Source organism: Ruegeria sp. C5 (assembly GCF_056537605.1).
In genome coordinates, this window is the sequence record NZ_JBQFRX010000003.1 from 283030 (window position 1) to 398372 (window position 115343).

A 115343-nucleotide genomic window follows, 5' to 3' on the forward strand; every position below is an offset into this window, starting at 1 on the left:
TGAGGTAGGGCAACAGTTGACGGGTGCATATCGAGATTGTCGCCTGCGCAGCGGTTGTCGCAAATCAGCATGGCAGACGACTGCCGTGCCCGGCGATACAGGGCAAGCGCAAAAACAGTGGGATCAGGCGACGTTCTGCAATTCGGTCTGGGGGGTAATGCCCAGGGCAAAGCAAACATCCCGAGTAAGCTCAGGTCGGTTGAGCGTATAGAAATGCAGTTTGTCCACGCCGCCTTCTATCAGGTCCGAGCAGAGTTCGGTGCATAGCGCCGTCGCAAGAAGATCTTCGCGATCGTCCCGGATTGCTTTGTCAAATGCGTTCTCGATCCAGTCGGGAATGTGGGCGCCACAGCGTTTTGCAAAGTTACGCGCACCCTTCCAGTTCTCGATGGGAAGAATGCCCGGTACGATAGGCTTGTCGATCCCCGCTTTTTCGCAGGCATCGCGAAACCGGAAGAAGGTTTCAGCCTCGAAGAAGAATTGGGTCAACGCCTCGTCCGCGCCCGCATCCAGCTTGGCCTTTAGCCAATCCACATCAGCGCGGGCATTGCTTGCTTCTGGATGTTTATCCGGATAAGCGCCGACACGGATGCTGAACATCTCGGTCTCGGCTAGTGCAGAAATCAGTTCTACCGAGTTGGCGAAGCCATCCGGGTGGGGGGCGAACCGGTCTTGACCTTTGGGGGGGTCGCCACGCAGGGCAACGATATCCTGAACGCCTGCGCGCGCGAATGTGTCTGCAATCTCAAGCGTCTCCTGACGCGAGGCATCGACACAGGTCAGATGCGCAGCAACAGGCAGCCCCGAGGATTTGTGTAAGGTTGCAACTGCATCACGCGTCAACTCACGTGTTGTACCACCAGCACCATAAGTCACCGATACAAACCGCGGGTTCAGCGGCGCCAAGGTCTGGACCGTATCCCAAAGGCGAAACGAGGCCTCCAGAGTCTGCGGCGGAAAGAACTCGAATGAAATTTCAGGCTTGGTCATAGTGGCCTCGTAGCTGTCATTTATACCCTTGTGCCATTATGTGTAGTGTGAGACAAACTCATATTGTTCAACAACAACATGAGTCACGTGAGTAATGCATATCGAATTTCGCCACTTACGGACGATCAAAGCCATCCACGAATGCGGTGGGCTTGCGCGTGCAGCTGATCAGCTAAACATCACGCAATCCGCACTAAGTCACCAGATCAAGGGGTTGGAAGATCAGGCCGGGGTCGAGCTGTTTTTACGTCGATCCAAGCCGATGAAGTTGTCGGCAGCTGGTTTGCGGCTGCTGCGGCTCGCTGAACAAATTCTGCCTCAGGTCGAGGCGATGCAGGATGAGTTTTCATCGCTGCGCGACGGTCGAACCGGTCGGATGCACATTGCGATCGAATGTCACGCTTGTTTCGAGTGGCTGTTTCCGGTGCTTGAAGCTTTCCGCAAATCCTGGTCAGACGTTGATGTGGATATCCGCCCGGGCCTTGCATTCGACGCGTTGCCCGCCTTGCAGAAAGAAGAGGTTGATCTGGTGGTGTCCTCTGACCCCGAAGATCTGCCGGGTGTCGAATTTGTCGAACTCTTTGACTACCAGGCCGTATTTGTCGCGGCGTCTTCGCATCCATTGGCTGAAAAGCCCTATATCGAAGCTGAAGATTTCCGAGGTCAGACACTGATTACCTACCCGGTCGAACGAACCCGGTTGGATGTTTTCAGTCAGTTGCTGATCCCGGCCCGGGTCGAGCCTGCCACCATCCGACAGGTTGAACTGACCGCTGTGATCTTGTTGTTGGTGGCTTCGAATAGGGGCATATCCGTTCTTCCGGACTGGGTGGTGCGCGAGGTAAAGTATAGCTCGGACTACGTCACGCGCCCGCTTACCAAAGACGGGATTACCCGCAGGTTATATGCTGCGGTCCGCAGCGAAGACCTTGAAAAACCCTTTGTGCAAGAGTTGGTGAAACTGGCGCGGACCGAGGCGCGTAAGCTTCAGACTCAATAACACCGGACGCAGATCAGCCATGCGCATCATTCCTCTTGGCAAGGGCGCGTTGCCCCAGTATACGCGCGGCTTGACCGGACAGGAGCCTATGGAAAATGGTTGGCAGTGCAAATCTCAACATCATGATCAAGGCCGCGCGTAAGGCGGGGCGTTCTCTGGTCAAGGATTTTCGTGAAGTCGAGAACCTGCAGGTGTCGATGAAAGGTGCGGGCGACTTTGTGTCGAAGGCCGATATCGCGGCCGAAGCCATCCTGAAAGAGGAATTGCTGGGTGCCCGTCCGACCTATGGTTGGCTGGCCGAAGAGGGCGGCGCGATTGACGGCGAAGACCCGACTCGTCGCTGGATCGTCGACCCGCTGGATGGGACAACCAACTTCCTGCACGGGCTGCCGCACTGGGCCGTTTCAATCGCGTTGGAACATAAGGGCAAGATCGTTTCGGGTGTGATCTATGACCCTGCCAAGGATGAGATGTTCTTTGCCGAAAAAGGCGAAGGTGCGTGGATGAACGACATGCGCATCCGCGTGTCGGGCCGCCATCGCATGATCGAGTCGATCTTCGCGACGGGTCTGCCATTCGGTGGCCGTTCGGACCTGCCTGCGACCTTGCAGGACCTGGCCCGTCTGATGCCTACCTGTGCAGGTGTTCGTCGCTGGGGTGCTGCCGCGCTGGACATGGCCTATGTGGCCGCCGGTCGTTACGAAGGCTTTTGGGAGCGTCGCCTGAACGCCTGGGATCTGGCCGCAGGCATCATCATCGTGAAAGAGGCGGGCGGCTTTGTTCAGGCGCTGAACCCCGAAGGCAGCGTGCTTGAGGATGGCGAAGTGATCTGCGCCAATGAACCGATCTTTGACAATTTCGCAAAGGTAATCCGGGGCTGATATTCAACCCCGGTCATTTGATCATGGTACGCGCGTCCGTTCCGGGCGCGCGTTTTGGTTTAGAAGTCGACCTCGATCGCAATCCCTTGCTGGACTGCCAAATCGACCACTGCGCTTGCCACAGCTAGATCTTGCAGCCCCACGCCAGTACCGTCGAACACGGTCACCTCAGCCTCGGACACACGCCCGGAATGGGTACCGTTAATGACCTCTCCGATCTGCCGGATATCGCCTTCGGCTTTCATTCCGGCAGCCACGGCATGCTGGCTTTCACCCAATCTCACGGCCTGCGCGACCTCGTCGGTAAAGACGCTTGCGCGCGCGATCAGGTCTGTGGCGATCTCTTGCTTACCGACGGTATCGGTGCCCATACATGCGATGTGAGAGCCGTCCGAGACATGTTCAGACATCAGGCTAGGTGCGAAGGAGGAGGTGATGGTGATAATCACATCCGCCTGCACCATGCCGGGCAGATCCACAGCCTCAAAAGGCAGCCCCGCTTCAGCCGCGACCTTTTTGAGATTTGGCAGCATTTCTGGATGCAAGTTCCAGCCTATGACTTTCTCAAAATCCCGCTGTTCCAATGCCGCGCGCAATTGGAATGTCGCCTGATGCCCGGCGCCGACCATTCCGATCACCTTGGCATCCTTGCGTGCCAAATGGTTGATCGAAACCGACGAGGCTGCAGCCGTGCGCAGTGCGGTCAGCAGGTTGCCCCCAACGATGGCCCGAACGCGACCCGTATCTGGATCAAACAAAAACACGGTGGATTGGTGATTGATCAGCCCGTGCGTTTCCAGATTGTTTGGCCAATACCCGCCGGCTTTCAGGCCAAGGTTCATGCCCGCGCGATCAAACCCGCCTTTGAACCCATAGAGCGCATCCGCATGACCTATGGCCTCGCGCACGACCGGGAAGTTGTAGGCATCCCCAGCCGCCATCGCGGCAAACACTTGCTCAACCGCAGTATAGCTTTCCTGTCGGCCTAACAGAGCGCCGATTTCCTTTTCAGGAACGATGATCATCGCGTTTGTCTTTCTTTTTGATGGCATTAGAAAGGGCGGTGCTAAACGTCCGCCTCTGCATTCATCTGTTGATCAATAGGCCTTGCCACGGGCAGAGACCGGCCAAAGGGCTTCAACCTTGCCGCCGCGCACACCGACGTACCAGTCATGAACGTTGCAGGTCGGGTCACAGTGGCCGGGCACCAGCCGCAGCTTGTCGTTGACCTTCAGCACCCCATCCGGATCGCCAATCACCCCGTGTTCGTCCGAGCACTTCAGGTATTCCACATCGTCCCGCCCAAAGATGAAGGGCAGGCCGCTATCGACGGATTGCGCCTTCAGACCCGCATCGCAGATTGCCTTGTCCGCTTTGGCGTGGCTCATCACGCTGGTCAGAATGAACAAGGCGTTTTCCCATTCACCCTGATCGATCCGTTGACCGTCCTTGTCCAGAATCCGACCGTAATCAGCATCCATGAAGGCATAAGAGCCACACTGCAGCTCGTTATAAACGCCCGAGTTGCTTTCGAAGTAATAAGACCCCGTACCGCCGCCCGAAACCAGCTCGCAATCGATCCCTTCAGCCTTCAATCCGTCGACGGCATCCTTGACCATGGCGATTGCGGTATCCAGTTTTTCTTTGCGTGCCTCATACGTATCCAGATGCTGCATCGCGCCTTGATAGGCCTGAATGCCGGTAAATTTCAGGTTAGGGGCGGCCTCAACCGCCTTGGCGATTTCGATCACGGCGGGGGTCGTGGTGACACCACAGCGGCCCGCGCCGCAGTCGATCTCGACAAAAACTTCCAATTCGGTGCCATGCTTAGCGGCAGCAGCTGAAAGGTCAGCGACGTTGTCCACATCGTCGACGCAAACGATTGTGCGTGCACCAAGCTTCGGCAGGCGCGCCAGACGGTCAATCTTGGCCGGGTCCCGCACTTGATTCGAGACCAGAATGTCTTTGATGCCTCCGCGCGCAAACACCTCGGCCTCGGAAACCTTTTGGCAGCAGACGCCGACTGCGCCGCCCAATTGTTCCTGCAGCTTCGCGACGTCTACGGATTTGTGCATCTTGCCATGCACCCGGTGCCGCATCCCATGTGCCTCGGCATAGTCGCCCATCTTCTTGATGTTACGCTCGAGCGCGTCCAGATCAAGGATCAGGCAAGGCGTCTGGATTTCGGATTCATCCATGCCGATCGCGGCAGGAATGTCATAGCCAACTTCGAATTGATCACTGTTCATCGGTTTGTTCATCCTGTTTCTCCTTACCCTTTCAGCCAGGGCAGCTTGTCCAGATCCACGTTGCCGCCGGTGATGATGACGCCGACTCGTTTGCCCCGGAATGTGTCGGGATTCTTGAGAATGGTGGCCAGAGGAACCGCCGAAGACGGCTCCATCACCACGCGCAAGTATTTCCAGGTGAGTTTCATTGCGTCGATGATCTCTTGCTCGGACGCGGTGAAGATGTCGGTCACATTGTTCGACACAAAGTGCCATGTGTTTTCCTTGAGCGGGACCAACAGCCCGTCCGCCACCGTTTTAGGGGCATCGTCCGCAATGATATGACCCGCTTTGAAGGAACGGTACGCATCGTCCGCCTGCTCAGGCTCAGCCGCATAGATCGCGGTTCCTGGTGACAGGTTCGAAACCGTCAGACAGGTGCCTGAGACCATCCCGCCACCGCCGATTGGCGCGATCACTGCATCCAGGCCATCGGTCTGCTCAAGCAATTCAGCCGAACATGTGGCCTGACCCGTGATAACACGAAGGTCGTTGTACGGGTGCACGAACTCTCCGTCTGTTCGGGCCTGCACCTCCGCAAACGTTGCCTCGCGGGAAGAGGTGGATGGCTCACATTCAGTGATCGTACCACCAAAGCGTCGTACCGCGTCTTTCTTGGCCTGCGGCGCGGTGCGCGGCATCACCACATTGCATGGAATGCCCCGGCGACCCGCCGCATATGACAACGACAGGGCGTGGTTCCCGCTTGAGTGGGTGCAAACACCCTTGGTCGCCATTTCATCGCTTAGGCCGAAGACCGCATTACTGGCACCGCGCACTTTGAATGCACCTGCTTCCTGAAAGTTCTCGCTTTTGAAGAACAGCTGTGCGCCGGTCAATTCGTTCAGATAGTCCGAGGTCATTACCGGTGTGCGCCGGATGTGCGGCTTGATCCTTTCATGCGCAGCCTGTACGTCGTCATACGTCAGGTCGGCGACGGGGATTTGATCCAACATGACTGTCCTCCCTAAGCTGCGGCTTTTGCGTGGCTAGTTGAGCTGGCGCGATAGAATTCCTGCGCCGCAGCAACCCCGCTGCCAAGCTTCACTGGGTAGTTCAGATCGGCCATGGCCATCTCGACCGTGGCCAGCCCCGACAGGACCATAACATCGGTCAGGCTGCCCAAGTGGCCAATACGGAACGCTTTGCCATTCAACTCACCCAGACCAATGCCGAAGGATACCCCATAGGTGTTGAAGGTATGGTCAGTCAGTTCGTTGCTGTCGAAACCTTCGGGCACAAAAATGGCGCTGACGGTATCCGAGTAGAGGTCAGGAGATTGTGCGACCAACTTCAGGCCCCAGGCCGCAGTCGCGCGGCGCACACCTTCGGCCAGACGGGTGTGGCGGGCATAGACATTGTCCAACCCCTCCTCGAACAACATCTTAAGGCTTTCGCGCATACCGTAGATCAGCTGCAAAGGCGGAGTATAGGGAAAGCCGCCAGACGCATTTGCCGACATCATATCACGGAAATCAAAGAAGGTGCGGGGCAGTTGGGCGGTATCCATTGCTGCCAGAGCCTTGGGGCTGACGCACAGGATCGCCATGCCGGTGGCCAGCATGAACCCCTTTTGCGACCCCGAGACCGCAATATCCACGCCCCACCGGTCAAACTCGAACGGCATTGAGGCCAAAGAGCTCACGCAATCCACATACATCATGGCCGGGTGATGCGCCGCATCGATCGCACCGCGTACAGCGCTGATATCGGAACGCACACCTGTCGCGGTTTCGTTATGCGTCACCAATACGGCCTTGATTTCATGCGCTTTATCCGCGGACAGGATCGCCTCGAACCTGTCTGCAGGCGCGCCTGTTCCCCATGGACATTCAACAATCTGAACGTCCAACCCGTGTCTTTCGCACAGATCGATCCAGCGATGGCTGAAGACGCCGTAGCGGGCGACAAGAACCTTGTCACCGGGGCTGAGCGTATTTGTAATAGCTGCCTCCCAACCGCCCGTTCCGCTGGCTGGAAAAGTGACGATCTGGCCTTCGGTGGTGCCAAAGACCTGTTTTGTATCCTCCAGTACCGGGGCGAAGGTTTCAACGAAGTCCGGGGCGCGGTGGTCTTGCGTCTGAACCTGCATGGCAAGGCGCAAACGATCAGGAATGTTGGTTGGGCCTGGGATAAAGACCGGGTTTTGATGCGACATAACTCAATCCTCTGCTTTGGACCCAAGTGTCGCTTGAACGGTTGTGTGTTGCAATTTTCTTGAAAAATATTTTCATTTTACCCGTTAAATTGATAAGGTGCTGAAACGGATAGGAATTCAGTTTATCAAAATGATCTCGGAGAATTCCGGGCCAGAAAAATTGGTTCGGGTTTTCGGGGGAAAGTCCGAAAGCCAGGTGAGAAATGGAAACGCAAAAGCGACCGCGCGGCAGACCCAAATCGCTGTTCAAAGAAAGTTCGGCCGGGACCATGCAATCATTGGATCGGGCGCTGAGCGTACTTACCACCGTTGCCCGGCTAGAGCGCGTCGCGCTAAGCGATCTTGCCCGCGAGGTCGATGTACCGACGGCCACCACGCATCGCATTCTTGTGACACTGCAAAAACACGGATTCGTATCCTTTGATGAGGAACGGCAGGAATGGCTGGTCGGAATCGAAGCCTATCGGACCGGTGCGTCTTTTCTGCGGCGCAACAGCGTTCTGGAAATCGGCAGGCCGATCCTGCGGCGTCTGATGCAAGACAGCGGTGAGACCGCAAATCTGGCCGTACCCGATGGAGCAGAGGTGGTCTTTGTCGGGCAGGTCGAAACTCAGAACCCCATCCGGGCCTTCTTTCCACCCGGTGCGCGGACGCCCATGTATGCGTCCGGTACAGGAAAGGCTATTCTCGCTGCGTTGAGCGAAGAGAGTTTAGGCAAAGTTCTGGGCCGGATTGATCCGGTTGCTTTCACTGAAAATACGCAGTTGCCCGCTTCGGGCCTGTATGCAGATCTGGCTGAAACTCGTACCCGAGGTTGGTCTTACGATCACGAAGAACGGTATGAAGGTATGTCTTGCATTGGTGCGGCCATCTTCAATGACAGGGCTGAGCCTTGCGCCGGTATCTCGGTATCCGGACCCACCGTAAGGTTCAGCCGCGAACGCGCGCCCGAGTTGGGCGATCTGGTCATGCGCGCGGCGCAAGAGATCACCCACCTGAGCGGCGGTAGGCTACCCAAGAGCTGACGCTTGATTATTTGCGCGGCACTCTGGGGATGCGCGATTGCGAGAGTTTGTACTTGTGTTCCGGATGCGGCGGATGGCCGTGGGTGCGGTTCCAGAACCCAGTCCCTCCGCGCCTGAGCCATAGGGGGATGCACAGGATCAGACCAACAAAGAACCCTCCGGTATGCGCCCAATAGGCAACGCCACCTTCATCGGGATTGCTGGCCAGGCTGCCAAGGAACTGAAGCCCCAGCCAGACCCCCAGCATGATAAAGGCCGGGATAGTGAAGATCCGGATATAGACGATCAGAATCAGCAGGATATCTACGCGCGCTTTTGGGAAAAGCAGAAGATAGCCGCCCATGACACCAGCGATCGCTCCAGACGCGCCAATTGTTGGCACCACCGAATCCGGTGCCGAAATGACGTGAATCAGCCCCGCTCCGATTCCCGCCAGCAGATAGAACACGAGAAACAGCACATGCCCCATTTCGTCTTCGAGGTTATCGCCGAATATCCACAGAAACAGCATGTTTCCCGCCAGATGCATCCAGCCCCCATGCAGGAACATTGACGTCACGAGTGTCTCGAACCCATAGCCGTCAGTTATCCGGGCAGGAATGACCGCGTAGTCAATATAAAGCTGATTGATCAGCCGCGCATTCTCCATGACACCCACATAGCTGAGGAAGATCAGTATGTTCGCAGCCATAAGGGCATAAACAACAAACGGAGTACGCCCCGAAGGGTTATGGTCTCGGATCGGAAACATGGCGCGACGCTGGGCTTTTCACCGCCCAGCGTCAAGGTCCGGTTATGCCGCACCTCCCAGAAGGGCGGCGTTGCCTCCGGCGGCGGTGGTGTCGACACAGACATGGCGTTCGCCCAGAACCCGCGCGCGGTCGGGCTGGCCGGGGATCAGCGGGATGATCGGTCCATCGCGCCGGGCCAGGTGCTGTTCGATCTGGCGGGCAGTGTCATCGTCGCCCCACCACAGAACGCCCGAGAAACCGGTCAGGTTTTCAAGGCGGTGCAGGTCCAACGTGCCGGTCATCTGGATCGCAGTACCACCCAACGATTTGACCGCATCCGCCTGAGCCTTGGCGGCCTCGGCCCCCGGACCCATGCACAAAAGCTGCGCACGGGCATATTCGGTCAGGCGGTTTGATTCGCCGGTGGGACCGGGCAGAGATTGGGTGCTGGGCGTTGCAGGTTGCCCTTCGGGCGCACCTGGTTCAGCCGAACTGTCCCAGCGTCCCGAAGCATTCTGCCGATCAGGTGCGCAGAACCGTGCCATATAGTTCGGACCGCCCGCCTTGGGGCCGGTGCCGGACAGACCTTCGCCACCGAAGGGTTGCGAGCCGACGATTGCGCCGATCTGGTTGCGGTTGACGTAGATATTACCGGCATGGATCGCCTCGGTCACATGCTGCACCCGGTCGTCGATCCGAGTGTGCAGGCCGAAAGTCAGGCCGTACCCCGTGGCATTGATATCCGCAATGACCTTGTCGATATCTTGCGCCTTGAACCGGGCGACATGCAGAACCGGACCGAACACCTCGCGCTCTAGCGCCGAGATGCCGGGTATCTCGATCAGAGTCGGTGCGATAAATGTACCCTCAGGAGGCGTTGTCATCTCCTTCAGTACCCGTCCTTCTGAGCGGGCCTGGGCCACGTGGTCCGCGATGATTTGCCGGGCTTGCGCGTCAATGACCGGGCCGCAATCAGTTGATATCAGCCAAGGATCGCCCACATGCAAAGCGTCCATCGCCCCTTGCAACATGGTCAGAACGTCCTCGGCAATATCCTCTTGCAGATAAAGACAACGCAGGGCCGAGCACCGCTGGCCTGCCGATTGGAACGCGCTTTCGATAATCGATTGGACCGCTTGTTCCGGCAAAGCGGTGCTGTCTACGATCATGGCGTTCAGACCGCCGGTCTCGGCGATCAATGACGTACCCGGCCGCATGTGCTGCGCCATTGCTGATCGGATTTTCAGCGCGGTCGCGGTGGAACCGGTAAAGGCCACACCAGAGACGCGTTCGTCCGAAGTTAGCGCCGCACCCACCTTCGGCCCGCCCGGAAGAAGTTGCAGCGCATCGCGTGGAACGCCTGCTTCATGCATCAGTTGAATGGCACGATGGGCGATCAATGGCGTTTGCGGGGCAGGGGCTGCCAGCACAGCGTTGCCGGTGGCCAACGCAGCCGATATCTGCCCGGTGAAGATCGCCAGAGGGAAGTTCCATGGGCTGATGCAGGTGAATATTCCGGCGGGTTTGGCGGCAGGAATATTGGCGGCGTAGTAGCGCAGGAAATCAACCGCTTCGCGCAGCTCGGCTACCGCATCGGGCACGGATTTTCCGGCTTCGCGGGCGAGCAGGGCAAACAGCTCTCCAAAATGCGCTTCGTAGAGATCGGCTGCTCTATTTAGAATTTCAGCGCGCTTCTCTGCTGAAGCCTGCCATGGGCAAGCGCTGGCCAACGCCAGTTCCACGTCTTCGGGGCTGGCCGCAGCAACCGAACCGGGACGATCCAGTGGTTGCGCGGGATTGATCACGGGAGTGTCTGCCAAAGGCTGTGCATCATCCGAAAGCAAAGGTCGGGCGTACCAATGATGGGCGCGGAAGGCGTCGCGTGCGATGTCAATCTTGTCTAGCGTTGGCGTATGGTGCAGATCAAAGCCTTTCGAGTTTGGGCGTTCCGGTGCGAACAACTCAGGCCCGGTTGGCAGCGGTTTGCCAGGTGTTTGAACGGCCACGAACGGATCTGCGGCAACGGTTTCTGGGGCGACTTCCTCATCAACGATCTGATTGACGAACGAGGAATTTGCCCCGTTTTCCAGAAGGCGACGCACCAGATAGGCCAACAGATCCCGATGCGCACCGACCGGAGCATAGATACGGCAGCGCGAGGTCCGCTTGTCGCGCACGATCTGATGCAGGGTCTCACCCATCCCGTGCAGGCGCTGGAATTCGAATGGCTGGCCGTCCGCCATTTGTAGGATGGCGCTGACCGTATGGGCGTTATGCGTGGCAAATTGCGGATAGATACGGTCGGTCATTCCCAGCAGCTTGCGGGCGTTGGCGATATAGGACACATCCGTCGCCGCCTTATCGGTGAAGACCGGAAAACCATCGACGCCCTCGACTTGCGCGCGCTTGATCTCGGTATCCCAATAAGCGCCCTTGACCAGCCGCACCATCAGCTTGCGGTCGTGCCGCTGGGCCATGTCATAGAGCGTATCCAGCACCAACCCGGCGCGTGGGCCGTAGGCTTGCACAACGATGCCGAACCCGTCCCAACCGGCCAGTGCAGGCTCTGCCATAACTTCTTCGATCACCTGCAGCGAGAGCGACAGGCGATCTGCCTCTTCCGCGTCAACGTTCAGTCCCATGCCCGCCGCCTTGGCCAGCAAAGCCAGCGCGCGCAGCCGGGGCACCAGTTCGTCCATCACCCGTTGTTCTTGTGCCAGCTCATAACGGGGGTGCAGGGCCGACAGCTTGACCGAGATGCCCGGATTTTCGCGAATGTCTTTATGGGTGCAGGCCTCGGCAATAGCGGCGATCGCGCGCGAGTAAGACAGGTGATAGCGGGCAGCATCGGCCTCGGTCCGTGCCGCCTCGCCCAGCATGTCGTACGAGTAGGTATAGCCCTTATCTTCCATTCCTTTGGCGCGCTTCATGGCGGATTGAATGGTTTCGCCCAAAACGAACTGACGCCCCATTTCTTTCATCGCACGACCAACTGCGGTGCGGATCACTGGTTCACCCAGCCGCTTGATGGCCCCGCGCAGCGCGCCGACGGGCGAGGATTTGTCTTCGTCCAGGACCCGGCCTGTTAGCATCAACGCCCATGTCGACGCGTTCACCAGTGACGAGGATGATTGTCCCAGATGTTTTCCCCAGTCTGACGGGGCGATCTTGTCTTCGATCAGTGCGTCAATGGTATCCGCATCTGGCACACGCAACAGCGCTTCGGCCAAACACATAAGCGCAACGCCTTCATCAGTGGATAGGCCGTATTCAGCCAGAAACACTTCCATCATGCCAGGCGACGTGCTTGAGCGGATGTCGCGCACCAGCTGTGCTGCAGCCTCACAAATGGCCGTTCGGTCGGCCTCTGACAGCTTGGCCTGAGAGATCAGCGCGTCCAGTACAGTGGACTGGTCGGCATAAGTTTGAGTGTCGATTTTGGTGCGTAGGCTGTGTGACATGTGTACTCCGGGGCTTTTGCCTAATATAACCGCCTATAGTCAGGAGAATGGACCGAATTTTCTCGAATTCTGGTCGAATTGGCTGAAATATAGGAGCTTAATCATGCAAAACGACTTGTCCAGCCTTGATCGCTTTGACCGCGCGATCCTTACGGCATTAGCTGAAGATGGCCGCATCTCAGTGACGGACCTTGCGCGCAGGATCGGCTTGTCAAAATCGCCGACACAGGCGCGGCTCAAGCGGCTTGAGGCTGACGGGATCATCACAGGCTATCGCGCCATGTTGGACCCGATCCGTCTGGGCCTTGACCATGTGGCCTTTGTCGAGGTGCGTCTCACAGATACTCGTGAAAAGGCACTGGCCGAGTTCAATGCAGCGGTGCGCAGAGTTGCTGAGATTGAACAGGCTCATATGATCGCGTCCAACTTTGACTATCTGCTTAAAATCCGCACCCGATCGATGACGGAATACCGCACGGTGCTAGCCGAGAAAATCTCATCCCTGCCGCATGTTGCCAACACCTCCACCTTCGTTGCGATGGAGGCGGTGAAAGAAACCGGGTTGCTGGCTCCGCTATAAAGCAGTTGACCTAAACGACTGATGGATCAGGTTAGAGAGGATGAAAAACGTACTTATCGTTGCCATACTCGCTGGTTCTGCCGCTCAGGCTTCTGCAGATTGCCCGGTTGCGCCGGATCATATCTCTGGCGTCGACGCCCTGATTACGCAAGCCCAAACCGCGTCGTCTGAGCGCGAGGCGCGGGGCATTTCGGGACGGATGTGGCAACTCTGGACCGATGCGCCGGACGCCCGATCTCAAACCCTGTTGGATCGCGGGATGTCTCTGCGCGAGTCTTGGGATTTGACCGGTGCGCTGGCCGAGTTTGACGCTCTGGTCGCTTATTGCCCGGATTATGCCGAGGGGTACAATCAACGGGCGTTCGTCAACTATTTGCAGCAGGATTACGGTGCGGCCCTGATCGATCTGGATCGGGCCATTGAGCTGTCCCCGAACCATGTAGCGGCGCTTAGCGGGCGGGCATTATCGCTGTTGGGTCTCAAGCGGCTGGACGAAGCGCGAACGGCGCTGAACCATGCACTCGAACTGAACCCGTGGCTTTCAGAGCGTGCCTTGCTTGCGCCGGGCGGGCTGCTTGATCCACCGGGTGAGGATATTTGAATTGAGACGAAAAAGCGCCCCGGAACCGAAGTTCAGGAGCGCTTTTGATGCAAGGGCTTGATTAGCCGACCAGCCCGTTGTCGGTGCGTTTGATCGCAATCACCGACGAACGCGGCGTACCGCCATCGGGCCAATTGCTGCCCGGATGCTGGATGCCAACAAACATGGTGCGCAGGTCGGTCGACCAGGCCAGACCGGTGACTTCACAGCCATTCGGGCCGGTCATGAAGCGCACAATCTCCCCGGTCACGGGATCGCCAACTAGCATCTGGTTATTGCCGTTTCCTGCGAATTCTTCCTCGTTGTCATCATTCCCGTCTGTCTGAATCCAGACCAGACCAGTCGAATCGATGGCCATGCCGTCGGGTGAGTTGAACAGGTTGCCTTCGTTCACATTTGCCGATCCGCCACGGTTATCCGAATGAACAGTTGGGTTTCCGGCCATGACATAGAGATCCCAATCAAAGCCAGTGGCCGCGTGATCTTCATCCGCTGGACGCCAGCGCACGATCTGGCCGTATTTGTTGGCCTCGCGCGGGTTAGGGCCGTTGACTGCAGTGTCATCACCCCCAGCATTTGGCTTAACTCCACGGTTCTTGTTGTTGGTCAGGCAGCAATATGCCTCGACCGCAACAGGGCTTGAGGCCACCCATTCCGGGCGGTCCATTGTGGTGCCGCCCGCAGCCGATGCGGCCATACGGGTAAAGATCAGAATTTCGGCCGCGTCCATGCCGGTTGTTTCCGGCGTCAGCGGCAGCCATTCGCCGCTCATGTCGTCATTGAACTTGGCGACATATAGCGTGCCGTCATTCAACAAGCCCTGAGTGTCGACACCGGGCGCATAGGCCGCGTTCGAGACGAACCTGTAAAGATACTCGCCACGTTCATCGTCGCCCATATAGACCACGACACGACCGTCCGCAGCCAGCGCGACCTCAGCATTTTCATGCTTGAAGCGACCAAGGCCGGTGTGCTTGACCGGAGTGCTGTCGGGTTTGGTCGGGTCGATTTCAACGATCCAGCCTGCGCGGTGCGGCTCATTGGGGTTTTTCGAGGTGTCGAAGCGGGGATCAAACAGCTCGTAACCGTTCCAGCTTTCAGCCTTGATGCCATAGCGTTTCATACCGTCCGCGACCTTCTGATCGTAGCTGGCGTTTTTGTCGGACGAACCAAAGTAGCCGTTGAAATTTTCTTCGCAGGTCAGGTAGGTGCCCCACGGTGTCTTGCCGGAACCACAGTTGTTCATGGTGCCCAGCGACGCGGTGCCTGTCGGATCGGCCTCGGTCTTCAGTAGGTCATGACCGGCGGCGGGGCCGACGATCTTCATTGGAGTGTTGTGGTGGATTCGGCGGTTGAAGGGGCTGTCCTTCACCACAGACCAGCCCTCCGGGCTTTCTTTGATCTCCATCACGGTCACACCCTGAATGTTCTGCAATTTCAGAACGTCATCGGCACGGGTTGGAACACCTTCCTGCGCGGCAGGCAGGTTGATCTTGCGGTTCGGGTACTCGTGGTTGATCGCAATCAGCTCGTGACCCCGGAACGAGAATGTCTCCATCCCATCCGTATTCTCGCCAAAAACCTTGTCCGAGTTTTCAACCTTACCGCCATCGGTCAAATCGTATCCATCGGCCTCGGAAAACAGCGGATCGCCCCAGCGCATTAGCATCTTCCACTCATAACCTTCCGGAACGTGGACTGTCCCATCGGTCTGGGCGGGAATCGGCGTGAAGGCAAAGCGTTGCGCATCGACCGCCTGTGCTGAAGTTGAGCCCAACAAACCAGCGCCCATCGCCGCAGCGCCCGACCCAAAAGCCACAACTCCTGACAGGAAACCCCGTCGCGAGATAGCGCTTTCAACCACGCGGTCGAAGTCGTGTTCATCCGGGCGGGGGAAGTGCAACTCATCCCAATCGTCGGCGGAAAGGGTGGTAAGATCGACGTCTGTCATGGATAGCTCCTGGCTGTCTGAACTAAGAATCGCACCGTGGGTTTAGAGCGATCACATGACAGGAAATTGACAGTCTGAGCAAAGCTTCTTTTGATCTGCGCCGCATGCAGATTGACGCCGATCTACCTGCGGCGCTGATCAATGTTTAGGCGAATCTATCGCCAAACGACCAGAAGCCTAAGCCGCCTTTGCCTTGCTGCGGCAATAACATGAGGCATGGATAGGCACCGTGGCCCGTGCAGCAGCTTTGTCCAGTTGCAGCTTGATATGACGGGCCTCGGTCGTTTCACCGCGACGGATCAGGCATTCATGCAGGCCATGAAGGCTCCAGATATTGCCGGGATGCTGGCAGGCGCGGGCGAGCGTGTCGTCCAGACCCAGATCGGCCCGATAGACGGCCTCGGCATCATCGAACTGACCGGCTTCCATCAACAAGGCACCCAGGGCGTGCCTTGTCGGCTGCATCCATCCCCATGGCTCGTCATAAACCAGATTGTCGTCCAACTCGACCGAGCGGCGCAGATGACCAAGCCCGCCTTCACGGTCGCCGGATTTGAACGCGATCTCTCCATCCATCATCGCCTCGCCGATCATCAAAACATCCTCGGCGGTGTTGTTGAATACCAGTCGACTATCTGGGACGTCTTTCCTGGCCTGAACGGCCACTTCGCGTGCGTGCGTTGCGTCGTCCATGCGACCCAAGTTGGCCAGAGCCACAGCCCGCGCCTGATGAATCGCGGCGGTGGTATAGCTGTATAGCTCCGCGTCGCCCGGCATGGGTTCATCCAGAATTTCCTGCCACATGCCGAAGCGGACCATGACATGGACTTTCTTGCCATAGAAGGATTCGAACAAATCCGGGAAGAAACGGATTACGTTGTCGGGCAGCAGGTGCATCAATTCCTCGGACGCAGCCAGCGCCAATTCGGGTTGCCCAAGGAACATCGCCCCATAGGCCTCAAAGTGGACGTTGTGCACGCGATAGACGGTATAGAAGTTCTCACCCCCGGCCATTGCTTCATATTTCTTGTCGACCGCTGCGGCTCGGTGATTGCGCCAGACCACATTCTGATAGTCGCCGCACAACACGTCGATATGCGTTGCCATGTGAACCAGATGCCCGCTGTCGGGCACCAGATCGACCAGCCGGTCCCCGTGTCGCAACGCCTTTTCCGGAGTGGGCGACATCTCCATCAAGTGGATATACATATGCAGCAGGCCGGGATGACCCCATGCACCGGGCAGCGTTTCAAAGGCCCTTTCCAGCACGGCTTGAGCCTCGGAGGTGGATGCACCTTCGGCGGGCACGCCCTTCTTGAGATCCCAAAGTTGCCAGGGCGTTCGGTTCATCAGGGATTCGGCAAACACAGATGAGACATCCAGGTCGTCCGGATGATCGGAATAAACCGCGCGCATCGAATCGGCGAACGCGTCGTTCCACGGGGCGTAATCCTCGATCTCTGGGTCCGACGGGAAGTGTTGTGAGATCGCTTCGATCAGCGCCGCCTCGACCGGGGTAGAGGATGTGCGCAACGCCAACGCCGCTTCGATTGCCTGACGCGCCCGATCAAGGGTCGCAACTTTTTCATCGGGTTCGAAGAACTCCCACGGCTTGTTGTAGTTTGGACCAATCGCATAGGCGATGCCCCAATGGGCCATACCGCAATTCGGGTCATGAGTTATGGCCTGTTCGAAACAGGCGGCAGCGGCCTCATGGTTATACCCGAACAACCAGATGAGCCCCTGATCGAACAGTTTCTGAGCTTCGCTTGAAGAAGTGGTAACAGCACGGCGATACGTGCCGAGGTCAAATTCGGTCATCATTCAATCCCCCGCTTAAATTCCGCCGAGGACGGGCAAACAGCGCCGGACGGCGGATTTTCGAACTATAGCACATTTTCGTGAATGGCGTCGGTCAGGCGCTAAACGGCGCCTGTTCAGACCCGTCTCAGCGGACTGGCCGGTTTGGGCTGAGATATATTTTTTGGATGGTCAGTTTTCTGTTTCAAGTCATTTCGAAATGGATTTCAGAGATCCGATACGGTGATGCCGTAGTTTCCAATGGCAGCGTTGGGTTTTGCATCCAGCAAACACCTGTCGGCAAACTGGCACATGCCGAGACCTTGGAGAGGTTCAGTGCTGAGCCAGCATCCGTAACTTGTCTCCAACTCGGATTGCGAAATGCGTTTTCCCGAAACATCCTCTTGACGTCAAATTTCGTATGAAATAGGTGGTGACCTCGCTGAGCGGGCGTTGTGTAGTGGTAAGACCTTAGCCTTCCAAGCTAATGACGCGGGTTCGATTCCCGCCGCCCGCTCCAGCTGATCCCCCACACAAGTTGCGTCATTTAGCCCTTATCGGGCTGCAAAACTTTGTCTTCAGCTTGACCCCAAACGCCTCTGACGCCAAGAAGCTGGGAATGACGCCTGATCAGGGCGATCGACCAAAATACAAGGGCCAGACATGGCAAGAACCAGCGCCGCCAGTCCAGCGAACAATTCGGCTCCGCGTGCACAGGAAGAGCGTGCGCGGTCAAAGAAAATAGGTGTTCTGCGGTCTTTGTGGCCGTTCATGAAACCCTATCGCCTGTTGATGATCGGCGCGACATTGGCTTTGATCCTCACGGCCAGCATGACACTGACACTGCCGTTGGCTGTGCGGCGAGTGGTTGACAATTTCCGCATCGAAGATGGCGATTTGTTGGAATGGTACTTTCTGGCCGCCCTTGGTATTGCCGGGATCCTCGCCGTGGGAACGGGCATTCGCTATGCGTTGGTGACCCGGTTGGGTGAACGTGTGGTGGCCGATATCCGAAAGGCGGTTTTTGACCGTGTGATCGGGATGAGCCCCGAGTTTTACGAACGCATCATGACCGGCGAGGTTCTGAGCCGCATTACCACCGATACAACGCTGATCCAGTCGGTGTTGGGTTCGTCTGTGTCCATCGCGCTCCGCAATCTTCTGATGTTCGTCGGCGGACTGGTGCTGATGCTGCTGACATCGGCCAAGCTGACCGGGATGGTGTTGCTGCTGATCCCGCTGGTGGTTGTACCAATATTGGTGCTGGGTCGCAGGCTAAGGGTGATCAGCCGGGAAAATCAGGACTGGATCGCGGCGTCTTCTGGAAATGCTGGTGAGGCATTGGGCGCTGTGCAAACCGTGCAGGCCTTTACCCATGAGGACGCCAGCAGGACGCAGTTCGGAGAGATGACAGAAACTTCGTACGAAGTTTCTCTTCGCCGGATCCAGACACGTGCGGTTCTAACCGTCATAGTGATCTTTCTCGTCTTCTCGGGCATCGTTGGCGTGCTGTGGATGGGTGCGAATGACGTGCGCAACGGGATCATGACCGAGGGTGTGCTGATCCAGTTTGTAATCTATTCGATCATCATGGCGGGTTCGGTCGCGGCACTGTCGGAAATCTGGAGTGAGTTGCAGCGCGCTGCAGGTGCGACGGAGCGTTTGGTCGAGCTTCTGAACGCTGAAGATACAGTCAACGATCCGCCGCAGGCCAAGGCATTGCCTGTGCCCGTACGCGGAGAGATACGTTTTGACGATGTGACATTCCACTATCCCGCGCGCCCGGACGTCGTTGCGCTGGATCACTTGTCACTTCAAATCAAACCCGGGGAGACAGTGGCTTTTGTTGGCCCGTCTGGTGCGGGCAAGACAACAGTCATCCAGATGATTCAGCGGTTCTATGATCCCGATGCGGGACAGGTCAGCCTTGATGGGCTCGACCTGCGCGAGTTGAACCGTGACGACTTCCGCCAGCACATCGCGCTGGTCCCGCAAGACCCCGTGATCTTTGCCGCTTCGGCGCGCGAGAATATCCGCTTTGGCCGTCTGGACGCCTCAGATGCCGAAGTCGAGTCCGCCGCCCGAGCCGCTGCCGCGCATGAGTTCATCTCGGCTTTGCCCGAAGGGTATGACAGCTTTGTAGGCGAACGGGGCGTAATGCTGTCGGGTGGTCAGAAGCAACGTATCGCCATCGCACGTGCCATCCTGCGCGACGCACCGGTGCTGCTGCTGGACGAGGCGACCTCGGCTTTGGACGCAGAAAGCGAACGTGCGGTGCAGGGTGCGGTCGATAACATGAGGGCAGGGCGCACCACTCTGATCGTGGCGCACCGCCTGGCGACCGTTAAGAAGGCAGACCGGATTGTCGTGCTGGAAGCCGGGCGCATTGTGGCGCAGGGTACCCATAACGATCTGGTGGCGCAGGACGGTTTGTATGCCCGCCTCGCACGCTTGCAGTTCACCGACGGGGTGGCTGCAGAATAAAGTGACGCTCCGGCACATCTCGTTTCGCCGTAGCGTCATTCTACATATTCCCGGACCTGATCGCTAAGCCCTTGCTTGCGCATGGTGTGTTTTGCTTCCATCTTGGAGGTGACAAACAAGCCTGTGCGCGACACGGGAGACAGATCAGGGGAGGAGCCACATGGCCTTTGTGGGATTGGAAGACAAGGCGCGCATCGAGCAGGAGATGACGTGGGAGGATCGGGATGTACCCGTCACCTTCCACCAGCTGTTGTCGCGGACGGCGGGCAAGTTCCCGAACCACAAAGCGATCAGCTTTCAGTTGTTGTCTGGACCGAGTGACAAAGCTGAGACGCTGACATGGTCCGAACTGCTGGGAAAAGTCAACCAAGCGGCCAATCTGTTCCGTTCCCTTGGCATCGGAGAAAACGATGTGGTGGCTTATGTGCTGCCCAACTGTAACGAGACGCTGGTCACCATGATGGGCGGTGCGGTGGCCGGGATCGTGAACCCGATCAACCCATTGCTGGAGCCGGAGCAGATCGCGGCGATCCTGCGTGAGACCAAGGCGAAGGTCGTGGTCACGCTGAAATCCTTCCCCAAAACCGATGTAGCCCAAAAGGTTGAAGAAGCAGTACGCCACGCTCCGGGCGTCAACACGATCCTTGAGATCGACCTGAATCGCTATCTGACGCCGCCCAAATCCTGGCTTGTACCGTTCTTGCGCCCAAAGATGGGTGATAAAGAAAAGCTGGCCCATGCGGATTACAAGAACTTCCTTGATGAGCTGAACAAGCAGCCTAAAACGCTGAACTTTGAGGATAGCCAGGAAGATCGGGTGGCGTGCTACTTCCACACGGGCGGCACTACGGGCATGCCGAAAGTAGCGCAGCACAAATACTCGGGCCTTATCTACAATGGCTGGTTGGGCAACACGCTGCTCTTTGACGAAAACGACGTCATCATGTGCCCTCTGCCGATGTTCCATGTCTTTGCGGTGCATGTCATCGTGATGGCGGCGGTGTCGTCTGGTGCACATGTGGTATTCCCGACGCCTGCCGGGTATCGCGGTGATGGCGTATTCGACAATTTCTGGAAACTGATCGAACGCTGGAAGGTTTCGTTCATCATCACAGTGCCGACAGCGATTTCAGCCAAAATGCAGCGACCTGTGGATGCGGATATATCCAGCGTGAAAACGGCGTTTTCGGGATCAGCTCCGTTGCCGGTCGAACTGTTCCGTCGGTTTGAAGAAGCGACCGGCGTTACTATCGTCGAGGGCTACGGCCTGACCGAGGCCACTTGTCTGGTGTCATGCAACCCCGTGGATGGGGAAAAGAAGATCGGCTCGATCGGTATCCCGTTCCCTTATACGGATGTCAAAATCCTGCAGGACGGGCCGGATGGACCAACCGAGTGCGGCGTAGATCAGATCGGTGAAATTTGCATCTCGAACCCCGGCGTATACGCGGGCAATACTTATACCGAGACCGACAAGAATACGAACCTCTATCATTTCGATAAATACCTGCGCACGGGCGATCTGGGACGGTTTGATGAGGACGGCTATCTGTGGATCACCGGTCGCGCGAAGGACCTGATCATTCGCGGCGGACACAATATCGATCCTGCAGAAATCGAAGAGGCCTTGCTGGGCCATGATGCCGTCGCCTTTGCAGGGGCCATCGGTCAGCCCGATGCGCATTCGGGTGAGGTGCCTTGCGCCTTTGTTGAACTGGTCGAGGGGGCCTCGGTCACTGAACAGGAGCTGATGGACTATTGCAAGGTCCACGTCCACGAACGCGCGGCACAGCCCAAGCACATGACCATTCTGGATGAATTGCCGAAAACCGCCGTTGGCAAGGTTTTCAAACCCGAACTGCGCAAGCAAGCCATCACTCGCATCTACAACGGTGCATTGGACGCCGCAGGCATTGAAGCGCGGGTCGTTTCGGTAATCGACGACAAGAAGAGGGGTCTTGTCGCGCAGCTTGACGCGAATGGGTCTTCCGAAGACGATGTCTCAAAAGTACTGGGTTCGTTTACCCGGCCATGGGAGTGGTCTGAATAATTCGGAGGAACAATGGACTATGAACGTCTGATCGACGAGGAGACCTGGGGTTTCATCCGGCGCACAGCCGAGAGCTATCCGGATGATACGGTAGAGATGTCCATTGCTGACCAACGCCGGGTCTATGACGCGATGTGTCAGGACTTCCGCCCGCCGCGCCCACCTGGCATCGAGGTGCGCGACAGGTCCGCCGATGGCGTAGCTGTTCGCATTTATAGCGCCGGTGACCCCACCCGGACCGTCGTCTACATACATGGTGGTGGGTTCGTCGTCGGGGGCTTGGATAGCCACGATGATGTTTGTGCGGAACTCTGCGCCCAGACGGGCTATCGGATCGTTTCGGTCGACTATCGGTTATGCCCTGAGCATGTGCACCCGGCGCAGTTTCAGGATAGCTGGACCGCCACGAACTGGGTGGTTCAGGAATACGGCGAACCGATCGTGCTGGCCGGTGACAGCGCGGGTGGCAATCTGGCAGCAGCCGTTTCGCACCATGGTCGGAGTCGGTTGGAAAATGTGCTGGGGCAGGTCCTTATATATCCCGGCTTAGGCGGAGATATGTCGCAGGGGTCGTATATCGAACATGCCAATGCCCCGCTGCTGACATTGGACGATATCCGGTTTTATGAGACTGTTCGGTATCAAGGTACCACGCCCCAGAACGATCCTACCTATGCACCGTTGCATGACGTCGATTTCTCGGGGCTACCGCCGACGGTGGTGGTGACCGCCGATTGCGATCCGCTGCGCGATGACGGGCAAGCTTATTGCGACCGGATCACAGCCGCAGGTGGGCAGGCCCATTGCATCAACGAGGCCGGTTTGGTCCACGGATATCTGCGCGCCCGAACATCGGTCAGGCGCGCCGCGGACAGCTTTGAGCGGATTTCCGTGGCGATTGAGGCTTTGGGGCAGGGGATTTGGTCCTACGACTGAACCGCGTCAGGTCAGGAACGGCTTGGCTTTCATCGTATCCGCCACCGGTGCGCCCATGCGCTGAAGTATGGTTGGTGCAAGCTGTAGCTGGTCTATCACGGTATCGGGATCAGGGCCTTTGGCCTCTCCAAAGTAGTAAAGCGCTGTTTCCTGCTGCAACGGGCTGCGCCCTCCGTGATGGCCACGTTCGTCTTGTCCATGATCAGCCGTCACGATGACGTCATAGCCCAACTGCTGCCAGCGCGGAATGAACGGGGCCAGCATTTCGTCCATGACAAAACAGGCATGGTCCATCTCGGCGCAATCGTGGAAGAAACGATGCCCCATACTGTCCAGTGTGCAGGTGTGCAGGATGCCATAATCCAGCCCAAAGCGCAGACACAGATTGGTCAGCGAGGCAAACAGATCGACATCACTGGGCGTCATCTGGTTCGCTTTGCCGTATCCCGTCATCGAATGAAATCGACCATGGTTGATGGTCAGGCTGTCGGGCTCGTCATATTCAACGTCGCGGACGTAGTCGAATGGGTGGCGATTGAAGAATTGAGACCAATAGCTGTGGGTGACCGCGCCGGTTATGCCGCCTGCCTCACGCACCTGGCTGAACACATCCTTGTGGCTTAGCCGGAAGACGTTGCCGTTGCCGGTGCAGCCATGCTCTTGCGGTGTGACGCCGGTATGGATCGACGCATAGCAACTGGCAGAGGTCGAAGGCAGTACAGAGCAGAGTTTCCAAACCCGGGCAGCACCGCTGTCGACCCATCCTTCAAGATTGCCAAACAGTCGACGAAAGTTGCGCCAGGGGACGCCGTCAAGGATGATCAAAAGCAGTTTGCGGTCCATGTTCCGGCCCTTGTTTCTGAGTATTCGTTCCGGCGAACCTATGAGATTCGTCCGGCTATGGCTGCGCATTTGCGCCCCAAATAGCAAAATCCCGACGTCTGCTTGTGTTCACAGCGCCGGGAATTTGAATGGTCTTCGGTGTTTCTATGAGAAGGGCGCGGATCAGTTCCCCGCGCTCTCCATTTTGCGGTGAGCGACAACCTCTTCCAGCCAGCCAAGATGCATCTCAGGCACCGAGCTAAGCAGCAAGTCTGTATAGTCGTCGAATGGAGGGCTTAGCACCTGGCTCTTGGGACCGTAGCGAACCACCCGACCCTGGTACATCACCGCGATACTATCGCTGATCGCACGGACTGTCGCCAGATCGTGGGTGATGAACAGGTATGCCACATCCTCGATCTTTTGCAGATCCAGCAGCAGCTTGAGGATACCGTCCGCGACCAGCGGGTCGAGCGCCGAGGTGACCTCATCACAGATGATCATCTTTGGCTTGGCCGCCAGCGATCGCGCGATACAGACACGCTGTTTTTGACCACCCGACAGTTCCGCCGGATAACGATCGATGAACTTCTCGCCCAGTTCGATCTCATCCAGCAACTCGACGATCCGCTTGCGTTTCTCGGCGCCGCGCATGTTGAAGTAGAACTCGAGTGGGCGGCCGATAATCGTACCGACGGTCTGACGCGGGTTCATTGCCACGTCGGCCATCTGGTAGATCATTTGCAGCTCACGCAGGTCTTCACGCGTGCGGCCTTTCAGATCAGAGCTGAGCTTGCGGCCCGCAAAGGTAATCTCACCATCGCGGGGCGGAAGAAGCCCGGTGATGACCCGTGCCAGCGTAGACTTGCCCGATCCGGATTCACCCACAACCGCCAGTGTCTGCCCCGGATGAAGCTCGACGTTGACATTATGCAGCACGTCGAAGTTCAAGCCTTTGTAGCGCGCGGTGATACCATCGACGCTCAGCACGGGTTCAGGAGTTGGTTTTTTCTCTTCGTGCTCGATTGAGCGGACCGAAACCAGCGCCTGTGTGTACTCTTCTTGCGGGCGGTTGATGATCTGGTCGGTATTTCCGTATTCGACCGTATCGCCCATCCGCAGCACCATGATGTCATCACTGACCTGAGCCACAACCGCCAGATCATGGGTGATATACAAGGCGGCAACGCCCGAGTCGCGAATGGCGTCTTTGATGGCCATCAGCACATCGATTTGGGTAGTCACGTCCAGTGCCGTGGTAGGTTCGTCAAAAACCACCAGATCAGGCTCGGGGCAAAGCGCCAGCGCCGTCATGCAGCGCTGCAGCTGTCCGCCCGAAACCTGGTGCGGGTAACGATCACCGATATTGTCAGGGTCGGGCAGACCCAGCTTGGCAAAAAGCTCACGCGCGCGGGCTTCAGCCTCTTTGCGCGAAAACTTCTTCTGCTCGACTGCGGCCTCGACCACTTGATCCATGATCTTCTTTGCGGGGTTGAACGATGCGGCGGCGGATTGGGAAACATATGTTACCTCACCACCGCGCAGTTTGCGGATATCCCCATGAGATGTCTTGAGGATATCACGCCCGTTTACCCAAACCTCGCCCCCGGTGATTTTCACACCGCCACGGCCATAGGCCATTGAGGCCAGACCGATGGTAGATTTGCCAGCCCCGGATTCGCCGATCAGACCCAGCACCTTGCCTGGCGCGAGGTCAAAGCTGACCCCGTGCACGATCTCGATGTCATGGGGCTTTTCACCCGGCGGATAGACGGTCGCGCCGATTTTGAGGTCACGGACCTTGAGAAGGACATCACTCATCCCCGGCCTCCTTTCAACGATGTGGTACGATTCAGGACCCAGTCAGCCACCAGGTTGACCGAGATGGCCAGCGTCGCAATGGCCACAGCGGGATAAAGCGCTGCGCCGATGCCATAGACGATGCCATCCTTGTTTTCCTTCACGATACCGCCCCAGTCAGCCAGCGGTGGCTGGACGCCCAATCCCAGGAACGACAGGGTCGAGATGAACAGAACCATGAAGATGAACCGTAGCCCGAATTCGGCCACAAGTGGCGACAGCGCATTGGGCAGGATTTCCCGGAAGATGATCCAGGCGCGCCCTTCGCCGCGCAGCTTGGCGGCTTCAACATAGTCCATCACGTTGATGTCCACCGCTACAGATCGCGATAGGCGATACGGGCGGGTGGCATCCAGTAAGCCCATAACAAGGATCAGGATCGGGACGGTCACCGGAACGATGGCCAGAATGACCAGTGCCAGGATCAGAGTCGGGATTGACATGATCAGATCCACCGTACGGCTGAGCGCCTGATCAGCCCATCCGCCCAGTACAGCAGCCAGCAAGCCCAGCGAAGTACCAGTCAGAAAGCTGAGCAGCGTCGCCGCTGCCGCGATGAAGATTGTCGTGCGCCCGCCATAGATCATGCGGGTCAGCAGATCGCGACCGATATTGTCAGTGCCTAGCAGATGTTCGGGGCTGCTCGGCTCCCAGACGTCGCCGACGACTTCGGCCATTCCATAGGGTGCAATCAACGGGGCGGCGATCGCCACAAAGAAATAGGCGAAGGTGAAGATAAGGCCAATCAGAGCCGAAAGAGGAATGTTCTTTATCATTTCGGATGCCTCAGTCTTGGGTTGGCAAGGATCGACACGATATCTGCAACCATGTTCAGACCGATATAAACGGCCGCAAACACCACGCCGCAGGCCAGAACAACCGGCACATCACGTTTGGTCACGGCATCCACAAGGTATTGCCCCATACCTGGATAGACGAACACAACCTCGACCACGACAACACCCACGACCAGATAGGCCAGGTTCAGCATGACGACGTTCACGATCGGTGAAATCGCGTTGGGAAAGGCATGGCGGGCAATAACCTGAAATGTGCTGAGGCCTTTCAATTCAGCGGTTTCGATATAGGCCGATTGCATGAGGTTCAGAATGGCCGCGCGCGTCATGCGCATCATCTGTGCCAGCACGACCAGCGTCAGAACAAAGGCAGGTAGCGCGATTGCATTCAACTTTTGTCCAAACGACATAGAATCATTGATCATCGCAAGCGACGAGAACCATCCCAATTTCACTGAGATATAGTAGATCACCACATAACCGATCAGAAACTCGGGGATCGAAACCGTCGTCAGAGTGATGGCTGAAATCAGTTTGTCGGGCCAGCGATTGCGGAACCGCACGGCAAGCAGCCCCAGAAAGATTGCAAGCGGTACGGAAACTATTGCTGCCACGCAAGCCAGGAACAGAGTGTTCCCAAGGCGTTTTCCAATACTCTCGGAGATATCAAGTTTGTTGGTCAGGGATTGACCCAGGTCACCCTGAAGTATGCCGCCCAACCACTCGAAATAGCGTGTAAGGGCAGGGCGGTTCAGGCCCATTTCTTCGCGTAGGTTTGCCAAGGCCTCTGGAGTTGCGGACTGCCCCAGGACGGCTTGCGCGGCGTCTCCGGGTAGGGCTTCGGTTAGGCCGAAAATCAGGGCCGAAGCGCCGAGCAGCAAAAGGAGTCCCAGCGCCAGGCGCTGGGAAACCAATTTGATGATGGGATGCATTATCCGTAGCCCGTTTTAGACGAACCACATTTTGCGGGATATGTTGCCGTTCATCATCTCTTGCGTTGGGTCAGATTCCCAGCCATCCAACTGGTTGCTGACGCCTTCAACAAAGTCGTTGAACATCGGGCAGATCAGGCCGCCTTCGTTGCGGACCATTTGACCCATCTGGCTATAGATGGCTTTGCGTTTCTCAGGGTCGAGTTCCGCCTTTGCTGCAAACAATAAGTCGTCAAACGCCTGAACCTTAAACCTCGTGTCATTCCAGTCTGCGGTCGACAGATACGCAGTCGAGTACATCTGGTCCTGAACCGGACGGCCGCCCCAGTAAGACGCACAGAAGGGTTGAACGTTCCAAACCTCGGACCAGTAGCCATCATTGGGCTCACGCTTGATTTCAAGCGGAATTCCAGCCTGTGCAGCAGTCTGCTGGAACAGAGCAGCAGCATCTACAGCACCTGGGAACGCACCATCGGCAACGCGCAAAATAATCGGAGAGCCATCATGTCCAGATTTCTTATAGTGCTCTGCAGCCTTTTCAACGCTGAATTCGCGCTGTTCGATGGTTTCATCAAACAATGGATAGGCTGAATTGATCGGCATATCATTCCCGATCGAGCCATAGCCGCGCAGAACTTTGTCAACCAATTCCGCTCGGTTGATGGCGTACTTCAGTGCGGTGCGCAGTTCATTGTTATCAAACGGAGCCGTGTCGCAATGCATGATGAAGACATAGTGACCGCGACCAGCGGTTGAATGCACCGTCAGGTTAGGCGCACGGCCCAACAGGTCGGCAACTTTGGGTTCAACGCGGTTGACGGCGTGGACCTGTCCGGACTGCAGTGCAGCGGTCCGTGCCGTCGCATCGTTGATCACAACAACTTCTACGCTGTCAAAATTGCCGAAATCGCTGTTCCAGTGGTTTTCGTTCTTGGTGAACAAGTGGCGGACGCCGGGTTCGTCCACTTCTAGTTTGTACGGGCCGGTGCCGATACCTGCCGCAGGATTATCCATGCCGCCATCGGGCTGAATGATGAGGTGATAGTCGGCCATCAGATACGGCAGGTCAGCGTTCGGCTCGGTCAGTGTGACCTGGAAATTGTCTCCATCGGCCTTCATCGACTCGATGCCTTTCATGATGCCCAAGGCACCTGATTTGGAATCTTCGTTCGAGTGACGCTGCATAGTTTTCAGCACGTCTTCGCTGGTCATGGTCTTGCCGTTGTGGAACTCGACCCCTTGACGCAGCTTGAACGTCCATACTTTCGCGTCTGCACTTCCTTCGACGCTTTCAGCCAGACGCGGTTCGATGGTTCCGTCGGGCGCCACTTCGACCAGTTGGTCGCCGAACTGCTTGCCGTTCTGGAACGGGACTGAGCTTGCGTAGGTTGCCGGATCAAGTGAGTTGGTTGATTCACCACCCTGCAAACCGAATTTCAGATCGCCGCCCTTTTTCGGACCAGCGGCACGTGCCGCATCGGCAAACATAGTGCTTGCCATTGCGGCCGAGACACCCAGTGCCGCTGCTTTACCCATGAATTCACGGCGGGTCAGCTTTCCAGCTGTGACCTGCTTTGACATGTGAGTGAGTTGTTCGTTCATCCAGATTTCTCCCAGTTGATAGGATGTTCAGCCCGTTGGTGGGCTTTTTATTGACGCATGAGTCAACTTAGGTGCAATTCAGGGCAGCGGGCAAGTGCAAATCTCTTGAAATAATGGGGAGGTTCCGCCTTTGATCGCGCCAGATGATCTTGTTATGAGCCTTTGGAAATCCAAAACCCCTTATTCCTAACTACTTACTCTGACCTGAACAAATTATCCGATAGTTGCCTGGTCAGTTTAGCATGAACTTTCGTTCCACAGATCAAACGCCATTCCGGCCTTTAAGTGATTCTATCTGGTGGGTTTTTCGGATGGGCGGGGTCAGGGTCTGGGATCAGTTTTTTATTGCAACAATCAGATCCATTACGTTTGTGCCTGTGGGTCCCGTGACCAACAGCGCCCCCGCCTTGTCGAGGAAACTGCCGCTATCTGCATTGTCCAGATACGCTTGCGCCTTATCAGACCAAGTGTCGCCGGTAACGATGGCGCCTGCTGCATCTGTTGGCCCGTCGGTGCCATCTGTTCCTCCGACGATGACGGTCAAATCAGATTGCCCTGCGATTTCGCGCGCGAGTGCTAGAGCAAGGGCCTGATTACGCCCACCGCGCCCTGGCGCATCAGGTAGGACCACGGTTGGTTCGCCGCCAAATACCATGGCGCCCTTGGGCATATTCCGCAGCCGATCTCCTAATTTAGCTGCAACCGAGAGATAGTCATCGTGCATCGCTTCTTCGTTGTCGAGGACCTTGATGCCTGAGTTCTCAGCCGCAAATGCTGCGGCGTCGCGCGCGTGTGCGTTTGATGCGATTATCGCGGTGTGGGCAGAAAACTCCGGTTCGTCGGGCAATGACCCGATACCGGAGCCAATAACACCCAGATCATCACCCGGGACGTCCGAGATCGCCAGAACGATCACGCTTTTCCCCGAGAATGCCGACAACAAACCGCCACCCTTGATCCGGGACAGCTTGCGCCGTTCCGTGTTCATTGCACCGATGTCGAGACCTTCACTCAGCAGTCTTTGGTTGAGGGCCTCAAGATCATCCAATGTCGTACCGGCCACGAGGTCCTCGGCAAGCGAAGAAGCCCCTCCCGAAACTAGCAGAAGCAGCTTGCTGTCGGGTTTCATCGCCTCAACCGTTTCGCGCAATGCCTGCCCACCCTTCAGACTGCGGGCATCGGGAACCGGGTGTGCAGCTTCAATCACCACAATATGCTTAGGCAGGTCGTGGCCATGGCCATCCTTGGTAACCACCAGAGTGGGCACTGGGCCAAACCGTTCGACGGCGGCACGGGCCATGGCCCCTGCGGCTTTTCCAACGGCCAATATCTGATCTGGGGCTTCGATCGCCTGAGTGGCCTCCAGCGTTGCGCGATATCCATCAACCGCCGCCACACCTGCGCGCCAAATGTCCTGTGCCTTTTGCGAACTCTGCATCAGCTTTCCATCCAAATTGTGACTGGTCCGTCATTGACCAACTCTACCGCCATGTCAGCTCCGAACGCACCTGTCTCAACCGGAATGCCCCGCGATGAAAGGTTGTGTACAAACGCCTCGTAGAGGTGTTCGCCCTCAGCCGCCGGGGCGGCCCCGGAAAACCCAGGCCTGTTTCCACGCGATGTGTCAGCTGCCAAGGTGAACTGGCTGACCACCAGGGCCGAGCCCTCAATGTCCAATATCGACCGGTTCATCTTTCCCGCGTCGTCCTTGAAGATACGGAGCTTTGCGATCTTTTCAGCCAATTGATCAGCTTGTTTCTCTCCATCCCCCTGCATCGCACAAACCAGAATCATCAATCCGGGGCCCGATCGCCCGATCACTGTTCCATCGACTTTGACCGAGGCACTGGAAATTCGTTGAAGTAAGGCGCGCATCTGCAGGTCCTGTATTCTATTGCTATTCGTGCCAATCGATCACTTCATCCAGCGCGGCACGTTCCGTTCTGAACGCGTTCGCCGGGTGATCCATATCCGCATATCCGAACGAAATCGCGCACAGAATCAAGCGATCTTCTGATATCCCGAAGTAACGGTGAAGAAATGCGCCATGGGCCGCTACCGCTGCCTGCGGGATACAAGCCAGACCCAGGGCCTGCGCCGCCAGTGAAAATGCGGTCACGAAGCCACCACAATCCATCGCGCCGTAAGGGCCCAGTTCAGCCGGGCTGGACAGTATGGCGCAATGTGGGGCGCCGAACAGAGCATAGTTTTCCATCATCTGTTGCGCCGAAGCCCTGCGATCACCTTTTTCGATACCAACCGCTTTGTAGAGGGCCCAGCCACAGGCGCGACGGCGCTCTTGATAAACACCGGAGTAGCCGGTTGGAAAGGGTAGGTCCGGAGTAGGCGCAACGTGCGAAGCTTCGTGTTGCAACGCGTCCCGAAACTGGTCTGTCTCGGCCCCGCTGGTGATGACGACCTGCCAGGGTTGCGCGTTGCACCAGCTTGGAACACGCGCAGCACTGGCGACGATCTGTTCAATCTGTTCGCGCGGCACCAGGTCCGTGCGAAAGGCACGGCAAGAAAAACGATCGGCCAAGAGCGCGTTCAGAGCGTCAAGGTGCAATTCAACATCTCCTTTCAGGCATGCCGAGGAGTAGGTTCCATGAGCCTGCTCTGCTTATCAGCTTTATTGCTGTCCAGTTGCCACCAGATACCCGACGCCGGCCGCAACGAGAAGGCCCAGAACCACGGCGATCGTAATCTTGATTGCGGACCAGGGACGCTCACCCTGAACGCGGCCAGTCCGGCCATTGACCACAAAACGATAGGTCTGGCCGCGGTATTTGTATGCCGCCATCCAAACCGGCAAAAGGATGTGTTTGAATGTGACATCTCGCACTTCGGTGTCGACAGCGTGAATGCGCTGACGATCGCCTCCGATATCGAACCGCACGTCACGCTCGATCACCCGTGCCATATGTGCGCGGGCCTCTTGATAACCTTCTCGCAGTTCGACCGTGTAAGCTTCGGCGCGGAAACCGGCCAGATATTCTGGCTGGTATGGCTCAAGCGCAGGCAGGTCCCATGGCTCCAGCGCATCGGTATAGGATTTGGGCAGCGATTGAGACGCCAACACCAGAACATCGTCAAAGAACCGTGCGACCCGTCCGGATTTTGGAGTCCAGCGTACTTTAGGAACCTGTTGCTGCACGCGCTTTCCATCGCGCATCACAGTGCGAGTTTCGTAATACACCACACCGCGTTCCCCACGATAGCTCGACTTGGTATCAGCGTCGAAGGTCCAATACGGGACATAAATGCCCTGCATCTTGCGTCCCTTTCGGGCGTATTCCTTCAACCCGTTGGGTGCAAACCACAGTCGGCCCAGCCAATCCCCCATTGCCTTGTGGGCCGAGCGTTCATCCAGTGCAAAGGGCAACACACCGCGAGGTTTGATATGGCGGTTAACGCCTGTATCGGTCACTACCGGAGTGGCACAGAACGGGCACTCCGCAGCATGGGTGTTCGGATCAAACTCAACCTGAGCCGCGCAGTTCGGACAGGTCAGAACACGGGTTTCTTCAATCTCGCTGTCAGGCAAGCGATCCGCGATGGCGGCGTCGAAATCCAGCTCTCGCAGACTCGCACCACCCCATGGGCCAGCACCGATCGTTCTGGTGTTGCCACAATGATCGCAGGTCAGCGTTCCGTCACCGGGATTGAACCGATAATCCGCCCCGCATTGGTCACAGGGGAAACGGTGTTCGTCTTTCGCCATGACAGAACCTCGAAATCAGGTTACCAAATGTCAGATCACGCGCCCGGAGGCGGCGGAGGCAGGATCGTGAACAGCTGTGCCAGTTCCTGCACGTCGCCTGCCTTCTTCCAACCGTCCTGTCCGGCGGTCCAAACGTGGGTCTCGCGCGTTATCTCACCATCGGTCGCCATTCGGCCCATCTTGGCCTTGGAGAACGGCCCGCTGGTCTGGCCATCCACCGCGATATGCCACACGTGCTCGACGGGTGGCGGGGGTGGCGGTGCCGCAGGTGCTGAGGCTTGCGGGGCAGCGGGGGCGGAACCGCCCCAAGGGCCGCTCGGCTGACCCGCTGCCATGTTCGACATCTGCTGCGCCATCGCCATGCCCATTCCCATGCCAAGACCCGCTCCCATGCCGCCACCCTGGCCAGGGTTGTTGGCTGCCGCAGTCATCGCTTCGGCTGCGGAATACTGCGTGAACTTGCCCAGATCGCCCGCCAACCCCATCGATGTGCGTTTGTCCAGCGCGGCCTCGACCGCTGGTGGCAGCGAGATGTTCTCGATGTAGAACTCGGGCATGCTCAAACCATATCCGTCCAGCACCGGCGATACCTCGGCTGCGATCAACTTGCCCAGATCGGCGGTGTTCGCCGCCATATCGAGAACCGGGATCCCCGAGCCTGCGATGACGCGGCTGAATTCCTGCACGATGATGTTTCTGATCTGAAAGCTGATCTCGTCCATGGTGAATTCACCATCGGTGCCTACGATCTCTACTAGGAATTTCGCCGGGTCCTTGACCCGCACTGTATAGGTGCCGAAGGCCCGGATGCGTGTTGGTCCAAACTCGGGATCGCGCAGCATGATCGGGTTCTTGGTGCCCCATTTCAGGTCATTGAACCGGGTCGTGTTAACGAAGTAAATTTCAGACTTGAACGGAGACTGAAAGCCGTGATCCCAATGCTGCAGCGTCGTCATGATCGGCATGTTGTTTGTCTCAAGCATGTAGAGACCTGGGGTGAAGACATCCGCCAACTGCCCTTCATGCACAAAGACCGCCGCTTGACCTTCGCGCACGGTCAGCTTGGCGCCGTATTTGATCTCGTGTCCTTCACGCTCGAACCGCCAGACCATCGTGTCGCGCGTATCGTCGACCCAGTGGATGACGTCGATAAATTCACCGGTCAGAAAATCAAAAATTCCCATTGGATTTCTCCTGTCTTCGGGGTCAGAGCGACTGCCCCATCAATTCGCGTGCAATGATACGGACCACCGGGCGCGCTTCTTCAGCGGTCATGCCAGCCTTAAGGCGCGGGTCATAAAGGATGGTCAGCAGCTTTTCGTCATGACTTGTCAGCAGGGCGAACTCGTCGTCATCGTTGAAGATTGATGGCCGGGCAGACGGGCTGTCATTCGGCAGCCCCAATCCCTGAGCGATCTCTTCGTGGACGCAACTCAGGCGCACCAGATCGGGATGTTCCGCCCGGATCAGGGCAACAGCCCGGGTATATGTCTGTGGCGCGCTGTTCGACGCCGAAGCGAATACAAAGCAATAGAAAGAGCGCGGCAGTTTGTCGAAGAGGTCAAGTTGCGCCTGCCCTATGCCCGGGATCAGTTGTCGCAGCCGGGCTTGCACATAAGCGGTATCATCTTCACCCGCCACGAAGACGTGGAAATTTGCATTCCGGGTGGTGGTTGAGACCGGGTGTCCAGTGAGCCGCGACAAGCGGTTGGCGTAGGCGTCAATTCGGGCGGTCTCTTGCTGGCGGACTTCAGGTGCAACCGATGGACCAAACTCGGGCTTTATGCGAACCGGCGACGACCAGCGACTAAGCTGTCGGCTGGTGCGGCTGCTGCCGCTGGCAACGGCTTGCCCTGGATATTCATTATAAAACGCTATGGTCTCAAAGTTCCGGGCCAGATCATCGGCATCATAGGGCGTATCAGGGCCACCGCCATCGGTTCTCAGCAACCCGCGCGTCAGCAAGTTGTTTTGTACGCTTTCATAGTATCGCGCGAGATCAAGGCTCGCTGGTGAGGGCGCTTGATATGCATTGCTCAGGCCTTGCGGCTGGGCAGGTTGAGGTTCAGGAGCGATCGTCGTCGTCAATGCCTCATCGCAGCCAGCAAATGCCAGCAGCGACAAGCCCAATACTGCAATCTTAGCGCGATGAAATGGCCGCACGCCCGCTGTTTCCATTATCCGGGAACAGCCGTTCCGGCATTGTCGCCGATCCCGTCCTGTCGCGCCTTGGCCGAGGCGAGCGTGTCGCGCAATTCGGCCTCCATCTTCTTCAGTTCTTCCTCGGCTGCGGCGCGTTTGGCCTTGCCTTCGTCTGCAATGGCGAGGCTTTCGTTGATGGTGCCGATCAGGTCTGCATTGGCTTGTTTGACGGCTTCGATATCGAAGACGCCACGCTCCATCTCTTCGCGGATCATTTTGTTGGATTCGCGCAAGTTGGCGGCGTTCGAGGTCAGCAATTCATTCGTCAGATCATTGGCATCACGTACGGCAGCGGCGGCCTCGGCACTGCGCTGTATGGTGACAGCTTGTGCCAGCTGGGTTTCCCAGAGCGGTACTGTGTTGACGAGGGTCGAGTTGATCTTGGTCACCAGCGACTTGTCATTTTCCTGCACCAGACGGATGGAGGGCAGCGATTGCATCGTCACCTGACGGGTAAGCTTCAGGTCGTGGACCCGGCGTTCCAGATCATCGCGCGCGGCACGCAAGTCGCGCAATTCCTGCGCTTTCATCACCTGTTGGTCTTCGGGCGCGGCCTGAACCTCGGTCTCTTTTTCAGGAATGTCATGGCTGTCCAGCTCGGTCAGCTTCTCCTCTCCCGCTGCGATGTACAGTGCGAGTTCGTCGTAGAACTCCAGCGTTTTTTCGTACAGCAGGTCCAAAGACTTGATATCTTTCAGCAGTGTATGCTCATGCCCCAGAAGATCATCAGTAATCCGGTCGATCTGGCTTTGAACGTCCTCATACTGCGCTGTGAATTTGGCGAAGGGCGCAGCACGGCCCAGCAGTTTTTCCCACCAACTGCGTTCGCGACGCACATCCAGTTCGCTGACTGAAAACCCCCGGATCGTTGTTACGATATTGCGAAGGCTGTCACCCGCCGGGCCCACATCCTTGTTGCGCACGTCGGCCAGCATGGCCTGACTGATCTCTTGCAATTCCGCCTGTGCGGATGATCCGAACGAGACGATCGAGTTTGTGTCGCCCATGTCGATCTCACCCATCCGCTTGCGGATCTCGGCACCAACTGGTTCGTCGGCCTCTTCCAACGGGACAATCTCGGCCTGCGGCTCGGGGAGGGCTACGGCGGTGACTTCCTGCACCAGCGTTTCAGCCTCGACTGCCTTGTTTTTAATCTCATCGGACATGGGGTAATCCTCGCTTACATAAAAGCCGGTCAGTCCAACCGGACGCCTTCGCGCTGCAGCCGGTCGCGCAGCACATCAATTTCAACCGTCAGATCACTGCGGTCATCCAATAGCATCTTTCGCGTCCGCGCCGCGAAATTCTGTTCAAGATCGTCCAGCAACGCCGAATAGTCCGCCAACGCCTGCGCATCACGCGTCCGTGCATAGACGTCCGAAAACTTCACCGTCGCATCGCGCGCGCCCTGCAAATAAACCGTCAGGTATTTTCGGGCACCAGCCAGATCGCGCGGGTCTTCCTCGACCGTGCGAAACAGATCGCGGGCTGTATCCTGAAAGCGTTCGACCCGCGCTTCGATCCGGCGGTCACCTGCGCGTTTTATTGCATCTGTCATTTGGGTCAGATGGGTTTCGGCGTCCTCGACCACGCGTGCGACACGGTCCTGCTGGAAGGTGTCGACACCCTCCATTCCTTTGTCCTTCATTGGGTCGAGGCCGAAGGAAACCGAATGTAGAACCGTTGCAGCGGCGCCAAACAGGATGGGGGCCAGCAGGCTTACCTGTGATGCTGTTTCGGCGACCAGAAATTCGGTCCGGTATGAGGCTAGCGCCGCCCCCAAACCGGTCAGAACGCTGGAAAACACCTTGCGGGGAAACGCAGGTCTGCGTGCGGTGCGGCGGGCGTTGTAAGCGGATTCGGCCCTTAAACCTTCGCGCAGCAGAAACGCGGCAGCGGTCAGTAGCCCTGCCGCAACCAGGCCGATGGTCATTCCGATCGCGCCATCGTTCAGAGACAGAAACACCAGTGGTATCGCCGGGACAAACAGGATGTTCGCGCGTGCACCTGCCGGTTCGACACGGGCACCATCGAATTGGCCACGCGATGGCTGATCCTGCGAGGAAACATCGCCTTCTGGGCTGAATTTGCCGCCGTACCGTTTGGCCATTTCGCTACAGGCCCCCCAACAGACCGGTGCAGACGCCGAACAACAGCACCAACAGGGCCGCATAGGCCAATTTTTGTACTCCGTTCCCGGACATAGCGCCCCCCAACTGTGACCATCAGGGAAAATTTAGGCGATACGAGGGCTTGGCGCTAGGGGGAAGGTTGAATAACCCGCGTCACTTGCGAGGTTTCTTGCCGATTGCTGGTCTTTTGCGCTGCGGTCGAGCAGGGCGTTTGGCCGGGGGTATTCCGCTATCCTCAGCATCCAGCCCCAGTTGGTCGCGCATGACACGGCGGCGGATTTCTTCAACCTCGCCGGGTTTCAGGTTGCCCAGTTGGAATGGGCCGTAAGAAACCCGCAAAAGCCTGTTCACCACATAACCGATATCTTCGATAGCGCGGCGGATTTCGCGATTCTTGCCTTCGCGCAGGCCGATGGTCAGCCAAGCGTTCGCGCCCTGTTGACGGTCCAGTGTCACGGTCATGGGCTGAAACCGTTCACCATCGATTACCAGGCCTTTGCGCAGCGGTTCGAAATCCTCGTCTTTGGGGCGTCCATTTACCCGCACCCGGTATTTGCGCAGCCATCCAGTTGAGGGCAGTTCCAGCTTGCGCTTGATGCCGCCATCATTAGTCAGCAGTAGCAATCCTTCCGAGTTCAGATCGAGTCGCCCGACGCTCATGACCCGGGGCATATCCTCGGGCAGGTCGTCAAAAATCGTCTTGCGGCCTTTTTCGTCACGCGCCGTCGTCACTAGTCCCGGTGGCTTGTGATAGAGCCACAGGCGTGATGGCTCGGGCTCGGATACTGGTTTACCATCGACGGTAATCCTGTCCTTGGCGGTTACGTTCAGCGCAGGGCTGTTGATCGCCTTGCCATTCACGGTCACACGTCCGGCTTCGATCATGCGTTCAGCTTCGCGGCGCGAGGCGACACCGGCGCGGGCCAGCACTTTGGCGATCCGGTCGCCGGGAGGAGGGGTATTGGTCATCCTCCGGCCATAACCCATCCCGGCGGCTTGCGAAAGACGGGTTTCTGAGGCAGTCAGAGGCATGAAGTTCAGATCCCACATGAAACAGGCGCTGGAACAGGCACAGGCGGCAGCAGACCGAGGTGAAGTGCCGGTCGGCGCGGTGATCGTCGCGCCCGACGGGCAGGTGGTGGCCGCAGATGGGAACCGCACCCGCGAGTTGAATGACCCCACTGCCCATGCTGAGATTCTGGCTCTGCGCGCCGCATGTGCCGCGGCCGGGTCCGAGCGTTTACCCGATCATGACCTTTACGTAACCCTTGAGCCTTGTGCCATGTGCGCCGCAGCGCTGGCCGCAGCCCGCATCCGGCGCATCTACTACGGCGCTTCCGATCCGAAATCTGGCGGTGTCGCGCATGGCGCGCGCGTGTTTTCACACCCACAGGCCCACCATCGACCCGAGGTCTATGACGGCATTGCCGCCGAAGAGGCCGCCGCGCTGCTGAAACGCTTCTTCGCGGCGCAGCGCGGTTAAGTTTTTACGACCATTTCACGTGGGATATCAGCCAGGGGCTTGCCCCCATCTGACGTCACCACAAAGCTTTCGGTAATCGCCAGTCCCCAGTCTGGGGTCCAGAGGCCGGGCATTAGGTGAAAGGTCATATTCTCTTGCAATTCCGTCGTGTCACCGGGTCGCAGGCTCATGGTGCGCTCGCCCCAGTCGGGCGGATAGCTGAGCCCGATGGGATAGCCGGTGCGGTTGGCTTTGACATACCCCGCGCGGGCGAAACTGTCATAGACACAAGCCGCGACCTCTTCGCCGGTGATGCCAGGGCGTGCGGCGGTCATTGTGTCGTCGATAGCGGTTAGAACGGCGGCTTCGGCCCGGCGGATATCATCCGGGGGATCACCCAGAAACAGGCTGCGACTGGCGGGGCAGTGATAGCGTCGATAGCAGCCGGAGATTTCGAAATAGGTCGCCTCATCCCGCGCCAGAGGTCGGTCGTTCCAAGTAATGTGCGAGGCAGAAGCCTCACGACCGGAGGGTGCAATCGGCACGATAGCAGGGTAATCTCCGGCTAGGCCGGGCAGTCCGGCGATGCCTGCCGCCTGCACTTCGGCGACAAGTTGGTTTTTGGGCAATCCTTCGCGATATGCGTCACGCAGAACACCGTGCATATGTGCGGTCAGCTGACCCGCCTTGCGCATCATTGCGATCTCGGCATCGCTTTTTACGGCGCGCTTCCAATTCACAAGCCCTGTGGCATCAATCAATGCACCGAAGGCGCGTTCGAGGATGCGGTGACTGGCGGCTGAGTAATAATAGTTGTCCATCTCCACGCCGATACCAGAGGTCCAGCCGCGATCCCGCAACGCAAGGACGAGCGCGTCGACCGGATGGTGGTCCGGGTGTTGCACATGCTCTTCGGGCCAGTCCAGCAGGTCCATCTGGTCCAGCCAGGTGGTCTGCGCAGCCCCCGCCTTGTCCTGCGTTCTGCCCCACCAAAGGGGCGATCCGCTGGCGGGCAGGATGACCATCTGCGGTACGTAAAAGCTCCAACCGTCATAACCGGTGAGCCACGCCATGTTCGATGGGTCCGTGATCAACAAGGTCTCGATACCCTGTTGATCCATCGCAGAACGGGTCTTGTGAATGCGGTCAGCGTATTCCTGCGCGCTGAAATCCGACGCGGGCATCAGAGAGAAATCGCCTGCATGACCTCGGGCTCGATTACATCGACACCGGGTAACCCGTCAGCCAATTCCTGAGCCGATCGCGCGAGAATCGGAAAGGTCTTGTAATGGCACGGGATCACTGTCTTGAAATTGAAATACCGCTTGGCAGCATAGGCAGTGCCCTTCATGTCCATGGTAAAGTGGCCGCCTGCCGAAAGGATGCCGATATCGGGTTTGTAATAATCACCCATCCACTCCATGTCGGCCATAATGTCGGTATCGCCAGAGAAATAGAGCATACGGTCCTCGGACGCGATCATATAGCCGACCTCGGTTCCACCCGTGCGAAGACCATCAGGCGTCGAGAAGGTCGAGCTGTGCGACGCAGGCACCATCGTTAATTTGACACCGTTTAGGTCAACAGTGCCACCCTTGTTGAATCCGACCGTTTCAATACCTTCAGCCTCGGCCCAGTAGCCCATCAGGTCGTATTGCCCGACCACGGGCACGTTTAGATGTTTGGCCAGCGGCAGCACATCGACGACATGATCGAAATGAGTATGAGTCAGCAGGATATGCGTCGCGCCCGCAACGGCTGCGTCATGCTGATCTTCGGGCAAAGACGGGTTGCCCGTCAGCCAGGGATCGATCAATAGAACTTGTCCTGCTGTTTCGATGCGAAAGCTGCCATGTCCCAGCCAAATGATATCCATAGAGAATCCTCCCATTTTCCGCTTGGAGTTAGCCTAGCATCGGCTATGTAAAAATCTATGGATTGGACGCAGTATGTTGATGGATATTGTGAGAGGCTCTCACCCGCGTATTGGGCCGAGCCGATAAACGCGATTACCAATGCGGCCTTTCTTATTGCTGCATTTGTGATGTGGCAAAGGGCGCGCGGGCGGGGCGCACCTTTGGCGATGGCTTTGGTTGTCATATTGGCGATGATCGGAATTGGCAGCTATCTGTTCCATACCCATGCGCAGGTTTGGGCGGCGATCTTGGATGTGACGCCAATTCTGCTGTACATCCTCGTTTACATCTACGCAGTGAATCGCGATGTCTGGCGGCTGAGCAACAGATACGCGCTGGGTTTGACCGCGCTGTTCTTTCCATACGTGGCGCTGACGATCCCGCTATTCCAGTTGGTGCCTGGGCTTGGTGGCTCGGCGGCATACGCCCCAGTTCCTCTATTGATTCTGATTTATGCGGTCCTGTTGCGCCGGAAAGCCCCGGACACTGCGCGTGGGCTGACAATAGGAGCAACTGTCCTGATCACCTCGATCACCTTTCGATCACTGGACACTCCAATTTGCGGGTATCTGCCAACGGGGACGCATTTTATGTGGCACATTCTGAATGCAGTTATGCTGGGCTGGATGATTGAGGTTTATCTGCGGGCGATCCGAAATCCACCTGCCGGAGCTGCGGTGGCTGCAGGATCAGGACATTGATCAGAACCACCGAAGCATCATCCTGATTGGTTAATCCCTGAACGCAGCAGCCAAAGCCTCGGGCAGATCAAATTCAGCCAATACGCGCGCGCGGCCTTCGGCTGACATCTTGAAAGCCGTTTTTTTAACAATGCGCTGGATTTTTTCGGCGGAGTGCTTGGCGGCAAAAGGTTCAAAGTACCATTTCAGAAAAACGAAACAGATCACGTCCTCAAGCGCCTGTACCTCGGCATTGCGCTTGATCCCCTGTTTGCGCAGCATTTGCCCGACGGCTTCTATATCGTCCGCACCATATTCAGCCTGTTCCATGAATCCTTGCACAACGTCAGCGTGATATACGCCTTGCGCCTTCCTCCAGGCCAGATACCCTGCACGTCCTTCGGGGTATTCAGTGCGCTTTAGCTTCCAGCGTTCGACATGCTGACCACGTGCGGCGATCTGTAAAGCATCCGACGCATCGGGAAATAGCCGATCCAGCTCGGTGCTCATGCGTTGGCCATAAAGCAGCTCGACCGGCTGGCCGTCCTCTATATTAGGGTCTTGCGCATTTGCTGCGTCAATTGCGTCCAGAACGGTTTGCTTGCGTGTGCTCATTCTCTGCTCCGTTAGCTCGCCTGAACTGCACCTGACGGGTGGTTCGGCGTTTGATCCAAGACCATGCTAACGAGTTGTTGGAATGGGTGCAGCAGTCAATTGTAAAAAGCGCCGGATCGGGAGGGGGCGTACCGATCCGGCGCGCAGGTCAGGGTTATTTGCCTGCCTGGGTGTGGTCCCTCGTCACGGGCTCCGAAACAGGCGCGGGGAAGCTAAGGTTTCGGGTCAGATTGTTCATATCGATACCCAAAGCCAGGGCGGGCGAGGTCAGAACCAGAGCGGACAATATGAAGGCGGGAAGAAGGGTTTTCATGAGGTGTCTCCGATTTCTCGTTGCGTCACGATATTGAGGTGAACTGTTCGGTTCATTTTTTCAATGGCAAAACTGAACTAATCGGTTTACTTATTTGCATATCAGCCATTCAAATATGCATGGCAGCTGGCGATATTGGGTTTGAATCCCCGTCTGCCGCTCTTGCGAGTGTTGCGGCAGGCAGGTAAACGCCCCCTAACGTAGATGAGGGTTTCCGATGTCGATTGACCAAAGCACCGCCGCCAAGGTGGCCAAACTGGCCCGGATCAAGGTCGAGGATGATGCGCTGCCTGCGCTGGCGTCCGAGTTCAACAATATCCTCGGGTTTATCGAGCAACTGAACGAAGTGGATGTCGAAGGCGTCGAGCCGATGGTCTCGGTCGAGCCGATGCGCCTGAAGCGTCGTCAGGACGTGGTCACCGATGGAAACCAGCAGGACAAGGTCCTATCCAACGCCCCCGATGCGCGCGAAGGGTTCTTCGCTGTTCCAAAAGTTGTGGAGTAAGTCATGAGCGAACTGAACAAATTGGGCCTGGCCGAGGCCCGCGACGCGCTGCGTGCCAAAGATGTCACGTCCGTTGAACTGACCGAGGCTTGCCTCAAGGCGATTGACGACGCCGACGCGCTCAACGCCTTTGTCCACAAAACGCCCGAGATCGCGCTGGAGCGCGCCAAGGCGGCGGATGAGCGGATCAAAGGCGGTGACGCGCCTTCGATGTGCGGTCTGCCGATCGGCATCAAGGACCTGTTTTGCACTAAGGGCGTGCCCTCGCAAGCGGCCTCGAAAATTCTCGAGGGGTTCAAGCCCGAATACGAATCCACCGTGTCGCAACAATTGGCGGATGCTGGTGCTGTGATGCTGGGCAAGCTGAACATGGACGAGTTCGCGATGGGTTCGTCTAATGAAACATCCGTTTACGGCAATGCGGTCAGCCCGTGGCGGCGCGGCAATGACGATGCACAGCTGACACCCGGCGGCTCGTCCGGTGGCTCAGCCTCGGCTGTCTCGGCTGACCTGTGTCTGGCCGCGACCGGTACCGATACCGGCGGTTCGATCCGCCAGCCTGCTGCTTTTGTCGGTATCACCGGCATCAAGCCAACCTATGGTCGTTGCTCGCGCTGGGGCATTGTGGCCTTCGCCTCTTCTCTGGATCAGGCCGGTCCGATGACCAAGAACGTCCGAGACGCAGCGATCATGCTGGAAACCATGTGCGGTCATGACCCCAAGGATTCCACCAGCGCCGAGCTGGCCGTGCCAAATTTCGAGGCGATGCTGACCGGCGATATCAAAGGCAAGAAAATCGGTATCCCCAAGGAATACCGCATGGACGGCATGCCTGCCGAGATTGAAAAGCTTTGGGCCGATGGCACCGCTATGCTGAAAGACGCAGGCGCCGAAATCGTAGATATCTCGCTGCCGCATACCAAATACGCGCTGCCTGCCTATTACGTGATTGCTCCTGCCGAGGCGTCGTCGAACCTCGCCCGCTATGACGGTGTCCGTTATGGCCGCCGTGCACAGCTGGCTCAGGGCGATGGCATCACCGAGATGTACGAAAAGACCCGCGCCGAAGGCTTCGGCCATGAGGTCCAGCGCCGGGTGATGATCGGCACCTACGTGCTGTCTGCAGGCTTCTATGACGCCTACTACAACCGCGCCCGCAAGGTCCGCACCCTGATCAAGAAGGACTTCGAAGATGTCTTTGCCGCAGGCGTTGATGCGATCCTGACCCCGGCAACGCCGTCGGCCTCGTTCGGTCTGGGCGAGATGACCGAGGCTGATCCTGTTCAGATGTACCTGAACGATGTGTTCACCGTGACAGTGAACCTCGCTGGCCTGCCCGGTATTTCGGTTCCTGCTGGTCTGGACAAACAGGGCCTTCCGTTGGGTCTGCAGCTGATCGGCCGTCCGTGGGAGGAAGGCGATCTGCTCAACACCGCCTACGCGCTAGAGAGCGCGGCTGGGTTTGTGGCCAAGCCCGGAAAATGGTGGTAATCCTCAATCCTGACACGGCAATAAAGAACCGGAGCAGCCAAATGCGCAAATTGCTTCTGATCCCGGCCCTTGGGCTGATCGCGGCATGTGATACCGTTACCCCTGTTTCGGGTACCGGTTTCAATACGCCGGAATATCAGGCGCAGCGCGAGGCCGAACTGGCCGGGCAGGGTCTTGCCGGTAATCCGCTTGCACCACCCGAGGCGGTTTCCGAACAGCCGCTCTCGGCGCAGGGGGCTGTTGGTGCCGCACCAACAGGCGACGCCTCTGACATCGCCAACCAGACGGCCATTGCCTTGGCGAATACGTCGGGTCAAGAGACGCGCGTCGCGCCTCTGACTGCAACAAACAACCCAAGTATCTCTGATGAGCAGGATTTTAAGGCTGTCTCAAACCGTCGCAGTATCGATGCCGACGCCGCTCGTATCGAACAGAATCGGCAGTCTTACGAGGTCGTCGCCCCTACTGCCGTGCCCGAGCGCGGCTCTGACGGGCAACCCAATATCGTGCAATACGCCCTGAGCACTTCGAACCCCATCGGTACCCAGTTGTACAGCCGAGCCGGATTTAACCTGCAGGCCAAGGCACAGCGCAACTGCGCTCAGTTCGCCTCTCCTGATCAGGCGCAGATTGAGTTTCTGTCGAATGGTGGCCCCCAGCGTGACCGCAAAGGGCTGGATCCGGACGGCGACGGTTACGCCTGCGGCTGGGACCCCAGCCCGTTCCGCAGTGCCGTCAACAACTAAGCTCTCCCCCATCTGGCACCCATCGCCCAATTTCGGCCCCCGCCGGGATGGGCTGTCACCCGAGCTGATCGTGCTGCACTACACTGCAATGGAGAGCGCTGCTGCCGCGCTTGAACGTCTCTGCGATCCGGGTCCCGAGGTCTCCGCCCACTACCTGATCGGTCGCGACGGTGCGCTCTGGCAGCTTGTCCGAGAGGAAGATCGCGCTTGGCACGCCGGGGCAGGGGAGTGGCAAGGGCAAGCCGACATAAACTCCCGCTCGATCGGGATCGAGCTGGACAATGGCGGAGACCACCCGTTTGCCGAACCCCAAATGCGTGTATTGGAGCAGCTTTTGCCCGAACTCATGCAGCGTTGGACCATCGCGCCAGAGGGTGTGATCGGGCATTCCGACATGGCACCGGGCCGCAAGTCCGACCCCGGCCCTCGGTTCGACTGGCAAAGGCTGGAACACCAGCGCATTGCCGCTCGGCGTGGTACTGCCCTCGAACCGAACGTCAACTTCCGCGAGCTGGCGCAGAACCGGGGCTACACAGCGACAAGCGACGAGAAGACGCTCCTAAATTCCACACGCCTGCGCTATCGCCCGTGGGCCTCAGGCCCCTTGCACCTCGATGATCTCATAGCCCTCTGTCCGCTCCCAAAATCGACCTGATCCGCCCTTCATCTGGCCAAAAATATCTCGGGGATGAATTGGCCGTAGGCCAAGAAGGGGCTGGCCCCTTCACCACCCCAACCCCTCTTGACGCCATCACGCACAGAGCCTACCCAACCCACGCGCGGAGGGCCGGATGGTCGCTGGGGTCGTTAGGCCCGAGAGGAAAGTCCGGACTCCACAAGGCAACGGTGCCGGGTAACGCCCGGGCGGGGAAACCCGACGGAAAGCGCCACAGAAATCAGACCGCCACACACGTGTGGCAAGGGTGAAACGGTGGGGTAAGAGCCCACCGCGCCGCTGGCAACAGTGGCGGCACGGCAAGCCCCACCGGGAGCAATGCCGAATAGGGTCCCCGCGCGGGCCGGTCGGTGCAAACCGATACCGCCGCTAGGCACGCCTTGGCCGAGAGGGACCGGGTTGGCAGCTCGAGCCGCGCAGCAATGCACGGCCTAGAGGAATGGTCATCGAAGGGGGCAACCCTGGAACAGGATCCGGCTTACAGGCCCTCCGCGCATCTCCTGTTACCCGCCCGGAGGTGTGTAGGTGCCGCCAAGTGCTGCAGCTTTTTCGGCGACGGCAACAAATTCCTGCGCCGACCATGCGCGAACGGTCTCGATCCTCGAAACCGCACCCGTGCCCGCGACGGCCATGCCAATTGCCACAGCATCACTGCCTTCAGGCAGTTCGCTGATAACGACGACATCATTGCCTCCAGTGGTTATATAAAATGAGATCAGTCTGCCGCCTGCTTTCTCAAGCAAGACCTTGACGGGACCGGTGCGATCTTCCGGTTTTGCCAACATTCCTTTGACCCCATCTTGCGAATAAGACGCATAGGTAATGAAAACAGGCATATTTCTCTCCCTTGGTTGCAGTTTATTCGGAGCGCTAAAAGCGGCCGACTCCTTGGCCGTGTCGCGTGCAGGATTGCGCGCAAACCGGAAAAGACCCGGCCAAATAGACAGCCGGGCGTTGCTATAGTTGTGAGCGGTGTTGTCTGCCGGAATTTACATCCAGCCCGGTATTACCTAAGTCCGCAAAACGGGCTTCGAAGGTTCCGGCGACACTATCACAGAATCGTGAGCGTTCCAAATCGACTGCTCTTGAAGCCGTGTCAGGAATTGTTCCCTCAACGCGGCGAATCCGGTTGACTTGGGCGCATGAGCGGTTAAAAGCGCACGCTCATAAGGATTCAACCGAAAGGCCCCTGCCTTTTCGGACGCAGGAGATAACCATGGCGAAGCCGACGACAATCAAGATCCGTCTGAACTCGACCGCGGGCACGGGCCACTTCTACGTGACCAAGAAGAACGCGCGCACCATGACCGAGAAAATGACCATTCGTAAATACGATCCGGTCGCTCGGAAGCATGTCGAGTACAAAGAAGGCAAGATCAAGTAATCTGCCCTCTGACATACTTTTTGAAGAAGGACTCTGCCATGCAGGGTCCTTTTTTGTATTGTTTTGGGGTATCTCTTGGTCGGCCTAAACCAAGCGGGGGCGTTGCAGGGGCGCATCAGAGGTTTGGGTGTTCTGAATCTCAGCGGCTTGCTTTTTCTAATCCCCTGCCGCTACGCTTCAGCAACCCTTTCCAAAATGTTGACCGCCATGAAAAAAATCTTGTTGCCCGCTCTTGCTGTTCTGACATTGTCAGCCTGCGAAGACCCCTTTAACCGCGAAGGTGTTGGTTTCACCGGGATTGATGGTGAACCGCGCACAGTGTCGGATGTAAAAGGCGCCGTAGCCTTTTTGCCGCCAGAAACCAACATCCCGGCGGAACTGGCCAAGCTACCAACGGTCCAGGTTACATCGGACAAAGCCGAGCTTGAAAAGATCGCGGGTGTCGCTATCGATAATGGCGGTCGCTCAGATGCGAATTCAGTTCAACTCACTGGCAGTGATACCAATCTGTACCTGAGCAATGTCAGTGTAAACGGTCAGTTGTTCGGCGTCCTGCGTACGGAAAACAACTCCACCAAAGTTGATACATCGGTGGGCTCGGCCTTTGGCGCTCAAACGGAACGCTTTACCGGATGTTTGCCCGCGGGTGATGTATACCGCAAAGGTTCGTCCGAGCGCAGTTCGGGTTTTGCAGTGCCACTGAACTGCCGTTAATTTAGCTTACACAATCTAAGTAAAAGCCCCCGCCATTGGCGGGGGCTTTCTAGTTTCAGTGTTTCTGCAAGTCTTACGAGGCGCTGAGCAAGGGCCCAAACCCAGCAGCGGTCATTCAATCCATGTGACACACCGGACGATGATCACGCGAGTTCAGAGGCCCCCGCCATCCGTTGGCATCCAAGCAAGCGCTATGCGTGTTCTCTATTTCGCCTCACCGCCAAAGAATAGTCAGTGGTGAAACTCAGCCCCGATCAGCAGAACTGTTTAACCTCAACTGATAGGAAGCAACGTTCATTGTTCTACCAATGCCTGCCCATTCTCGTCAAAGAAATGAAGTTTGTCGGTGGGAAAATGCAGGCCGATCTTTGCCCCAGGCTTTAGAGCGGTGTCCCCATTCAGGCGCACGGTAACCTTCTCTTCGGCGCCGCAATCCACGATCAGGAAGGTATCTGCCCCCAGATACTCAATCACCTCGATGATGCCATCACATTGCCCATCGCCCGATGATACAACATCGATGTGTTCGGGGCGAATGCCGAGTTTGCTTGCTACACCCGAGCGCGCGAAGTCGCCGCCTCTGCCATGTTCCAAAGTGTAGCCATCGTTCTGAGTCGTGCACGGCAATATGTTCATTTTGGGGCTGCCAATGAACTGTGCGACAAACAGGTTGGCAGGGCGTTCGTAAAGCTCGCGGGGTGTGCCGACTTGCGCGATCTTGCCGTACTCAAGCACGACGATGCGGTCGGCCAATGTCATCGCTTCAACCTGATCGTGCGTCACGTAGATCATAGTGCGCTTTAGGTTCTGATGAAGTTTCGCGATTTCGTAACGCATTTCGACACGAAGCGCTGCGTCAAGATTCGAAAGCGGTTCATCGAACAGAAACGCCGTCGGGTCGCGCACGATAGAACGACCAATGGCAACGCGCTGCCGCTGTCCACCGGACAGGTCCTTGGGGCGACGTTCCAGAAAAGGTCCCAGCTTGAGAACCTCGGCGGCTTTATTGACCTGCTCTGCTATCTCGGCCTTCGGAACACCCGCGACCTTAAGTGAGAACCCCATATTTTCGGCGACCGTCAGGTGGGGATAAAGCGCATAGGACTGGAACACCATCGTCAGACCCCGCTTGGAGGGTGGGTGATCCGTGACATCATTGCCGTTGATTAGTAGCGATCCGCGCGAGATATCTTCAAGCCCACCGATCATGCGAAGCAGGGTGGATTTTCCACAGCCCGACGGACCGACGAAGACGATGAATTCACCTTCATCAATCATTAGGTCAACGCCTTTGATGACCTGGGCCGAGCCAAACCACTTTTCGACGGATTTTAGTTCGATGCTGCCCATTAGTTCCTCCCTGCCCAATGCAGCCAAACCGCGGCTGTCCAGGTGAATGAATTCCCTCCGGCAGGGCTGCCGGTCAGAGGATCGTAGTATTCAGCGAAGCCGTTTGTTGCGATCAGCTGCGACGTTTTCTGGCGCAGTGCCTCGGCTTCTTCGAGGTGCCCCATATCCGCCAATCCAAACCCGATCAGCATATTCATGAACCCCCAAGTGGGACCCCTCCAGTACCTGCGTTGGTCGAAGTTGGGCATCGCGGGGTCATAGCTGGGAACTGGAAAGGGTACTTTTGCAAGCGTCGCCCGCAGGCGCTCCAGCATGTGCTGTGAGTCAAGTCCCCCAAACCAGCAAAGATACGACGCGTTAGAGATGCTTCCGGCCCAATCACTAGTCAGCGCATCACGCGAGTCGAACGAGCTCAGCGTTTCGTTCCACAAAGATCGCGCGCCCGCTTCGAGCCTTTGAATGTCGCTACTTAGTCCATCCGCAGCAATTCCAAGCCTTTCGCTGATCTCCTGCAGATCGCGTGCGGCGCGCAGAGCGATAAATGTCATCGTCGGATCTGCGACTCGGAAGGGATTCAGGCTCAGCAACTTCTGTTGATCCCAGTCGGCCTGGCAGCCGATCTGAACCAATTTGATATAGCGGTCATAGTCGTATTTGGTCGGTCGGTCTGCACTGTTGACGTGGCTTGTGTCACGACGCTGGTAGTCTCCGACACCTGTGGGATCTACGCCCTCCATTGCTTTGTCCCAGTCCGGTGCATTGTCGCGACCAGCTTCCCACGGATGCGTGGTGCAGACCGCGCCGTGTTCGTCGAGTCGCCATCTCATGATCCAGCGATGCCACGCCAGCAGAGATGGGAAAAGCGCGCGAACGCGGTCCGCGCCTGCATCGCCATCTTTTTCCCAGATCTTCCGCGCCACAGTTGCAGCCACCGGGGGCTGAATGATGCCAGAGGACGGGATCGGCCCGTGGCCACCCCAGACATCCGGGCCGGGGTAGTATCCGTCATCCTGTTTGTGGAACAGGATATGCGGCACCATTCCATCGTCCCACTGGCCCGAGAACAGTGTTTCAAGTTCCACCCAGGCTCGATCAATGTCGAACTCGGCAAAGCCAAGCGCCGCAATCGCGCTGTCCCAATTCCATTGATAGGGGTAAAGCCCTTCGGTCGGGATGGTGTAGCCGCCGCGATCATTGGTAACCAGAATGTTGCGCGCCTCGCGGTCGGGGTTTGTATGTTGGTTCATCTCAGTCATCCTTTGACGGACCCCGCAGTCAGGCCCTTAGTCATGAAACGTTCAAGTCCCAGGAACAGCGCCATGATCGGAACGGTGGCGATCACCGCACCCGCCATCAGGTGTTGTCGGGGAATCTCCGAGGAGTTCAGCATCGTGACGCCTCGGGTCAGGGTAAATTTCGAAGGGTCGTCCAGCAGCATGAAGGCCAGCAGGAACTCGTTCCAAGCGATCATAAAGACGTAGAGCGAGACCGACGCCAGCGCAGGCAGGCTAAGCGGCAGCGTAATCTTCCAAATCACTGCCAGCCGCGACAGCCCATCCATGAGACCGGCCTCTTCCACCTCAGTCGGCAAGCCACGGAAATATCCTTGCAGCATGTACAGCGCGACTGGGATCGTCGTGACCGGGTAGATCATGACGATGCCAAGGATCGAGTTGCGCAAGCCGGTCAGCGAGAACGCGATATAGATCGGCAGCGCCAGGACGATCATCGGCACCATGTAGATCAGCAGGATCGAGCGTGAGAACGCCTTTTGCCCCGAGAAACGGAACCGCGCCACCGCATAGGCTCCGGGGACGCTGAACAGCAGGGTGATAAAGACCGTCAGGACCGAGACGTAGAGCGAGGTCCAAAGATAGGTGCCGAAGTTGAAATCGCGAAACAGTTCGGTATAGCTGCGAAACAGCGCGGTGCCTTGTGATAGATCTACCGAGAAATCCAGCGGGTTCTGCAACAGGGCCTGTTGCGACTTCAGGCTGGTCATCACCATCACATAGAACGGGATGATCACGATCGCCGTGAAGAAGATATAGCCAAAGCCCGTGCAGAACCGGATCACGGCCTCTTCGTACTCGTGGCGGGTGAGCTCGCCGAACGGTGTCTCTTTCAGGATTGCGGCAACGGATAGGTGCATCACGACTGCCATCGCTACCACGGTGACCAGTATTGCCTGCAGGGATGTGTCAGAGCCGATCAGGACAGGCCCGACTCCGGTCTGGCAAGACAGGCCTAACAAGGCGGAAACACCCAGTCGGGCCGGTGCGCGTTGCGCCGGGAAGCGGACATACACCAGACCGGCAACAGCCCCCCATATCAAGCAGAGCAAGACCTGTGGCCGGAACGCAGCCCCGGTCGAGAATGACATGGTGATGGCGACTGTTGTGGCGATCACCACCAGCCAGAGCGCGCCTAGAATCGGGGCGGTTATATACCCTTTGCGCATCACAAACCCTCCTCACGGCTGATGAAGCGGAAGAAGACGAAGCTGAAGGCAATCAGGCACATCAGGATCACAACGGCCACCGCTGCGCCTGCGCCGATGTTCGAAACCGCAAAGGCCTGTTCATAGACATTTACAGTCAGAGTACGGGTGCCGGCATTGCCGCCGGTCAGCAGGAAGATGTCGTCGAACTTGTTGAACGTCCAAATGAAACGCAGCAGGAACAGTACCGACAGGATGCCCAGCAGTTGCGGGATGCTCAGCAGCCAGAACTTCTGGAATGGTGAGGCTCCATCCATATCCGCTGCTTCATACATGCTAGAGTCGATGGATTGCATCCTCGCCAGAATGAACAGGAAGGACAGCGGGAAATAGCGCCAGATCTCGAACACTGTGACCATGATCAGCGCCAAAGGGCGTTCCCCGAAGAAGTTGATCGGTTCACTGCTTAGTCCCATCTGCACCAACAATGCGTTGGCAGAACCTGAGAACGGGTCGAACAAGGTGACCCATGTGAAGGCCACAGCGATGACTGGCGCCACATAGGGGAACAGATAGAGGCCGCGTATGAACCCTTGCCCTTTGAAGCTTTTGTTCAGCAACAAGGCTGCAAACAGGCCCATCACCAAAGCTCCAATGGTGCCGACCACGGTGTAGAACAACGTGACCCACAGCACGCCCCAGAACTCGTCTCCATCAAAGACACGGGCGTAGTTTTCCAGACTGAATTCAAGGTTGGTCAGGACGCTGGGTCCGCTCCCGGTCACGCCGGGCTCTGATCCTTCGAGCAGCTCTTCGAAAGCGTCCGGATCTCCGTCCAATGTGACCGGAATACGGATGCGTTCGCGTTGACCGCCTTCCAGTGTGCCGAAATCGCAGAACAGGTTTTGCCCGTCCAGAACACAGGGACTTGCAACTTCGCGCGCCGTCACGCCGTCCGGTAGAACATCTGTCAGGGTGACGCCGACAACGGCGATGTCCTGACTTGAGTTGCGGACGCGGTATTCAATCCGCTGATCCTCGCCAGATCCGCGCAAGCTTTCACGCACCACAGGTGCAGGCGGACGAAGGTCAGACAGGGTGAAGGGCTTGAAACTGATCCAAAAGATCGCCAGCAAGGGCAGGATCACCACAAGCGATACACTGATCACTGTCGGAGCCAGCAGCGTCCAGGCCAGACGCGCCTCGCGTTTGGCTAGCGCCCCGGTTCCGGTCGGTGGGGTGGCCGAAGACATGGGATACCTCGAAGGGTTGGGTGCAGCGGCGTAATCGCCGCTGCATGTGTCACAAGGTTACTGAACCTTCGCGAGCTCGTCGTTCATTGCGGCCACTGCAGCGGCGGCATCGATTTCATCGTCGATATATTGGCGCACGACCCGGTTAATTGCCTGGCTGTTGATCATTTTGGACGCCAAAGCCAGCTGGCCTTCAGCAACGCCCCAGCGCTGCGCCACGTCCAGACCGCCGACGATCTCATCGATCATCGCCTGATCATACAGTTCGCCCAACGGGGCTTTGCGGTCCACGCCAACAGGCAGCTCTGCCCATGCTTCCGAGAACGCGGTCGGGTTGTCAGCATTACCGCGACGGACCGGGAACTTGCCCTCGGGTGCGATGGCCAGTGTTTGAGTATAGCCGTCATCCATGGCGAATTTCACGAACTCCATCGCCGCGTCGGTGTCGGCGTCGTTGGTGATGCCAAAGTAACGAACGTCACCCCAAGCCGCGCCATCTGGGTTCGATGGGCCCGAGAAGTTAGTGACGATACCAGTCTTCGAGGCCAGATCGCGTGAGGTCGGATCATCGTTGATCGTCGGCGGGGCGCTGTCGCGCAGACCGGCCAGTTCGTCAAGGATGAAGGGCGACCAGATGATCATCGCTGCTTTGCCATCAAAATACAGCTCGCGCGATTGTTTCCAGAATAGCTCACCCGGGGGCGAGGCTTTCGAGATCGCCTTGTAGAAATCCAATACCTCTATGGTCTTGGCTTCATCCAGCGGCTGGAATCCGTCCGCGCCAACAGGGGTCACGCCATTGGCGAGGAACACATGTTCCAAAACCTGACTCATGAAGTTTTCATCAACTTTGGTTGCAGCAACGAAACCGTACATCTCGGGCGGGTTGTGCAACTGCTCCAGCGCAGCAACGACATTGGCGAATGAGTTCGGGGCCTCAAGGCCCGCTTCATCAAACAGGTCTTTGCGGTAGACAACCATTTGGGTCCATCCATCGACCGGTACCGACGCGGTTTCGTCATTGAACGCCGCCATACCAAGCGCGCCGGGGGCGAAGGTGTCGGCGCCCAGTTCTTCGATCACTTCGGTGGCGGCTTCGGTATCCAGAATGCCCGCTTCGGCCCATGGCAGGGCATATTGCAGCGGATGATAGACCACATCTGGCAGGTCTCCGGCGGCAAATGCTGCTGTGGCGCGTGTACCCAGATCACTTTCGGTGACCGGGATAACCTCGACCGTGGTGCCGGTTTCAGCCTTGAACTGGTCAGCCATTTCCTGTTGCTTGGCCAGCCGCTCGGGCTGTTCTTCGGTGGTCCAGAAGCGGATCGTATCCGCCTGAGCGGACATCGCCGCCAATACTAGCGCAAGCGATGTTCCAAGCATCATTCGCGATGCTACAGGTGCAAGTTTCATAGTCGGTTTCCTCCCCGGTTATGATCTTTTGAAAGTTGAATTTTTCGGGCCAGTTCCTCGGCTGTAACGCTTGGTGGCCCGTCGGAATTGCGTTCGATCAGAACGGCCTCACCAATCTCACGGAGATCTGCGGGCGCTTCACCGCGAGTCTGACTGATCAGCATCGTCGCAAGGCGTTCTCCTGCCCGCTTAGAATCGACGCTGAACGTGGTAAGACCAGGGCTGACATATTGGCATTCAGGGATGCCGTCATATCCCAGAATTGATACATCTTGCCCGACCTCGAGGCCCAGTTCTGTACAGACCGAGTAACACCCCAGCGCAGCCAGATCCGTTGCAAATACTATTGCAGTAGGTGGGTGATTCAGCGTCAAAAGCGCGCGTGCCTCAACCGCACCCTCCTCGCGCGTACGAGCACCTTCCCGGATCAACTCGGGATCGGCAGGCAAGGCCGCGATCTTGAGACCTTCAAGATAACCGTCACGGCGCAGATGGCTGTAGTTGAATTTCGGATCGCTACCGACATATCCGATACGCGTATGGCCAAAATCGACGAGCCGACCAACCGCATCACGGGTTGCAGATTCACCCGAAATGTCGAACCAGGATGTCTCATCCTGCCAGTCCGCCTGCCCATACCCCGTGCGGCCATACATGATGAAGGGAACCTTCAACTCTTGCAGGTATTTCACCCTCGCATCGTCGACCTCGGTCCGGGGCAGAATGAATCCATCGGCTTTGCGCTCTTCGACAAGCCGCCCCAATACATCAAGCATATCTTTTTCGGACTTCGCCGTAGAAATCGTCATCGTCCAGTCGGATGCGCTCGCCGCTTCGCATGCTCCGGCCAGAAAATCCTGAAGAAATGGATTATGCCGGTCTGGTTCTTCGCTGTTGATGACCATGGCAATGGCGCGCACCCGCCCGGTTCGTATCGCCTGCGCATGGCTGAGTGGGCGATAGCCCATCTTTCGCGCCGTGGTTTCAACGCGCTTTCTCGTGGATTCCGAGATGTCGGTATATCCATTCAGGGCGCGGGACACCGTGCTCTTAGAAAGCCCAAGATGATCGGCCAATTGATCCAGTTTTACCCTGCCGGGGCCAGAATGACTCCGGGGGCGAGACTGCGGTTGCTGGAGAGTTGGATTCGTCATCATTCTTCTATTTGTTTTCTCCGAAACCGGTTTCGGCAATCAAAATTATGAAATTCTTTGATTGGATCGACCAAGTACACGAACGTTCCAATGGCGAAAGGCGCTGATGAACGCATATGCAAACTTGCAAACGCGGCTTTCAGAGTGGTGCAAAATTAGTGTTGCGCCAACATGGTTGACTGCCGACTGCTACAGTAACTGCAGGCTGATCATTGTTCGCGGAGCTTTGATGGGAATCGGTGAATTGAGCATGAGGACTATGCGTAAATACGGGCGACTATCCGGCTATGAGGGCGTGTAAAATTTGTGGAGGCAAAATAAACTGGTCGGAACATCATGCGAATTCACCAAGGCTTGGTATTGGCTTTTGAAGAGCAACATAAAAAAAGCCCCGCTTAGCAAAGTGCCAAGCGGGGCTTTCTGTATTCTGTTGGAAGCGGTTTTATTCTCTGTTGCCCAGTAGTTGCAGCAGGAACATGAACATGTTGATGAAGTCCAGATACAGGTTCAAAGCACCCATGATCGCCGCTTTGCCAAGCCATTCCTGATCGCCCGCATGAGCCATCTGCAGATAGGTGGTTTTGATCTTCTGCGTGTCATAGGCGGTCAGGCCGGCAAAGATCAGCACACCCAGGATCGACACTGCGAACATGATCGCTGGTGATTGCAGGAAGATGTTGATGACCATCGCAACGATCAGGCCAATCACACCCATCATCAGGAAGGTGCCCATGCCCGAAAGGTCTTTCTTGGTCACATAACCGTACAGCGAAAGACCTGCAAACGCGATCGAAGTCACCAGGAACACCTGCGCGATCGAAATGCCGGTGAATGCTACGAAAATCCAGCTCAGCGACAGGCCCATGACGGCTGCAAATGCATAGAAAAACAGCTGTGCGCCAGATGCAGACAGCCGGTTGATCGCAGCGCCAAAGCCAAACACCATCGCCAAAGGTGCAAACATCACGATCCAGCCCAGGATATTGGGGCTCAGCGTGACCGGATCACGGAAGATCGACAGCAGTTGCGGGCTCGAGCCCACGGCCCATGCCACGGCAAATGTGATCAGCATGCCTACGGACATCGTGCCGTAGACTTTGTTCATATGGGCGCGCAGGCCCTCGTCTATCTCGGCAGCGCGAGCGCCGGACGCCGTCCGGATCGTGTCGAATTGTGCCATATAGGGGTCTCCCTTCAATATTCTGTTCGCAGCCCACGGATGCGAGCCGGTTTCCCGGTAAATATCGGAGAGTGTGGCCCTCGTTTCAAGGGTTTTAAGCCTGAAACTCAGCAAAACTGTCGGCAATTTTTGCAACTGTCGCCAAAAAACCGGCGGCTTGGTCGCCAAATCCCTCAAGCCGCCGGTATTTTCGAATTAATACAGATGTTTGTGCCAGCTGTCGGGCGCGTCCCAGAACGGGCGCTCTGCTTCGTTACGCGCGTCTTTGCGTGAAACGCCGATGTCATTCAGTGCATCATCATCAAGCTGGGCGAGTTCGCGACGCTGACGAGCGAGGTTAAACAGGTCAAGTATCCGAGCACCAATCGCCTTACGCTTGATGCGACGAGGGGTTGAGATGGCTATATGGGTCATAATCATTGCCCTTTCCTGATTGTTTGATGAAACTTAGCGCTTCAATCAATTTCCTTGATCTATATGGAGCAGTCTGACATATTTTGGAAATGAATGTTTATGACGAGTCTCATAAGGAATCTTGAACATGCGAAATTTGGACATCACTACATTGCGGTCTTTCGTAGCTGTTGCTGATCATGGTGGCGTGACGCGTGCCGCTGGATTTCTTCACCTCACGCAATCTGCGGTCTCTATGCAGCTAAAACGGCTGGAAGAGCTTTTGGGCCTGGAATTACTGGATCGATCCGGTCGAACCATCGCGCTAACGGCGTCCGGAGAGCAGTTGCTGGCTTATGCGCGGCGGATGATTGCGTTGAATGATGAGGTAATCGGGCGGCTGACGGATCAGGCGTTTGAGGGCGAGGTCGTGCTAGGCGTACCGCATGACGTCGTTCATCCGTTCATCCCGCGCGTGTTGAAGCGTTTCAATGCCAGCTTTCCTCGGGTCAGCGTAAACTTGGTCACTTCCAACACGCGGCACTTGAAAGAAGAGTTCGCACGCGGAAGCTTCGATCTGATTGTGACTACGGAATCGGGTGCGGGCGAAGGTGCCGAAACCCTGCACCATATGCCTTTGCGTTGGGTTGGCGCGCTGAACGGATCTGCCTGGCGCCAAAAGCCTTTGCGGCTGGGGTTTTGCCGGAATTGCATTTTTCGCCCAGTCGCGACAGCGGCGCTGGATGATGCGGGAATCGAATGGGATATGAGCATCGACAGCGATTCCGACCGCACCGTTGAAGCCACCGTCAGCGCTGATCTGGCTGTGGGAGTTTTGCTGGAAGGCACCCAGCCCAGCCATCAGGAACTGATTGACCATGCCGGGGTTCTGCCGGATTTGCCTGTGCAGTTCATCAACCTCTATGGTGCCGAGCGGGTACGTGAGGAATACGTATCAGAGCTTGCGAACCTACTGCGCCAAAATTTCAATCATCCAACGGCGCAGCCGCTTAAAGTGGCGAGTTGATGCGGATCACCACCTTGCCAGTGGATTTGCGATCGCGCAGCAGTTCCAAACCTTTTGCTGCATCCTGCAAGGGCAGGACGTGGCTGATATGAGGCTTTATCCGGCCCTCAGAATGCCAGCGGAACAAGGTGCTGAAGCTGTCGCGCACGATCTCGGGTCTGAAATTCAGATAGCCGCCGATATATACGCCGATCACGGTCAGGTTCTTGACCAATAGATGGTTGGCCGGGATCTGGGGCAACTCACCTCCCGCAAATCCGATCGGTAACAAGCGGCCTTCCGGGTTGGTCGCGCGGAAGGCGGCCTTGAAGACATCTCCACCAATCGCATCGTAGACCACGTCAGCACCACCCAGAGCGAGAACGCGGTCGCGCAGGTCTTCGCTTGCGTCAAGCAAATGGTCTGCACCAGCTTTTTGTGCCACGGCCAATTTGTCATGCCCGCGGGCTTGGGCGATGACTGTCGCCCCCATCAGTTTTCCGATTTCAACTGCGGTCAATCCCACGCCACCGGCAGCACCGGTGACCAGTAGGGTCTCGCCCGATTGCAGTCGCGCCCGGTGCGCAAGAGCAATATGGCTGGTGCCATAGGCAATTTGGATCGCGGCCGCGTCTTCGAAACTCATGGAATCTGGAAGGGGAATTGCCCGGTCCGCATCAAAAACGCCTGATTCGGCCAGGCCGCCTTGACCCGAATAGACTGCAACACGATCACCCAACTTCAAATGCGCAGCATTGTTTCCAATTTCGGTGACAATCCCCGCAATCTCCATACCCAGCGTAAACGGTGCTTCGGGGGAGTCCTGATACGTGCCTTTCTGCATCAGAAGGTCTGCAAAGTTCAGGCCGCAGGCGCGGATTGCGATACGAACTTGGTTCTCTTGCAGCGGTACTTCGCGTGTTTCGCATAGCTGAGCGGGTGCCCCTTTGGTCTCGATACGAAATGCCTGCATCATTGGTCTCCGCTCTTTTGTCGCCATAGGCCGTTTGGCTTGACCGTTTGTCAATTCCATTCGCAATCTTCACAGCGTTAAACTGAATAGGGCGGATCAACTGTTTCCCATTTAGAAACTATTTATCTCTATGTTGGCCGTACAACCACAAACCACTGTTCGAATTCTCTGATTCAACCAGCTTGAAAAAATAACGGATTGCGGCAATATTGTACTATGGTGCTGTTCGGGGGGCACGATCCGAATTAGGGAGTTCTTAAGCAGCGACCCGCTAACTAAGCGGCGATTGCTGCTGTCGCGGTTTCCCGGACAGGTGTTTGTGTAAAGGAGACTACCAATGACCCATCACGTCGATGTCCATGTGGGCAAACGCGTCCGGCATCGCCGCTGGCTGATTGGCATGACTCAGCAGCAGTTGGCGCAGCAAGTTGGTATCAAGTTTCAACAAATCCAAAAATACGAAACAGGGGCCAACCGTATAAGCGCATCGCGTTTGTGGGACATTGCCGAAGCGTTGGATGTTCCCGTTAGCTTTTTCTTCGAGGGTCTTGAAGAGGCTCAGAAGTCGGATGCAGACAAGAAATCGGTTCCTGCGGATTTGATGGGTGACAAAGAAGCGCTTGATCTTGTTCGCTCGTATTATGCGATCCCGGAAAACCAGCGTCGCCGCCTGTTTGAACTGGCACGCGTGCTGAGCGACGTCGCCTGATACAAGCGCTTGACTTCGCGGGGTGTGGGGCGCACGGGTAAGCAATGCAAAACACCCTACGAAGCGATCTAGAGATTGCCGAAGAAATGGCCGACGCTGCGCGGGCGGCCATTCTTCCGTTTTTCCGCCAATCTAACCTGAAGACAGACAACAAACTCGATGCCGGTTTTGATCCGGTGACAGCCGCTGATCGCGAAGCAGAAAAAGCAATGCGTAGGGTGCTGGCTGATCACCGGCCTGAGGACGGTATCCTGGGGGAAGAGTTCGGTCATTCCGAGGGAACTACCGGACGAGTTTGGGTGCTGGACCCAATTGATGGCACGCGCGGTTTCATAAGTGGTACGCCCACATGGGGTGTTCTGATCGCCCTAAGCGATGAGACTGGACCGAAGCTTGGTGTGATCGATCAGCCCTATATCGGCGAACGTTTTATCGGAGATAAAGAGCACGCATTTGTCAAAGGCCCTTTGGGACGCACAGAACTTGGGACGCGTGACACTCGATCTCTGGACCAGGCGATCATCTTCACCACTTTCCCGGAGGTTGGCAGCGCGGTCGAGGCCGCCGCATTCAAGGCGGTTTCTCAGAAAACGAAGCTGACACGCTATGGGATGGATTGTTATGCCTACGCGTTGCTCGCTGCAGGTCAAACCGATCTAGTGGTCGAGGCCGGATTGAATTCCTACGATATCCAGGCCCCAATCGCGGTGATCGAGGCCGCGGGTGGTATTGTGACGGATTGGCAGGGCAATCCGGCTCATAATGGTGGGCGTGCGCTCGCTGCAGCCAATACTGAGATTCATGCGGCAGCGCTAGAAATTCTGAAGCAATACTAAACGGGTTGCCGACCCTTCTTTGCGACTTTAAACTGATCACGGCTGGTTCTTACGCCCGTTTTCCACCAGCCCATCACTCCATGCATGAGACGGGCAGTATGCGGGAGTGCGAAAATGACAGAATTTCTGATCCGTAACGCCGATATGATCCTGACGATGGATGATGATCGGCAAGAGCTTGCAGGCGCTGATCTGCTGGTTCGGGATGGTAAGATTGCCCAGATTGGCCAGCGCCTTACGAGCGATGGCGAAATACATGATGCAAATGGGTGTGTTGTGACCCCCGGTCTGGTGAACACCCATCACCATCTCTACCAAACGCTCACCCGCGCGGTTCCCGGCGGGCAGGACGCATTGTTGTTTGGTTGGTTGCGAACGCTCTATCCCATCTGGTCCCGCTTTGGTCCTGACGAGATGTTTATATCTGCCCAGATCGGATTGGCCGAGATGGCACTGTCCGGCTGCTCGCTTAGCTCTGACCACCTTTACCTATATCCAAATGGCGCGCGGCTTGAACACACGATCCATGCAGCGTCAGAGCTGGGGCTGCGTTTTCATCCCACGCGTGGGGCTATGAGCATTGGCGAAAGTGATGGTGGACTGCCTCCTGATGCTTTGGTCGAATCCGAGCAGGCTATTCTGGAGGATATGATCCGTGTCGTAGACGCCTATCACGACCCATCTGAGGGTTCGATGTGTCGCGTTGGTTTGGCGCCATGTTCGCCGTTCTCGGTTAGCCGAGACTTGATGCGTGATGCCGCGCTGTTGGCGCGCGACAAAGGTGTGATGCTGCACACCCATCTGGCGGAGAACGATGAGGATATTGCCTATTCTCAAGATCAGTTCGGATGTAGACCCGGCCAATACGCCGAAGAATTAGGCTGGACCGGTTCGGATGTCTGGCACGCTCATTGTGTCAAGCTGGATGGCGCCGAGATTGACCTGTTTGCACGTAGCCGAACCGGCGTTGCGCACTGTCCATGTTCCAATTGTCGTCTTGGTTCAGGTATCGCGCCAGTCCGAAAAATGCGTGATCAAGGCGTGCCAGTCGGGTTGGGCGTGGATGGATCAGCCAGCAACGACAGCGGCAATCTGATGGCCGAGGCGCGCCAGTCTATGCTGCTGCAACGAGTCGCAAACGGCGCTGACGCCATGTCGGCCCGTGAGGCGCTTGAGATCGCCACCCGAGGCGGGGCGGATGTGTTGAATCGGCCCGATTGCGGCCGGCTTATGCCCGGTAAACGAGCTGATATTGCCATTTGGGACGTGCAAGGAATTGAAAGTGCAGGCAGTTGGGACCCCGCTGCGCTCCTTCTGGCCGGACCGACGCGTGTCAAACACCTCTTTGTCGAGGGACGCCAGATTGTTCGTAACAGTCAGATCGCCACGATCGACCTGCCAAGGGTCATAGAAACCCAGAATCGTCTGGCACGCGCGCTGGCAGAATAGCGGATCCGCTCTTCATCTGGCTAAAAATACCTCCGCCGGAGGCATGGGCCATAGGCCCATTCCTATCAACCAGAAACAGCTCGTCCGGCGATCCAGGTATCGGTTACGGCACGGTCATCACCCATCATGATGGTCGGGAACACCGCTTCCCAAAGATCATCAGCATGAGCTTCGCGCTGGGCGATAGCAGGCGTCGATGCGAGGTTCAGCACCGCCAGATCGGCTTCCATGCCCACGGCGATGTTTCCAATACGGTCATCCATCCGCAGGGTACGAGCCGATCCCACCGTTCCAAGCCAAAGCAATTGCGACGGGTGCAGAGGATAACCCCGCAATTGACCAATCTCATAGGCCGCAGCCATTGTGCGCAGCATTGAAAAACTTGAGCCGCCTCCGGTGTCGGTGGCCAAGCCCACGCGGTGCCCTGAGTGGATCAGACCATTCATGTCAAACAGGCCAGAGCCGATAAACGTGTTTGAAGTGGGGCAGTGGATCAGGGCTGCATCTACCTCGCGCAGACGATCCCGCTCTCGGTCTTCCAGATGGATCGCGTGCCCATAAAGGCCATTTCCGCCCAGCAATCCAAACTGCTCGTACGTATCCAGATAGTCGCGCGTGTCGGGGAACAGGAATCGGACCCATTCGATCTCATCGGTCTGTTCGCTCAGATGGGTTTGCATCAGGCAGTCGGGATGCTCGGCCCAAAGCGCGCCCATCGCCTCCAGCTGTTCTGGCGTCGATGTCGGCGAAAATCGTGGAGTGATGGCGTAAGATATGCGATCAACCCCATGCCACTTTTCAAGCAGAGCTTTGGACTGGTCGTACCCGGTTTGTGCAGTATCCCGCAGCCCCTCAGGCGCATTGCGATCCATGCAAGTTTTACCCGCGATGACCCGCTGCCCACGCGCCTGCGCCGCGGTAAAGAAGGCATCGACACTCTCGGGATGAATGGTGCAAAAGCTGCACATGGTTGTGGTGCCGTGGGCAGCGGTCAGGTCCAGATATCTATTCGCAATTTCAGCGGCATAGGCGGGGTCGTCAAACTTCATCTCTTCAGGGAACGTGTAGCTGTTCAGCCAATCGATCAGCCGCTTTCCCCAGCTCGCGATCATTGCCGTCTGCGGATAGTGGACATGAGAATCCACTAATCCCGCCATGATCAGGTGATCGCCATAATCCTTAATGTTGGCGTCGGGATGCGCGTCAGACAGGTCGGACGCCTGGCCCAGTGCCGCGATGCGGCCATCTTCGATCAGGACGGCTTGGTGAATTTTGGTCGCATCGGTGGGCTCACCTTCGAACGGTGATCCGTTGAAGCTAAGCACACGTCCCTTCAGAAGCGTCTTTTGCGCCATTTGTTCTGTTCTCCGCCTGTTTTGGACCGCCAACCAGCATAGGGGCGCGAAAGATGCGGGTAAATTGGACCATTGTCATTGTTTTCCGGTAGCTGCTTCTTCTATCTAGGGGCAATCGACAAGAAAGAGGGGCAGCGCATGACGACAGGCAACGACGAAGCCAGACCCGATCAGCCCCGCGATGAGGACGCCTATGCGCTGGACCCGCGAACCGTTGCGGCCATCCTTTATGCGGTTGATGTCGAAGATCGTGCCAAGCTGATTGAGCTGATGGAGCCGCTGCACGCGGCCGATATCGCTGACCTTCTGGAACAGATCAATCCTTACGACCGTGCGCGCCTGATCCGGCTGTATGACAAAGAGTTCGACGGCGATATCCTGTCGGAGCTCGACGAGTCAGTTCGGGAAGAAGTAATCAATGTCCTGAAACCGGACGTTCTGGCCGAAGCCGTTCGGGATATGGAAAGTGATGACGTTGTTGACCTTCTGGAAGACCTTGAAGAGCCGCAGCAAGAAACCATCCTGGGCGCGCTTGAAGACTCCGAACGCGTCGCGGCAGAGCAAGCCCTATCTTATCCAGAAAACTCTGCTGGCCGCCTTATGCAGCGCGAGGTGGTCATGGCGCCCGATCACTGGACCGTGGGGCAGGCCATCGATTTCATGCGTGCCAACGACGATTTGCCGGAACAGTTTTATCACGTCATACTTGTTGACCCGCGATTGAAACCGGTTGCTCAGGTCACGCTGGGCAAGTTGATGGCAACCCGGCGCGAGGTGCCGCTGCAGGACATTGCCGAAGATGAATTCCACACCATCCCCGTCGAACAGGATGAAGAGGACGTGGCCTATGCGTTCAATCAGTATCACCTGATTTCGGCTCCGGTCGTGGATGGCGACGGTCGTTTGGTCGGTGTTATCACTATCGACGATGCGATGGTGGTCCTGGACGAAGAATACGAAGAGGATATGCTGCGTCTTGCGGGCGTCTCGGACGAAAGCTCTCTGTCCGATAGTGTAGCGGCAACCAGTAGGCGCCGCTTGCCTTGGCTTGGTGTCAATCTGGTTACGGCGATTTGCGGATCGCTGGTGATTTCTCAGTTTGAGGCCGCGATTGATCAACTGGTGGCGCTCGCGATTCTGATGCCGATCGTCGCCTCGATGGGGGGCAATGCCGGGACCCAATCACTTACCGTTGCAGTGCGGGCGTTGGCAACACGCGACCTGACCGGCTCGAACGTAGGGCGCGTGATCCGGCGAGAACTGCTGGTGGGAATGCTCAACGGGCTGTGTTTCGCTATCGTGTTGGGAACCGTCGGGATGATGTGGTTCGACTCCCCGCTGCTGGGTGTCGTGATCGGATCTGCGCTGGTCGTGAACATGATCATCGCGGGCTTTGCTGGTACGGTAGTACCGGTCGTGCTGGACCGTCTGGGTGTTGACCCGGCGCTGGCGTCAGGAACCTTTGTGACCACGACAACGGATGTCATGGGGTTCTTCATCTTTCTGGGGCTTGCCAGCGTGGTGCTATTGTGAACGAGACAACCGATCTGACCGAAATCAAGGCCGCAGCGCGCAAGGCGGCATTCGCGCGACGCAAGGTAGCGTTTGATATGCGCATCCCGGGCGCGGCCGGGCGCTTGTCCGAGGTTCTGGCGGGTCATCGCGGTGTTCCCATGTCTGGCTACATGCCGATCCGCACCGAAATCGACCCGCTGCCTGCAATGGCCGAGGCTTCTGCATATGGTCCAGTGGGCGTGCCTGCCATTCAGGCCGCAGGGCAGGCGTTGCGCTTCTCTCGATGGACGCCTGAGGGCATACTGAAAGATGGACCCTTCGGCGCGAAAGTGCCCGAGATCGATGACTATTTCGACCCGGAAATCCTGATCGTGCCACTGGTTGCGTTTGATGCGAAGGGTGGCCGCTTGGGCTATGGCGGCGGCTTCTATGATCGCACGCTTGAAGGGTTGCGCGCCAAGCGCCCGACGCTTGCCATAGGATTTGCGTTTGATGCGCAGGAAGCCGAACATCTGCCGCTGGAGCCGACCGATCAAGCACTCGATATGGTGATTACTGAAAGCCGGGTGCTAACTTTCTAAGTTATCCCTCGCTATGCGCGATCGCGATTTCCTTTACATTGGCAGGCTTCAGGCTGAGTGATTGTTTGCTTCTGCCTTGTTATTGCCACTTCCAGCCCCTAGGACCGCAATCATGAGGATTTTGTTTCTTGGTGACGTCATGGGGCGCTCGGGTCGCGCCGCCATCCAGCAGCATCTGCCACGCCTGCGTGACGAATGGCGGCTGGATTTTGTCGTTGTCAACGGCGAGAACTCCTCGAACGGAATGGGGCTGAGCGGGGACCACGCCAAGCTGCTTTTGGACGCGGGAGCCGATTGTATCACCTTGGGCGATCATGCTTTCGACCAGAAAGACATGCTGCAGTTTATTGAGAAAGAACCTCGCATCGTGCGTCCGTTGAATTATGCCAAAGGGGCACCGGGGCGAGGGCATCGACTGTTCACCGCGCCGGGCGGTCGCAAGGTTCTGGTGGTGCAGGTGTTAGGGCAGGTCTTCATGAAACGCCCCTTTGACGATCCCTTTTCGGCCATTGAACCGATCCTGAAATCGCACCCACGCGGCGGCCAGGCGCAGGCGATCATCGTCGACATGCATTGCGAGGCAACGTCCGAGAAGATGGCGATGGGCCATTATTGCGACAAACGCGCGAGTCTTGTGGTTGGGACGCATACGCATGTGCCTACCGCGGATGCGCAGGTATTGCCGGGCGGTACAGGATACCTGACCGATGCCGGGATGTGCGGCGACTATGACTCGGTCATCGGAATGGACAAGCAGGAACCGATGCGCCGGTTCATAACCGGGATGCCCAAGGCGCGGTTTACGCCTGCGACCGGTGAGGCGACCTTGAGCGGAGTTTTTGTCGAAACCGATGACCGCGATGGAAGCGCAAAATCCGTGCAGATGATTCGTGTTGGCGGGCGGTTGCAGCAGTCTAAACCCTGAAAAGCACGTCAGACTTGCCCCGCCGCACGCAATACGTGAAACTACCTATTAGGCGCGTGTGCCAGATCAGGGTTCGGACAGAATACCAAGAATGCAATTCCTTCAACTGACAGAGATGGGCAGCGCAATTCTGGCGCTGATGATCGTAGCGGGCATGTTCATCATGTTTCTGCGCGAGGTCTATCCGACCGAAGTCGTCGCAATCGGCGGGGCGGCCCTGATGCTGGCAACCGGTATCCTGCCCTATCAAAGTGCGCTTGCAGTCCTTTCGAATCCCGCGCCGTGGACCATCGGCGCGATGTTCATCATCATGGGTGCCTTGGTGCGCACCGGAGCGCTTGATGCCTTCACCTCGCTCGCGCAGAAGCAGGCGCAGGTGAACCCTCGGTTTGCTATCGGGTTATTGATGGCGTTTGTCGTCGTCGCTTCGGCGGTGGTGTCGAACACACCGGTTGTTGTTGTAATGATCCCGGTCTTTATCCAGATCGCCCGCACGCTGAACGTTTCGGCGTCCAAATTGTTGATCCCGCTCAGCTATGCGGCGATCCTTGGGGGTACGCTGACGCTGATTGGCACCTCGACTAACCTGTTGGTCGATGGTGTGGCCCGCGCACAGGGTATGACGGCGTTTTCGATCTTCGAGGTTACCCCGCTGGGCATCGCGCTGGTGATCTACGGTATGGTGTACCTGCGCTTCATTGCGCCACGACTGCTACCCGAGCGTGACAGCATGGCTGAGATGCTCAGCGACCGGTCCAAGATGAAGTTCTTTACTGAGGCGGTTATCCCACCCGACAGCAATCTGATCGACCGCGAAGTGACCGGTGTTCAGCTGTTCAAGCGCCCCGGTGTGCGCCTGATCGACGTCATCCGAGGCGATGATTCACTGCGGCGGAACCTTAAGGGGGTGACGCTGAAAGTGGGCGACAGGGTAGTTTTGCGCACCGAGATGACCGAATTGCTGAGTCTTCAAAGCAACAAGGAACTCAAGCGCGTGGATCAGGTCTCAGCTGTTGAGACCAAGACGGTTGAGGTTCTGATCACGCCGGGCTGCCGTATGGTCGGTCGAACGCTTGGTGCGATGCGGTTACGTCGCCGATATGGTGTCTACGTCCTGGCGGTTCATCGCAGGAACCAGAATATCGGGCGTCAGTTGGATGCTTTGACCGTGCGCGTCGGGGATACGCTGCTGTTAGAGGGCTCGCCTGCGGATATCCAGAAGCTGGCCGCCGATATGGATATGGTCGATGTTACGCAACCTTCGGCACGAGCGTTTCGCCGCAGCCATGCGCCCATAGCCATCGGTGCGCTGGTCGGGATCGTCGCCCTGGCGGGGTTGGGCGTGGCACCGATTTTGCTGTTGTCGATCATCGCCGTTGCTGTGGTTTTGCTGACCCGATGTATCGACGCGGATGAGGCGTTCTCATTTGTCGAAGGCCGATTGCTGGCCCTGATCTTCTCCATGCTCGCAATTGGGGCTGCGCTCGATAAATCGGGCGCGGTTACACTGATTGTCGAAGCGGTCGCACCGGCGCTTGGCATGTTGCCACCTTTCTTGATCATATGGGCCGTATATCTGTTGACCTCGGTGCTAACCGAATTGGTTTCGAACAACGCCGTGGCGGTGGTGGTCACTCCGATCGCGATCTCTCTGGCTCAGGCTGTAGGAATTGATCCGCGCCCGCTGGTGGTCGCGGTGATGGTGGCGGCATCGGCATCCTTTGCGACGCCGATTGGCTATCAGACCAACATGATGGTGTATGGCCCGGGTGGGTACAGATTCACCGATTTTCTGAAAGTTGGTGTGCCGCTGAACCTGACTGTGGGTCTGCTGGCGTCACTTCTTATTCCGTTCATCTGGCCGCTCTGACACTGGCACGGATTCGCCGACCTGGTGTTTCGGGCCTTGTAAATGTCGATATCGTCACAATCTTTTTGCCTAAGATGAATGTGAAAGGATGGGATCATGCCTTTTCCAAAACTCGGGCAGGCCATTGTGGCCGGAGCAATCGTATTGGCCTTGCTGGGCAGCCAAAGCTCGGCAGGAACAGTCACTGGCACGGCAACCTACCGTGAACGGATCGCCCTGCCACCGGATGCGACGCTATTTGTCGAATTGCAGGATATCTCTCGGGCCGATGCGGCAGCGGTCACGCTGGCGGCGCAACGCTATGCGTTGAACGGAGTGCCCTCGGAATTTGAACTGACTTTTGATGACGCGCTGATCCGCGAGGGGATGACCTATGCAGTACGCGGGTCGATCTATCGCGGGGGTGAGCTGTTGTTTACGACGGATACGGTCCATCCCGTGCTGACCAACGGCGAAGGCAATTCGGCTGATCTTGTGCTGGTGCAGGCCGGTGCTCAGAGCCCCGCGACCCTGGAAGGGACTGAGTGGACAGCCATCGGTATCGGTGGAACCGTGCTCGACACAAAACGGCCGCCCCAGCTTTCCTTCGCTCAAGGTGGTGCGTTCGGTGGCACGGGCGGTTGCAACCGGTTTTCTGGGCAAGCCGAGATCACCGGCAACAGCCTTGAGTTTCCAGACAATATGGCCGCGACTTTAATGGCGTGCCCGCCAGAACTGGACGAGGTCGAGGATCAGTTCTTTGCTGCCCTGCAAAACGTGACGAACTATGCCGTTGCCGGCGACAGCATGGTTTTGCTCGATGCTGCAGGTGAGCCGATACTGAAATTCGTGCGCACCCAGTAATCAGGCCACTGCGCGGGACCTTCCTGCGTTGCGACCCGAGAAGATGCAACCGCCCAGAAACGTGCCCTCTAGCGCGTTGTACCCGTGGTAGCCGCCGCCGCCAAAGCCCGCGACCTCTCCGGCTGCAAACAAGCCAGGGACGATTTGTCCATTGGCGCCGATCATCTGACTGTCCAGATTGGTCTGCAGCCCGCCCAGTGTCTTGCGGGTCAGTACGTGCAGCTTGACCGCGATTAGCGGGCCGTTTGATGGATCGAGGAACTTGTGCGGTTTGGCCGTCCGGATCAGCTTGTCGCCCCGATAATTGCGTGCCGCAAGGATGGCCATCATCTGGGCGTCTTTGGAAAACGGATTGTCGACCTGAGAATCCCGTGCCTCGATCTGGGTGCGCAGATGCGTCTCGTCTATCAGACCCCCGCCTAATTGGTTCATGCCGCTGACCAATTCAGTCAGCGTGTTGGCGACGACGAAATCCTCGCCCTTTTCCTTGAACGCCTCGACCGGCCCAGTCGCCTTGGTGCCAGACAGGATGCGCTGACGGATCACCTCTTTCCAGCTCCCCGAAGTGAAATCCGGGTTCTGCTCGGACCCCGAAAGTGCAAATTCCTTTTTGATGATCTTCTGGGTCAGAACGAACCAGCTGTATTCATATCCGGTTTTCAGGATCTCTTTCAGCGTTCCCAGCGTATCGAACCCTGGCAGGCAAGGGGGTTGCAGGCGATTGCCGCGCGCATCGAACCACATCGAACTTGGGCCGGGTAGAATACGTATACCGTGCGCGGGCCAGATCGGATCCCAATTGCGCACCCCTTCGGTGTAATGCCACATTCTGTCGCCGTTGATGACATGTCCGCCAGCTTTCTCGCTGATCGGGATCATGCGGCCATCGACATGAAACGGAACGCCTGCCACCATATCTTTGGGCGGTTCACCCAGCCGGTCGCGGGGCCAGTTCTGTCTCACCATTTCAAAATTCCCACCGATCCCACCAGAGGTGACAATAACCGAAGGGGCATAGACTTCGAATTCGCCTACTTCGTCCCGGTTGGTCTTGCCACCTCTTTGAATGCCGTCATCGGCCAGGACTTCCCCTGACACGCCTTTGGCAGAACCATTTTGCATAATGATGTGGCTGACTTGGTGACGGAACTTCAGTTGGATCAAGCCGGCGTCGACATGCGCGCGGACGCGGCGGATAAAATGCTCAAGTACACCTGGGCCGGTTCCCCAAGTGATGTGAAAGCGCGGGACCGAGTTGCCATGTCCGTCCGCATAAGAACCGCCGCGTTCGGCCCAGCCCACGACGGGAAACCAGCGCAGCCCCATTTCATGCAGCCACGGACGCATTTCACCTGCGGCGAACTCGACATAGGCTTCAGCCCATTTGCGGGGCCAGTTGTCTTCATCGCGGTCAAACTGCGCGCTGCCCATCCAGTCGCGCAGCGCCAGATCGTGGCTGTCGCGGATGCCCATGCGACGTTGCTCGGGGGTGTCGACCATGAACAGGCCGCCGAGGCTCCAAAACGCCTGTCCACCCAGAAAATGCTCGGGCTCCTGATCCAGCACGATCACCCGCTTGCCCCGGTCGCCCAATTCGGCCGCCGCCGAGAGGCCCGCAAGGCCGCCTCCGATCACGATCGCATCTGCGGTGTTATTGGTCATCGAATGTCCTTTCAGCGGCTGCGGAACCAAAGGATGAAGGGGGTTACGACCACATACATCGTGATACCATAAACGGCGGCGGGAACGGCAAGTGGGCTGAAGCCGGTCGTGGTGCCGGTGATCAAAGCTGCCAGCGTAATTCCCATCGCCGAATTCTGAATGCCAGTCTCGACCGAGATCGTTTTCGCCTCACTCCATGTCAGATTGGCGATGCGCGCCAGCCCCAGACCGATCAGCAACAGCGCAACGTTCAACGCGATCAGAGCTGCCCCAATCGAGCTGAGGCTTTGGATGAAGAACTGCCAGTTTCCGGCCAGTGCCGCCGCGACGATCAGCACGAACAGTATCGATGCGAGCGTCGAAAGCGGGCCGTCGACCCGAATGGCGAACCCCCTTGCAAAGTGACGTATGGCGACACCAATGGCGACTGGTAGGGTCGTGATCAGGAACAGCGCGGTGGCTAATGCGCTGATCGAAACTTTGGGTGCGGCCTCGCCCATGAAATGATCTATGGACCATGCGGCCAGAATGGGGACGGTCACGATGGACAGCAGGCTGATCACCGCTGTCAGGCTGACCGACAGCGCCACATCACCTTTGGCAAATTTTGCGAGGATGTTGCTGGTGACCCCACCGGGGCAAAAGCTTAAAAGCATGACACCCACGGCGATTTCAGCGGGCAGTCCGAACAGAGTGACCGTCGCGAAGGCAGCCAATGGTATCAGCACAACTTGACTGATGGCGCCAATGGCGAAGGGGTACCCCCGCGCCAAAACCCGGCGGAAATCGGCGGCTTCTAGCCCGATCCCCAGTGACAACATGATAATGGCCAGCGAAATGGGCAGGCCAACGTTGATAAGCAGGTCCAAGAACAACTCCTCCCAAAGTCATTCGGGCCAGCCTATGCGAGGGGTCGTAGATCAGGCAACAACGCCGTTGGGTCACCCGTAGCGTTGAGCAAACCGGCGCAGGATTTCACCCGGCTCCGTAACGTCTGCGGCATGGCACATATCGATCAAGCTTTGCGCATCCTCTGGCGGAAAATAGCCGTGGTCCTTGTAGATGTTGATCCGCTGCTCAAAATCTTTGGCGTCCGCTTCGGGGTGGAATTGGGTGGCATAGACATTCTGCCCCCAGCGGATCATCTGAAACGGGCAGGGGTCAGACGCTACCAGATGAACGCAGCCATCCGGCAGTAACTGCACGGCTTCCTTATGTCCCACAAACGCTTCGAATTTCGGCTTTAGGCCTGCGGTCAAGGGGTCTTGGGCGCCATCCTCTGTCAGACGGCAGTCGGACGGTCCGACCGGTTCGCCAAATTGCCGTTTGCTGACATCTCCGCCCAAATGTACGGCGAGAATACCCAAGCCATAGCAGCAGCCCATGAACGGGTGATCTTTCGCAGTGATCTGGGGCATCAGTCCCATGATTGCGCCTTCGATCTTTGCATCCAGCGCGGATTTGGTGGTCGGATCGTCGCTGACGCAGCCGGGACCCCCACCCACGATGACACCAGCGTAATCGACGACATCCAACCCTTCGGGCAGGTCTTCGCAATCCAGCCGGATGCGATGAGTTTGCGCAGGGCTCAGCCCGGTTTTGTCCAGTATCGAGGCATATTCGGCATCCGATGCATCGGTTTCCGGGCGCAGTTGCAGGATCAGAAAGCGTTTCATAGACAGCCTTTAGCCATCAAAGCGGCCAGAACACAAGGATCGCGGGGATCGAGACCGCGATGATCAGGATTTCCAGCGGCAGCCCCATGCGCCAGTAATCACCAAAACGGTATCCTCCGGGACCAAGCACCAGCGTATTGTTCTTGTGCCCAATGGGCGTCAGAAACGCGGCAGACGCCGCAACGGCCACCGTCATCAGAAACGGATCTGGCGACACCTCAAGCGTGCGCGCCATCTGAATGCCAACAGGGGCCGCGACAATGGCGGTGGCTGTGTTGTTCAACACATCGGACAGGGTCATCGTCACGACCATCAGTACGGTCAGGATTGCCCAGGCGGGCAGGCCGTTGGTCAGCTGAATCAAGGCGTTGGCGATCAACTCGGTTCCGCCCGAGGTTTCAAGCGCGCTGCCCAATGGGATCATTGACCCCAGCAATACAACCACCGGCCATTCGATGTGGTTGTAGATATCCGCAATCGGCATGATCTTGGTCAGCACATAGGCGACGACCACGAACCCCAGTGCGATCGGCAGATAGATCAGCCCGATACTGGCCGCCAACACGGCTGCGGCAAACAGGCCGATGGCAAGCCAGGCTTTATCATTCGCGGTTACATTCAAGCCGCGCTCGGCCAGGGGCAGGCAGCCGAGCCACTCGGTGACATCGGGTGCTCGGTCGCGCGGGCACAGCAGCAATAAGATGTCGCCGGGCTCGACCTCGGTTTTGCGAACCTGACTGGTGATCCGGCGCCCTTGGCGTGAAATGCCCATCAGGACTGTACTCTGTCGCCAGGCCAGTCCTAACGCCTGCGCAGTTCGCCCAGTGATGCGCGCGCTTTCGGGGACAACGACTTCAACCACTTCCAGCCCTTCGCCTTCGGCAGTCAAAACCTCCTGCCGACGGGCGTCCGAGAAATCCAGATTGAGCGCGGCGCGGAACTCATCCAGCGCTTCGGGGCGTGCTTCCAGAACAAGCGCATCGCCTTCATGCAGGGTTGCGTGGGTTGATCGACCATAGCGTCGCTTTCCGTCCCGGATCAGGCCGATGATAGCGACGTCAGATTTCTCGGCGGCCTCATAAAGCTCACTGACCCGTTTCCCGATATGGGGCGATTCAGGCGGGATCGTCAGTTCGGCGATGTATTCGGCCAAAACTTCCGAGGTTTCTTCCTGCGCGCCGCGATTGGGAATGAGGCGCCAGCCGATCAGCGCGACGAACGCCAGCCCCGCAATTGCAGCCAATCCGCCCACCGGTGCGAAATCGAACATGTGAAACGGTTCGCCCAGTGTTTCAGCCCTGATCGAGGCGATGATGATATTTGGCGGCGTACCAATCAGCGTGGCCATCCCTCCCAGGATCGTCGCAAAGCTGAGCGGCATCAGGCTAAGGCCGACCGGGCGCCCCGCTTTGCGCGCGGTCTGGATATCGACTGGCATCAGTAGCGCCAGCGCCGCGACGTTGTTCATGAAGGCCGATAGGATCGCCCCGATGCCGCCCATTAGCGCGATATGCGCGCCCAATCCGCGCGATGCGTCGACCAGTGTGCGCGTGATCATGAACACTGCACCCGAGCGCACCAGACCGGCAGAAACCACCAGCACCAACGCCACGATGATCGTGGCCGGGTGCCCGAACCCGGCAAAGGCATTGTCAACGGGCACCACACCCAGCGTGACCGCGATCATCAAGGCGGTGAATGCTACAAGGTCATAGCGGAACCGCCCCCAGAGCAGCATTCCGAAAACGGCGATGAAAAGGGAAAAAAGAATGATCTGATCTGTCGTCATACCGCCACCATAGTCACGGGCGAAGACAGGGCAAGCCGCTCTCTTGATCCTTTGCCCCGCAAACGTCTATATGAGCGCCAAACACGCAATCACGATGACGAGGACGCACCATGGCAGGCCACTCCAAATGGGCCAATATCCAACACCGCAAGGGACGTCAGGACGCCGCGCGGTCCAAACTGTTTTCCAAGCTGTCGAAAGAGATCACGGTCGCCGCCAAGATGGGCGACCCCGATCCCGACAAGAACCCGCGCCTGCGTCTGGCGGTGAAAGAGGCCAAGTCGAATTCGGTGCCCAAGGACGTGATCGACCGTGCGATCAAGAAGTCCGTAGCAGGCGAGGGCGATGAATACGAAGAAATCCGGTATGAGGGCTATGGTCCCAACGGTGTGGCCGTGATTGTTGAAACGATGACCGACAATCGGAACCGTACCGCCTCGACTGTTCGTTCGACCTTTTCGAAGAATGGTGGAAACTTGGGTGAAACCGGCTCGGTCGGGTTCATGTTCGACCGCAAGGGCGAAGTTGTGTATCAGGCAGACGCAGGCGATGCGGATACGATTTTCGAAGCCGCGATCGAGGCCGGGGCAGAGGATGTCGAAAGCTCGGATGACGGTCACATCATCTGGTGCGCAGATACGGATCTGAACGATGTGTCAAACGCGCTGGAAGAGGCGCTGGGCGAATCCGAATCCACCAAGCTGGTCTGGAAGCCGACAACGACGACCGAGTTGGGTCTGGAAGACATGCAAAAGCTGATGAAATTGGTGGATGCATTGGAAGACGACGACGACGTTCAGCGCGTGACCACTAACTTCGAAGCGACCGACGAGGTTATGGCGCAGCTCTGATGCATCGGACAAACGCCAGATGAACCAAACCCGGCCCAGCGGCCGGGTTTTTCTGTTGCAGCTGCGCGTTTTACACAAGCCTTGGTCCTGAAGCCTCTTGCGATTAAACTCAGATCATTGAGGCTGAAGGACCTGAAAGGCAACCGTAGGCACATCATGCAGAGCATCGCAAATGGCGAGTAAATCGACTGATCCGGCCCGACGAAATGTCCCGGTTCTGGCTAGCCAAAGTATCCTTTCCCAGGTGGCGTGGACTTTGGGCAGCCCGTCTATCGTATTGCCATTCCTTGCGGTCTCGCTGGAGTTACCGATGTTCCTTGCCGGTGCATTGGTGTCGATCCGCATGGTTGGCAGCATGATCTCGGACGTGTTTTTCGCCCGCTCCATTGCTGCGCAGGCGCGGAAGAAACGCGGGATTGCCCTGACCGAGATCGGAATTGGCGGTTGCCTTCTGATGGCCCTTTTGATCGCGGCTACCGGCAGTGTCTCATTGACGGCCATTGCCTTTGTGATCGCCTTTTTCATGATTGGGCTTATTGAAGAAAGCCAATCCCTGATGCTGTCTGACCTGTTGGGCGATCATCTGAAATCGAAATCCCGGATGGTTATCCGTTATCTCCAATTGGGCGCGGGAGGTCTTTGTGCCATCGGCTTGGTGTTGCTGATACACGAGATCACGAAAGAGTACCCGCCATTCTCGCGGCATTCCGCGGTGATTGCGGCCTCGGTCGTGTTTTTCTTGTTTTCAGCATTATGCATTCTCGGCATGGCCGAGATCGCCCCCGATGAATCCGGTAATGGAAAACCTAAAGGTGCAGGACGTCAATCGCTGCAGAACATCATCTCCGGAATCGTAAGTATGTTCGAACAGCCATGGTTCCGGCGCTATATGGCTCTGCGGCTTCCTTTGGTTGTCGTATCGCTGTCGGTTCCGTTTTTTGCGCTCATCGCTGCCGAGGCACATCACAACTCGGCCAAGGGTTTGACGGCCATGATCATCTCATCCGCGTCCGGCTATCTGGTCTCGGCGCCCTTGTGGCAACTGGTGAACATGAAATCACACCGTACCGTGATGGTCGCGGGCAACTTGTTGGTCGCTGTGACAGGGATCGTTTTGTTGGCGTTCCACTATGCCGGTATCGATCACGAAGTTCACTTGCACGCGATTGCCCTGTTTGTCGTCTCGGTGGCGACAACCGGAATTTCCAGTGCGCGCCAGCTGTATTTTTTAGATGTTGCGCCCAAGGAACAACGTATTCAGGGCGCAGCAGCCATCAAATCCATCTGCAGACTCGCTGCCGTTGCACTGTCTGCAATTTTGGCTGCGGTTGCACATATGCACGAGGTTGCCGCTGCCATCGTGTTTATCGTGCTGGCCAGCATCTGGGCGGCATTTAGCTGTTACCGCATCGCGAAACCGCAAAAGGCTTCAGAGTCGCAGGCCTAATCTGCCGCCGGTGCGATCAGTTGCTGCGTTGCCGCGCGACGTACCGCTTGGGTCAAGGGTGCAAGGGCAGGGGCAAGGACACGCCCGATCTGCCAGGTCAGTTCGATATCGAGCGGCGCATCGGGGATTACTTCACAAATCTGCCCGTTTGCGATCGCTCTTCTTACAAGGCTTTCGGGGTTCATACCCCATCCTAAACCGGCGATTGCCGCGTCAACAAAGGCATTTGTGGACGGCAGAAAGTGAGACGGTGGCGAAAGACGGCTGCCTGTCTGGGCATATATCCAGGATTTCTGCAGATTATCTTTACGGTTGAAGGTCAAGCAGGGGGCCTGTGCCAGGGATTTGGCGGAAACCCCATCAGAAAACCACCGCTGCATGAAGCCGGGGCTCGCGGTCGGCAAATAGCGCAAAGTGCCCAACGCAATGGCATCGCATCCGGTAATGTTCTGACCATCCACCGTTATCGCCGCACTTACGTCGCCACGCCGCAGCCAGTCAGCCGAATGGTCCTGATCGTCAATTACAAGGTCGAACAGTATGTCTTCGGCGCGCGCCATCGCGTCGATAAACCATGTGGCCAGACTGTCAGCCGGTAGCGCGACGCGAACCCGTACCGGACCTTCACGCTGATCCAAAGTCAGCTCTCGCGCCAGCTTTGCCTCCAACAGGCCGATATCTTCGGCATGACGGGCGATCCGCAGACCCGCCGGAGTGCCGGTGCATGGGGTGCCGCGATGAATGAGGGCCGCACCAACACGATCCTCCAACGCCTTGATCCTCTGCGAAATAGCCGACGGGGTGACGGATAGCTCTGCGGCTGCGGCCTCAAAGCTGCCGTGTCGCAAGATCGCCGCCAATGCTGATAGCTGATGAGGGTCGAGGAGCATTAGAGTTACTTAATCTGGGTAATCATCATTAATTTGATAGATTCACACTGGCCATGTAGTCAACGAGCATCGACAGGAGGCTGCATGTTCCCATCAATGATTGCCGGGTTTGCCCTGAGTTTTAGCCTTATATTGGCGATAGGCGCTCAGAACGCCTTTGTTCTGCGCCAAGGCCTGCGGCGCGAGCACGTCTTTGCACTGTGCCTGACCTGCGCAGTGTCTGACGCGATACTGATCGGGGCGGGTGTTGCAGGGTTCGGCACCCTGGCTCAGGCCGCGCCATGGTTTGAAACGGTGATGCGCTATGGTGGGGCGGTGTTTCTGATTTGGTACGCCCTACGAAGTTTTGGGTCTGCCTGGCAAGGTGGGGCGGTGATGGATACCGCAACAGGGCAGCGCACCAGCCTGCGTGCGGCCATGCTGACCGTGCTGGCCTTCACTTGGCTCAACCCCCATGTATATCTGGATACGGTCGTATTGATCGGGTCGATATCGGCCCAATATTCAGATCGCATGGGGTTTGCGATAGGGGCGATGACTTCGAGTTTCGTTTTCTTCTTTTCGCTCGGCTACGGTGCTAGAGTGCTTTCACCGATTTTTGCCCGCCCGCGCGCATGGCAGATTCTTGATTTTATCATCGGAATCGTGATGCTTATGATCGCGTTGAAACTTGTTATCATGTGAAGGGTTGTCCCGGATCAGAATTCGGTGTTCAACCGTTTGTATGACCTCACCTAATGATCAGTACCGCCCGCTTGTTGGCATGTTTTGGATGCTTGCGGCCGGGCTGTCCTTTGTGGGCATGAATGCGCTGGTGAAGGTTCTGGGAACCAGCATGAACCCCATTCAAGCGGCATTCTTGCGCTATGTCCTGGGTCTGGTGTTTCTTTTGCCCGCAATCCGGGCGATCCTCGGAACTCCATTGACCCCGCGCAATCTAACGCTGTTTGGACTACGCGGAATGATCCACGCCATCGCCGTCATGCTTTGGTTTTTTGCGATGACGCGCATCCCCCTCGCCGAGGTGACCGCGATGAATTACATGACACCTATCTACGTCACGGTGGGTGCGGCACTGTTCTTGGGTGAAAAGCTAGCTTTTCGTCGTATCGCCGCGATTGGTGTTGCTGTGATTGGAGTAGTGATCATCCTGCGCCCGGGCTTTCGCGAGATATTGCCCGGTCACATAGCGATGCTGTGGGCTGCACTAGCGCTTGGTGGTTCCTATCTGCTGGCCAAAGTCATGGTCCGTGATATCCGTCCCTCAGCCGTTGTTGCCCATCTTTCGATATGGGTCACCATCGCGCTTATCCCTTTCGCCGTCGCGGTTTGGGAGCCGCCCAGCCTGCGCGATCTTGGTATACTTTTCATCGTCGCCAGCTTTGCGACTGCGGGGCACTATTTCATGACGCTTGCATTGCAGGCTGCCCCGGTGGCCGTGACCCAGCCGGTGACGTTCCTGCAGCTGATCTGGGCCACTTTGCTCGGCGCTTTGGCCTTCCATGAACGCATCGACATCTGGGTAATTGCAGGAGGCACTCTGATCCTGGCTGCCGTCAGCTTCATCACCTGGCGTGAAGCCGTGCTGAGCCGTGGCGGCACACCGCCGCAAGGTTCTGAGACCCCACCGGCGAAACCAAGAACCGTTATTGATTGACGAGTCAATAAAAACCGCTTAGCCTTCCTTGCACTCAGGTATGGCGAAGAGGCGAAGATGCCAAAACTCGGAATGGAGCCGATCCGGCGGGACGCGATCGTCAAGGCGACGATCGCCGAGCTTGGCGCGCAAAAATCCCTTGATGTCACCGTTAGCCAGATCGCCAAACGCGCAGGTATGTCCAGTGCATTGGCGCATCATTACTTTGGGGGCAAAGAACAGATATTCCTAGCCGCGATGCGGCGTATCCTGACGGATTTTGGATCTGAAGCGCGCGCACAACTCAGCACGGCAGATCCGGAAGAGCGCGCACAGGCCATCATTCGCGCCTGTTTCGCGCCATCGTGTTTCACACCGGATGTTATCGCAGCTTGGATGACTTTTTATGTTTTGGCGCAAACCAACGATGATGCGCTGAGGCTCTGGCAAATCTATCAGGCGCGCATCCGCTCGAACCTGATCCATGCGTTGCGTCCACATATGAGTGACCCGAGCGAGGCTGCCGAAGGTATGATCGCGCTGATCGATGGGTTGTACATCCACTCTGCACTGAATTCCCCACAAGAGCCGCAGCGGGCAGTCACCCATGCGCTGCGGGTACTGAGAGTTTTCCTAGAGGCCGAAAAATGACAAAGCCGAATATTCTGATCTTGATGGTGGATCAGCTCAACGGGACCCTCTTCCCCGACGGTCCTGCAGAATGGTTGCATGCGCCGAACCTGAAGAAGCTGGCGGCAAGATCAACGCGTTTCGCAAATGCATACACTGCCTCGCCGCTCTGTGCTCCGGGACGTGCGAGCTTTATGTCGGGTCAACTGCCATCGCGCACTGGCGTCTATGACAACGCCGCCGAGTTTAGCAGCGATATCCCGACCTATGCCCACCACCTTCGTCGTGCAGGATATTACACCTGCTTGTCCGGCAAGATGCACTTTGTCGGCCCAGACCAGTTGCACGGGTTCGAAGATCGTCTGACCACTGATATCTACCCGGCAGATTTCGGTTGGACGCCGGACTATCGTAAACCCGGTGAGCGCATCGACTGGTGGTATCACAATATGGGCTCGGTCACTGGGGCAGGCATTGCCGAGATTTCCAACCAGATGGAATATGATGACGAGGTCGCTTATAACGCCAAGGCCAAGCTATATGACCTTGCACGCGGCAAGGATGATCGCCCCTGGTGTGTGACCGTCAGCTTCACGCACCCACACGATCCTTACGTGGCGCGACGCAAGTACTGGGATCTGTATGAAGATTGTGAGCATCTTGAGCCACAGATCGCGGATCTGGGATATGACAATCAGGACCCGCATTCCAAACGTATTTTCGATGCCAATGACTGGCGCAGCTTCGACATAACGACCGAGGATATTCGCAAATCCCGTCGCGCCTATTTCGCCAATATCTCATATCTGGATGACAAGATCGGTGAGATACTGGAGGTTCTGGAAACGACGCGGCAAGAGGCGATCATACTGTTCGTGTCCGACCACGGCGACATGCTGGGTGAGCGCGGGTTATGGTTCAAGATGACTTTCTTCGAGGGCTCTTCCCGCGTGCCGCTCATGATTTCTGCCTCCGATCTTCCAGTTGGTCGCATCGATACACCAGTTTCGACGATCGACGTGACACCGACGCTTGGTACGTTGGCGGGCGTCGATATGGCTGAAATCTCACCTTGGACGGATGGTGAGGACCTTGTTCCGTTGGCAAAGGGCACAGACCGAACCGCGCCGGTTGCAATGGAATATGCCGCCGAGGCCTCATACGCTCCTTTAGTCTCCTTGCGTTATGGCAAGTGGAAATACAATCGCTGTACATTGGACCCCGATCAACTGTTCGATCTCGAGGCTGATCCGCATGAGATGGAAAATCTCGCTGGCCTGCCCGAACATGCAGGCACCTTGCAAACACTGCGTGCTAAATCCGAGGCGCGATGGGATTTGGATCGCTTTGACGCCGATGTGAGGGCCAGCCAAGCCCGGCGCTGGGTGGTTTATGAGGCACTGCGGCAGGGTGGCTATTATCCTTGGGATTATCAGCCTCTTCAGAAAGCGTCTGAACGGTACATGCGCAATCATATGGACCTGAACGATGTCGAGGATAGCCAGCGTTATCCGCGTGGCGAGTAATCCTTTACATTTTTGAAATTGCACCCGTCGGAAGTGCAGAGACTTTTCGTCGAAAAATCTTGCCCCGAAGGTGAACGGAGACACGAATATGGAAGCAGATTTTGTCATTGTTGGCGCCGGTTCTGCTGGTTGCGCGATGGCTTACCGTCTGAGTGAGGCCGGAGCTTCGGTTCTGGTGATCGAGCATGGCGGCACTGACGCCGGACCCTTCATCCAAATGCCTGCCGCCCTAAGCTATCCGATGAATATGTCGCGATATGACTGGGGCTACAAATCCGAGCCCGAACCGCATCTGAACAATCGTCAACTTGCTTGCCCCAGAGGCAAGGTGATCGGAGGGTCGTCTTCGATCAATGGCATGGTTTATGTGCGCGGTCACGCGCGGGATTTTGACACCTGGGCCGAGATGGGCGCAGATGGATGGTCCTATGCAGATGTGCTGCCGTACTACAAGCGCATGGAAACCTGGCATGATGGTGGTCATGGCGGTGATCACACTTGGAGAGGCACGGATGGACCTCTGCACGTGTCGCGAGGGCCTCGTGAAAATCCGCTGTTTAAGGCGTTCGTCGATGCAGGTCAGCAGGCTGGATATGAGGTCACTGGCGACTATAACGGTGAGAAACAAGAAGGTTTTGGGCCGATGGAGCAGACCGTCTGGAAAGGACGGCGCTGGTCGGCGGCGAATGCGTACCTTAGGCCAGCGCTCAAGCGGCAAAACTGCGAAATCATCCGGGGTCTTGCGGCGCGCGTGATTATTGAATCCGGGCGCGCATCCGGGGTCGAATTGATCCGGGGTGGCAAACGGGAAGTGATCACAGCGCGGCGCGAGGTTGTATTGGCGGCTTCGTCTATCAATTCGCCTAAGTTGCTGATGCTTTCGGGGGTTGGACCCGCGGCGCACCTGGCCGAGCACGGTATCAAAGTGGTCGCCGACCGCCCTGGCGTCGGCGCCAATCTGCAGGATCACCTAGAACTTTATATCCAACAGGCCTCGATCCAGCCGATCACGCTTTACAAGCATTGGAACCTGATCAGCAAAGGAATGATCGGAGCGCAATGGCTGTTTACCAAAACAGGCCTTGGTGCATCGAACCAATTTGAAAGCGCCGCCTTCGTGCGTTCGAAACCGGGTGTGGAATATCCTGACATACAATATCATTTTCTGCCGATGGCGGTTCGCTATGACGGGCAGGCGGCAGCCGAAGGGCACGGATTCCAGGCGCATGTGGGGCCAATGCGGTCGCCCTCGCGCGGCGCTGTGACTCTGCGATCTGCCAAAGCCGAAGACGCGCCGGTGATCCGGTTCAACTACATGAGCCATGATTCGGATTGGGAAGACTTCAGAACCTGCATTCGCTTGACCCGAGAGATCTTTGGACAGCAGGCGTTCAAACCCTTTGCCGGTAAAGAGATCCAACCGGGGGCGGAGGTTCAGTCGGACGATGAGCTAGATGCCTTTATCGCTGAGCATGCCGAAAGCGCCTATCACCCTTGCGGGACTTGCCGCATGGGCCGTCCGGATGACAAGGATGCCGTTGTCGACCCGCAGGGGCGTGTGATTGGGGTGGATGGATTGCGCGTCGCCGATAGCTCGATTTTCCCGCAAATCACCAATGGCAATCTGAACGCGCCGTCGATCATGGTGGGTGAAAAGGTGTCGGACCATTTGCTGCAGAAAGACCCTCTGCCCAAAGCGAACGACCAGCCCTGGATAAGTCCGAGATGGGCAACGGCACAGCGCTGACACATCCAAAACCCACGGCGTGCATTTATCCTGAAAGCTGGTTGATTGCGCTCGGAATTTGATCGGCGTCAAAGCGGAGTGCGACAGTCATGTTTAGCCTTGGGATGTAACGCTGAAACAAGGAGCCAACTGGATGTCTCATACCCCGCATGAACTGGCTGAAGAGTTCCCCGACAAGCTCGAAGTGATGAGTCAGCTCAAGCAAACGGATGCGCATTTTGCCCGACTTGCGGATGAGTATCATGAGGTCAACCGCACCGTGCATCGGGCTGAAACCAACGTCGAACCGATGGAGGAATTGGCCGAGGTTGATTTGCGCAAGAAACGCGCGGCGCTCAAAGACGAGATCTGGGCGATCTTGTCAAAAAGCTGAGGATTAGGCGGGGGCTCTGCCCCCGGACTCGCAGGATATATATGGCCAGGCGAAGATCAGGTGACCTCATAAGGCAGGGTGCCGCGGCTATGGGCGTCGATGGTCAGGCGGCGCTCTAACGGTGGGACTGATCTTTGGTGGCAGGTTTGGCGCTCGCATATGCGACATGATATGCCGATGGGCTCGTAAGCGCTCGCGTTGTTTATGTCGAGATTATCGGCGTAGACCAATGCTTCGGCATGACGAACCTCACATCCCAAGGCGATGGCGTAGCGGCGGACAGGAGCACCGAACGAGCCTCCGGATTTTGAAACATCACGAGCTAATGAGATATAGCGGACGCCATCCGGCGTCTCGGCTAGCTGTTGCAGGAAATGACCCGGGGTCTCGAATGCCCGGTGGACATTCCAGAGTGGGCAGGCGCCGCCGAAGCGGGCGAATTGAAGACGCGTGGCTGAATGGCGTTTGGTGATCGTTCCGGCCTGATCGACACGGACAAAAAAGAACGGAATCCCCTTTGCGCCGGGGCGTTGTAGCGTAGACAGGCGGTGCGCCACCTGTTCAATCGACGCCCCGAACCGGTTGCTGAGCAGCTCCAAATCATGCCGATAGTCTTGCGCTGCGGACAGGAAAGCGCCGTAAGGCATCAGCGAAGCCCCGGCAAAATAGTTGGCGAGGCCAATCTTGGCGATGGCGCGGGCCTCATCGCTTTGGAAACGGGCGAAATCTAGCGTTGCTTCAAGCAGCTTATCCTGACTGATCAACGCCACCTGCAGCAGCAGTTGGAAGACCTGCGTTTGTGGTGCGGCGCGCGAGGAAAGGCGCAAGTTTTTGTCACCAGCATTGTAGCTGCGTAAGGTTTCTGTGTCGGCGAAAGTGACGTGAATGCCGCGTTCTGACAGGCTGTTCAGGGCGACTTGCCGAATATCGCTGGTTTCATCGGCACGGCTGGCGAAGCGTTCGGCGGCGCGGTCAACGGCGTCAATATAATTGTCGCAGTAGTGAAAGAAATCGCGCACCTCTTCCCATGGGCTGGCCTGAATACGGGCATCCTCGCGGCCCAATGCCTCGTCGAGCGAGGCGAGGCGTTCATGGGTCTGGCGATAGGCGCGGTGTAACTCGATGAACGCGCGTGCAAGCGCGGGCGCATTTGAAGCGGTGAGCCTGAGATCAGCCAGAGGGGGCGCCGTTTCGGCGAACACCGGATCGGCCAGTGCTTCGCGCATATCCGAAACCAATCGTTCGCTATCCCCTGTGCTGAGTTCGGTCACATCCATACCAAACTCTTGCGCCAGTGCCAGAACAACGGTCGTCGAGATCGGCCGGTTGTTATTCTCCATCTGGTTCAAATAGGGCAGTGAAACGCCCAGTTTTGCGGCGAAATCCTTCTGCGTGAGGGTCAGGCGTGTGCGCATTTCGCGCAGCTTGGCGCCAGCGTATAGTTTCTGAGTGGCCATGGCGGTTCTTTGCAGCTTTACTGAATCTGCAGGCTAACTTTGCAAACCCTGTCGCGCAAGCCGTCTACAGACCCAATTGCCGTTCGCGCCAGATAACAACGCTGATCGCGCAGATTGCCAGTGCGGCGGTTGCCAGCATCAGCCAAAGCAGAGGCATCGCGCCCGTCTCATGCGTCAGCAATGCGCCTGCCAATGCGCTGAGTGCCGCGCCGCCGCCCAACATGATCGCACCGCTCAAACCAGAGGCAGTGGCCGCAAGATGCGGGCGGACCGAAAGCGATCCGGCGGTTGCATTTGGGATCGCCATGCCGTTGCCCAACCCGACGAAGGTCATCAGGCCGAAGAAGCTGAGCGCCGTTCCCAAATCCACTAGGAACAACAAAGCTGATAGGGCCACGCCAATTGCATTCAGCCAGCATCCCCAGCGCACCATTCGGTTGACGCCGAAGCGAACCGAGAATCGACCGCTGATGAAGTTGCCGAAGAAATAGCCAATCGCAGGCGTACCAAAGTAGATGCCGACCTCGGCGGCTGTCATGCCGAACACTTCGGTCCCGATAAAGGGTGCGCCCCCGAGATAGGCAAAGAACGCACCTGAAGAGAACGCCGAGGACAGGGAATAGCCCCAGAAGCGGGGCGATCTCAGCAATTCAGGATATTCGCGAAATTGCTGCATCAGTGTTTTGCCGCTTGCGGCTGCGGTTTCGCCAAAATCTTGGTAGGTCAGCACCAGCGCTAGCGCCGCAAGGGCAAAGGGTAGCCAGAAATTGGCTTTCCAGCCAAAAGTTTCTTCGAGAAGCCCGCCGACAGCAGGACCGATCATCGGGACGACTGCCATCCCCATGGTGACATATCCGAGCATCGAAGCAGCCTGGTCCTGTTCGTACATGTCCCGCACAGCCGCACGACTTAAGACAATACCAACGACAATGACGGCCTGAAACATTCTGAAAGCGAGAAAGGTCTCGACATTTGGGGCGTATATACACCCCAGCGTTGCAAGCAGAAAAAAGGCGAGTCCCCACAGCAGTACAGGCCGACGTCCGGCCTTATCGGCAATGGGTCCTATTAAGATTTGCAGTGCCGCGTTGACCAGAAGATAAAGCGCGATCGAAAGCTGCATCACCTTGTAATCAGTCTGAAAATACGTCGCCATAAAGGGAAGGCTGGGCAGATACAGATTCATGCTCAGCGCCGACAATCCTGACAACAAAACGAGTGTTGCAAGCGTGGGGGGCGTGCGGCTGACAGAGGGTGAACTGAACTGCATGGTTTACCTTTAGACCCTGATCGCGCGAAATGCCATCGGCAGTTTGGCTTGTTGTGTTAATTAACAAATTTGCAGTTATCTCAAATAGTGTTGCCAAATATTTGCAAATTTGCCGAAAACTTCTTTGGCCGCCGATCCCAAATCGTTATGGTCGCGCAAATTCTCTTGGGAGACTACCGACATGAAAGACATCCTTTCCGAGCTCGAAGGCCGTCGCAACAACGCGCGATTGGGTGGTGGGCAAAAACGCATCGACTCGCAACACGCCCGCGGAAAGCTGACGGCACGCGAACGGATCGAGTTGCTGGTAGACGAAGGCAGCTTTGAAGAGTTTGACATGTTTGTCAGCCATCGCTGCACTGATTTCGGAATGGAGAAACAAAAGCCTGCTGGTGACGGGGTGGTCACAGGCTGGGGTACAATCAATGGTCGAATGGTCTACGTCTTCAGCCAGGATTTCACCGTATTCGGTGGCTCGCTGTCAGAAACCCATGCGCAGAAGATTTGCAAGATCATGGATATGGCAGTTCAAAACGGAGCGCCGGTGATCGGGATCAACGACTCGGGCGGGGCGCGGATTCAGGAGGGCGTCGCTTCATTGGCCGGATATGCTGAGGTGTTCCAGCGTAACATCATGGCCTCAGGCGTCGTGCCACAGATTAGCGTGATAATGGGGCCGTGTGCAGGTGGTGCGGTTTACAGTCCTGCGATGACCGACTTCATATTCATGGTCAAAGACACCTCGTACATGTTCGTAACCGGCCCAGACGTTGTGAAGACCGTCACCAATGAGGTCGTGACGGCAGAGGAATTGGGCGGGGCTTCAACCCACACCAAAAAGTCTTCGGTCGCTGATGGTGCGTTTGAAAACGATGTGGAGGCCCTGGCCGAGGTGCGCCGTCTTGTCGACTTCCTTCCGCTCAACAATCGCGAGAAACCGCCAGTTCGTCCGTTTTTTGACAGCCCTGACAGGGTCGAGACATCGCTGGATACGCTGATCCCGGACAATCCGAACACGCCGTACGACATGAAGGAACTGATCACCAAAGTGGCGGATGAGGGTGATTTTTACGAGATTCAGGAAGACTACGCTGAGAACATCATCACCGGTTTTATCCGGCTTGAAGGGCAGACCGTGGGCGTCGTGGCCAACCAACCCATGGTATTGGCAGGATGTTTGGACATCGATAGTTCCCGAAAAGCGGCCCGGTTCGTGCGGTTCTGTGATTGCTTTGAAATCCCGATCCTGACGCTTGTTGATGTTCCGGGCTTTCTGCCGGGCACTTCGCAGGAGTATGGCGGCGTGATCAAGCACGGCGCGAAACTGCTATTTGCTTATGGCGAAGCGACCGTGCCAAAGGTCACCGTAATCACGCGTAAGGCCTACGGTGGCGCGTATGATGTTATGGCCTCCAAACACCTGCGCGGCGACTTCAACTATGCGTGGCCCACGGCTGAGATCGCGGTGATGGGCGCAAAGGGCGCGACCGAAATCATCCACCGCGCCGATCTGGGCGACGCCGACAAGATTGCGAAACACACTCAGGACTACGAGGACCGGTTCGCAAATCCTTTCGTCGCGGCCGAGCGCGGCTTTATCGACGAGGTGATCATGCCACAATCGACCCGCCGCCGTGTATCACGTGCATTTGCGAGCCTGCGCGGCAAGCAACTGAAGAACCCTTGGAAAAAGCACGACAATATCCCGCTGTAAATGCCCGCCGAGGAGGCCCGAGCCGTAAATGCCCCGATTGACCGGACATAAGACCGTGCAGGTTGCAACCACTCTGCACGCTCCCCCGGAGGAAGGAAGCCGCCGCTGGCGGATCCGGGGATGCGCCGGGGTTTTTACGTTGCTGGTCGGAGTAGGTTCGGCGCTGGCCTCAAACCTGCTGCCCGTGCCGTCGGGTCAACCGGTCGAGCTTAGCGATGTGCTTCTGGACACCAATCCGGGTGAGCTTTGGGTGCGGTTTCGGTTCATTGCACCCAAGATCGGATCGACTGCAGGTCGTATCACATATGATGTCGCCGTAGTCGACATGGAGCATTTGTGTGAAACACTGGCGGTGCCTTACGTGGCCCAGCACGAATTGCAGCCTGCCCGGATTGTGATTTCGTTTTCGGACAGACCGGTAGCGTTCGGCACCTCCGAACCTGACGCAACGCAGTTCTTCGAAGCCTACCGGCTGGATCAATCCCGGTGTATCTGGGAGGGGCTCTGACCATGAACCAACAATGTCACGGTCTCAGAGTGTCCCGATACAGTGATGCAGCTCTGGAGGTTCGCATGATCACTTCAATCCCGCAGGCATGTCCGATGGCCTGCCATATCTGGAACTTGTCCGTTGAGGTTTCGCAATGCTGAAACATCGCGGTTTCCCCGGACGTTTGCCCGGAACAGACTTCCAGTTCACCATTCGGCGGGCCAATCCCAAGGGCGTTACGCCGCTGACCCAGCGAGAACGCTTTCGCGATCGCAAACCCGCCGACAAGCGCGCAGATGTCGCGTTTATCGAGGCGTTATGGGCGCATTTTGGTGATCAGCCCTTTGAGCGAGGCAATCTGGACGCGGGCCGTCTAAGTTGGCTGTTCGGGCGTGAGGTTGTCGCCGCCGAAGACCCGTTTGATCCTGCAAGCTACGATGCTCTGCTGGTGATCAATCTGGACGCCGCGCGCCAATCTTTCCCTGACGTGTTCGACGGAGTGCGCTGATTGTGACCGGGGCTGCCGCACATAACACTCAGATGATCAGTGACACTGGAACCCTGCCCGCTAATGGGCAGGGTAGGCTGTTTTCATCAGAAGTTGAGTTGCGCGGCCAACTGGACACGATTGCCGTCGAATGTGTCGCCGGAAATTGTGTCGTTCCGCTCTCCATAGATGTATTCGGCGCTGAGCGTCAGGTTGTCTGTCGCCTTGTAAAAGGCATTGACGTGGATCGTCTCAAGCTCGGTGAACGACAAAGTACCGGTCGATGTAGGCAGGTCGTAGTCTTCCTTGCCATAGGCGATGCCGACGTTCCATTTGGAACTCAGGTCCTGACGGAATTCGATGGTGTAGCCATCAACATCGTTGGCCTGACCCCCGACGACTGCGTCACCCAAGCCGATCAGGTAGGGGCCAAGTGCCTCGCCGTTGACATAGTTGACCTGAAACAACCCACCTTCCCACGGTCGGATCGAGCCCGACAAAGAGAAACCGGTCTGATCGACCTCGACGTCGCCGGATTGCGCCTTGCCGTAGAGCGCCGAGGCACGAGCGATGTATTTGCCATCGTTGTATTCGACCGAACCAGTCAGCACAGGATCATCCGAATCCGAGCCGCCGACGTTTTCTTCAACGGAAACGGCGAAGGTGGTATTCGATCCGATATTGTTGGTGTAGCGCACCTGCGGAACGCGCGCGAAAGCGATCCCGACCGGCCCGTTAAATTCCACCGAGGTCGGGTAGGTGTCCAGAGGTTGGAAATTGGTCCAGTATTGTCCGATCAGCCATTGTTCCCCAATTCGGATATTGGCATGACGAATTCGGAATTCGGCGGTTCCGTCCGAGCCGAAGGCATCGACTTCGATCTGGCCCTGAATGTCTCCGATTCCCGAAGGCGTGCTGGTGCGCAGCCCGATACGAGACTGACGGACTGTGGCGCCAAACGTACCATCTGTCTCGGCCGAGGGTTCGCCAATCACGTTTACGAATGCGGTGTCGCCCTGATCGTATTCGAAGTCATAGAAGAAGTCGGCTTTGACATAACCGTAGACGTCCAGAGTGGTGTTGCCGATCTGCAGATCCCCAGTGCCAGACCCGGGATTGGAGGATTCCAGCGCTTCGACCCGGGCGCGCAGTGCATCCAGTTCAGCCTGAGTTTGTGCATCTTGCGCCAAGGCTTGCATACCGGTCACGGAAAGCGCGCTGGCAGCAAGCAGGCTAGCATTTTTACCCTTTGTTATCATATGGATAGTTCCTTGTGTGCGAGTGTGCAGGGGCACCGTTCCACGCAACTGAATTCTTGGGAAATCACCAAGTTGAGAGAAGATGCTCTCAATTTTTCAAGCAAAAGTGTCGGTAGACATGTGACGTTTCACGCTGCGCTGAAACCGGAATCTAAGTTACTGTCACCGGAAGGATTTTTGCGTGAGTTTGTAGTGATGTTGCGTGAGGTGCCTCGCGCACTGCCTCGCTACAAGTCTTCGATTTGTAACAGGAACGTGACGGATTTCAGACGTAGTCGTCGCTGTCCGGGCGATTACGACGTCGGCGCAAATCTGCGTGGTGCCGCGCTGGATGGGCAGGTTTCAGCCGGAATCTCAGATGGAAACAATAACTGGTTGGCGGCCAGAATTGTGCTGTGCACAGTGATTGGGCCGTGCGGCTCTACTTTGCCTGCGTCGCACAAGCACCTACTATTCCGTACCCCTTCCTTCCGCGGGCAGGCTTGTGTTCCCCACAGAGTTCTGTCCGCGGTTTTCTTTTTGTCAGGTTTGGACAAAAAGCGGCAAAAACCTGCGCAATTCGCAAGTTTGTGGTCCGTGTTATTGCATAACAAGGCGCGAAATCGGCATCTGCTCTCAAAGACTGCAAAAAATCTAGAAGGGCAGAAACCATGCGAATCAAACGAATTTCCCTTGCGTTGGCAACCTGCGCGGGTTTGGCGGCCTGCGGTGGCTCGACCGGCGAACAGGCGATCCTTGGCGGCGGTGCGGGGGCTCTGGGGGCAGCGGTCCTCAGTGCAGATCCGCTGCTTGGGGCGGCAGTCGGGGCTGCGGGCAACGTGCTTTACTGCAAGACCCAGAACAACTGTAACTAAAGCTGAATTTAACGGGGCTGGAAAAGTCCCGTCCGTCATTGCGCATCACGCCGTCGTGGGGTCAACGCCCCGCGGCGGCGTTTTGCGTTTCCAGAACATCAAGCCAAAGGACGTTCCATGTTCAACAAGATCCTGATCGCAAACCGGGGCGAGATTGCCTGCCGGGTCATCAAGACCGCCCGCAAGATGGGCATTGGCACGGTTGCCATCTATTCAGATGCTGACAAGAACGCCCTGCATGTTACAATGGCGGATGAGGCCGTGCATATCGGCCCGCCGCCCGCCAACCAGTCATACATCGTCATCGACAAGGTGATGGATGCCATCCGTAAAAGCGGCGCGCAGGCGGTCCACCCCGGTTATGGCTTTCTGTCCGAGAACTCCAAATTCGCCGAGGCGCTGGATGCCGAAGGCGTCGCCTTTGTCGGCCCCCCGGTCGGTGCGATCGAAAGCATGGGGGACAAGATCACCTCGAAGAAGATCGCGCAGGAGGCCGGGGTTTCGACGGTGCCCGGTTACATGGGCCTGATCGAAGACGCCGATGAGGCGGTGAAGATTTCGAACGACATTGGCTATCCGGTGATGATCAAGGCCAGCGCTGGCGGCGGTGGCAAGGGCATGCGGATTGCGTGGAATGACGAAGAGGCGCGGGAAGGTTTCCAGTCATCCAAGAACGAGGCCGCGAACTCCTTCGGCGACGACCGGATTTTCATCGAGAAATTTGTGACTCAGCCGCGCCACATCGAGATTCAGGTGCTCTGTGACAGTCACGGCAATGGCATCTATCTCGGGGAACGCGAATGCTCGATCCAGCGCCGGAACCAGAAAGTTGTGGAAGAGGCGCCATCGCCGTTCCTTGACCCTGAAACCCGCAAGGCGATGGGCGAACAGGCGGTCGCGTTGGCCAAGGCTGTGAACTATGCCAGCGCCGGTACGGTCGAGTTCATCGTGGATGGCGAAAAGAACTTCTACTTCCTCGAAATGAACACCCGCCTGCAGGTGGAACACCCGGTGACCGAACTGATCACTGGTGTCGATCTTGTCGAACAGATGATCCGTGTGGCCGCTGGTGAAAAACTGTCGATCACGCAGGATGACGTCACCCTGACAGGCTGGGCGATTGAAAACCGTCTTTATGCAGAGGACCCGTATCGTGGCTTCTTGCCCTCGATTGGCCGCCTTACCCGTTATCGCCCGCCGCAGGAGGTCGCAGCAGGCCCGCTGCTTGTGAATGACAAATGGCAAGGTGATGCGCCTAAAGGGGATAGCGCTGTGCGTAACGATACCGGCGTCTATGAGGGCGGCGAGATCAGCATGTATTACGACCCGATGATCGCCAAGCTGTGTACCTGGGCATCGACCCGCGAACAGGCGATTGAGGCGATGCGCGTGGCGCTGGACAGTTTCGAAGTCGAAGGCATCGGTCACAATTTGCCATTCCTGTCAGCGGTCATGGATCACCCGAAATTTGTAAGTGGTGACATGACGACCGCTTTCATCGCCGAGGAGTATCCGGACGGGTTTGAAGGCGTCGACCTTCCCGAAGAAGATCTGCGTCGCATCGCAGCCTCGTGCGCTGCCATGCACCGGGTTGCCGAAATCCGTCGCACCCGCGTATCAGGCCGGATGGACAACCATGAACGGAAAGTCGGCAAACGTTGGAATGTCGCTCTGCAAGGGCAGGATTTCAGCGTCAAGGTTAAGGCTGACAAACAGGGCGCGACTGTCAAATTCAAAGACGGGTCAGCTCTGCGTGTGTCCTCTGACTGGACGCCGGGTGACCAACTTGCGGTGTTGGACGTGGATGGCAGCCCGTTGGTCTTGAAGGTTGGAAAGGTATCGGGCGGGTTCCGTATCCGAAACCGAGGGGCTGACCTCAAGGTACATGTGCGCACCCCGCGTCAGGCCGAACTGGCCCGCCTGATGCCCGAGAAGCTGCCGCCTGATACATCGAAAATGCTGCTCTGCCCAATGCCGGGCTTGATCGTGAAGATTGATGTGGAAGTAGGTCAGGAGGTGCAGGAAGGTCAGGCACTTTGTACCGTTGAGGCGATGAAGATGGAGAACATCCTGCGCGCCGAGAAAAAGGGCGTTGTCTCCAAGATCAACGCGGGCCCCGGCGACAGTCTGGCCGTTGACGATGTGATCATCGAGTTCGAGTGATGATGCGCGCACCTGCGACATATCTTTCAAGGTTCCCAGCGGCTTCCGCCGGGATCTTGAGGCATGTCGCAGGTGCTCAGCCGCCCTCACGTCGTTCGCGGATTTCGCGTTCGCGCAAAGGCGTCTTGTCAATGGATCGGCCAATCTCACGCACGCTCCATGGGCTGGGTTTGCGCAGTTTGACGACACCATCCTTGTCGACAAACACCATCTGGAAACCACGCGGTCGCAGTTTTGATCGGATCGATGATCGCGCCGCCGGATCAGTATCGGTCAAGACAACCACGTCGCGATCCCGCATTGCGTCTTCGCCTTCGAGTAACATGTCAATCTGTTGCTGGAATCTTGGGTCTGCCGGGGTATCGGCAAAAACGACGATCGGGCGATGCGTCCAGAGAAAATCGCTTAGATCGCTGTCAGCTACTGGACGAACAAAGCTGTCATCCGCAGGGGCAGTCGCGTCGGCGGCCAAGGCGGCCAACGGGAATAGTGCCGAGAAAACAAAGGCAAGCGTGCGTGTCATGAGGCCTCCTGTTGTCATGAATATAGCCTCTGCTGGGGCGAATGCGACTGACGAAATGCGTGTGATCACCAAAAATTTGCTTCGTGGACGCCGCACCCACCCATGCGTATTTATCAATTTGCCTACAAAACGCGCCGTTCCCGCGGCCTTCGCGTTGGGAGAGTAGGTCGATGGAAGTGATCCTGCATTGCGGCGCACATCGATGTGCAAGCACCAGTTTCCAGAACTATCTGAGCCGGAACGTGCAGCTCCTTGCAGATCAAGGTCTGGCGTATTGGGGGCCGGAGCGAACACGCTCCAATGGCCTCAACAGCTTGAACAAATTGACGCCTGAGGTCTGTGATGGATTACGCCGCGAGCTGGACGTATGTCAGAAAGACGGCGCGACGCAGCTATTGGTCAGCCAAGAGAATTTCGTGGGCTCAATGGAGCGCAATATTGCCTTTGCCTCGCTCTATCCAGGTATGCAGGAACGTGGGCAGCTTTTGGCAAGGGCATTTGATGGAAGAGTCACCAAAATTGCTTTGAATATCCGCGCGTTGGATATGTATTGGTCTTCCGTGGCCGCCTATAAGTTCAAACGTGGCAGCGCCCCAATAGAGCCCACAAAGTGGACCCGCATCGCGCAAAGCAAGCGGAGCTGGCGAGACGTCATCACCGATATTAGCCACGCCTTCCCGGGCGTCCCATTGCTCGTTTTGCCGTTTGAGGAATTTGCGGGTCATCAACAGGCGCAGCTTCAGGCGCTGACGGGTCGCACCGCGCCCGAATTCAGCGATGGCCTTGCGTTGAATGCTGCGCCCAAACCTACGCCCCATGGTCTGACCGCTGAACAGGCGATGCAGCTTTGGGCTGATTATGCCGATGATCTGGAATGGCTTGCCTCGGGCGCCGATGGGAGGGCTGAACTGGTCTGCCGGACAGATAGCAATGCACGCGGGGTCGCCCCCGCCGAAACCAGAATTGAACAGAGGAAAACGACATGACCGACACCAACGACTGGCAGGTGCTGGCTGAAAAAGAGCTGCGCGGCCGACCTTTGGGCGATCTGACCAAAGAGACGCTGGAAGGCATCGACGTCAAACCGCTTTATACTCAGGAAGACACGGCTGATCTGCCGCATATGGGCTCGCTTCCGGGCTTCGGGCCGTTTACGCGCGGCGTTAAAGCGACGATGTATGCAGGGCGTCCTTGGACGATCCGTCAATATGCAGGCTTCTCGACGGCTGAAGAATCGAATGCATTTTACCGCCGCAATCTGGCGGCCGGCCAGCAAGGTGTCTCGGTCGCCTTCGATCTGGCGACTCACCGGGGTTATGACAGTGACCATCCCCGCGTGGTGGGCGATGTCGGCAAAGCCGGTGTGGCCATCGACAGCGTTGAGGATATGAAAATCCTGTTCGACGGTATCCCGCTGGACAAGGTTTCGGTCTCAATGACGATGAACGGAGCGGTGATCCCGGTTCTGGCCAGCTTCATCGTTGCAGGTGAAGAGCAGGGGCATGACAAGGCCGTGCTGTCGGGCACCATTCAGAACGACATTCTGAAAGAGTTCATGGTGCGTAATACTTACATCTACCCGCCCGAGCCATCGATGAAGATCATCTCGGACATCATCGAATACACGTCGAACGAAATGCCCAAGTTCAATTCGATCTCGATCTCTGGCTATCACATGCAAGAAGCCGGGGCGAACCTGGTGCAAGAGCTGGCCTATACGCTGGCCGATGGCCGTGAATATGTGCGTGCCGCGACACAATCGGGTATGGACGTGGACAAGTTCGCGGGTCGTCTGTCGTTCTTCTTTGCCATCGGCATGAATTTCTTCATGGAGATCGCGAAACTGCGCGCCGCGCGCACCCTTTGGCATCGGGTAATGACGGAGTTCGGGGCGAAATCCGAACGGTCGAAAATGCTGCGGACACATTGCCAGACGTCGGGTGTAAGTCTGCAGGAGCAAGACCCCTATAACAACGTGGTCCGTACCGCCTATGAAGCCATGAGCGCGGTTCTGGGCGGCACCCAATCGCTGCACACCAACGCATTGGACGAGGCGATTGCCCTGCCCACCGATTTCTCGGCGCGTATCGCACGGAACACGCAGTTGGTGTTGCAAGAGGAAACCGGCGTGACCGATGTGGTCGATCCGCTTGCGGGCTCTTACTACGTCGAGAGTCTGACCAATGAGCTGGTCGAAAAAGCCTGGGCTTTGATGAAAGAGGTCGAGGAGATGGGCGGCATGACCAAGGCAGTTGCCAGCGGTATGCCCAAGCTGCGCATCGAAGAAAGCGCCGCGCGCCGTCAGGCCATGATTGACCGGGGTGAAGAAGTCATCGTTGGCGTCAACAAGTACCGCAAGGAACAAGAAGACCCGATCGACATTCTGGATGTCGATAACGTGGCCGTGCGTGAAGCTCAGGTCGCGCGGCTGGAGCGTATCCGTGCAACGCGCGACGAGGCGGCTTGCCAACAGGCGCTGGACGCCCTGACAACAACCGCCCGCGAGGGAGGCAACCTGCTGGCCGCCGCCGTCGAGGCCGCCCGAGCCCGCGCATCCGTAGGAGAGATCAGCATGGCAATGGAGAAAGAGTTCGGTCGCCACCGTGCCGAAGTGAAGACCCTGGCCGGTGTTTACGGTGCGGCCTACGAGGGTGACGAAGGTTTTGCCGCGATTCAGAATTCCATAGAAGAATTCGCCAAGGCCGAGGGGCGTCGCCCGCGTCTGCTGGTGGTCAAGATGGGGCAAGACGGCCACGATCGAGGGGCCAAGGTGATCGCCACTGCTTTTGCTGATATCGGGTTTGACGTAGATGTCGGCCCTCTGTTTCAGACACCTGCAGAAGCCGCACAGGACGCGGTGGACAATGATGTGCATGTGATCGGGATCTCTTCGCAGGCTGCGGGGCATAAGACATTGGCGCCTCAGTTGGTTGAGGAACTGAAAAAGGCAGGGGCTGAAGACATCATAGTCATCTGCGGTGGGGTCATTCCGCAACAGGATTACCAGTTCCTTTACGATCACGGTGTGAAGGCGATCTTTGGTCCGGGAACGAACATCCCTGAAGCGGCCCAAGACATCTTGCGTTTGATCGGCGAAGCCAAAACCTAACGCCGGCGCCAAGATTTTTCGTACGAAAAATCTTGTGATTTCGCCCCTTTGCGGAAAACATGCGACCAGACCCAAATGGTCTGGTCGTTTGTCATCAGGAGGCGTCTTCATGTTACTGGATCATCTGGCTGTTGCGGGCGAAACGCTTGAAGAAGCTTCTGACCATATCGAACAGGCGCTGGGCGTACGGCTTCAGGACGGCGGCAAGCACGAAAAATTCGGAACGTATAATCGACTTCTGGGCTTGCGGGATGGGCTCTATCTGGAGGCGATTGCGATCGACCCCGAAGCCTCCAAACCGCAAAGGACGCGCTGGTTCGATCTGGACCGGTTCACCGGATCACCCCGCCTGACCAACTGGATTTGCCGGGTTCCGGATATCGAAGCGTCACTGACCGTTTTCCCCGACGGCGTCGGACAACCTATCGATCTGAACCGAGGCGCGCTGCGCTGGCGTATGGCAGTCCCCCCAAATGGACGTCTGCCATTTGACAACCTCTTTCCGGCGCTTATTGAGTGGCAGGGTGATCTGCATCCGGCGCAAATGCTTCAGGACAGTGGCTGCCGGTTACGCCGCCTTATTGTGTGCCATCCGGATGCAATCGACTTAGCCAAAGGTTTGGGGGCGTTGGAGTATGTCGCGTTTGACAGCGGCCCGGCTGCATTGCGCGCTGAAATCGAAACACCGCACGGGTTGCGCGTGCTGGAATGAACATCCGGCAGGCCAGAGCCCAAGATGCATCCGCGATTGCGGCGATAGCAAACGTGATTATCCGTGATACGCTGGTCACTTTCACCACCGATGAACGCAGCGTCGAAAGCGTGGTGGCAGAGATCGAAACCAGAGGTCCCGCCTTCTTGGTCGCCGAGCGCAGTGGTGCCGTCGAGGGGTTTGCGACCTATGGCACCTTCCGCTCGGGACCGGGATATGCGCAGTGCCGCGAACATTCGATACAGTTGGCACCCGAAGCCAGAGGCCAGAATGTTGGCCGTTCGTTGATGGAGGCTCTTGAAGCCATCGCGCGGGAGGATAACGTGCATGTCTTGGTGGCGGGCATTTCATCGGCCAACCCCGCAGCCATCGCCTTCCATAAGGCAATTGGCTTCAAGCAGGTGGGACGCATGCCTGAAGTGGGGTTCAAATGGGGGCAGCGGCTGGATCTTGTCCTGATGCAGAAAATACTCGGCCCGCAGTCATCTGTCGCACCTGACAGTCGTGACAAGGCACGCTAGGGTGCGCCCATGTCGATCTGGTCCAGAATAGCCGACGCGCTGAACGCGCTTGCCCAGGGCGAAAGCCTGACTGCGGTGTTTGAGAAACTGCGCACGCCGCCAGAACGTTCGGTGGCCTTTGCGATTGCTGTCGTGGCGCTTGGCGCCAAGATGGCCAAGGCCGACGGTCAGGTGACGCGGGATGAGGTGACGGCTTTCCGTGAAGTGTTCCAGATCGCGCCCGAAGATGAAGACGGGGCGGCCAAGGTCTTTGACATGGCACGGACAGACGTTGCTGGATATCAGGACTACGCCCGCCGGATTGCCCGCATGTTCGCCGAAGATAGCACCACCCTGTGCGATTTGATGGAAGGGCTGTTTCACATTGCCATGGCGGACGGGTTCTACCATCCGAACGAAAACGAGTTTTTGGAAGAAGTCAGCCGCATTTTCGGCCAGACCGACGCTCAGTTCATGGCCCTGCGCGCGCGTTTCGTACCGGATGCGCCGAAAGACCCCTATACGGTTCTGGGCGTTCCCCGCGACGCTCCTCTGACCGAAATTCGCAAGGTTTGGCGGCAACTGGTGCGAGAAACTCACCCCGATGCGATGCTGGCACGCGGCGTTCCGGAAGAGGCGGTGCGGCTGGCCGAGAAAAAGATGATCGACATCAACCGCGCCTGGGATGAAATCAATGGCGCTCGGGTCTGATCCGTGCGGTTGGCGACCTACAATATCGAATGGTTCGCCAACCTGTTTGATCGCAATGACAGCCTGATTGTCGATGACAGCTGGTCAGGGCGTCACGATGTGACCAAGGCCCGGCAGGTTGAGGCGATCGCAAAGGTGCTGACGGCGATTGATGCCGATGCGATGCTGATCGTCGAAGCCCCCAACACAGGCAAGTCTCAGAATACGGTCCGTGCCTTGCAGCGATTTGCCGAGGCGTTCGGTCTGCGTACAAGCCATGCAATCATGGGATTTCCCAATGATACACATCAGGAATTGGCCCTGCTTTATGATCCCGAAATTCTTACAGCCAAACACGACGCAAGGGAGGCTGAGAACGCGCCGCGTTTCGATGCCGAGTTCCGGATCGACCTGGATGTGGATGCGACCGAGGATCTTGTTCGGTTTTCAAAGCCTCCGATGGAATTGGCGATCCAAACAACCTCAGGGCAGGAGTTTCGACTGATCGGGGCGCATCTGAAGTCCAAAGCACCCCATGGCGCTGCATCGCGGGATGAGATGATACGAATTTCGATTGCCAATCGCCGTAAGCAGTTGGCGCAGGCGGTATGGCTGGGTCGACGGGTCCGACATCATTTGACGGAGCAAGAGCCGGTGATTTTGCTGGGCGATCTCAATGACGGACCCGGGCTGGACGAGTTCGAACATCTCTTCGGTCGATCGTCGGTCGAGATATTGTTGCAGGCGGGGCTCTATGATCCTCATGCGGCACGGGCATTGGAACTGCGCCCCGGTTCCGTCCCGGCAACTGCACGATTTGCGCGGCCGAATGAAGGACGGTATCTTGAGGCGTTGTTGGACTACATCATGATTAGCGAGGATTTGCGCGCCCACCACCCGAACTGGCGCATCTGGCATCCGTTTCGCGATGCCGCCTGCTGGGGCAACCCCGAGCTGAGGGATGCCTTGCTAACCGCATCCGACCACTTCCCGGTGACGTTGGATATCGACCTCTGACCTTTCAACACTCGGCACGCTCGCTTATATTCAAGCTATGCTACGTCTAATGCTGATCAGCGCTGTTTGTACCGCCTTGGCCCTGCCTGCCCAAGCACAGAACGATTCAGGTAAGTCGCTGATGGAGCGGGGTGCCGAGTTGTTTCTGGAAGGCTTGCGGCAAGAGATGGAGCCCACGCTCGAAGACCTGCGTGGACTTGCGGACCAATTTGGTCCGGCTTTGCAGTCTTTCATGCGGGAAATGGGTCCGGCGCTGGCTGATTTGGCTGCTCAGGTGCAGGATTGGAGCGCGTATGAATCGCCCGAGATGTTACCAAACGGCGACATTATCATCCGCAAGAAGCCCAAAGATCAGCCCGAAGAAGTTGTGCCGGAAGAAGAGACTTCTAACGGTTATACCGATATCTGATTATCCGCGAATGATCACTTTGGGTTCTGATTTCAGCGCGCCGGCCAACGAGTTAAAACGGGCCTCGGCGACTTCGTTGAACAATGCGCCTGCCGATTTGGGCAGACGCAGTTCGAGCTTTTGTTTTTTGGGATAGTAACGCATCTTGCCCATGGCTGCGTCGTGCTGCATCCAAAGCATCGCTCCGAACCGTAGTGCTTTGCCTAGGATTTCGGCCTGTTCTTGGCCGCGTTCTTCGAGCAGTTCGTAAAGCTCGGTAAAGCGGCTCCCTTCGCGTTTGTTGCGATATCGGTGTTGCAAAGCGAGCCCGATAAAGATCCGCTCGGAATGTTTGATCCCGCTCATGTTGGCGCGGGTGACATATTCGAAACAAGCCTCGGCCCGGTAATCTGGATGCGCACGCCAACTGACGTCGTGCAGCAGACAAGCTGCCTTGATCAGGCGCAGCATCGGTTCCGGCGCCGAACGGAACAAGGGCATGACAAAATCGAACAGGTGTTTGCCGAAACCGGGCAAGCGCGCGTCTTTCGCTTCGGCAAACCGGCAGGCTTCGATCAAAGGATCCCGGTCGCGCAGGCGTTGCGGCATCTGTTCATACAGCAATCCTTCGCGGATGCCGTAGCTTGAAATCGCGATGTCCTTTGGTTTGAACGTGCGGATCAGGCGTGAAAGCACATCCATTGCATAGGGGATCAATGCCATACGCGATCCCGACACACCGGCCAATGCGCGCAATTCATCAGGATCATTCTGTTCGATGAACTTGATGGTCTCGCGTACCTGACTTTGTGTCATGCGGTATTCGTGCAGCACGTTCAGCGGATAGCCTCGGCGCAACATGTCCAGACGTGCGAAGGCGCGCCAACTGCCGCCGACCAGAAACAGCCGATCACGTTGAGGGCCCATCCGGTCGCGCATCTCTTCCAGCGTCTTCTTGATATGCTCCTTACGCGCCCGGCGACCGCCTTTGATATCGCGCAGCTTGAGCGGCCCCAGGGGCGAAGTCATGCGACGTCCGACCTTGCCGCCTCCGATCTCAGCGAGTTCGACGGACGAGCCACCGATGTCGCAGATCAGCCCATAAGCTCCGGGCCAACCCAGCAGCACGCCCTGAGCTGAGAGCCGTGCTTCTTCCTCGCCATCGACAACGTTGATGATCAGGCCGGTTTCGGCTTTTGCCTGCGCGCAGAAATCCGGTCCATCGCTGGCCTCGCGCACCGCAGCGGTGGCGACCGCGTGCAGGGCGGGCAGGCCGAGGTCTCTGGCAAGATGCTGAAACCTGTGCAAGGCAGCCAGCGCCCGTTTGCGACCTTCAGGGTTCAGTCGGCCGGTCTCTGACAGGCCGGCGCCCAGTTCGCACATCACCTTTTCATTGTAGAAATAGGCCGGTGAGCGCGCCGCGCCGTCAAAAATCACCATCCGGACCGAGTTCGATCCGATATCGACAACCCCGACCCGGGAAAGTGCACGGGCGCCCGGATCTTCGAACAGCGGCCTTCCGAACAGCCCGTGATCCGGGAAATCAGTCTCGGCAATCTTGGTCATGGTGTCCCCAGGTCTTTTGCGCGACAGGATGCGAGATCACCCTTGTCCGGTCAATTGCAGGCATCCGATTGTTCGGCCTCTGTGTTCAATAGACGCACCGCCAGCGCACGGGTGATGTCGCGTTTTTCAGTCAGCGCAATTTCGTCAAGCTGCTCGACCACGCGGGCGGCGGTTTCAAAGCTTCGATTCATGTGCTTGACCAGATATGCTATGACATCCGGCCCCGGATTGAGCTGCCGGTCGGTGAATAGCTTCGCCAGCACTGCGCCCAGCAGCGCATCGTCCGGCCCTTCAAGCGACACATGATGCGCACCTTCGGCCCGGCTTTGCAGATCGGCCAGCGGCAGATGCCACAGCTTCGGCGTCGTGCGCCCGGTCATCAGCAAGGCGTGGCCCTCGGCCAGAACCAGATTGTGCAAATGGAACAGAGTTTTCTGCTGCTCGACGTCCGCCGCGATTACCGGCACATCTTCGACCGCCACCGGACCGCGCGCCAGGTCCGGCACGTCGTCATATCGAAGCGCGGCGGCTTGTACGATTCGACCGCCGGTCTCGCCGGCCCAGACATGCGCTAGATGGGTCTTGCCCGATCCTGCAGGGCCGCTCAGCACCAGTTTGTTGCCAGGCCATGAGGTGGCAGAGATCATCGCAACAGCCAGCGCATTAGCAGGCGAGACGAAAAAGTCTTCGCGGCCCAAGGCAGTCTTGGACGGCAGATCAAAGCTTAGCTGCATGGCCATTTATTCGTCTTCCTGATTGAGCCCTTCAAGCCCGGTATATAGGCGGCTGTGCAGATACTGCTCGGTCGCAAACCGTGCCAGCACGCCCAAGGCAGCCGCTACAGGTACTGCGATCAGCATTCCGACAAAGCCGAACAGCGCGCCGAAGACCGACAAGGCCAGCAGCAGCCAGACCGGGTGCAGGCCCACCGAACTACCGACGAGTTTGGGCGTCAGGAAGTTGCCCTCGGTCACCTGTCCGATAGCAAAAATACCGGCGACCAAACCGATATGTGCCCAGTCCCCCCAGAACTGAAACAGGGCCAGGCCTATGGCTAGGGTGCCTCCGATCAGGGCGCCCAAATAGGGGATGAAGGTTACCAGTCCTGCAATGAAGCCGACGATCAGGCCGAATTGCAGGCCGACCAGCATCAATGCGACAGCATAGTAGGTGCCGAGGATCAGGCAGACGGTACCCATTCCACGCACGAATGAGGCAAGAACGGCGTCGATTTCACCAGCAAGTCGTTTGATCGTGGGGGCGTGATCACGGGGCAAGAGCTCTCCGATCCGGGTGATCATGCGATCCCAATCCATCAGCAGATAAACCGCGACAACCGGTACGATAACCAGCAGGACGACGACATTTATTGCTGAACCCAATGAGGCCAGAACGGTTTGCAGCACATCGCCGGTTTTTGATTTCAGCGTCTCGCCAAATGACACCAGCATCTGGTGGGTATTTGATTCGCGATCGAGCAAAGCCGGGAATTGTTTCTCAATAAAGGCGCGCAGTTCTTTAAAAAGGCTTGGCAAAACATCAATCAGATCCAGTAGCTGTGTGATCAACGCGGGCACAACCATAAGAATCATCAAAACAAAACCAAACACGCCGACAACGGTAATGATCCCGGTCGCAGCCATGCGCGAAAGGCCGAGTGTTTCCAGGCGGTCCGCAACGGGATCAAGGAAATATGCAATCGCACCACCGATCACAAAGGGCAGCAAGACATCGCCCAACAGGTACAAAAGCAGCACGAAAACAGCGGCGGCAATGCCCCAGTATCTAAGCTGATCCTTCACCGGCAAGGCCATGGCGCAATCCCTCGTTTGCACAGCATTGCCGTGTTCTTGGCCCATGACGCCCGGCGATGCAAGCGGTTCATGGCGCGCGATTTTTATACCCTAGTCTGTCAGAGTACCCAGTTCCGGTGTCTCACCTGTGGCCATTTCATCAGGCCAGTTGGTGCGCCAGATTTCCGCCGACCAGTGTCCGCAATGTACCTTCGGGCGATCAATGCCGGGCAGGGCAGGCAGCAGTGGCGCAACCACCACATCGTGGCGCGGAACGGCGAAATAAGGGAAGGAATAGCGTTCACGCCCGGATCGATTAACCACGCGATGCGGGGTCGATTTCAACCGCCCGCCCGACCACAGTTCCAGCATGTCGCCGATATTGACCACGAAGCCGCCGGGCGGGCAGTCCGGTGTGATCCAGCCGCCGGTGCGGGTCTGCACCTCAAGTCCTCCGACCGGATCGGGAGCGATTATTGTCAGCGCGTCGGTGTCCTTATGCGGATGAATTCCATAGCCAAGCTCATCCGGGGATTGTGGCGGATAGTGTAGCAGGGTCATGTTGGTCATCGGGTCGCGGAAGGCGTCGCGTAGTGTGTTGGGCGGGATTTTTAACCCCACTTCCAATGCACCCAGCAAAAGATCTGTCACGCCATCAAGCTGTAGCCAGTAATCCAGTATTACCGCGCGGGCCTGGGGCACTTCTCGGGGCCAGATATTCGGGCCGTAAAGTGCGCATTCAACCCGGATCGGCGCATCTTCGGCTGCTTCGAAATGCAGCTTGTACCCTTCGTACTTATCCGCCGCGCCCGAGCCGTCATTGGGCGTGAAGAACCCCATCGGAATGTACCCACGATAGTTTTCGCGGGTGATGGCCTGATCCCATTTTCGGGCCTCGTCGATATCAAAGATCGCACTGACACACTCGCGCACCTGCTCGATGTGCTCAGGCGCGATGCCTGTCCCTGTGATCGACAGAAACCCGATGCTGGTGCAGGCATCCATGATCTGCGCGACCGTTGCTTGATACAGCGGACCAGAAGGATCAGTCAGCGGGCTGATATCAATGGTTGGAATACGCTCCATCAGTTAATTCTCACGCCTTGTCGTTCCAGTTCCTGATGCACAGGAACAAGGTTCATGCTGTCGAGATCTTGATTGCTTTTCAAGGATAACGCCGCAGCAATTCCCGCGCCTTGCCCCATGACCGCGCAGCAGGACATGTTGCGCGTTGCGGCGTGAGCGACCCGATCCGCGCCATGGGACCGGCCCGCAACCAACAAGCCCTTGATCCCTTTGGGAAGCATCGAGCGATACGGAATCTGCATATATCGCCCCGTGGTCGGCAAGATCAGAATGCCGTAGCCATCGATGAATTCAGGGTAGATACCGATGGAATCCTCGAACCGGCCCTGATGTCGGGCATCGGTTTCGGTCATGTTGTAGACGGCATCGATCTTGCGCGTATCCCGAATGCCGATGGTCATTCCGAAATTGCGTAGACGTGCGTTTTCGCACCCCGGCATGAAACGGCGGAGGGCATCAATGGCCAGCATCGCCTGTCGGCGGCCTTCGATTTCACCAAAGGTCAGGCTGTCGGGGTCGGTTCCATCGATCTGGTCCATATGAATCAGGTTCATATAGGTCAGTTCTCCGGTATCGTGCATCGCCCCCCAGGTCCCTGCGATCGTGTTCAAATGAGCCGGTATCAGGCCCTCATCAATCGCCTGCTGGAAGGGTTTCTTGACGAAGGGCGAGAACATGTCGTCCTCTTTGCCCGAGGTTTCGATATTCCATTCGCCACCGCCACCCCAGTCTTTATAGGTCTGCGGGTCGGCTTTGACACCTTCAATAAAGGCCCGTTTATCGACACCGGCCAGATGGAACATCACTGAGGCCGCCATCATGTCCTCGCGTGGCGTCTTGTGGGTCGGGGCGCCCGCGCGATGCGCTACATCTGCATCCCCTGTGGCGTCGATGACAACCTTGGCCAAGATCGCCTCACGTCCCGCTTTGGATTCGGTAATCACCCCAGTGATGCGATCCCCCTCCATGATCGGGGCGACGAATTGCCGGTGCAACATCGGATGGACGCCAGCCTCTTCAACCAGCTTGTCGGCCACCAGCTTGAAACCCTCGCTGTCCAGTTCGTAGCTGAGCGATTGGCTTTCAGGCACTGCTGCACCCATCTCTTTGGCGCGGGTTTCGAATTCCATGCCGATGCCTCCGGCCTCGACAGTTTGTTCGTGGCGATACCAGGCAAAGCCTTCGACGCCGACTGCCGTAATATTCCCACCCATGCAACCGAATCTATCCATCAAGGAAACTTCGGCCCCAGCGCGTGCGGCAGCCAGCGCTGCTGACAATCCAGCGGGGCCCGAGCCGACAACCAATACGTCTGTCTGATGAACAACGGGGATCTGGCGGGCGGGTTCGGTGATTGTTTGCATTGCTGCCTCGCGGTTTAACGTTTGCGCCAACATTGAAAACCCCAACGCTCGGGTCAATCAAAAAACCGACTGCGCATGGGTCGCAAAACACCGATGTGCGATTGCCCCCGGCTAGGCTTTGGAATAATCACCTTGCAGCGAAATTCTCACCCGTAAGGTTACGTTATGCGCCTCAGCCGTTACTTTCTGCCCGTTCTCAAGGAAAACCCCTCGGAGGCTCAGATCGTCAGCCACCGGCTGATGCTGCGTGCCGGGATGATCAAACAGGCCGCCGCCGGGATTTATTCCTGGTTGCCATTGGGCTTCAAAGTTCTGCGCAAGCTGGAGAACATTGTGCATGAAGAGCAGGCGCGGGCTGGGCACATCGCGATCCAGATGCCGATTCTGCAATCAGCCGACCTTTGGCGCGAATCCGGTCGTTATGACGATTATGGCCAGGAAATGCTGCGCATGCAGGACCGCCACGGTCGCGATATGCTGTACACGCCGACCGCCGAGGAACTGGTGACCGACATCTTCCGCGGCCACGTGAGCAGCTACAAAGACCTGCCGCTGACGCTCTATCAGATTCAGTGGAAGTTCCGCGATGAAATCCGCCCACGTTTCGGCGTGATGCGGGGGCGCGAGTTCTACATGAAGGACGGATACAATTTCGATCTGACCAAAGAAGACGCGCTGCACGCCTATAACCGCCACTTGGTCAGCTATCTGCGTACTTATGAGCGGATGGGTCTGCAAGCCATCCCGATGCGCGCTGATTCTGGACCTATCGGCGGTGACTACACGCATGAGTTCCTCGTACTGGCCGATACTGGCGAATCCGAGGTCTTTTATGACAGCGCGGTCACCGATCTGACCTTCGGCGATCGTGAGATCGACTATGATAACCGCGAACAGTGTCAGGCGATCCTCGAAGAGTTCACTTCTAAATACGCCCGAACGGACGAAACCCACGACGAAGCCCTGTTTGACCAAATCCCCGAAAACCGCCGCCGCGTGGCGCGTGGTATCGAAGTGGGGCAGATCTTTTATTTTGGCACCCAGTATTCCGAAGCTCTTGGAGCGACTGTGCAAGGCCCGGATGGCAAGCCGGTTCCGGTGCATATGGGCAGCCACGGCATCGGCGTTAGCCGCCTGATCGGTGCGATCATCGAAGCCAGCCATGACGACAAGGGCATTATCTGGCCCGAAGGCGTGACTCCATTCCATTGCGGCATCGTGAACTTGAAGCAAGGCGATGAAGAGGCGGACGCGGCGTGCGATAAACTCTACAGCGCGTTGACCGCACTGGGGTTTGAGCCGCTTTATGATGATCGGAATGAACGGGCAGGGGGCAAGTTTGCCACCATGGACCTGATCGGTCTGCCGTGGCGCATCACTGTGGGTCCGCGTGGATTGAAGAATGGTGTTGTCGAACTCACCAGCCGCCGTACCGGCGAAAGTGAGGAGCTCAGCCCCGATGCGGCCGTCACCAAGATCGCAGAAATCTATGAGGGCATCGCCTGAACAAGGCGGTGCAACCTTCGGCGGTTTAGCTCAGGAAGCTGAGGTCGGACGTGCGGTCAGGAAATCGCCGTCCGCTTCGCTGCCGCGTGCGACCACGATCGGGCGACCAAAGCGGCGTACAAGTTCCGCCAGTTCGAAGCCCAGAAACCGCAATCCACAGACGCGTTCGTCAGTGGTGCGATCCGTGATACACAGCCGCCCCTGCCGGAAAGCAAGGCGATAGCCTTTGTCCCGCAGTATGTCGGCCAACCCGGCCCAGCTTGCTGCGCTTGTGAAAACTGGCCTGATCGCTGCCCGCAACAATGCGGCGCTTTCGCAATCCAGTTCTGTTGCTGCTGAACGGGCAGTAATCGGGCCCGTACCTTCCATATGTTCTTGAATACCCATGAGCGTGCCTCCGCCCTTAAACTCTTAAAATGTGTCCCCCACACAAATAGGGTGACAAAGTTTCTCACACTAATCAATTTGTGAAACAATATTTCGCACCTGAATGTTGCGATTGTGACTCAGTCGGGTGCTGATATCTCACATTGACTTCATAACTGAAACAATAAGCCCGTGTCTGTGAAGGGGTTCACAACCATTGGTATAATTTGCGGCCAGTGATTTCTCGCGCTGCCGCTGATGAGTTGGCGCTTGGGGCAAATGATTCGTTTCAAACTGTTCTTTTCGCCCCTTTATCGGGCGCAGTAACGCCGAACCGGTGTCCGCACGATAACTGGCTTGACCATCCGGCGAAATGTCGAAAGGGTCGCGAAAAATCTGAACCCGAGGCAGGAATGGCCAAATCTCCCCCGCCCTTTGCCCCTTTCGAATGGAAAATCGCCTGGCGATACCTCCGTGCCCGTAGGGCCGAAGGGGGCGTTAGCGTGATGACCTGGATCTCGCTGATCGGGATTACGCTCGCTGTGTTCGCTTTGATCGCGACGCTGGCTGTTCGGTCCGGATTCCGGTCAGAATTCGTGGGCACTATTCTTGGGGCCAACGCACATGTCACGGTTTATTCCGCCGGAGAAATCGATGCGCAGGGGCGGCTAGACCGTACCATCACGGATTTCGATGGAATGGCCGAGCGGATCGCGCAGGTGCCGGGGGTCGAACGGGCAGCACCGCTTGTCAAAGGTCAGGTGCTGATCACCAACGCGGACCGCAGTTCAGGCGTGCAGGTCTTTGGCATTCGTCCCGACGATCTGGCCGAGTTGGCAGGTATTGCAGAAAGCGAAGAGGCCTATGGTGACCTGTCCCGGTTCCCGGACGGCATCGCCATCGGCTCGGGCGTGGCGCGGGCCATCGGGGCGACGGTGGGGGATCGGGTCAAACTGACCTCGCCCAACGGTGTCAAAACCGCATTTGGCACATCTCCCCGCGTGAACGCTTATGAGGTGGTCTATGTCTTTTCTGCCGGGCGCTATGACATCGACCGCACGCGCGTCTACATGCCGTTTGCCGAGGCGCAAAGCTTCTTCAACCGTGAAGGCGTGGCGGACGAGATCGAAGTGATGGTTGAGCGCCCCGAAGAGTTGACCCCGATCCTGATTCCGATCCTTGAGGCCGCAGGTGAGCGCAGCCAGATCTGGACTTGGCAGGATGCCTCTGGAGGATTCCTGCGGGCGCTGGAGGTCGAAGACAATGTGATGTTCATCATCCTGTCGATCCTCGTGCTGATTGCAGCAATGAACATCGTCTCGGGGTTGATCATGCTGGTGAAGAACAAAGGGCGCGACATCGGTATCTTACGCACCATCGGGCTCAGCGAAGGATCAGTGCTGCGGGTGTTCTTCATTTGCGGGGCCTTTACGGGAATCATCGGAACAGCGATGGGCGTCGTACTGGGCTGCCTCTTCGCTATCTATATCGATCCGATTTTTTCCTTCGTGAACTACGTCATGGGTGGCGGCGTCTGGGACCCGTCCATTCGCGGCATCTACGCATTGCCCGCCGAATTGCACCTGTCTGACGTCATGAAAGCGATAGGGCTGTCACTTGGCCTGTCTTTCCTTGTCACCTATTTCCCGGCTCGTCGCGCAGCGCGGCTGAACCCGGTTGAGGCGCTGCGCTATGAGTGATGTGACTTTAAGGCTCAGCGGTCTGACCAAGACCTATCTGCAAGGCACCCCAGGAGAGGTGCAGGTTCTGCGCGGTGCCGATCTGGAGCTGCGCGCGGGTGAGGCTGTGGCATTGGTTGCGCCATCCGGGGCGGGCAAGTCGACCCTGCTGCATATCGCGGGCCTGCTGGATATCCCGGATACCGGCGAAGTCGAAGTCGCAGGGCAGGGCGCGACGGGCAAAGGGGATCGCACGCGCACAGCGATCCGTCGGCGCGATGTTGGCTTCGTCTATCAGTTCCACCATCTGTTGCCTGAGTTTACGGCGCTGGAGAACATCGTGTTGCCGCAACTGGCAAACGGTGCTTCCGAGAAAGCAGCGCAAGCCCGTGCGATGCAGTTGCTTGATCGCGTTGGCGTCGCTCCGCGCGCAGATCACCGGCCAGCAGCCTTGTCGGGCGGAGAGCAACAGCGCGTGGCCTTCTGCCGGGCACTGGCAAATCAGCCACGTGTGCTGCTGGCGGATGAGCCAACCGGCAATCTGGACCCCGATACCTCGGATCAGGTGTTTGCGGCCCTTATGGCGCTGGTGCGGGATGAAGGGCTTTCGGCGCTGATCGCGACGCATAACCTTGATCTGGCGGCGCGGATGGACCGGATGTTGCGGCTGGAAGGGGGCGTGCTCAGGCCAGCTGAGTGATGGCGACCCCGATTGCCATTACTGCAATGCCTCCTGCCCGCATGAACGTCAGCGGCGTAACCTGAGCGCCGAACAGACCGAAATGGTCAATCGCAGCTGTGCTGATCAACTGGCCGAGCAAGACGAAAAACACCGCATTGCCCACGCCAAAATGTGGGGCCACATGGGTGATTGATAGCACATAGAAGGCGATTAATACGCCGCCCAGCAGCAGATGTTTGGGGGCTTGGGTGAGTTTGGCAAAGGCATCGGATCCACCGAGTACCAACAGCGCCAGCGCTGAAGCGACAAAGGCGATCGCGAACAGGACGACGGCGGCCGCATTGGGTGAGCCGATCAACCTGCCCAAGGCTGCATTCAGAGCGGCGAGGATGGGAACGCCGATCCCGGCGGCCAGCATGATGGCTGCGTATTGTGTCATTGCCTTTTGTCCCTGCGCCTATTTCGTTGATCTGGATCATTGCGCCAGCGTGAACTCCCGGCAAGTCTCGATTTGCCAGGCAGGAGGGAGAAAAGTGATGATCCGATCAATACTTGGCGCGGGCGCGCTGACTGTACTTACCATGATACCACAGGCCTCTTCAGCTCAGGACGTGGAGACCGGGGCCGAGCTGTATCAGCACTATTGCGCTACCTGTCATGGGTTGGATGCAACGGGGCATGGGCCAATGGCCGGGGTGCTGGTGATCCAGCCAACAAACCTGAGAACGCTGGCCGATGCAAATGGTGTATTTCCGACAGCGCGCGTCGTGGCGCGGATTGACGGGCGCGAACCGTTGGTCAGCCATGGCAGCCCGATGCCGGTTTATGGCCCCTATTTCGAAGGTAACGACACCGCGATCAAATCGCCGGAAGGGCAGCCTATCCTGACCAGCAAGCCAATCGTGGATCTAGTGGCGTACCTGAAGACCCTGCAAGTGAACTAAAAAGCTCAGCGACAGATGCCATTAATCTCTGCGCCCGCCCAGGGTATCAGGACGGAGCTTTCGCGCCTGTTACCGGGCAATTTCGAGACTTCGAATTGGGCGCTTAGCATATCGTGCAGACGCTTGGTTCGAGGTGCGTCGGGGTCGAGCGCCCGGCAGCAAACATATTCCTCGACGATGGCGCCCTGCTGTTCGTAGCCATAGGCCAGAAAATCGGGCGAAGTATCAAGGTCGAACAGGTAAGGATCGTCCTTCCGGCCATGCTCTGCCGCAGCGCGGAACGGGTGATAACCAGTTGTCTTGCGATTTTGCCACTGCCAGACATGGGTTAATTCATGCGCAAGCAACATTGCCCCGATCAGGTTCACCTGATCGGGGTACTGGCTCATGTAGTCGTCCAGATACCAGTCCTTCGTGAAGTATACATGATTGAACAGCGCAACGCCCGCGGGTTTGCCGGTCACGGTTTCCTCTTTGACAGGTGGTAAGATTCGTTCACGGCAGGCAACCCGAGGGCGGGCTTTGCGGGTAAATGTAACCGCTGCGACGGGGGCACCCTCTACCAATCGCACACGATCCAGATTCAATGTGTCTCCGTGGATTTTACTGACAAATGCGCGCTCGTGATCGGTTAGAGGTCGACCACAGGCTACACACAGAAACAGCAATGAAATCAACAGGGGGCGGATCATAGCATTAAGCCTAATGCGGCAGCTCGGCGCTGCAAGTCGTTTTCAAAGGCTCATCGCTAGAACCCGGCTGATTTCCGTCAGCGATCGCCCGGATTGTTCCATCCATATATTGAACGCGGCCTGCACAGCGGCCATTGCTTTTTTGGAGGTTGCAGGTTTGTCGATAACGCCCTCAGCGATCAGACGAGCTGTTACATCTTGGGACAGAATAAAGCTGTCCCGTCCGGCAAACCGCATAGCATACTGCGCCGAAGCACCGCCAAGCCGCGATCCGCGCTTGGCGAGCATCTGTAGCAAGCCGACATAATCCTGTGATGGCCACCCGCCCAGAATTTGCCCGACGCCACCTTCCGCGCGGAGTTCCAGCAGAAACGCGGCATTGTCGCGCACTGTGGCAATCTTGGTTCCGTTGCGGACAATGCGGGTGTCCTGCAGCAGTGCGTCGAATTTCTCGTCATCCATGAATGCGCAGCGTCCAATGTCGAAGCCGTCAAATGCCGTTTCGAATCCGTCCCACTTCGATTCGATCACTTTCCAGTTAAACCCTGCCTGGAACACGGTTTTCGTAATAAGCGATAACCAGCGATCATCTGACATCGCCACCAATTCGGCGATTGGTTTAGGCTTGCTTAGCTTGCTTTCCAGTTCGGCGGGGCCGCCGTGGCGATCAGCCGATATCTGGTAGATCTTTTCAAAGTGACGCATCTCCCAGACCCTCCCTTATCCAGATGCTGCCTTATTAAGAAGATTTGACAAGGCAAATCAGATCTTGAGATGAAGCGCGTGTTTTATATTGACTAGTCAATCAATATCTTTGACGGTTCCGAACTGACGGTGTTAAGTGTGTGTATTGCCGAGTGGAGCAGCAGGGATGGGTCGTGGTTTAACGCTAGATGAAGCGCGTCGGACCCGGAACAACTGTTCCCTTTCCTTTTTCGGCTAAACTTGTGCATGTTGCGAAATGTGCTGTGACCACAAATGATCCTGGGCGGGCTCGATATCGCCATGGGGCAAACGTAAAAAACAGGGAGTTGTTGTTATGAAAAAGCTAAGCGTAAGCTTTTTGGCTATCGCAGTGGCCGGGGCGGCCCATGCCGCAGATATGGGCGCGGTCGATGAACCGATCAAGCTGGCGATCAACGAATGGACCGGTCAACATGTGACCACCCATGTGGCAGGTGAGATGCTGAAGGCCGCCGGTTATAACGTAGAATACGTGACCGCCGGGATGATGAATCAGTTCCAGGCGTTGGCCGATGGGGACATTGACGCGACATTGGAAATCTGGTCGTCCAACGTGTCCGACGAATACGCCAAGAAGATCGACGAAGGCACCGTTGTTGAAATCGGCGATCTGGGGCTTGATGCCAAGGAAGGCATTGCCTACCCGGCACATGTAGCGGAGCTGTGCCCGGGCCTGCCTGCGTGGGAAGCGCTGAAAGAGTGTGCGCAAGTTTTTGCTACGGCTGAAACTCTGCCCGGTGGCCGTCTGGTCGATTACCCAGCGGATTGGGGTACGCCCGGCGCGGATCGTATGACCGGTCTTGAATTGCCGTTCAAAGCGGTCCCCGCGGGTTCCGAGGGCGCTTTGATCGCCGAATTGCGCGCCTCGACCGAGCGCAAGTCGCCGTTGCTGATCACCTTCTGGCAGCCACATTGGGCGATGTCGGCATATGACGTACAGTTTGTCGAACTGCCTGCAGGCGAAGAGGCGTGCTTTAACGATCCGTCTTGGGGCCCGAACCCCAACGCAGTGAATGATTGCGATTTCTCGCCGTCACGTATCTTCAAGGCCGGTTGGAGCGGCATGGCAGACAAGTGGCCCGCTGCCTATGAAATCCTGACTAACTATCAGCTTTCGGTCGAAGACCAGCAGCCAATGATGGGGGCGATCGACGTAGATGGTGGCGCGGTCGAAGAAGTCGTCGCGGCATGGATGGCCGAGAATGAAGACAAATGGCGCCCCGTCGTTGACGCGGCAACGCAGTGAGTCCGCTTAAGTGACTGAAGCGAATACGCCAGCCATCGCCTGCCAGAATCTCTGGCAGGTGTTTGGCCAAGGTGCCGACAAAGCTCTGACCGACGCGCTGTCTCGGTCAGGGAGTGACGCTGACAAAGCCGCCGCCGATTTGCGCGAACTGGGGTTTATCCCTGCTGTTCAGGATGCCAATTTCGAGGTCAAAGAAGGCGAGCTTTTTGTCATCATGGGTCTGTCCGGCTCGGGCAAATCGACGCTGATTCGTTGCATTTCGCAACTTCTGCCCGGTACGGGCGGCGAGATCCGTGTGGATGGCGAGAATGTCGTCGGTGCATCGAAGAAAACCCTGACTGAACTAAGGCGCAAGAAGCTGGGCATGGTTTTCCAGCATTTTGGCCTGTTCCCTCATATGACCGTGGCTGAAAACGTGGCTTATCCGCTACGTGTGCAAGGCGTCGGCAAAAAGGAACGTTTGGCGCGTGCGCAGGAAGTAATCTCGCTGGTCGGCCTGGAAGGCCGCGAAGATAGCTTTCCTCGGCAGCTTTCGGGTGGTCAACGCCAACGCGTGGGGATCGCGCGCAGCCTTGCGGTGAATCCCGATATCTGGTTTCTGGACGAGCCGTTCTCGGCCCTTGATCCTTTGATCCGCCGCCAGCTGCAGGATGAATTCCTACGCATCCAGGCGACGTTGAAGAAATCCATCGTCTTTATCACTCACGACATTCAAGAGGCGCTGAAACTGGCCGACCGCATCGCCATTATGCGCGATGGCAAAATCGTTCAGATCGGCACGCCGACGGATATCGTGCTGCGTCCGGTAGACGACTACGTGCGCGAATTTTCTAAGGACGTGGCCAAAGGCCAGCATGCCAAGGTTGCTTCGGTCATGCGTGATGATGCTGAGCGTGGGCCGGATGATCCGGGCTTGACCACATCCATGACGCTCGACGCGGCGCTCGCACATTGCATGGAGCTGTATGAACCCGTGCCCGTCCGCGATGCAGACGGCAATATTGTCGGTACGGTTCATCCGTCCGATCTCGCCGCAGCCCTGCAGGTGGATGAAGCATGACCGCTGTGACGGATATCCCCGCGCGGCAGGCCCGCCTGACGGCTGGGGCGCAGGCCGCGCTGATTACCCTTGTCGTTGGTGCGGTTTGCCTTGCGCTGGAAGGCGTTGCCCCATGGCTGATCACATGGCCCAAAGAATGGGAACTGCCTGCAACGCAATGGGTTGGGGCGTTTCTCGACTGGTTTCTGAATGGCATTAAACCGGCGATGCGGTTGTTTTCGGACCTGATGACGTATCCGATGAATGCTGCAAACTACGTGCTCGGCAGCACGCCCTGGCCGATCTTGATTGGGGTCGTCACTGCGCTGGGTTGGTATCTGGGCGGTTTGCCGATGGCTGCGCTGGGGTTCTTTGGCCTCAGCTTCGTTCTGGCTTCAGGCTATTGGGCCGAGAGCATGAATACGCTGGCCCTTGTCGCCGTGTCTGTCCCCGTGGCGCTGATTATGGGCGGGGCTATCGGTATTCTTGCCAATGAAGTGCCACGTGTGAAGGCCTTTGTTCAGGCAGTACTGGACATCATGCAAACGGTGCCGACCTTTGCCTATCTGACGCCGCTGCTGCTTCTGTTTGGCTTCGGTCCGGTGGTCGGCCTGATCGCTTCGGCCATCTACGCCGCGCCACCTATGGCTCGCAACGTTATGCTGGGGCTGGAACGGGTAGAGCCCGAAATCAAAGAAGCTGCGATCATGTCCGGCGGGACGCGCTGGCAGCAGCTCTTTCAGGTCGAAATTCCTGCTGCCACGACTCAGATCATGGTTGGTGTGAACCAATGCCTGATGGCCGCCCTGTCGATGGTGATCATCGCTGCGGTCATCGGCGGCTTCAACGACATCGGCTGGGAAGTCCTTTTGACCATGCGCAAGGCGCAGTTCGGTGAATCCCTCATGGCCGGTCTGGTCATCGTTGTCTTCGCAGTGATCATCGACAGGATGAGCGGCACTTTGGCGACCGAGCGCAAGCGATATGACAGCCGCGTTGTCTGGGCGATGCTGGGCTTTGCAGTG

General features: G+C 57.4%; 108 protein-coding genes, 1 tRNA gene and 1 other RNA gene (1 of these 110 running past the window's edge). 54 read left to right on the top strand and 56 right to left on the bottom strand.

All coding sequences use genetic code 11. From position 1 onward, the window contains the following. Positions 1–123: 123 nt before the first annotated feature. Entirely contained in the window at positions 124–990 is an 867-nt protein-coding gene (gene metF, locus ACR0AW_RS12970) for a methylenetetrahydrofolate reductase [NAD(P)H] (protein WP_170564047.1), read from the bottom strand. Positions 991–1084: 94 nt separating this feature from the next. On the opposite strand from metF, the gene ACR0AW_RS12975 reads away from it, so the two are divergent. Together ACR0AW_RS12975 and ACR0AW_RS12980 are read left to right on the top strand one after the other, a co-directional pair. Beyond that, on the top strand, positions 1085–1990 hold the full coding sequence (locus ACR0AW_RS12975) for a LysR family transcriptional regulator (protein WP_170564044.1): 906 nt from the start codon (positions 1085–1087) through the stop codon (positions 1988–1990). Between the two features lie 95 nt (positions 1991–2085). Next, complete coding sequence (locus tag ACR0AW_RS12980; protein ID WP_170732981.1) at positions 2086–2871, top strand: inositol monophosphatase family protein; 786 nt, start codon at positions 2086–2088, stop codon at positions 2869–2871. Positions 2872–2930: 59 nt separating this feature from the next. Here the strand turns inward: ACR0AW_RS12980 and bhcD are convergent, their stop codons facing one another. The 4 genes from bhcD to bhcA form a co-directional block, all read right to left on the bottom strand. After that, positions 2931–3896: an iminosuccinate reductase BhcD gene (bhcD, locus tag ACR0AW_RS12985; RefSeq protein WP_170732980.1), complete on the bottom strand. Its 966-nt coding sequence runs from the start codon at positions 3894–3896 to the stop codon at positions 2931–2933. Positions 3897–3968: 72 nt separating this feature from the next. Then, positions 3969–5132, bottom strand: coding sequence for a 3-hydroxy-D-aspartate aldolase BhcC (gene bhcC / locus ACR0AW_RS12990; protein ID WP_170732979.1), 1164 nt, complete (start codon positions 5130–5132; stop codon positions 3969–3971). A gap of 11 nt (positions 5133–5143) precedes the next feature. Further along, positions 5144–6115 carry a beta-hydroxyaspartate dehydratase BhcB gene (gene bhcB, locus ACR0AW_RS12995; RefSeq protein ID WP_170732978.1) on the bottom strand — a complete coding sequence of 324 codons (972 nt, stop codon included), beginning with the start codon at positions 6113–6115 and terminating at the stop codon, positions 5144–5146. 11 nt (positions 6116–6126) lie between these two features. Further along, positions 6127–7317 carry an L-aspartate--glyoxylate aminotransferase BhcA gene (gene bhcA / locus ACR0AW_RS13000; RefSeq protein WP_170732977.1) on the bottom strand — a complete coding sequence of 397 codons (1191 nt, stop codon included), beginning with the start codon at positions 7315–7317 and terminating at the stop codon, positions 6127–6129. 203 nt (positions 7318–7520) lie between these two features. On the opposite strand from bhcA, the gene ACR0AW_RS13005 reads away from it, so the two are divergent. Further along, a complete protein-coding gene (locus tag ACR0AW_RS13005) occupies positions 7521–8342 on the top strand; it encodes an IclR family transcriptional regulator (protein ID WP_170564028.1) in 822 nt (273 codons plus the stop codon). A 7-nt stretch (positions 8343–8349) separates the two neighbouring features. On the opposite strand, the gene ACR0AW_RS13010 is transcribed toward ACR0AW_RS13005, so the two are convergent. Both ACR0AW_RS13010 and putA read right to left on the bottom strand, forming a co-directional pair. After that, complete coding sequence (locus tag ACR0AW_RS13010) at positions 8350–9093, bottom strand: rhomboid family intramembrane serine protease (RefSeq protein WP_170732976.1); 744 nt, start codon at positions 9091–9093, stop codon at positions 8350–8352. A gap of 42 nt (positions 9094–9135) precedes the next feature. Beyond that, positions 9136–12534, bottom strand: a complete 3399-nt coding sequence (gene putA, locus ACR0AW_RS13015; protein ID WP_170732975.1) for a bifunctional proline dehydrogenase/L-glutamate gamma-semialdehyde dehydrogenase PutA — start codon at positions 12532–12534, stop codon at positions 9136–9138. A gap of 103 nt (positions 12535–12637) precedes the next feature. Here putA and ACR0AW_RS13020 point away from each other — a divergent pair, with 103 nt between their 5' ends. Then, complete coding sequence (locus tag ACR0AW_RS13020) at positions 12638–13114, top strand: winged helix-turn-helix transcriptional regulator (protein WP_170401672.1); 477 nt, start codon at positions 12638–12640, stop codon at positions 13112–13114. A 40-nt stretch (positions 13115–13154) separates the two neighbouring features. Further along, positions 13155–13715 carry a tetratricopeptide repeat protein gene (locus tag ACR0AW_RS13025; RefSeq protein ID WP_170392277.1) on the top strand — a complete coding sequence of 187 codons (561 nt, stop codon included), beginning with the start codon at positions 13155–13157 and terminating at the stop codon, positions 13713–13715. A gap of 61 nt (positions 13716–13776) precedes the next feature. Here the strand turns inward: ACR0AW_RS13025 and ACR0AW_RS13030 are convergent, their stop codons facing one another. Further along, on the bottom strand, positions 13777–15666 hold the full coding sequence (locus tag ACR0AW_RS13030; protein ID WP_170647887.1) for a PhoX family protein: 1890 nt from the start codon (positions 15664–15666) through the stop codon (positions 13777–13779). Positions 15667–15843: 177 nt separating this feature from the next. Further along, positions 15844–17487 (bottom strand): tetratricopeptide repeat protein, encoded by a 1644-nt coding sequence (locus tag ACR0AW_RS13035; protein ID WP_170732974.1) that lies wholly within the window; start codon positions 17485–17487, stop codon positions 15844–15846. A 425-nt stretch (positions 17488–17912) separates the two neighbouring features. On the opposite strand from ACR0AW_RS13035, the gene ACR0AW_RS13040 reads away from it, so the two are divergent. From ACR0AW_RS13040 to ACR0AW_RS13055, 4 genes are all read left to right on the top strand, one after another. Next, positions 17913–17986, top strand: a tRNA-Gly gene (locus tag ACR0AW_RS13040). A 143-nt stretch (positions 17987–18129) separates the two neighbouring features. After that, positions 18130–19950: an ABC transporter transmembrane domain-containing protein gene (locus ACR0AW_RS13045; RefSeq protein WP_170732973.1), complete on the top strand. Its 1821-nt coding sequence runs from the start codon at positions 18130–18132 to the stop codon at positions 19948–19950. Between the two features lie 160 nt (positions 19951–20110). Beyond that, positions 20111–22000, top strand: a complete 1890-nt coding sequence (locus ACR0AW_RS13050; RefSeq protein ID WP_170420681.1) for an acyl-CoA synthetase — start codon at positions 20111–20113, stop codon at positions 21998–22000. Between the two features lie 12 nt (positions 22001–22012). Continuing rightward, complete coding sequence (locus tag ACR0AW_RS13055; protein ID WP_480439157.1) at positions 22013–22936, top strand: alpha/beta hydrolase; 924 nt, start codon at positions 22013–22015, stop codon at positions 22934–22936. Positions 22937–22942: 6 nt separating this feature from the next. On the opposite strand, the gene ACR0AW_RS13060 is transcribed toward ACR0AW_RS13055, so the two are convergent. The 14 genes from ACR0AW_RS13060 to ACR0AW_RS13125 form a co-directional block, all read right to left on the bottom strand. Continuing rightward, entirely contained in the window at positions 22943–23779 is an 837-nt protein-coding gene (locus ACR0AW_RS13060) for an alkaline phosphatase family protein (RefSeq protein ID WP_170732972.1), read from the bottom strand. A gap of 162 nt (positions 23780–23941) precedes the next feature. Beyond that, a complete protein-coding gene (locus ACR0AW_RS13065; protein WP_170392262.1) occupies positions 23942–25579 on the bottom strand; it encodes an ABC transporter ATP-binding protein in 1638 nt (545 codons plus the stop codon). Beyond that, entirely contained in the window at positions 25576–26391 is an 816-nt protein-coding gene (locus tag ACR0AW_RS13070; RefSeq protein WP_170402849.1) for an ABC transporter permease, read from the bottom strand. Before ACR0AW_RS13070 ends, ACR0AW_RS13065 begins: the two co-directional genes overlap by 4 nt. Next, on the bottom strand, positions 26391–27347 hold the full coding sequence (locus ACR0AW_RS13075) for an ABC transporter permease (RefSeq protein ID WP_170392259.1): 957 nt from the start codon (positions 27345–27347) through the stop codon (positions 26391–26393). Before ACR0AW_RS13075 ends, ACR0AW_RS13070 begins: the two co-directional genes overlap by 1 nt. A gap of 15 nt (positions 27348–27362) precedes the next feature. Beyond that, positions 27363–28949 (bottom strand): ABC transporter substrate-binding protein, encoded by a 1587-nt coding sequence (locus tag ACR0AW_RS13080; protein WP_170392257.1) that lies wholly within the window; start codon positions 28947–28949, stop codon positions 27363–27365. A 334-nt stretch (positions 28950–29283) separates the two neighbouring features. Then, complete coding sequence (locus tag ACR0AW_RS13085) at positions 29284–30387, bottom strand: DUF4147 domain-containing protein (protein ID WP_170732971.1); 1104 nt, start codon at positions 30385–30387, stop codon at positions 29284–29286. Then, entirely contained in the window at positions 30387–30824 is a 438-nt protein-coding gene (gene dtd / locus ACR0AW_RS13090; RefSeq protein ID WP_170594645.1) for a D-aminoacyl-tRNA deacylase, read from the bottom strand. The genes ACR0AW_RS13085 and dtd overlap by 1 nt, the downstream gene beginning before the upstream one ends. A gap of 22 nt (positions 30825–30846) precedes the next feature. Further along, on the bottom strand, positions 30847–31515 hold the full coding sequence (locus tag ACR0AW_RS13095) for a nitroreductase (protein ID WP_170594647.1): 669 nt from the start codon (positions 31513–31515) through the stop codon (positions 30847–30849). A gap of 63 nt (positions 31516–31578) precedes the next feature. Then, complete coding sequence (locus ACR0AW_RS13100) at positions 31579–32670, bottom strand: TFIIB-type zinc finger domain-containing protein (protein WP_170732970.1); 1092 nt, start codon at positions 32668–32670, stop codon at positions 31579–31581. A gap of 35 nt (positions 32671–32705) precedes the next feature. Then, on the bottom strand, positions 32706–33854 hold the full coding sequence (locus ACR0AW_RS13105) for an SPFH domain-containing protein (RefSeq protein ID WP_170563990.1): 1149 nt from the start codon (positions 33852–33854) through the stop codon (positions 32706–32708). Positions 33855–33876: 22 nt separating this feature from the next. Further along, entirely contained in the window at positions 33877–34848 is a 972-nt protein-coding gene (locus ACR0AW_RS13110; RefSeq protein WP_170512399.1) for a DUF2927 domain-containing protein, read from the bottom strand. Beyond that, positions 34848–36038, bottom strand: a complete 1191-nt coding sequence (locus tag ACR0AW_RS13115; RefSeq protein WP_170420695.1) for a toxic anion resistance protein — start codon at positions 36036–36038, stop codon at positions 34848–34850. Before ACR0AW_RS13115 ends, ACR0AW_RS13110 begins: the two co-directional genes overlap by 1 nt. Positions 36039–36067: 29 nt before the next feature. Then, positions 36068–36982: a 5-bromo-4-chloroindolyl phosphate hydrolysis family protein gene (locus ACR0AW_RS13120; protein WP_170732969.1), complete on the bottom strand. Its 915-nt coding sequence runs from the start codon at positions 36980–36982 to the stop codon at positions 36068–36070. 175 nt (positions 36983–37157) lie between these two features. Further along, entirely contained in the window at positions 37158–37973 is an 816-nt protein-coding gene (locus ACR0AW_RS13125) for a pseudouridine synthase (protein ID WP_480444218.1), read from the bottom strand. Positions 37974–38034: 61 nt separating this feature from the next. Between ACR0AW_RS13125 and ACR0AW_RS13130 the strand changes: the two genes are divergently transcribed. After that, on the top strand, positions 38035–38487 hold the full coding sequence (locus ACR0AW_RS13130; RefSeq protein ID WP_170420696.1) for a nucleoside deaminase: 453 nt from the start codon (positions 38035–38037) through the stop codon (positions 38485–38487). Here ACR0AW_RS13130 and ACR0AW_RS13135 read toward each other — a convergent pair. Both ACR0AW_RS13135 and ACR0AW_RS13140 read right to left on the bottom strand, forming a co-directional pair. Continuing rightward, a complete protein-coding gene (locus ACR0AW_RS13135; protein ID WP_170732968.1) occupies positions 38484–39650 on the bottom strand; it encodes a M24 family metallopeptidase in 1167 nt (388 codons plus the stop codon). The genes ACR0AW_RS13130 and ACR0AW_RS13135 overlap by 4 nt on opposite strands. Continuing rightward, on the bottom strand, positions 39650–40342 hold the full coding sequence (locus tag ACR0AW_RS13140) for a metal-dependent hydrolase (RefSeq protein ID WP_170732967.1): 693 nt from the start codon (positions 40340–40342) through the stop codon (positions 39650–39652). Before ACR0AW_RS13140 ends, ACR0AW_RS13135 begins: the two co-directional genes overlap by 1 nt. A 57-nt stretch (positions 40343–40399) precedes the next feature. Here ACR0AW_RS13140 and ACR0AW_RS13145 point away from each other — a divergent pair, with 57 nt between their 5' ends. Further along, the gene (locus ACR0AW_RS13145; protein ID WP_170401615.1) at positions 40400–41083 is read left to right on the top strand and encodes a ceramidase domain-containing protein; all 684 of its coding nucleotides are present in this window, start codon (positions 40400–40402) and stop codon (positions 41081–41083) included. Positions 41084–41113: 30 nt separating this feature from the next. On the opposite strand, the gene ACR0AW_RS13150 is transcribed toward ACR0AW_RS13145, so the two are convergent. Beyond that, positions 41114–41677: a DUF4202 domain-containing protein gene (locus tag ACR0AW_RS13150; RefSeq protein ID WP_170732966.1), complete on the bottom strand. Its 564-nt coding sequence runs from the start codon at positions 41675–41677 to the stop codon at positions 41114–41116. Between the two features lie 154 nt (positions 41678–41831). After that, a complete protein-coding gene (locus ACR0AW_RS13155; protein ID WP_170401611.1) occupies positions 41832–41990 on the bottom strand; it encodes a hypothetical protein in 159 nt (52 codons plus the stop codon). Positions 41991–42207: 217 nt separating this feature from the next. On the opposite strand from ACR0AW_RS13155, the gene gatC reads away from it, so the two are divergent. The 5 genes from gatC (at position 42208) to rnpB (ending at position 45905) form a co-directional block, all read left to right on the top strand. Beyond that, positions 42208–42495, top strand: a complete 288-nt coding sequence (gene gatC / locus ACR0AW_RS13160) for an Asp-tRNA(Asn)/Glu-tRNA(Gln) amidotransferase subunit GatC (protein ID WP_170392224.1) — start codon at positions 42208–42210, stop codon at positions 42493–42495. A gap of 3 nt (positions 42496–42498) precedes the next feature. Beyond that, positions 42499–43986, top strand: a complete 1488-nt coding sequence (gatA, locus tag ACR0AW_RS13165; protein WP_170420710.1) for an Asp-tRNA(Asn)/Glu-tRNA(Gln) amidotransferase subunit GatA — start codon at positions 42499–42501, stop codon at positions 43984–43986. A 41-nt stretch (positions 43987–44027) separates the two neighbouring features. Continuing rightward, entirely contained in the window at positions 44028–44732 is a 705-nt protein-coding gene (locus ACR0AW_RS13170) for a hypothetical protein (RefSeq protein WP_170732965.1), read from the top strand. Continuing rightward, the gene (locus ACR0AW_RS13175) at positions 44716–45387 is read left to right on the top strand and encodes an N-acetylmuramoyl-L-alanine amidase (RefSeq protein WP_480439162.1); all 672 of its coding nucleotides are present in this window, start codon (positions 44716–44718) and stop codon (positions 45385–45387) included. Before ACR0AW_RS13170 ends, ACR0AW_RS13175 begins: the two co-directional genes overlap by 17 nt. Before the next feature lie 124 nt (positions 45388–45511). Further along, an RNA gene (rnpB, locus tag ACR0AW_RS13180) (RNase P RNA component class A) lies at positions 45512–45905 on the top strand. A gap of 6 nt (positions 45906–45911) precedes the next feature. Here rnpB and ACR0AW_RS13185 read toward each other — a convergent pair. Then, positions 45912–46244 carry a GYD domain-containing protein gene (locus tag ACR0AW_RS13185; protein WP_170732963.1) on the bottom strand — a complete coding sequence of 111 codons (333 nt, stop codon included), beginning with the start codon at positions 46242–46244 and terminating at the stop codon, positions 45912–45914. Between the two features lie 380 nt (positions 46245–46624). Here ACR0AW_RS13185 and rpmG point away from each other — a divergent pair, with 380 nt between their 5' ends. Both rpmG and ACR0AW_RS13195 read left to right on the top strand, forming a co-directional pair. Beyond that, entirely contained in the window at positions 46625–46792 is a 168-nt protein-coding gene (rpmG, locus tag ACR0AW_RS13190; protein WP_010441901.1) for a 50S ribosomal protein L33, read from the top strand. 207 nt (positions 46793–46999) lie between these two features. Next, positions 47000–47506: a membrane lipoprotein lipid attachment site-containing protein gene (locus ACR0AW_RS13195; RefSeq protein ID WP_170392214.1), complete on the top strand. Its 507-nt coding sequence runs from the start codon at positions 47000–47002 to the stop codon at positions 47504–47506. 294 nt (positions 47507–47800) lie between these two features. Here the strand turns inward: ACR0AW_RS13195 and ACR0AW_RS13200 are convergent, their stop codons facing one another. The 8 genes from ACR0AW_RS13200 to ACR0AW_RS13235 all read right to left on the bottom strand — a co-directional run bounded on the left by ACR0AW_RS13200 (position 47801) and on the right by ACR0AW_RS13235 (position 56710). Then, positions 47801–48856, bottom strand: a complete 1056-nt coding sequence (locus ACR0AW_RS13200; protein WP_170392212.1) for an ABC transporter ATP-binding protein — start codon at positions 48854–48856, stop codon at positions 47801–47803. Then, the gene (locus tag ACR0AW_RS13205; protein ID WP_480439164.1) at positions 48856–50103 is read right to left on the bottom strand and encodes an MGH1-like glycoside hydrolase domain-containing protein; all 1248 of its coding nucleotides are present in this window, start codon (positions 50101–50103) and stop codon (positions 48856–48858) included. The genes ACR0AW_RS13200 and ACR0AW_RS13205 overlap by 1 nt, the downstream gene beginning before the upstream one ends. A 5-nt stretch (positions 50104–50108) precedes the next feature. Next, the gene (locus tag ACR0AW_RS13210) at positions 50109–51317 is read right to left on the bottom strand and encodes a carbohydrate ABC transporter permease (RefSeq protein WP_170732961.1); all 1209 of its coding nucleotides are present in this window, start codon (positions 51315–51317) and stop codon (positions 50109–50111) included. Then, entirely contained in the window at positions 51317–52549 is a 1233-nt protein-coding gene (locus tag ACR0AW_RS13215; protein WP_170732960.1) for a carbohydrate ABC transporter permease, read from the bottom strand. The genes ACR0AW_RS13210 and ACR0AW_RS13215 overlap by 1 nt, the downstream gene beginning before the upstream one ends. Before the next feature lie 57 nt (positions 52550–52606). Next, a complete protein-coding gene (locus tag ACR0AW_RS13220; protein ID WP_170625244.1) occupies positions 52607–53962 on the bottom strand; it encodes an extracellular solute-binding protein in 1356 nt (451 codons plus the stop codon). Continuing rightward, complete coding sequence (locus ACR0AW_RS13225; protein ID WP_480444220.1) at positions 53959–55119, bottom strand: LacI family DNA-binding transcriptional regulator; 1161 nt, start codon at positions 55117–55119, stop codon at positions 53959–53961. The genes ACR0AW_RS13220 and ACR0AW_RS13225 overlap by 4 nt, the downstream gene beginning before the upstream one ends. 439 nt (positions 55120–55558) lie before the next feature. Next, positions 55559–56296, bottom strand: coding sequence for a Bax inhibitor-1/YccA family protein (locus tag ACR0AW_RS13230; protein ID WP_010441904.1), 738 nt, complete (start codon positions 56294–56296; stop codon positions 55559–55561). Between the two features lie 195 nt (positions 56297–56491). Beyond that, the gene (locus ACR0AW_RS13235) at positions 56492–56710 is read right to left on the bottom strand and encodes a YjiS-like domain-containing protein (protein WP_170594665.1); all 219 of its coding nucleotides are present in this window, start codon (positions 56708–56710) and stop codon (positions 56492–56494) included. 127 nt (positions 56711–56837) lie between these two features. Here ACR0AW_RS13235 and ACR0AW_RS13240 point away from each other — a divergent pair, with 127 nt between their 5' ends. Then, on the top strand, positions 56838–57716 hold the full coding sequence (locus tag ACR0AW_RS13240; protein WP_170392200.1) for a LysR family transcriptional regulator: 879 nt from the start codon (positions 56838–56840) through the stop codon (positions 57714–57716). On the opposite strand, the gene ACR0AW_RS13245 is transcribed toward ACR0AW_RS13240, so the two are convergent. After that, on the bottom strand, positions 57700–58668 hold the full coding sequence (locus tag ACR0AW_RS13245; RefSeq protein WP_170732959.1) for an NADPH:quinone oxidoreductase family protein: 969 nt from the start codon (positions 58666–58668) through the stop codon (positions 57700–57702). The two genes, ACR0AW_RS13240 and ACR0AW_RS13245, sit on opposite strands and share 17 nt — an antisense overlap. 337 nt (positions 58669–59005) lie before the next feature. On the opposite strand from ACR0AW_RS13245, the gene ACR0AW_RS13250 reads away from it, so the two are divergent. The 3 genes from ACR0AW_RS13250 to ACR0AW_RS13260 all read left to right on the top strand — a co-directional run bounded on the left by ACR0AW_RS13250 (position 59006) and on the right by ACR0AW_RS13260 (position 61662). Next, a complete protein-coding gene (locus tag ACR0AW_RS13250; RefSeq protein ID WP_170343628.1) occupies positions 59006–59377 on the top strand; it encodes a helix-turn-helix domain-containing protein in 372 nt (123 codons plus the stop codon). Between the two features lie 44 nt (positions 59378–59421). Beyond that, complete coding sequence (gene hisN / locus ACR0AW_RS13255) at positions 59422–60213, top strand: histidinol-phosphatase (protein WP_170392196.1); 792 nt, start codon at positions 59422–59424, stop codon at positions 60211–60213. Between the two features lie 114 nt (positions 60214–60327). Next, positions 60328–61662, top strand: a complete 1335-nt coding sequence (locus tag ACR0AW_RS13260) for an 8-oxoguanine deaminase (protein ID WP_170512368.1) — start codon at positions 60328–60330, stop codon at positions 61660–61662. A gap of 65 nt (positions 61663–61727) precedes the next feature. Here the strand turns inward: ACR0AW_RS13260 and guaD are convergent, their stop codons facing one another. Further along, positions 61728–63017 carry a guanine deaminase gene (gene guaD, locus ACR0AW_RS13265; protein WP_170732958.1) on the bottom strand — a complete coding sequence of 430 codons (1290 nt, stop codon included), beginning with the start codon at positions 63015–63017 and terminating at the stop codon, positions 61728–61730. 138 nt (positions 63018–63155) lie between these two features. Here guaD and mgtE point away from each other — a divergent pair, with 138 nt between their 5' ends. From mgtE to ACR0AW_RS13290, 5 genes are all read left to right on the top strand, one after another. Beyond that, positions 63156–64550, top strand: coding sequence for a magnesium transporter (mgtE, locus tag ACR0AW_RS13270; protein WP_170563935.1), 1395 nt, complete (start codon positions 63156–63158; stop codon positions 64548–64550). Continuing rightward, positions 64547–65113, top strand: a complete 567-nt coding sequence (locus tag ACR0AW_RS13275; protein ID WP_170732957.1) for a 5-formyltetrahydrofolate cyclo-ligase — start codon at positions 64547–64549, stop codon at positions 65111–65113. The genes mgtE and ACR0AW_RS13275 overlap by 4 nt, the downstream gene beginning before the upstream one ends. Before the next feature lie 112 nt (positions 65114–65225). Then, positions 65226–66038, top strand: a complete 813-nt coding sequence (locus tag ACR0AW_RS13280) for a TIGR00282 family metallophosphoesterase (protein ID WP_170732956.1) — start codon at positions 65226–65228, stop codon at positions 66036–66038. A gap of 91 nt (positions 66039–66129) precedes the next feature. Continuing rightward, positions 66130–67908 (top strand): SLC13 family permease, encoded by a 1779-nt coding sequence (locus tag ACR0AW_RS13285; RefSeq protein WP_170392185.1) that lies wholly within the window; start codon positions 66130–66132, stop codon positions 67906–67908. 96 nt (positions 67909–68004) lie between these two features. Next, complete coding sequence (locus tag ACR0AW_RS13290) at positions 68005–68751, top strand: YbaY family lipoprotein (protein ID WP_170401560.1); 747 nt, start codon at positions 68005–68007, stop codon at positions 68749–68751. On the opposite strand, the gene ACR0AW_RS13295 is transcribed toward ACR0AW_RS13290, so the two are convergent. From ACR0AW_RS13295 to ACR0AW_RS13310, 4 genes are all read right to left on the bottom strand, one after another. Continuing rightward, entirely contained in the window at positions 68752–70413 is a 1662-nt protein-coding gene (locus tag ACR0AW_RS13295) for an FAD-binding dehydrogenase (protein WP_170732955.1), read from the bottom strand. Positions 70414–70424: 11 nt separating this feature from the next. After that, the gene (locus ACR0AW_RS13300; protein ID WP_170732954.1) at positions 70425–71282 is read right to left on the bottom strand and encodes a bile acid:sodium symporter family protein; all 858 of its coding nucleotides are present in this window, start codon (positions 71280–71282) and stop codon (positions 70425–70427) included. A gap of 72 nt (positions 71283–71354) precedes the next feature. Beyond that, on the bottom strand, positions 71355–72089 hold the full coding sequence (locus tag ACR0AW_RS13305; protein ID WP_170732953.1) for a glutamine amidotransferase: 735 nt from the start codon (positions 72087–72089) through the stop codon (positions 71355–71357). A 16-nt stretch (positions 72090–72105) separates the two neighbouring features. Further along, the gene (locus ACR0AW_RS13310; RefSeq protein WP_170732952.1) at positions 72106–73878 is read right to left on the bottom strand and encodes an SLC13 family permease; all 1773 of its coding nucleotides are present in this window, start codon (positions 73876–73878) and stop codon (positions 72106–72108) included. A gap of 110 nt (positions 73879–73988) precedes the next feature. Between ACR0AW_RS13310 and ACR0AW_RS13315 the strand changes: the two genes are divergently transcribed. Both ACR0AW_RS13315 and ACR0AW_RS13320 read left to right on the top strand, forming a co-directional pair. Then, positions 73989–74729, top strand: coding sequence for a YebC/PmpR family DNA-binding transcriptional regulator (locus ACR0AW_RS13315; protein ID WP_170392173.1), 741 nt, complete (start codon positions 73989–73991; stop codon positions 74727–74729). A 172-nt stretch (positions 74730–74901) separates the two neighbouring features. Next, entirely contained in the window at positions 74902–76176 is a 1275-nt protein-coding gene (locus tag ACR0AW_RS13320) for an MFS transporter (protein ID WP_170420736.1), read from the top strand. Here the strand turns inward: ACR0AW_RS13320 and ACR0AW_RS13325 are convergent. Further along, entirely contained in the window at positions 76173–77066 is an 894-nt protein-coding gene (locus tag ACR0AW_RS13325; RefSeq protein WP_170732951.1) for a LysR family transcriptional regulator ArgP, read from the bottom strand. The two genes, ACR0AW_RS13320 and ACR0AW_RS13325, sit on opposite strands and share 4 nt — an antisense overlap. Before the next feature lie 84 nt (positions 77067–77150). Between ACR0AW_RS13325 and ACR0AW_RS13330 the strand changes: the two genes are divergently transcribed. The 6 genes from ACR0AW_RS13330 (at position 77151) to ACR0AW_RS13355 (ending at position 82978) form a co-directional block, all read left to right on the top strand. Beyond that, positions 77151–77750 carry a LysE/ArgO family amino acid transporter gene (locus tag ACR0AW_RS13330; RefSeq protein WP_170420740.1) on the top strand — a complete coding sequence of 200 codons (600 nt, stop codon included), beginning with the start codon at positions 77151–77153 and terminating at the stop codon, positions 77748–77750. Between the two features lie 40 nt (positions 77751–77790). Next, positions 77791–78723, top strand: a complete 933-nt coding sequence (locus ACR0AW_RS13335) for a DMT family transporter (protein WP_170732950.1) — start codon at positions 77791–77793, stop codon at positions 78721–78723. A gap of 57 nt (positions 78724–78780) precedes the next feature. Then, positions 78781–79353, top strand: a complete 573-nt coding sequence (betI, locus tag ACR0AW_RS13340) for a choline-binding transcriptional repressor BetI (protein ID WP_170392164.1) — start codon at positions 78781–78783, stop codon at positions 79351–79353. After that, positions 79350–80858, top strand: a complete 1509-nt coding sequence (gene betC, locus ACR0AW_RS13345; RefSeq protein ID WP_170732949.1) for a choline-sulfatase — start codon at positions 79350–79352, stop codon at positions 80856–80858. The genes betI and betC overlap by 4 nt, the downstream gene beginning before the upstream one ends. A gap of 88 nt (positions 80859–80946) precedes the next feature. Further along, positions 80947–82605 (top strand): choline dehydrogenase, encoded by a 1659-nt coding sequence (gene betA, locus ACR0AW_RS13350; protein ID WP_170732948.1) that lies wholly within the window; start codon positions 80947–80949, stop codon positions 82603–82605. A 133-nt stretch (positions 82606–82738) separates the two neighbouring features. Beyond that, a complete protein-coding gene (locus ACR0AW_RS13355) occupies positions 82739–82978 on the top strand; it encodes an HP1242/YdcH family protein (RefSeq protein WP_170392158.1) in 240 nt (79 codons plus the stop codon). Positions 82979–83034: 56 nt separating this feature from the next. On the opposite strand, the gene ACR0AW_RS13360 is transcribed toward ACR0AW_RS13355, so the two are convergent. Together ACR0AW_RS13360 and ACR0AW_RS13365 are read right to left on the bottom strand one after the other, a co-directional pair. After that, on the bottom strand, positions 83035–84435 hold the full coding sequence (locus tag ACR0AW_RS13360) for a helix-turn-helix transcriptional regulator (RefSeq protein WP_170732947.1): 1401 nt from the start codon (positions 84433–84435) through the stop codon (positions 83035–83037). A 64-nt stretch (positions 84436–84499) separates the two neighbouring features. Continuing rightward, entirely contained in the window at positions 84500–85705 is a 1206-nt protein-coding gene (locus ACR0AW_RS13365; protein WP_170732946.1) for a multidrug effflux MFS transporter, read from the bottom strand. Positions 85706–85886: 181 nt separating this feature from the next. Here ACR0AW_RS13365 and ACR0AW_RS13370 point away from each other — a divergent pair, with 181 nt between their 5' ends. The 3 genes from ACR0AW_RS13370 (at position 85887) to ACR0AW_RS13380 (ending at position 88417) form a co-directional block, all read left to right on the top strand. Beyond that, positions 85887–87419 carry an acyl-CoA carboxylase subunit beta gene (locus tag ACR0AW_RS13370; RefSeq protein WP_170732945.1) on the top strand — a complete coding sequence of 511 codons (1533 nt, stop codon included), beginning with the start codon at positions 85887–85889 and terminating at the stop codon, positions 87417–87419. A gap of 28 nt (positions 87420–87447) precedes the next feature. Further along, complete coding sequence (locus tag ACR0AW_RS13375; RefSeq protein ID WP_480439172.1) at positions 87448–87927, top strand: DUF6497 family protein; 480 nt, start codon at positions 87448–87450, stop codon at positions 87925–87927. Between the two features lie 136 nt (positions 87928–88063). After that, entirely contained in the window at positions 88064–88417 is a 354-nt protein-coding gene (locus ACR0AW_RS13380) for a hypothetical protein (RefSeq protein ID WP_170392151.1), read from the top strand. Positions 88418–88503: 86 nt separating this feature from the next. Here ACR0AW_RS13380 and ACR0AW_RS13385 read toward each other — a convergent pair whose 3' ends face one another. Further along, a complete protein-coding gene (locus tag ACR0AW_RS13385) occupies positions 88504–89655 on the bottom strand; it encodes a DcaP family trimeric outer membrane transporter (protein ID WP_170392149.1) in 1152 nt (383 codons plus the stop codon). Between the two features lie 650 nt (positions 89656–90305). Between ACR0AW_RS13385 and ACR0AW_RS13390 the strand changes: the two genes are divergently transcribed. Beyond that, positions 90306–90509 carry a hypothetical protein gene (locus ACR0AW_RS13390; protein WP_170392147.1) on the top strand — a complete coding sequence of 68 codons (204 nt, stop codon included), beginning with the start codon at positions 90306–90308 and terminating at the stop codon, positions 90507–90509. 117 nt (positions 90510–90626) lie between these two features. Next, positions 90627–92672, top strand: a complete 2046-nt coding sequence (locus ACR0AW_RS13395; protein ID WP_170732944.1) for an acetyl-CoA carboxylase biotin carboxylase subunit — start codon at positions 90627–90629, stop codon at positions 92670–92672. A gap of 76 nt (positions 92673–92748) precedes the next feature. On the opposite strand, the gene ACR0AW_RS13400 is transcribed toward ACR0AW_RS13395, so the two are convergent. Next, complete coding sequence (locus tag ACR0AW_RS13400) at positions 92749–93195, bottom strand: DUF4174 domain-containing protein (RefSeq protein ID WP_170661939.1); 447 nt, start codon at positions 93193–93195, stop codon at positions 92749–92751. A gap of 170 nt (positions 93196–93365) precedes the next feature. Between ACR0AW_RS13400 and ACR0AW_RS13405 the strand changes: the two genes are divergently transcribed. The 7 genes from ACR0AW_RS13405 (at position 93366) to ACR0AW_RS13435 (ending at position 99632) form a co-directional block, all read left to right on the top strand. Beyond that, complete coding sequence (locus tag ACR0AW_RS13405; protein WP_170732943.1) at positions 93366–94181, top strand: hypothetical protein; 816 nt, start codon at positions 93366–93368, stop codon at positions 94179–94181. Continuing rightward, complete coding sequence (scpA, locus tag ACR0AW_RS13410) at positions 94178–96304, top strand: methylmalonyl-CoA mutase (RefSeq protein WP_170732942.1); 2127 nt, start codon at positions 94178–94180, stop codon at positions 96302–96304. Before ACR0AW_RS13405 ends, scpA begins: the two co-directional genes overlap by 4 nt. Positions 96305–96413: 109 nt before the next feature. Next, positions 96414–97016 (top strand): VOC family protein, encoded by a 603-nt coding sequence (locus ACR0AW_RS13415; RefSeq protein ID WP_170732941.1) that lies wholly within the window; start codon positions 96414–96416, stop codon positions 97014–97016. After that, positions 97013–97537 (top strand): GNAT family N-acetyltransferase, encoded by a 525-nt coding sequence (locus tag ACR0AW_RS13420; RefSeq protein WP_170512323.1) that lies wholly within the window; start codon positions 97013–97015, stop codon positions 97535–97537. The genes ACR0AW_RS13415 and ACR0AW_RS13420 overlap by 4 nt, the downstream gene beginning before the upstream one ends. 9 nt (positions 97538–97546) lie before the next feature. After that, positions 97547–98227 carry a molecular chaperone DjiA gene (locus ACR0AW_RS13425; protein WP_170392133.1) on the top strand — a complete coding sequence of 227 codons (681 nt, stop codon included), beginning with the start codon at positions 97547–97549 and terminating at the stop codon, positions 98225–98227. A 3-nt stretch (positions 98228–98230) separates the two neighbouring features. Then, entirely contained in the window at positions 98231–99223 is a 993-nt protein-coding gene (locus ACR0AW_RS13430; RefSeq protein WP_170512355.1) for an endonuclease/exonuclease/phosphatase family protein, read from the top strand. A 37-nt stretch (positions 99224–99260) separates the two neighbouring features. Next, positions 99261–99632 carry a hypothetical protein gene (locus ACR0AW_RS13435; protein WP_170732940.1) on the top strand — a complete coding sequence of 124 codons (372 nt, stop codon included), beginning with the start codon at positions 99261–99263 and terminating at the stop codon, positions 99630–99632. Here the strand turns inward: ACR0AW_RS13435 and ACR0AW_RS13440 are convergent, their stop codons facing one another. The 5 genes from ACR0AW_RS13440 to ACR0AW_RS13460 form a co-directional block, all read right to left on the bottom strand. Further along, entirely contained in the window at positions 99633–101177 is a 1545-nt protein-coding gene (locus tag ACR0AW_RS13440) for a Ppx/GppA family phosphatase (protein WP_170732939.1), read from the bottom strand. Positions 101178–101227: 50 nt separating this feature from the next. Beyond that, positions 101228–101917: an HdaA/DnaA family protein gene (locus ACR0AW_RS13445; RefSeq protein ID WP_170392125.1), complete on the bottom strand. Its 690-nt coding sequence runs from the start codon at positions 101915–101917 to the stop codon at positions 101228–101230. Next, positions 101918–102991, bottom strand: coding sequence for an AI-2E family transporter (locus tag ACR0AW_RS13450; protein WP_170392915.1), 1074 nt, complete (start codon positions 102989–102991; stop codon positions 101918–101920). Positions 102992–103081: 90 nt separating this feature from the next. After that, positions 103082–104056: an isopenicillin N synthase family oxygenase gene (locus tag ACR0AW_RS13455; protein ID WP_170732938.1), complete on the bottom strand. Its 975-nt coding sequence runs from the start codon at positions 104054–104056 to the stop codon at positions 103082–103084. Continuing rightward, positions 104056–105453 (bottom strand): FAD-dependent oxidoreductase, encoded by a 1398-nt coding sequence (locus ACR0AW_RS13460; protein ID WP_170594715.1) that lies wholly within the window; start codon positions 105451–105453, stop codon positions 104056–104058. Before ACR0AW_RS13460 ends, ACR0AW_RS13455 begins: the two co-directional genes overlap by 1 nt. Before the next feature lie 132 nt (positions 105454–105585). On the opposite strand from ACR0AW_RS13460, the gene proS reads away from it, so the two are divergent. Next, positions 105586–106926: a proline--tRNA ligase gene (gene proS / locus ACR0AW_RS13465; RefSeq protein WP_170732937.1), complete on the top strand. Its 1341-nt coding sequence runs from the start codon at positions 105586–105588 to the stop codon at positions 106924–106926. Positions 106927–106956: 30 nt separating this feature from the next. Here proS and ACR0AW_RS13470 read toward each other — a convergent pair whose 3' ends face one another. Continuing rightward, entirely contained in the window at positions 106957–107313 is a 357-nt protein-coding gene (locus ACR0AW_RS13470) for a hypothetical protein (protein WP_170563856.1), read from the bottom strand. 392 nt (positions 107314–107705) lie between these two features. Here ACR0AW_RS13470 and ACR0AW_RS13475 point away from each other — a divergent pair, with 392 nt between their 5' ends. Together ACR0AW_RS13475 and ACR0AW_RS13480 are read left to right on the top strand one after the other, a co-directional pair. Further along, on the top strand, positions 107706–108992 hold the full coding sequence (locus tag ACR0AW_RS13475) for a lipoprotein-releasing ABC transporter permease subunit (RefSeq protein ID WP_170732936.1): 1287 nt from the start codon (positions 107706–107708) through the stop codon (positions 108990–108992). Next, complete coding sequence (locus tag ACR0AW_RS13480) at positions 108985–109671, top strand: ABC transporter ATP-binding protein (RefSeq protein ID WP_170392116.1); 687 nt, start codon at positions 108985–108987, stop codon at positions 109669–109671. The genes ACR0AW_RS13475 and ACR0AW_RS13480 overlap by 8 nt, the downstream gene beginning before the upstream one ends. On the opposite strand, the gene ACR0AW_RS13485 is transcribed toward ACR0AW_RS13480, so the two are convergent. Beyond that, on the bottom strand, positions 109655–110092 hold the full coding sequence (locus ACR0AW_RS13485) for a DMT family transporter (protein ID WP_170512310.1): 438 nt from the start codon (positions 110090–110092) through the stop codon (positions 109655–109657). The two genes, ACR0AW_RS13480 and ACR0AW_RS13485, sit on opposite strands and share 17 nt — an antisense overlap. Before the next feature lie 97 nt (positions 110093–110189). Between ACR0AW_RS13485 and ACR0AW_RS13490 the strand changes: the two genes are divergently transcribed. Beyond that, positions 110190–110597 carry a c-type cytochrome gene (locus ACR0AW_RS13490; protein ID WP_170512308.1) on the top strand — a complete coding sequence of 136 codons (408 nt, stop codon included), beginning with the start codon at positions 110190–110192 and terminating at the stop codon, positions 110595–110597. A 5-nt stretch (positions 110598–110602) separates the two neighbouring features. Here the strand turns inward: ACR0AW_RS13490 and ACR0AW_RS13495 are convergent, their stop codons facing one another. Continuing rightward, positions 110603–111289 carry a hypothetical protein gene (locus ACR0AW_RS13495; RefSeq protein ID WP_170392110.1) on the bottom strand — a complete coding sequence of 229 codons (687 nt, stop codon included), beginning with the start codon at positions 111287–111289 and terminating at the stop codon, positions 110603–110605. Between the two features lie 42 nt (positions 111290–111331). Continuing rightward, positions 111332–111994 (bottom strand): DNA-3-methyladenine glycosylase I, encoded by a 663-nt coding sequence (locus ACR0AW_RS13500; protein WP_170732935.1) that lies wholly within the window; start codon positions 111992–111994, stop codon positions 111332–111334. A gap of 334 nt (positions 111995–112328) precedes the next feature. On the opposite strand from ACR0AW_RS13500, the gene ACR0AW_RS13505 reads away from it, so the two are divergent. The 3 genes in view from ACR0AW_RS13505 to ACR0AW_RS13515 are tightly spaced (at most 10 nt apart) and all read left to right on the top strand, a layout consistent with a single transcriptional unit that may run on beyond the window. Then, positions 112329–113279 (top strand): ABC transporter substrate-binding protein, encoded by a 951-nt coding sequence (locus ACR0AW_RS13505; RefSeq protein WP_170392106.1) that lies wholly within the window; start codon positions 112329–112331, stop codon positions 113277–113279. 10 nt (positions 113280–113289) lie between these two features. Then, positions 113290–114339, top strand: coding sequence for a betaine/proline/choline family ABC transporter ATP-binding protein (locus ACR0AW_RS13510; protein ID WP_170732934.1), 1050 nt, complete (start codon positions 113290–113292; stop codon positions 114337–114339). Then, on the top strand, positions 114336–115343 hold the beginning of the coding sequence (locus ACR0AW_RS13515) for an ABC transporter permease subunit (RefSeq protein WP_170401463.1). The gene runs 1056 nt beyond the window's last position; only the first 1008 of its 2064 coding nucleotides appear in the window; its start codon is at positions 114336–114338; its stop codon lies beyond the right edge, outside the window. Before ACR0AW_RS13510 ends, ACR0AW_RS13515 begins: the two co-directional genes overlap by 4 nt.

Coding starts and splice junctions, on each gene's coding strand:
- ACR0AW_RS13440 (WP_170732939.1), bottom strand. CDS start 101,177: ATGACCAAGATTGCCGAGACTGATTTCCCGGATCACGGGCTGTTCGGA.
- ACR0AW_RS13480 (WP_170392116.1), top strand. CDS start 108,985: ATGAGTGATGTGACTTTAAGGCTCAGCGGTCTGACCAAGACCTATCTG.
- ACR0AW_RS13145 (WP_170401615.1), top strand. CDS start 40,400: ATGGATTGGACGCAGTATGTTGATGGATATTGTGAGAGGCTCTCACCC.
- ACR0AW_RS13010 (WP_170732976.1), bottom strand. CDS start 9,093: ATGTTTCCGATCCGAGACCATAACCCTTCGGGGCGTACTCCGTTTGTT.
- scpA (WP_170732942.1), top strand. CDS start 94,178: ATGACCGACACCAACGACTGGCAGGTGCTGGCTGAAAAAGAGCTGCGC.
- ACR0AW_RS13035 (WP_170732974.1), bottom strand. CDS start 17,487: ATGACCGAATTTGACCTCGGCACGTATCGCCGTGCTGTTACCACTTCT.
- ACR0AW_RS13360 (WP_170732947.1), bottom strand. CDS start 84,435: ATGGCCACTCAGAAACTATACGCTGGCGCCAAGCTGCGCGAAATGCGC.
- ACR0AW_RS13105 (WP_170563990.1), bottom strand. CDS start 33,854: ATGGGAATTTTTGATTTTCTGACCGGTGAATTTATCGACGTCATCCAC.
- gatA (WP_170420710.1), top strand. CDS start 42,499: ATGAGCGAACTGAACAAATTGGGCCTGGCCGAGGCCCGCGACGCGCTG.
- ACR0AW_RS13250 (WP_170343628.1), top strand. CDS start 59,006: ATGACCCATCACGTCGATGTCCATGTGGGCAAACGCGTCCGGCATCGC.
- ACR0AW_RS13435 (WP_170732940.1), top strand. CDS start 99,261: ATGCTACGTCTAATGCTGATCAGCGCTGTTTGTACCGCCTTGGCCCTG.
- ACR0AW_RS13505 (WP_170392106.1), top strand. CDS start 112,329: ATGAAAAAGCTAAGCGTAAGCTTTTTGGCTATCGCAGTGGCCGGGGCG.
- ACR0AW_RS13475 (WP_170732936.1), top strand. CDS start 107,706: ATGGCCAAATCTCCCCCGCCCTTTGCCCCTTTCGAATGGAAAATCGCC.
- ACR0AW_RS13185 (WP_170732963.1), bottom strand. CDS start 46,244: ATGCCTGTTTTCATTACCTATGCGTCTTATTCGCAAGATGGGGTCAAA.
- ACR0AW_RS13380 (WP_170392151.1), top strand. CDS start 88,064: ATGCTGAAACATCGCGGTTTCCCCGGACGTTTGCCCGGAACAGACTTC.
- ACR0AW_RS13025 (WP_170392277.1), top strand. CDS start 13,155: ATGAAAAACGTACTTATCGTTGCCATACTCGCTGGTTCTGCCGCTCAG.
- rpmG (WP_010441901.1), top strand. CDS start 46,625: ATGGCGAAGCCGACGACAATCAAGATCCGTCTGAACTCGACCGCGGGC.
- ACR0AW_RS13220 (WP_170625244.1), bottom strand. CDS start 53,962: ATGAAACTTGCACCTGTAGCATCGCGAATGATGCTTGGAACATCGCTT.
- ACR0AW_RS13500 (WP_170732935.1), bottom strand. CDS start 111,994: ATGCGTCACTTTGAAAAGATCTACCAGATATCGGCTGATCGCCACGGC.
- ACR0AW_RS13305 (WP_170732953.1), bottom strand. CDS start 72,089: ATGAAACGCTTTCTGATCCTGCAACTGCGCCCGGAAACCGATGCATCG.
- ACR0AW_RS13290 (WP_170401560.1), top strand. CDS start 68,005: ATGCCTTTTCCAAAACTCGGGCAGGCCATTGTGGCCGGAGCAATCGTA.
- ACR0AW_RS13210 (WP_170732961.1), bottom strand. CDS start 51,317: ATGCGCAAAGGGTATATAACCGCCCCGATTCTAGGCGCGCTCTGGCTG.
- ACR0AW_RS13420 (WP_170512323.1), top strand. CDS start 97,013: ATGAACATCCGGCAGGCCAGAGCCCAAGATGCATCCGCGATTGCGGCG.
- metF (WP_170564047.1), bottom strand. CDS start 990: ATGACCAAGCCTGAAATTTCATTCGAGTTCTTTCCGCCGCAGACTCTG.
- ACR0AW_RS13150 (WP_170732966.1), bottom strand. CDS start 41,677: ATGAGCACACGCAAGCAAACCGTTCTGGACGCAATTGACGCAGCAAAT.
- ACR0AW_RS13245 (WP_170732959.1), bottom strand. CDS start 58,668: ATGCAGGCATTTCGTATCGAGACCAAAGGGGCACCCGCTCAGCTATGC.
- ACR0AW_RS13260 (WP_170512368.1), top strand. CDS start 60,328: ATGACAGAATTTCTGATCCGTAACGCCGATATGATCCTGACGATGGAT.
- ACR0AW_RS13020 (WP_170401672.1), top strand. CDS start 12,638: ATGCAAAACGACTTGTCCAGCCTTGATCGCTTTGACCGCGCGATCCTT.
- ACR0AW_RS13060 (WP_170732972.1), bottom strand. CDS start 23,779: ATGGACCGCAAACTGCTTTTGATCATCCTTGACGGCGTCCCCTGGCGC.
- ACR0AW_RS13200 (WP_170392212.1), bottom strand. CDS start 48,856: ATGGGCAGCATCGAACTAAAATCCGTCGAAAAGTGGTTTGGCTCGGCC.
- ACR0AW_RS13470 (WP_170563856.1), bottom strand. CDS start 107,313: ATGGGTATTCAAGAACATATGGAAGGTACGGGCCCGATTACTGCCCGT.
- ACR0AW_RS13320 (WP_170420736.1), top strand. CDS start 74,902: ATGGCGAGTAAATCGACTGATCCGGCCCGACGAAATGTCCCGGTTCTG.
- ACR0AW_RS13135 (WP_170732968.1), bottom strand. CDS start 39,650: ATGCCCGCGTCGGATTTCAGCGCGCAGGAATACGCTGACCGCATTCAC.
- ACR0AW_RS13225 (WP_480444220.1), bottom strand. CDS start 55,119: ATGATGACGAATCCAACTCTCCAGCAACCGCAGTCTCGCCCCCGGAGT.
- betA (WP_170732948.1), top strand. CDS start 80,947: ATGGAAGCAGATTTTGTCATTGTTGGCGCCGGTTCTGCTGGTTGCGCG.
- ACR0AW_RS13365 (WP_170732946.1), bottom strand. CDS start 85,705: ATGCAGTTCAGTTCACCCTCTGTCAGCCGCACGCCCCCCACGCTTGCA.
- ACR0AW_RS13215 (WP_170732960.1), bottom strand. CDS start 52,549: ATGTCTTCGGCCACCCCACCGACCGGAACCGGGGCGCTAGCCAAACGC.
- ACR0AW_RS13400 (WP_170661939.1), bottom strand. CDS start 93,195: ATGACACGCACGCTTGCCTTTGTTTTCTCGGCACTATTCCCGTTGGCC.
- ACR0AW_RS13355 (WP_170392158.1), top strand. CDS start 82,739: ATGTCTCATACCCCGCATGAACTGGCTGAAGAGTTCCCCGACAAGCTC.
- ACR0AW_RS13120 (WP_170732969.1), bottom strand. CDS start 36,982: ATGGCCAAACGGTACGGCGGCAAATTCAGCCCAGAAGGCGATGTTTCC.
- dtd (WP_170594645.1), bottom strand. CDS start 30,824: ATGCGCGCCTTACTTCAACGAATTTCCAGTGCCTCGGTCAAAGTCGAT.
- betC (WP_170732949.1), top strand. CDS start 79,350: ATGACAAAGCCGAATATTCTGATCTTGATGGTGGATCAGCTCAACGGG.
- ACR0AW_RS13385 (WP_170392149.1), bottom strand. CDS start 89,655: ATGATAACAAAGGGTAAAAATGCTAGCCTGCTTGCTGCCAGCGCGCTT.
- ACR0AW_RS13310 (WP_170732952.1), bottom strand. CDS start 73,878: ATGACGACAGATCAGATCATTCTTTTTTCCCTTTTCATCGCCGTTTTC.
- ACR0AW_RS13230 (WP_010441904.1), bottom strand. CDS start 56,296: ATGGCACAATTCGACACGATCCGGACGGCGTCCGGCGCTCGCGCTGCC.
- hisN (WP_170392196.1), top strand. CDS start 59,422: ATGCAAAACACCCTACGAAGCGATCTAGAGATTGCCGAAGAAATGGCC.
- putA (WP_170732975.1), bottom strand. CDS start 12,534: ATGTCACACAGCCTACGCACCAAAATCGACACTCAAACTTATGCCGAC.
- betI (WP_170392164.1), top strand. CDS start 78,781: ATGCCAAAACTCGGAATGGAGCCGATCCGGCGGGACGCGATCGTCAAG.
- ACR0AW_RS13460 (WP_170594715.1), bottom strand. CDS start 105,453: ATGTTGGCGCAAACGTTAAACCGCGAGGCAGCAATGCAAACAATCACC.
- bhcA (WP_170732977.1), bottom strand. CDS start 7,317: ATGTCGCATCAAAACCCGGTCTTTATCCCAGGCCCAACCAACATTCCT.
- ACR0AW_RS13295 (WP_170732955.1), bottom strand. CDS start 70,413: ATGACCAATAACACCGCAGATGCGATCGTGATCGGAGGCGGCCTTGCG.
- ACR0AW_RS13325 (WP_170732951.1), bottom strand. CDS start 77,066: ATGCTCCTCGACCCTCATCAGCTATCAGCATTGGCGGCGATCTTGCGA.
- ACR0AW_RS13330 (WP_170420740.1), top strand. CDS start 77,151: ATGTTCCCATCAATGATTGCCGGGTTTGCCCTGAGTTTTAGCCTTATA.
- ACR0AW_RS13490 (WP_170512308.1), top strand. CDS start 110,190: ATGATCCGATCAATACTTGGCGCGGGCGCGCTGACTGTACTTACCATG.
- guaD (WP_170732958.1), bottom strand. CDS start 63,017: ATGGCGCAAAAGACGCTTCTGAAGGGACGTGTGCTTAGCTTCAACGGA.
- ACR0AW_RS13030 (WP_170647887.1), bottom strand. CDS start 15,666: ATGACAGACGTCGATCTTACCACCCTTTCCGCCGACGATTGGGATGAG.
- ACR0AW_RS13055 (WP_480439157.1), top strand. CDS start 22,013: ATGGACTATGAACGTCTGATCGACGAGGAGACCTGGGGTTTCATCCGG.
- gatC (WP_170392224.1), top strand. CDS start 42,208: ATGTCGATTGACCAAAGCACCGCCGCCAAGGTGGCCAAACTGGCCCGG.
- ACR0AW_RS13170 (WP_170732965.1), top strand. CDS start 44,028: ATGCGCAAATTGCTTCTGATCCCGGCCCTTGGGCTGATCGCGGCATGT.
- ACR0AW_RS13110 (WP_170512399.1), bottom strand. CDS start 34,848: ATGGAAACAGCGGGCGTGCGGCCATTTCATCGCGCTAAGATTGCAGTA.
- ACR0AW_RS13425 (WP_170392133.1), top strand. CDS start 97,547: ATGTCGATCTGGTCCAGAATAGCCGACGCGCTGAACGCGCTTGCCCAG.
- ACR0AW_RS13075 (WP_170392259.1), bottom strand. CDS start 27,347: ATGCATCCCATCATCAAATTGGTTTCCCAGCGCCTGGCGCTGGGACTC.
- ACR0AW_RS13125 (WP_480444218.1), bottom strand. CDS start 37,973: ATGACCAATACCCCTCCTCCCGGCGACCGGATCGCCAAAGTGCTGGCC.
- ACR0AW_RS13280 (WP_170732956.1), top strand. CDS start 65,226: ATGAGGATTTTGTTTCTTGGTGACGTCATGGGGCGCTCGGGTCGCGCC.
- ACR0AW_RS13450 (WP_170392915.1), bottom strand. CDS start 102,991: ATGGCCTTGCCGGTGAAGGATCAGCTTAGATACTGGGGCATTGCCGCC.
- ACR0AW_RS13445 (WP_170392125.1), bottom strand. CDS start 101,917: ATGGCCATGCAGCTAAGCTTTGATCTGCCGTCCAAGACTGCCTTGGGC.
- ACR0AW_RS12980 (WP_170732981.1), top strand. CDS start 2,086: ATGGTTGGCAGTGCAAATCTCAACATCATGATCAAGGCCGCGCGTAAG.
- ACR0AW_RS13045 (WP_170732973.1), top strand. CDS start 18,130: ATGGCAAGAACCAGCGCCGCCAGTCCAGCGAACAATTCGGCTCCGCGT.
- ACR0AW_RS13390 (WP_170392147.1), top strand. CDS start 90,306: ATGCGAATCAAACGAATTTCCCTTGCGTTGGCAACCTGCGCGGGTTTG.
- ACR0AW_RS13315 (WP_170392173.1), top strand. CDS start 73,989: ATGGCAGGCCACTCCAAATGGGCCAATATCCAACACCGCAAGGGACGT.
- ACR0AW_RS13005 (WP_170564028.1), top strand. CDS start 7,521: ATGGAAACGCAAAAGCGACCGCGCGGCAGACCCAAATCGCTGTTCAAA.
- ACR0AW_RS13285 (WP_170392185.1), top strand. CDS start 66,130: ATGCAATTCCTTCAACTGACAGAGATGGGCAGCGCAATTCTGGCGCTG.
- bhcB (WP_170732978.1), bottom strand. CDS start 6,115: ATGTTGGATCAAATCCCCGTCGCCGACCTGACGTATGACGACGTACAG.
- ACR0AW_RS13335 (WP_170732950.1), top strand. CDS start 77,791: ATGACCTCACCTAATGATCAGTACCGCCCGCTTGTTGGCATGTTTTGG.
- ACR0AW_RS13100 (WP_170732970.1), bottom strand. CDS start 32,670: ATGGCGAAAGACGAACACCGTTTCCCCTGTGACCAATGCGGGGCGGAT.
- ACR0AW_RS13195 (WP_170392214.1), top strand. CDS start 47,000: ATGAAAAAAATCTTGTTGCCCGCTCTTGCTGTTCTGACATTGTCAGCC.
- bhcC (WP_170732979.1), bottom strand. CDS start 5,132: ATGAACAAACCGATGAACAGTGATCAATTCGAAGTTGGCTATGACATT.
- ACR0AW_RS13140 (WP_170732967.1), bottom strand. CDS start 40,342: ATGGATATCATTTGGCTGGGACATGGCAGCTTTCGCATCGAAACAGCA.
- ACR0AW_RS13080 (WP_170392257.1), bottom strand. CDS start 28,949: ATGAACGAACAACTCACTCACATGTCAAAGCAGGTCACAGCTGGAAAG.
- ACR0AW_RS13375 (WP_480439172.1), top strand. CDS start 87,448: ATGCCCCGATTGACCGGACATAAGACCGTGCAGGTTGCAACCACTCTG.
- ACR0AW_RS13495 (WP_170392110.1), bottom strand. CDS start 111,289: ATGATCCGCCCCCTGTTGATTTCATTGCTGTTTCTGTGTGTAGCCTGT.
- ACR0AW_RS13115 (WP_170420695.1), bottom strand. CDS start 36,038: ATGTCCGATGAGATTAAAAACAAGGCAGTCGAGGCTGAAACGCTGGTG.
- ACR0AW_RS12975 (WP_170564044.1), top strand. CDS start 1,085: ATGCATATCGAATTTCGCCACTTACGGACGATCAAAGCCATCCACGAA.
- ACR0AW_RS13235 (WP_170594665.1), bottom strand. CDS start 56,710: ATGACCCATATAGCCATCTCAACCCCTCGTCGCATCAAGCGTAAGGCG.
- ACR0AW_RS13395 (WP_170732944.1), top strand. CDS start 90,627: ATGTTCAACAAGATCCTGATCGCAAACCGGGGCGAGATTGCCTGCCGG.
- ACR0AW_RS13415 (WP_170732941.1), top strand. CDS start 96,414: ATGTTACTGGATCATCTGGCTGTTGCGGGCGAAACGCTTGAAGAAGCT.
- ACR0AW_RS13155 (WP_170401611.1), bottom strand. CDS start 41,990: ATGAAAACCCTTCTTCCCGCCTTCATATTGTCCGCTCTGGTTCTGACC.
- ACR0AW_RS13485 (WP_170512310.1), bottom strand. CDS start 110,092: ATGACACAATACGCAGCCATCATGCTGGCCGCCGGGATCGGCGTTCCC.
- ACR0AW_RS13370 (WP_170732945.1), top strand. CDS start 85,887: ATGAAAGACATCCTTTCCGAGCTCGAAGGCCGTCGCAACAACGCGCGA.
- ACR0AW_RS13085 (WP_170732971.1), bottom strand. CDS start 30,387: ATGCAGAGTTCGCAAAAGGCACAGGACATTTGGCGCGCAGGTGTGGCG.
- ACR0AW_RS13065 (WP_170392262.1), bottom strand. CDS start 25,579: ATGAGTGATGTCCTTCTCAAGGTCCGTGACCTCAAAATCGGCGCGACC.
- bhcD (WP_170732980.1), bottom strand. CDS start 3,896: ATGATCATCGTTCCTGAAAAGGAAATCGGCGCTCTGTTAGGCCGACAG.
- ACR0AW_RS13050 (WP_170420681.1), top strand. CDS start 20,111: ATGGCCTTTGTGGGATTGGAAGACAAGGCGCGCATCGAGCAGGAGATG.
- ACR0AW_RS13130 (WP_170420696.1), top strand. CDS start 38,035: ATGAAGTTCAGATCCCACATGAAACAGGCGCTGGAACAGGCACAGGCG.
- proS (WP_170732937.1), top strand. CDS start 105,586: ATGCGCCTCAGCCGTTACTTTCTGCCCGTTCTCAAGGAAAACCCCTCG.
- ACR0AW_RS13205 (WP_480439164.1), bottom strand. CDS start 50,103: ATGAACCAACATACAAACCCCGACCGCGAGGCGCGCAACATTCTGGTT.
- ACR0AW_RS13405 (WP_170732943.1), top strand. CDS start 93,366: ATGGAAGTGATCCTGCATTGCGGCGCACATCGATGTGCAAGCACCAGT.
- ACR0AW_RS13240 (WP_170392200.1), top strand. CDS start 56,838: ATGCGAAATTTGGACATCACTACATTGCGGTCTTTCGTAGCTGTTGCT.
- ACR0AW_RS13455 (WP_170732938.1), bottom strand. CDS start 104,056: ATGGAGCGTATTCCAACCATTGATATCAGCCCGCTGACTGATCCTTCT.
- mgtE (WP_170563935.1), top strand. CDS start 63,156: ATGACGACAGGCAACGACGAAGCCAGACCCGATCAGCCCCGCGATGAG.